This window comes from Rosenbergiella sp. YN46, assembly GCF_036620675.1.
Lineage (GTDB): Bacteria > Pseudomonadota > Gammaproteobacteria > Enterobacterales > Enterobacteriaceae > Jejubacter.
Window position 1 is genome coordinate 1 of the sequence record NZ_JAZHEE010000005.1, and the last position, 112,943, is coordinate 112,943.

At 57.4% G+C, this 112,943-nt stretch carries 105 protein-coding genes, 6 pseudogenes and 3 CRISPR repeat arrays (1 of these 114 running past the window's edge); of the genes and pseudogenes, 65 read left to right on the forward strand and 46 right to left on the reverse strand.

The annotated features are described in order from the left end of the window. A pseudogene (locus V3W49_RS06155) lies at window positions 1–156 on the forward strand (IS256 family transposase); the annotation flags it as partial. A gap of 50 nt (window positions 157–206) precedes the next feature. Beyond that, window positions 207–461 carry a hypothetical protein gene (locus V3W49_RS06160; protein ID WP_500144377.1) on the forward strand — a complete coding sequence of 85 codons (255 nt, stop codon included), beginning with the start codon at window positions 207–209 and terminating at the stop codon, window positions 459–461. Between the two features lie 51 nt (window positions 462–512). On the opposite strand, the gene V3W49_RS06165 is transcribed toward V3W49_RS06160, so the two are convergent. Continuing rightward, window positions 513–995 (reverse strand): Hcp family type VI secretion system effector, encoded by a 483-nt coding sequence (locus V3W49_RS06165; protein WP_500144379.1) that lies wholly within the window; start codon window positions 993–995, stop codon window positions 513–515. Between the two features lie 367 nt (window positions 996–1,362). Here V3W49_RS06165 and V3W49_RS06170 point away from each other — a divergent pair, with 367 nt between their 5' ends. From V3W49_RS06170 to mmuM, 4 genes are all read left to right on the forward strand, one after another. Continuing rightward, complete coding sequence (locus tag V3W49_RS06170) at window positions 1,363–1,638, forward strand: metal/formaldehyde-sensitive transcriptional repressor (protein WP_500144380.1); 276 nt, start codon at window positions 1,363–1,365, stop codon at window positions 1,636–1,638. 29 nt (window positions 1,639–1,667) lie between these two features. Continuing rightward, the gene (locus V3W49_RS06175; protein ID WP_500144577.1) at window positions 1,668–2,786 is read left to right on the forward strand and encodes an S-(hydroxymethyl)glutathione dehydrogenase/class III alcohol dehydrogenase; all 1,119 of its coding nucleotides are present in this window, start codon (window positions 1,668–1,670) and stop codon (window positions 2,784–2,786) included. Window positions 2,787–2,954: 168 nt separating this feature from the next. Then, a complete protein-coding gene (gene mmuP / locus V3W49_RS06180) occupies window positions 2,955–4,364 on the forward strand; it encodes an S-methylmethionine permease (RefSeq protein ID WP_500144381.1) in 1,410 nt (469 codons plus the stop codon). Then, on the forward strand, window positions 4,351–5,295 hold the full coding sequence (gene mmuM, locus V3W49_RS06185) for a homocysteine S-methyltransferase (protein WP_500144383.1): 945 nt from the start codon (window positions 4,351–4,353) through the stop codon (window positions 5,293–5,295). Before mmuP ends, mmuM begins: the two co-directional genes overlap by 14 nt. 86 nt (window positions 5,296–5,381) lie before the next feature. Here the strand turns inward: mmuM and V3W49_RS06190 are convergent, their stop codons facing one another. After that, entirely contained in the window at window positions 5,382–5,723 is a 342-nt protein-coding gene (locus V3W49_RS06190; RefSeq protein WP_500144384.1) for a hypothetical protein, read from the reverse strand. Between the two features lie 336 nt (window positions 5,724–6,059). Further along, a CRISPR array of direct repeats spans window positions 6,060–7,530; the repeat unit is 28 nt; unit sequence GTGCACTGCCGTACAGGCAGCTTAGAAA. Between the two features lie 557 nt (window positions 7,531–8,087). Here V3W49_RS06190 and cas1f point away from each other — a divergent pair. From cas1f to cas6f, 6 genes are read left to right on the forward strand one after another with little or no spacing between them, the layout of a single operon-like run. Next, on the forward strand, window positions 8,088–9,059 hold the full coding sequence (gene cas1f / locus V3W49_RS06195; protein ID WP_500144385.1) for a type I-F CRISPR-associated endonuclease Cas1f: 972 nt from the start codon (window positions 8,088–8,090) through the stop codon (window positions 9,057–9,059). Further along, a complete protein-coding gene (gene cas3f / locus V3W49_RS06200; RefSeq protein WP_500144387.1) occupies window positions 9,056–12,301 on the forward strand; it encodes a type I-F CRISPR-associated helicase Cas3f in 3,246 nt (1,081 codons plus the stop codon). The genes cas1f and cas3f overlap by 4 nt, the downstream gene beginning before the upstream one ends. Window positions 12,302–12,310: 9 nt before the next feature. Beyond that, window positions 12,311–13,645, forward strand: a complete 1,335-nt coding sequence (gene csy1, locus V3W49_RS06205) for a type I-F CRISPR-associated protein Csy1 (RefSeq protein WP_500144388.1) — start codon at window positions 12,311–12,313, stop codon at window positions 13,643–13,645. Continuing rightward, complete coding sequence (csy2, locus tag V3W49_RS06210; RefSeq protein WP_500144389.1) at window positions 13,638–14,570, forward strand: type I-F CRISPR-associated protein Csy2; 933 nt, start codon at window positions 13,638–13,640, stop codon at window positions 14,568–14,570. Before csy1 ends, csy2 begins: the two co-directional genes overlap by 8 nt. 11 nt (window positions 14,571–14,581) lie before the next feature. Then, window positions 14,582–15,577 (forward strand): type I-F CRISPR-associated protein Csy3, encoded by a 996-nt coding sequence (csy3, locus tag V3W49_RS06215; protein WP_500144391.1) that lies wholly within the window; start codon window positions 14,582–14,584, stop codon window positions 15,575–15,577. Between the two features lie 9 nt (window positions 15,578–15,586). After that, window positions 15,587–16,141 (forward strand): type I-F CRISPR-associated endoribonuclease Cas6/Csy4, encoded by a 555-nt coding sequence (gene cas6f, locus V3W49_RS06220; RefSeq protein WP_500144392.1) that lies wholly within the window; start codon window positions 15,587–15,589, stop codon window positions 16,139–16,141. Window positions 16,142–16,323: 182 nt separating this feature from the next. Beyond that, window positions 16,324–17,131: direct repeats of the CRISPR family, unit length 28 nt; unit sequence GTTCACTGCCGTACAGGCAGCTTAGAAA. Between the two features lie 3 nt (window positions 17,132–17,134). Here cas6f and V3W49_RS06225 read toward each other — a convergent pair. The 6 genes from V3W49_RS06225 to pcaH all read right to left on the reverse strand — a co-directional run bounded on the left by V3W49_RS06225 (window position 17,135) and on the right by pcaH (window position 22,030). Further along, window positions 17,135–17,659 carry a GNAT family N-acetyltransferase gene (locus tag V3W49_RS06225; RefSeq protein ID WP_500144393.1) on the reverse strand — a complete coding sequence of 175 codons (525 nt, stop codon included), beginning with the start codon at window positions 17,657–17,659 and terminating at the stop codon, window positions 17,135–17,137. Window positions 17,660–17,722: 63 nt separating this feature from the next. Continuing rightward, window positions 17,723–18,013 (reverse strand): YdgH/BhsA/McbA family protein, encoded by a 291-nt coding sequence (locus V3W49_RS06230; RefSeq protein WP_500144394.1) that lies wholly within the window; start codon window positions 18,011–18,013, stop codon window positions 17,723–17,725. A 216-nt stretch (window positions 18,014–18,229) separates the two neighbouring features. Then, the gene (locus V3W49_RS06235; protein ID WP_500144396.1) at window positions 18,230–19,486 is read right to left on the reverse strand and encodes a cytochrome P450; all 1,257 of its coding nucleotides are present in this window, start codon (window positions 19,484–19,486) and stop codon (window positions 18,230–18,232) included. 87 nt (window positions 19,487–19,573) lie between these two features. Then, the gene (locus V3W49_RS06240; RefSeq protein WP_500144397.1) at window positions 19,574–20,497 is read right to left on the reverse strand and encodes a LysR substrate-binding domain-containing protein; all 924 of its coding nucleotides are present in this window, start codon (window positions 20,495–20,497) and stop codon (window positions 19,574–19,576) included. A 172-nt stretch (window positions 20,498–20,669) separates the two neighbouring features. Next, window positions 20,670–21,290: a protocatechuate 3,4-dioxygenase subunit alpha gene (gene pcaG, locus V3W49_RS06245; RefSeq protein ID WP_500144398.1), complete on the reverse strand. Its 621-nt coding sequence runs from the start codon at window positions 21,288–21,290 to the stop codon at window positions 20,670–20,672. After that, window positions 21,287–22,030 (reverse strand): protocatechuate 3,4-dioxygenase subunit beta, encoded by a 744-nt coding sequence (gene pcaH, locus V3W49_RS06250; RefSeq protein ID WP_500144400.1) that lies wholly within the window; start codon window positions 22,028–22,030, stop codon window positions 21,287–21,289. Before pcaH ends, pcaG begins: the two co-directional genes overlap by 4 nt. Window positions 22,031–22,280: 250 nt before the next feature. Here pcaH and hglS point away from each other — a divergent pair, with 250 nt between their 5' ends. Together hglS and V3W49_RS06260 are read left to right on the forward strand one after the other, a co-directional pair. Further along, entirely contained in the window at window positions 22,281–23,624 is a 1,344-nt protein-coding gene (gene hglS / locus V3W49_RS06255; protein WP_500144401.1) for a 2-oxoadipate dioxygenase/decarboxylase HglS, read from the forward strand. Window positions 23,625–23,665: 41 nt separating this feature from the next. Next, on the forward strand, window positions 23,666–25,171 hold the full coding sequence (locus V3W49_RS06260; RefSeq protein WP_500144402.1) for a carboxylesterase/lipase family protein: 1,506 nt from the start codon (window positions 23,666–23,668) through the stop codon (window positions 25,169–25,171). Here the strand turns inward: V3W49_RS06260 and V3W49_RS06265 are convergent. After that, entirely contained in the window at window positions 25,161–25,700 is a 540-nt protein-coding gene (locus V3W49_RS06265; protein WP_500144404.1) for an AAA family ATPase, read from the reverse strand. The genes V3W49_RS06260 and V3W49_RS06265 overlap by 11 nt on opposite strands. A gap of 255 nt (window positions 25,701–25,955) precedes the next feature. On the opposite strand from V3W49_RS06265, the gene V3W49_RS06270 reads away from it, so the two are divergent. Further along, window positions 25,956–27,611, forward strand: a complete 1,656-nt coding sequence (locus V3W49_RS06270) for a glucan biosynthesis protein D (RefSeq protein ID WP_500144405.1) — start codon at window positions 25,956–25,958, stop codon at window positions 27,609–27,611. Between the two features lie 79 nt (window positions 27,612–27,690). Here the strand turns inward: V3W49_RS06270 and V3W49_RS06275 are convergent, their stop codons facing one another. Then, window positions 27,691–28,566, reverse strand: coding sequence for a LysR substrate-binding domain-containing protein (locus V3W49_RS06275; RefSeq protein WP_500144406.1), 876 nt, complete (start codon window positions 28,564–28,566; stop codon window positions 27,691–27,693). 149 nt (window positions 28,567–28,715) lie between these two features. On the opposite strand from V3W49_RS06275, the gene V3W49_RS06280 reads away from it, so the two are divergent. The 5 genes from V3W49_RS06280 (at window position 28,716) to rimL (ending at window position 32,479) form a co-directional block, all read left to right on the forward strand. After that, a complete protein-coding gene (locus V3W49_RS06280; protein ID WP_500144408.1) occupies window positions 28,716–29,423 on the forward strand; it encodes a hypothetical protein in 708 nt (235 codons plus the stop codon). Between the two features lie 59 nt (window positions 29,424–29,482). Next, entirely contained in the window at window positions 29,483–29,881 is a 399-nt protein-coding gene (locus V3W49_RS06285; RefSeq protein ID WP_500144578.1) for an NUDIX hydrolase, read from the forward strand. Then, the gene (locus V3W49_RS06290; protein WP_500144409.1) at window positions 29,881–30,753 is read left to right on the forward strand and encodes a DUF6024 family protein; all 873 of its coding nucleotides are present in this window, start codon (window positions 29,881–29,883) and stop codon (window positions 30,751–30,753) included. Before V3W49_RS06285 ends, V3W49_RS06290 begins: the two co-directional genes overlap by 1 nt. After that, window positions 30,753–31,649: a DMT family transporter gene (locus tag V3W49_RS06295; protein ID WP_500144410.1), complete on the forward strand. Its 897-nt coding sequence runs from the start codon at window positions 30,753–30,755 to the stop codon at window positions 31,647–31,649. Before V3W49_RS06290 ends, V3W49_RS06295 begins: the two co-directional genes overlap by 1 nt. 257 nt (window positions 31,650–31,906) lie before the next feature. Next, window positions 31,907–32,479, forward strand: coding sequence for a 50S ribosomal protein L7/L12-serine acetyltransferase (gene rimL, locus V3W49_RS06300; protein ID WP_500144411.1), 573 nt, complete (start codon window positions 31,907–31,909; stop codon window positions 32,477–32,479). A gap of 207 nt (window positions 32,480–32,686) precedes the next feature. Then, window positions 32,687–33,014: a CRISPR direct-repeat array (repeat unit 28 nt; unit sequence GTTCACTGCCGTACAGGCAGCTTAGAAA). 5 nt (window positions 33,015–33,019) lie between these two features. On the opposite strand, the gene ydcK is transcribed toward rimL, so the two are convergent. Continuing rightward, window positions 33,020–33,997 (reverse strand): YdcK family protein, encoded by a 978-nt coding sequence (gene ydcK, locus V3W49_RS06305; protein ID WP_500144412.1) that lies wholly within the window; start codon window positions 33,995–33,997, stop codon window positions 33,020–33,022. Window positions 33,998–34,118: 121 nt separating this feature from the next. Here ydcK and tehA point away from each other — a divergent pair, with 121 nt between their 5' ends. From tehA to V3W49_RS06325, 4 genes are all read left to right on the forward strand, one after another. Further along, entirely contained in the window at window positions 34,119–35,123 is a 1,005-nt protein-coding gene (tehA, locus tag V3W49_RS06310; protein ID WP_500144413.1) for a dicarboxylate transporter/tellurite-resistance protein TehA, read from the forward strand. After that, on the forward strand, window positions 35,120–35,713 hold the full coding sequence (tehB, locus tag V3W49_RS06315) for a tellurite resistance methyltransferase TehB (protein WP_500144414.1): 594 nt from the start codon (window positions 35,120–35,122) through the stop codon (window positions 35,711–35,713). The genes tehA and tehB overlap by 4 nt, the downstream gene beginning before the upstream one ends. Window positions 35,714–35,844: 131 nt before the next feature. Continuing rightward, window positions 35,845–36,582 carry a carbonic anhydrase family protein gene (locus V3W49_RS06320; RefSeq protein WP_500144416.1) on the forward strand — a complete coding sequence of 246 codons (738 nt, stop codon included), beginning with the start codon at window positions 35,845–35,847 and terminating at the stop codon, window positions 36,580–36,582. A gap of 98 nt (window positions 36,583–36,680) precedes the next feature. Next, entirely contained in the window at window positions 36,681–37,766 is a 1,086-nt protein-coding gene (locus V3W49_RS06325) for a mechanosensitive ion channel family protein (RefSeq protein WP_500144417.1), read from the forward strand. 4 nt (window positions 37,767–37,770) lie between these two features. Here the strand turns inward: V3W49_RS06325 and V3W49_RS06330 are convergent, their stop codons facing one another. Then, window positions 37,771–38,679 carry a DMT family transporter gene (locus tag V3W49_RS06330; RefSeq protein ID WP_500144418.1) on the reverse strand — a complete coding sequence of 303 codons (909 nt, stop codon included), beginning with the start codon at window positions 38,677–38,679 and terminating at the stop codon, window positions 37,771–37,773. Between V3W49_RS06330 and V3W49_RS06335 the strand changes: the two are divergent. Then, window positions 38,626–38,955, forward strand: a pseudogene (locus V3W49_RS06335) (helix-turn-helix domain-containing protein); the annotation flags it as partial. The gene V3W49_RS06330 and the pseudogene V3W49_RS06335 overlap by 54 nt on opposite strands. Here V3W49_RS06335 and V3W49_RS06340 read toward each other — a convergent pair. Then, window positions 38,935–40,104 carry a benzoate/H(+) symporter BenE family transporter gene (locus V3W49_RS06340; protein ID WP_500144419.1) on the reverse strand — a complete coding sequence of 390 codons (1,170 nt, stop codon included), beginning with the start codon at window positions 40,102–40,104 and terminating at the stop codon, window positions 38,935–38,937. The pseudogene V3W49_RS06335 and the gene V3W49_RS06340 sit on opposite strands and share 21 nt — an antisense overlap. Window positions 40,105–40,203: 99 nt before the next feature. On the opposite strand from V3W49_RS06340, the gene V3W49_RS06345 reads away from it, so the two are divergent. After that, complete coding sequence (locus tag V3W49_RS06345) at window positions 40,204–40,758, forward strand: helix-turn-helix domain-containing protein (RefSeq protein ID WP_500144420.1); 555 nt, start codon at window positions 40,204–40,206, stop codon at window positions 40,756–40,758. Window positions 40,759–40,882: 124 nt separating this feature from the next. Here the strand turns inward: V3W49_RS06345 and V3W49_RS06350 are convergent, their stop codons facing one another. After that, complete coding sequence (locus V3W49_RS06350) at window positions 40,883–41,578, reverse strand: hypothetical protein (protein ID WP_500144422.1); 696 nt, start codon at window positions 41,576–41,578, stop codon at window positions 40,883–40,885. 356 nt (window positions 41,579–41,934) lie between these two features. Here V3W49_RS06350 and V3W49_RS06355 point away from each other — a divergent pair, with 356 nt between their 5' ends. Next, window positions 41,935–43,890: a peptidase U32 family protein gene (locus tag V3W49_RS06355; protein WP_500144579.1), complete on the forward strand. Its 1,956-nt coding sequence runs from the start codon at window positions 41,935–41,937 to the stop codon at window positions 43,888–43,890. Between the two features lie 21 nt (window positions 43,891–43,911). Here V3W49_RS06355 and V3W49_RS06360 read toward each other — a convergent pair whose 3' ends face one another. The 5 genes from V3W49_RS06360 to V3W49_RS06380 all read right to left on the reverse strand — a co-directional run bounded on the left by V3W49_RS06360 (window position 43,912) and on the right by V3W49_RS06380 (window position 47,449). Next, window positions 43,912–44,238, reverse strand: a complete 327-nt coding sequence (locus V3W49_RS06360) for an SMR family transporter (RefSeq protein WP_500144423.1) — start codon at window positions 44,236–44,238, stop codon at window positions 43,912–43,914. Then, window positions 44,235–44,801, reverse strand: coding sequence for a TetR/AcrR family transcriptional regulator (locus V3W49_RS06365; protein WP_500144424.1), 567 nt, complete (start codon window positions 44,799–44,801; stop codon window positions 44,235–44,237). Before V3W49_RS06365 ends, V3W49_RS06360 begins: the two co-directional genes overlap by 4 nt. A gap of 121 nt (window positions 44,802–44,922) precedes the next feature. Next, a complete protein-coding gene (locus V3W49_RS06370; RefSeq protein WP_500144425.1) occupies window positions 44,923–45,054 on the reverse strand; it encodes a DUF2474 domain-containing protein in 132 nt (43 codons plus the stop codon). Further along, a complete protein-coding gene (gene cydB, locus V3W49_RS06375; RefSeq protein WP_500144426.1) occupies window positions 45,054–46,064 on the reverse strand; it encodes a cytochrome d ubiquinol oxidase subunit II in 1,011 nt (336 codons plus the stop codon). The genes V3W49_RS06370 and cydB overlap by 1 nt, the downstream gene beginning before the upstream one ends. Then, the gene (locus V3W49_RS06380) at window positions 46,064–47,449 is read right to left on the reverse strand and encodes a cytochrome ubiquinol oxidase subunit I (RefSeq protein WP_500144427.1); all 1,386 of its coding nucleotides are present in this window, start codon (window positions 47,447–47,449) and stop codon (window positions 46,064–46,066) included. The genes cydB and V3W49_RS06380 overlap by 1 nt, the downstream gene beginning before the upstream one ends. A gap of 222 nt (window positions 47,450–47,671) precedes the next feature. Between V3W49_RS06380 and V3W49_RS06385 the strand changes: the two genes are divergently transcribed. From V3W49_RS06385 to V3W49_RS06395, 3 genes are read left to right on the forward strand one after another with little or no spacing between them, the layout of a single operon-like run. Then, window positions 47,672–48,076 carry an acyl-CoA thioesterase gene (locus tag V3W49_RS06385; RefSeq protein WP_500144428.1) on the forward strand — a complete coding sequence of 135 codons (405 nt, stop codon included), beginning with the start codon at window positions 47,672–47,674 and terminating at the stop codon, window positions 48,074–48,076. A 16-nt stretch (window positions 48,077–48,092) separates the two neighbouring features. Beyond that, a complete protein-coding gene (locus tag V3W49_RS06390) occupies window positions 48,093–49,493 on the forward strand; it encodes an aminotransferase-like domain-containing protein (protein ID WP_500144429.1) in 1,401 nt (466 codons plus the stop codon). A 2-nt stretch (window positions 49,494–49,495) separates the two neighbouring features. Next, window positions 49,496–50,020 carry a GNAT family N-acetyltransferase gene (locus V3W49_RS06395; RefSeq protein ID WP_500144431.1) on the forward strand — a complete coding sequence of 175 codons (525 nt, stop codon included), beginning with the start codon at window positions 49,496–49,498 and terminating at the stop codon, window positions 50,018–50,020. Here the strand turns inward: V3W49_RS06395 and V3W49_RS06400 are convergent. Continuing rightward, window positions 50,017–50,754: an IclR family transcriptional regulator domain-containing protein gene (locus V3W49_RS06400; protein WP_500144580.1), complete on the reverse strand. Its 738-nt coding sequence runs from the start codon at window positions 50,752–50,754 to the stop codon at window positions 50,017–50,019. The genes V3W49_RS06395 and V3W49_RS06400 overlap by 4 nt on opposite strands. 370 nt (window positions 50,755–51,124) lie before the next feature. Here V3W49_RS06400 and V3W49_RS06405 point away from each other — a divergent pair, with 370 nt between their 5' ends. The 4 genes and pseudogenes from V3W49_RS06405 to V3W49_RS06420 all read left to right on the forward strand — a co-directional run. After that, window positions 51,125–52,246, forward strand: a complete 1,122-nt coding sequence (locus V3W49_RS06405; protein WP_500144432.1) for a muconate cycloisomerase family protein — start codon at window positions 51,125–51,127, stop codon at window positions 52,244–52,246. A gap of 13 nt (window positions 52,247–52,259) precedes the next feature. Continuing rightward, window positions 52,260–52,550, forward strand: coding sequence for a muconolactone Delta-isomerase (catC, locus tag V3W49_RS06410; RefSeq protein ID WP_500144433.1), 291 nt, complete (start codon window positions 52,260–52,262; stop codon window positions 52,548–52,550). 64 nt (window positions 52,551–52,614) lie between these two features. Beyond that, window positions 52,615–53,541 (forward strand): catechol 1,2-dioxygenase, encoded by a 927-nt coding sequence (gene catA / locus V3W49_RS06415; protein WP_500144435.1) that lies wholly within the window; start codon window positions 52,615–52,617, stop codon window positions 53,539–53,541. Next, a pseudogene (locus V3W49_RS06420) lies at window positions 53,541–53,801 on the forward strand (SDR family oxidoreductase); the annotation flags it as partial. The gene catA and the pseudogene V3W49_RS06420, both read left to right, overlap by 1 nt. A gap of 37 nt (window positions 53,802–53,838) precedes the next feature. On the opposite strand, the gene V3W49_RS06425 reads toward V3W49_RS06420, so the two are convergent. Both V3W49_RS06425 and V3W49_RS06430 read right to left on the reverse strand, forming a co-directional pair. Beyond that, window positions 53,839–55,377 (reverse strand): methyl-accepting chemotaxis protein, encoded by a 1,539-nt coding sequence (locus V3W49_RS06425; protein ID WP_500144436.1) that lies wholly within the window; start codon window positions 55,375–55,377, stop codon window positions 53,839–53,841. A 332-nt stretch (window positions 55,378–55,709) separates the two neighbouring features. Continuing rightward, on the reverse strand, window positions 55,710–56,261 hold the full coding sequence (locus V3W49_RS06430; protein ID WP_500144437.1) for an anti-virulence regulator CigR family protein: 552 nt from the start codon (window positions 56,259–56,261) through the stop codon (window positions 55,710–55,712). 141 nt (window positions 56,262–56,402) lie between these two features. Here V3W49_RS06430 and copM point away from each other — a divergent pair, with 141 nt between their 5' ends. Continuing rightward, window positions 56,403–56,744, forward strand: a complete 342-nt coding sequence (gene copM / locus V3W49_RS06435; protein WP_500144438.1) for a CopM family metallochaperone — start codon at window positions 56,403–56,405, stop codon at window positions 56,742–56,744. A gap of 106 nt (window positions 56,745–56,850) precedes the next feature. Here copM and asd read toward each other — a convergent pair. From asd to V3W49_RS06460, 5 genes and pseudogenes are all read right to left on the reverse strand, one after another. Next, window positions 56,851–57,970, reverse strand: a pseudogene (gene asd / locus V3W49_RS06440) (aspartate-semialdehyde dehydrogenase). A gap of 342 nt (window positions 57,971–58,312) precedes the next feature. After that, window positions 58,313–58,855: a chorismate mutase gene (locus V3W49_RS06445; RefSeq protein ID WP_500144439.1), complete on the reverse strand. Its 543-nt coding sequence runs from the start codon at window positions 58,853–58,855 to the stop codon at window positions 58,313–58,315. Between the two features lie 28 nt (window positions 58,856–58,883). Further along, a complete protein-coding gene (locus tag V3W49_RS06450) occupies window positions 58,884–59,423 on the reverse strand; it encodes a DUF2058 domain-containing protein (RefSeq protein ID WP_500144440.1) in 540 nt (179 codons plus the stop codon). Between the two features lie 52 nt (window positions 59,424–59,475). After that, complete coding sequence (locus V3W49_RS06455) at window positions 59,476–59,952, reverse strand: cold-shock protein (protein ID WP_500144441.1); 477 nt, start codon at window positions 59,950–59,952, stop codon at window positions 59,476–59,478. Between the two features lie 165 nt (window positions 59,953–60,117). Continuing rightward, complete coding sequence (locus tag V3W49_RS06460) at window positions 60,118–60,594, reverse strand: GNAT family N-acetyltransferase (protein WP_500144443.1); 477 nt, start codon at window positions 60,592–60,594, stop codon at window positions 60,118–60,120. 97 nt (window positions 60,595–60,691) lie between these two features. Here V3W49_RS06460 and V3W49_RS06465 point away from each other — a divergent pair, with 97 nt between their 5' ends. From V3W49_RS06465 to V3W49_RS06475, 3 genes are all read left to right on the forward strand, one after another. Beyond that, entirely contained in the window at window positions 60,692–61,609 is a 918-nt protein-coding gene (locus V3W49_RS06465; protein WP_500144581.1) for a LysR family transcriptional regulator, read from the forward strand. Window positions 61,610–61,785: 176 nt separating this feature from the next. Next, a complete protein-coding gene (locus V3W49_RS06470; protein WP_500144444.1) occupies window positions 61,786–62,031 on the forward strand; it encodes a DUF2526 family protein in 246 nt (81 codons plus the stop codon). A 17-nt stretch (window positions 62,032–62,048) separates the two neighbouring features. Then, on the forward strand, window positions 62,049–62,927 hold the full coding sequence (locus V3W49_RS06475) for an NAD(P)-dependent oxidoreductase (protein ID WP_500144445.1): 879 nt from the start codon (window positions 62,049–62,051) through the stop codon (window positions 62,925–62,927). Between the two features lie 38 nt (window positions 62,928–62,965). On the opposite strand, the gene V3W49_RS06480 is transcribed toward V3W49_RS06475, so the two are convergent. Beyond that, window positions 62,966–63,493 carry a GNAT family N-acetyltransferase gene (locus V3W49_RS06480; RefSeq protein WP_500144446.1) on the reverse strand — a complete coding sequence of 176 codons (528 nt, stop codon included), beginning with the start codon at window positions 63,491–63,493 and terminating at the stop codon, window positions 62,966–62,968. Between the two features lie 195 nt (window positions 63,494–63,688). Here V3W49_RS06480 and curA point away from each other — a divergent pair, with 195 nt between their 5' ends. From curA to purU, 7 genes are all read left to right on the forward strand, one after another. Then, the gene (gene curA / locus V3W49_RS06485) at window positions 63,689–64,720 is read left to right on the forward strand and encodes an NADPH-dependent curcumin/dihydrocurcumin reductase (protein WP_500144447.1); all 1,032 of its coding nucleotides are present in this window, start codon (window positions 63,689–63,691) and stop codon (window positions 64,718–64,720) included. 403 nt (window positions 64,721–65,123) lie between these two features. Next, window positions 65,124–66,422: a serine hydroxymethyltransferase gene (glyA, locus tag V3W49_RS06490; RefSeq protein WP_500144448.1), complete on the forward strand. Its 1,299-nt coding sequence runs from the start codon at window positions 65,124–65,126 to the stop codon at window positions 66,420–66,422. Window positions 66,423–66,440: 18 nt separating this feature from the next. Continuing rightward, window positions 66,441–67,691: a sarcosine oxidase subunit beta family protein gene (locus tag V3W49_RS06495; protein WP_500144449.1), complete on the forward strand. Its 1,251-nt coding sequence runs from the start codon at window positions 66,441–66,443 to the stop codon at window positions 67,689–67,691. A gap of 15 nt (window positions 67,692–67,706) precedes the next feature. Then, on the forward strand, window positions 67,707–68,072 hold the full coding sequence (locus V3W49_RS06500) for a sarcosine oxidase subunit delta (RefSeq protein ID WP_500144450.1): 366 nt from the start codon (window positions 67,707–67,709) through the stop codon (window positions 68,070–68,072). Next, entirely contained in the window at window positions 68,069–71,083 is a 3,015-nt protein-coding gene (locus tag V3W49_RS06505; protein ID WP_500144451.1) for a sarcosine oxidase subunit alpha family protein, read from the forward strand. Before V3W49_RS06500 ends, V3W49_RS06505 begins: the two co-directional genes overlap by 4 nt. Next, window positions 71,076–71,720 (forward strand): sarcosine oxidase subunit gamma, encoded by a 645-nt coding sequence (locus V3W49_RS06510; RefSeq protein ID WP_500144452.1) that lies wholly within the window; start codon window positions 71,076–71,078, stop codon window positions 71,718–71,720. The genes V3W49_RS06505 and V3W49_RS06510 overlap by 8 nt, the downstream gene beginning before the upstream one ends. Window positions 71,721–71,731: 11 nt before the next feature. Then, the gene (gene purU, locus V3W49_RS06515) at window positions 71,732–72,595 is read left to right on the forward strand and encodes a formyltetrahydrofolate deformylase (RefSeq protein ID WP_500144454.1); all 864 of its coding nucleotides are present in this window, start codon (window positions 71,732–71,734) and stop codon (window positions 72,593–72,595) included. 40 nt (window positions 72,596–72,635) lie between these two features. Here purU and V3W49_RS06520 read toward each other — a convergent pair whose 3' ends face one another. After that, on the reverse strand, window positions 72,636–73,031 hold the full coding sequence (locus tag V3W49_RS06520; RefSeq protein ID WP_500144456.1) for a nuclear transport factor 2 family protein: 396 nt from the start codon (window positions 73,029–73,031) through the stop codon (window positions 72,636–72,638). Window positions 73,032–73,126: 95 nt separating this feature from the next. Here V3W49_RS06520 and V3W49_RS06525 point away from each other — a divergent pair. Beyond that, window positions 73,127–73,291: pseudogene (locus tag V3W49_RS06525) on the forward strand (cupin domain-containing protein); the annotation flags it as partial. Window positions 73,292–73,474: 183 nt separating this feature from the next. After that, complete coding sequence (locus V3W49_RS06530; protein WP_500144582.1) at window positions 73,475–73,849, forward strand: helix-turn-helix transcriptional regulator; 375 nt, start codon at window positions 73,475–73,477, stop codon at window positions 73,847–73,849. 105 nt (window positions 73,850–73,954) lie between these two features. Here V3W49_RS06530 and V3W49_RS06535 read toward each other — a convergent pair whose 3' ends face one another. Then, on the reverse strand, window positions 73,955–74,308 hold the full coding sequence (locus tag V3W49_RS06535; protein WP_500144458.1) for a hypothetical protein: 354 nt from the start codon (window positions 74,306–74,308) through the stop codon (window positions 73,955–73,957). A 24-nt stretch (window positions 74,309–74,332) separates the two neighbouring features. After that, window positions 74,333–74,764: an RcnB family protein gene (locus V3W49_RS06540; RefSeq protein WP_500144459.1), complete on the reverse strand. Its 432-nt coding sequence runs from the start codon at window positions 74,762–74,764 to the stop codon at window positions 74,333–74,335. Window positions 74,765–75,018: 254 nt separating this feature from the next. Between V3W49_RS06540 and V3W49_RS06545 the strand changes: the two genes are divergently transcribed. Further along, on the forward strand, window positions 75,019–75,192 hold the full coding sequence (locus V3W49_RS06545) for a hypothetical protein (protein ID WP_500144460.1): 174 nt from the start codon (window positions 75,019–75,021) through the stop codon (window positions 75,190–75,192). Window positions 75,193–75,385: 193 nt separating this feature from the next. Here V3W49_RS06545 and V3W49_RS06550 read toward each other — a convergent pair whose 3' ends face one another. Further along, window positions 75,386–77,425, reverse strand: coding sequence for a choline transporter (locus tag V3W49_RS06550; protein WP_500144461.1), 2,040 nt, complete (start codon window positions 77,423–77,425; stop codon window positions 75,386–75,388). Window positions 77,426–77,718: 293 nt separating this feature from the next. Between V3W49_RS06550 and betI the strand changes: the two genes are divergently transcribed. Genes betI through betA form a run of 3 tightly spaced genes read left to right on the forward strand, consistent with a single transcriptional unit; the run spans window position 77,719 to window position 81,512 of the window. Further along, window positions 77,719–78,324: a transcriptional regulator BetI gene (gene betI / locus V3W49_RS06555; RefSeq protein ID WP_500144462.1), complete on the forward strand. Its 606-nt coding sequence runs from the start codon at window positions 77,719–77,721 to the stop codon at window positions 78,322–78,324. A 2-nt stretch (window positions 78,325–78,326) separates the two neighbouring features. Beyond that, complete coding sequence (gene betB, locus V3W49_RS06560) at window positions 78,327–79,799, forward strand: betaine-aldehyde dehydrogenase (protein ID WP_500144463.1); 1,473 nt, start codon at window positions 78,327–78,329, stop codon at window positions 79,797–79,799. 24 nt (window positions 79,800–79,823) lie between these two features. Next, a complete protein-coding gene (gene betA, locus V3W49_RS06565) occupies window positions 79,824–81,512 on the forward strand; it encodes a choline dehydrogenase (protein ID WP_500144464.1) in 1,689 nt (562 codons plus the stop codon). Window positions 81,513–81,607: 95 nt separating this feature from the next. Here the strand turns inward: betA and V3W49_RS06570 are convergent, their stop codons facing one another. From V3W49_RS06570 to V3W49_RS06580, 3 genes are all read right to left on the reverse strand, one after another. Continuing rightward, on the reverse strand, window positions 81,608–82,138 hold the full coding sequence (locus V3W49_RS06570; protein ID WP_500144465.1) for an Ail/Lom family outer membrane beta-barrel protein: 531 nt from the start codon (window positions 82,136–82,138) through the stop codon (window positions 81,608–81,610). A 272-nt stretch (window positions 82,139–82,410) separates the two neighbouring features. Then, window positions 82,411–84,063, reverse strand: coding sequence for an alpha,alpha-trehalase (locus V3W49_RS06575; protein ID WP_500144584.1), 1,653 nt, complete (start codon window positions 84,061–84,063; stop codon window positions 82,411–82,413). A 167-nt stretch (window positions 84,064–84,230) separates the two neighbouring features. Beyond that, window positions 84,231–85,028, reverse strand: coding sequence for a DNA-binding transcriptional regulator (locus V3W49_RS06580; protein ID WP_500144466.1), 798 nt, complete (start codon window positions 85,026–85,028; stop codon window positions 84,231–84,233). Window positions 85,029–85,352: 324 nt separating this feature from the next. On the opposite strand from V3W49_RS06580, the gene V3W49_RS06585 reads away from it, so the two are divergent. The 8 genes from V3W49_RS06585 to V3W49_RS06620 all read left to right on the forward strand — a co-directional run bounded on the left by V3W49_RS06585 (window position 85,353) and on the right by V3W49_RS06620 (window position 93,446). Continuing rightward, entirely contained in the window at window positions 85,353–87,020 is a 1,668-nt protein-coding gene (locus V3W49_RS06585; RefSeq protein ID WP_500144467.1) for a bifunctional 3-(3-hydroxy-phenyl)propionate/3-hydroxycinnamic acid hydroxylase, read from the forward strand. 3 nt (window positions 87,021–87,023) lie between these two features. After that, the gene (gene mhpB / locus V3W49_RS06590; protein WP_500144468.1) at window positions 87,024–87,971 is read left to right on the forward strand and encodes a 3-carboxyethylcatechol 2,3-dioxygenase; all 948 of its coding nucleotides are present in this window, start codon (window positions 87,024–87,026) and stop codon (window positions 87,969–87,971) included. A gap of 15 nt (window positions 87,972–87,986) precedes the next feature. After that, window positions 87,987–88,850, forward strand: a complete 864-nt coding sequence (gene mhpC, locus V3W49_RS06595) for a 2-hydroxy-6-oxonona-2,4-dienedioate hydrolase (protein ID WP_500144585.1) — start codon at window positions 87,987–87,989, stop codon at window positions 88,848–88,850. A 9-nt stretch (window positions 88,851–88,859) separates the two neighbouring features. Further along, window positions 88,860–89,645, forward strand: a complete 786-nt coding sequence (mhpD, locus tag V3W49_RS06600; RefSeq protein ID WP_500144469.1) for a 2-keto-4-pentenoate hydratase — start codon at window positions 88,860–88,862, stop codon at window positions 89,643–89,645. After that, the gene (locus V3W49_RS06605; RefSeq protein WP_500144470.1) at window positions 89,642–90,589 is read left to right on the forward strand and encodes an acetaldehyde dehydrogenase (acetylating); all 948 of its coding nucleotides are present in this window, start codon (window positions 89,642–89,644) and stop codon (window positions 90,587–90,589) included. The genes mhpD and V3W49_RS06605 overlap by 4 nt, the downstream gene beginning before the upstream one ends. Next, on the forward strand, window positions 90,586–91,593 hold the full coding sequence (dmpG, locus tag V3W49_RS06610) for a 4-hydroxy-2-oxovalerate aldolase (RefSeq protein WP_500144471.1): 1,008 nt from the start codon (window positions 90,586–90,588) through the stop codon (window positions 91,591–91,593). The genes V3W49_RS06605 and dmpG overlap by 4 nt, the downstream gene beginning before the upstream one ends. 85 nt (window positions 91,594–91,678) lie before the next feature. Then, entirely contained in the window at window positions 91,679–92,896 is a 1,218-nt protein-coding gene (gene mhpT, locus V3W49_RS06615) for a 3-(3-hydroxy-phenyl)propionate transporter MhpT (RefSeq protein ID WP_500144473.1), read from the forward strand. 259 nt (window positions 92,897–93,155) lie between these two features. Beyond that, window positions 93,156–93,446 carry a hypothetical protein gene (locus V3W49_RS06620; RefSeq protein WP_500144475.1) on the forward strand — a complete coding sequence of 97 codons (291 nt, stop codon included), beginning with the start codon at window positions 93,156–93,158 and terminating at the stop codon, window positions 93,444–93,446. On the opposite strand, the gene V3W49_RS06625 is transcribed toward V3W49_RS06620, so the two are convergent. After that, window positions 93,439–94,335 (reverse strand): LysR family transcriptional regulator, encoded by an 897-nt coding sequence (locus tag V3W49_RS06625; protein WP_500144476.1) that lies wholly within the window; start codon window positions 94,333–94,335, stop codon window positions 93,439–93,441. The two genes, V3W49_RS06620 and V3W49_RS06625, sit on opposite strands and share 8 nt — an antisense overlap. A gap of 144 nt (window positions 94,336–94,479) precedes the next feature. On the opposite strand from V3W49_RS06625, the gene V3W49_RS06630 reads away from it, so the two are divergent. Both V3W49_RS06630 and V3W49_RS06635 read left to right on the forward strand, forming a co-directional pair. After that, window positions 94,480–95,466: an NAD-dependent epimerase/dehydratase family protein gene (locus V3W49_RS06630; RefSeq protein ID WP_500144477.1), complete on the forward strand. Its 987-nt coding sequence runs from the start codon at window positions 94,480–94,482 to the stop codon at window positions 95,464–95,466. 372 nt (window positions 95,467–95,838) lie between these two features. Beyond that, entirely contained in the window at window positions 95,839–97,203 is a 1,365-nt protein-coding gene (locus tag V3W49_RS06635; protein ID WP_500144479.1) for a colicin-like pore-forming protein, read from the forward strand. A gap of 29 nt (window positions 97,204–97,232) precedes the next feature. Here V3W49_RS06635 and cui read toward each other — a convergent pair whose 3' ends face one another. After that, on the reverse strand, window positions 97,233–97,757 hold the full coding sequence (gene cui / locus V3W49_RS06640) for a colicin immunity protein Cui (RefSeq protein ID WP_500144480.1): 525 nt from the start codon (window positions 97,755–97,757) through the stop codon (window positions 97,233–97,235). 198 nt (window positions 97,758–97,955) lie between these two features. Further along, a complete protein-coding gene (locus V3W49_RS06645) occupies window positions 97,956–98,204 on the reverse strand; it encodes a hypothetical protein (RefSeq protein WP_500144481.1) in 249 nt (82 codons plus the stop codon). 174 nt (window positions 98,205–98,378) lie between these two features. On the opposite strand from V3W49_RS06645, the gene V3W49_RS06650 reads away from it, so the two are divergent. Next, complete coding sequence (locus V3W49_RS06650) at window positions 98,379–99,179, forward strand: transporter substrate-binding domain-containing protein (protein ID WP_500144482.1); 801 nt, start codon at window positions 98,379–98,381, stop codon at window positions 99,177–99,179. Window positions 99,180–99,220: 41 nt separating this feature from the next. On the opposite strand, the gene narI is transcribed toward V3W49_RS06650, so the two are convergent. From narI to V3W49_RS06680, 6 genes are all read right to left on the reverse strand, one after another. Beyond that, window positions 99,221–99,901 carry a respiratory nitrate reductase subunit gamma gene (narI, locus tag V3W49_RS06655; protein WP_500144483.1) on the reverse strand — a complete coding sequence of 227 codons (681 nt, stop codon included), beginning with the start codon at window positions 99,899–99,901 and terminating at the stop codon, window positions 99,221–99,223. Beyond that, on the reverse strand, window positions 99,898–100,593 hold the full coding sequence (gene narJ, locus V3W49_RS06660) for a nitrate reductase molybdenum cofactor assembly chaperone (RefSeq protein ID WP_500144484.1): 696 nt from the start codon (window positions 100,591–100,593) through the stop codon (window positions 99,898–99,900). Before narJ ends, narI begins: the two co-directional genes overlap by 4 nt. Then, window positions 100,593–102,137, reverse strand: coding sequence for a nitrate reductase subunit beta (gene narH, locus V3W49_RS06665; RefSeq protein ID WP_500144486.1), 1,545 nt, complete (start codon window positions 102,135–102,137; stop codon window positions 100,593–100,595). The genes narJ and narH overlap by 1 nt, the downstream gene beginning before the upstream one ends. Beyond that, window positions 102,134–105,874, reverse strand: coding sequence for a nitrate reductase subunit alpha (locus V3W49_RS06670; protein ID WP_500144487.1), 3,741 nt, complete (start codon window positions 105,872–105,874; stop codon window positions 102,134–102,136). The genes narH and V3W49_RS06670 overlap by 4 nt, the downstream gene beginning before the upstream one ends. 86 nt (window positions 105,875–105,960) lie before the next feature. Continuing rightward, a complete protein-coding gene (locus tag V3W49_RS06675; protein ID WP_500144488.1) occupies window positions 105,961–107,349 on the reverse strand; it encodes a NarK family nitrate/nitrite MFS transporter in 1,389 nt (462 codons plus the stop codon). A gap of 779 nt (window positions 107,350–108,128) precedes the next feature. Next, window positions 108,129–109,382 carry a glycoside hydrolase family 10-like protein gene (locus V3W49_RS06680; RefSeq protein WP_500144586.1) on the reverse strand — a complete coding sequence of 418 codons (1,254 nt, stop codon included), beginning with the start codon at window positions 109,380–109,382 and terminating at the stop codon, window positions 108,129–108,131. Between the two features lie 259 nt (window positions 109,383–109,641). Between V3W49_RS06680 and yncE the strand changes: the two genes are divergently transcribed. Beyond that, on the forward strand, window positions 109,642–110,712 hold the full coding sequence (gene yncE / locus V3W49_RS06685; RefSeq protein WP_500144489.1) for a 7-bladed beta-propeller protein YncE: 1,071 nt from the start codon (window positions 109,642–109,644) through the stop codon (window positions 110,710–110,712). 54 nt (window positions 110,713–110,766) lie between these two features. Here yncE and V3W49_RS06690 read toward each other — a convergent pair. Further along, window positions 110,767–111,146, reverse strand: a pseudogene (locus tag V3W49_RS06690) (isopentenyl-diphosphate Delta-isomerase); the annotation flags it as partial. Window positions 111,147–111,283: 137 nt separating this feature from the next. Here V3W49_RS06690 and V3W49_RS06695 point away from each other — a divergent pair. Further along, window positions 111,284–111,784 (forward strand): hypothetical protein, encoded by a 501-nt coding sequence (locus tag V3W49_RS06695; RefSeq protein ID WP_500144490.1) that lies wholly within the window; start codon window positions 111,284–111,286, stop codon window positions 111,782–111,784. An 89-nt stretch (window positions 111,785–111,873) separates the two neighbouring features. Here V3W49_RS06695 and V3W49_RS06700 read toward each other — a convergent pair whose 3' ends face one another. Next, entirely contained in the window at window positions 111,874–112,341 is a 468-nt protein-coding gene (locus V3W49_RS06700) for a hypothetical protein (protein WP_500144491.1), read from the reverse strand. 291 nt (window positions 112,342–112,632) lie between these two features. Here V3W49_RS06700 and V3W49_RS06705 point away from each other — a divergent pair, with 291 nt between their 5' ends. Further along, a protein-coding gene (locus V3W49_RS06705) for a helix-turn-helix transcriptional regulator (RefSeq protein WP_500144492.1) crosses the window boundary here: on the forward strand, window positions 112,633–112,943 show its start. The gene runs 331 nt beyond the window's last position; 311 of the gene's 642 nt are visible here — the first part of the coding sequence; its start codon is at window positions 112,633–112,635; its stop codon lies off the right edge, out of view.

Genomic DNA, 112,943 nt, shown 5'->3' on the forward strand with positions numbered 1-112,943 from the left:
GCATTCCCCAATGAAAACAGCCTGCTGAAGCTGCTTTATCTGGGGCTGATGAACGCCCGGGAAAAATGGACAATGCCCATCCGGAGCTGGAATTTGACATTGTCGCAGTTAGCCATTTATTTTGACGGGCGGCTGAATAAGGTGATGACGCTGTAGTATTTTTAACGTGACACAGAATTCTGAACGCTCTCTTGAGGTAATCGCAAATGGCAACACTTGCCCGTAGGGTGGGGAAAATTATTTTTTTCATCGTCCTGATGATGGTGATCGGGCGCCTCATCAATCCGTCGGCAATTGTCGGCGACGATAATATTGTTCGACTGGCAACAGTTCTGCATGGTCAGGCTAATGCAGAGAATGTTTATGATACTCAATTCTATATCGACTTTCCGGTCATCCTGATTTTGGCGATCATCGTTTATGTGTTCGTCATGAAGTTAATCCGTATCATCAGGAGTTAAAAATAAACCCACCTGGTTTTCCGGGTGGGTTTTGGGATGACAGAGCAATAACTATCGCTCGTTCCAGTCATCGGTGTACTGGATATTCCCGTCTACATAGCGCCAGGTAACCCGCTCATACATCAGAGAAACAGATTCCATATGGTTAATCTGAGAGTTGCCGGATAGTTTAGCGTTCGGCATACCCGGGTTAACGCCGGTAATTTTCACCCCCTCGAACAGCATAACGAAGTAAGCCTCTTCCTGGCCTGCATGATTGATGCGATACCATTTTATTTCGGCGCTTTTCAGCGTCTGCCCCTTAGAAACGGCTTTATAGAGGTATGGGCTTGATGAATCGAATTCTTTCTCGATCATCACTGGCGAGTGGCTACGGGTGCCGGTGATTTTTCCTGTATTGCTGTCTACGGGCAGATTTAACCCGTGGCTGAATCCTACCACTTCAATACTGCCTTCGCGATCCTGAACATCCACAGAACCTTTGATGTCGGCGCCGCCGTCGTCCTTAAGCCACATATAAGCTGGTATTGGCACTTTTCATCCTCATTGTGTGATTTATATCCATGGAAATCGCATGGTATCACAAAGCAATCCATGCAAAAGGGGAGGGGGGGTTATAGGGAGAGCATCATTATTTCTTCTGGTTCGCCTCGGCCATTTGCTGGGAGCGCGGGTCATTCGTCCCGGGGAGTTTCTGCGAATTCTGGCGAATGATTTTATCGGGCATTGCGGGGGGATTTTGGGGGCGTTTTGGTATTTGGGGGCGTTAAAAAGGCTGTATATGTTCACATATGTCCGATTGGCGTGATTGTTAACCCATTGTTTTTTTAGAAATATTTAATTCTTACAATAAGTTAATAATCTTGATAGTATACCCCCCTATAGTATCCGGAGGGCAGTTATGCCACACTCACCTGAAGATAAAAAACGGATCCTCACCCGGGTGCGCCGCATCCGTGGGCAGGTCGAAGCCCTGGAGCGCGCGCTGGAAGGAGGGGAGTCCTGCTCCGCCATACTTCAGCAGATAGCCGCGGTACGCGGGGCAGCCAACGGCCTGATGGGCGAGATGGTGGAGATCCACCTGAAAGACGAACTGGTCAGCGGCGATACCACGCCGGACCAGCGGGGGGCGCGAATGGCGGAAATTGGTCAGCTTATCCGCGCCTATCTGAAATAACTCACCTGGCAAACAGGGGAAGGAAGATGATGAAATCACGTGCAGCCGTTGCATTCGGCCCGGGCAAGCCGCTGGAGATTGTCGAGATTGACGTAGCGCCGCCGAAAAAGGGCGAAGTGCTGGTGAAAATCACCCATACCGGCGTGTGCCATACCGATGCGTTCACTCTTTCCGGTGACGATCCCGAAGGCGTTTTCCCGGCGGTACTGGGCCACGAAGGCGGCGGTATTGTGGTGGAAGTGGGCGAGGGCGTTACCAGCGTGAAGCCGGGCGATCACGTTATTCCGCTCTACACCGCGGAGTGCGGCGAGTGTAAATTCTGTAAGTCGGGGAAAACCAACCTTTGCCAGGCGGTACGCGCCACCCAGGGCAAAGGGCTGATGCCGGACGGCACCACCCGTTTTTCCTACAACGGCGAACCCATCTATCACTACATGGGCACCAGCACCTTTAGCGAATACACCGTGGTAGCCGAAATTTCACTGGCTAAGGTCAACCCGCAGGCGCCGCTGGATAAGGTCTGCCTGCTGGGCTGCGGCGTCACCACCGGCATCGGCGCGGTTCACAATACCGCGAAGGTGAAAGAGGGCGATAGCGTAGCCATTTTCGGTCTGGGCGGTATTGGGCTTGCGGCAATCCAGGGGGCGGTACAGGCGAAAGCCGGGCGGATTATTGCCATCGACACCAACCCCGAGAAGTTCAAACTGGCGCAGGAGATGGGCGCCACCGACGTGGTGAACCCGAAGGATCACGATCGCCCGATCCAGGAGGTGATTGTCGAAATGACCGACGGCGGCGTTGATTTCAGCTTCGAATGTATCGGCAACGTGGACGTGATGCGCGCGGCGCTGGAATGCTGCCATAAAGGCTGGGGCGAAAGCGTGATCATCGGCGTGGCTGGCGCCGGGCAGGAGATCCGTACCCGTCCGTTCCAGCTGGTTACCGGGCGCGTATGGCGCGGCTCTGCCTTTGGCGGCGTAAAGGGGCGCACTCAGTTGCCGGGCATGGTGGAAGAGGCCATGGCGGGAAAAATCCGCCTCGATCCCTTTATTACTCACCGCCTGCCGCTCTCAAAGATTAACGAGGCGTTTGACCTGATGCACGAAGGTAAATCGATTCGTACCGTCATCCACTTCGGCGACGAATAAGCCCGTTCCTTTCTGGCCGGTGATGCCCGTCACCGGCCTTATTCATCTTTAGTTTCATTACGTTACCATTGCCTTGCGCTACATAAAGCCATTGCATTTCGTGATTGCGGCGAGTATAACGCTTCTCTTATGTCAGATGTTTAGACGTCTATACGTAAAGAAGGCAGTATGCAGGATAACTCAAATCAAGGCGTTTTTCGCCGAATCATGAAGACACGCCACCTGGTGATGCTGTCGCTGGGCGGGGTGATCGGCACCGGGCTGTTTTTTAATACCGGTTATATTATTTCCACCACCGGGGCGGCGGGGACGCTGCTGGCCTATCTGATTGGCGCGCTGGTGGTGTGGCTGGTGATGCAGTGCCTGGGAGAACTGTCGGTCGCCATGCCGGAAACCGGCGCCTTTCACGTTTACGCCGCCCGCTACCTGAGCCCGGCCACCGGCTACACCGTGGCCTGGCTCTACTGGCTGACCTGGACCGTGGCGCTGGGCTCCAGTTTTACCGCCGCCGGGTTCTGTATGCAGTACTGGTTTCCTTCGGTGCCGGTATGGGTCTGGTGCCTTGCTTTCTGTGTCGCCATCTTTGCCATGAATGTCTTTTCGGCCCGCATTTTCGCTGAAGGAGAGTTCTGGTTTTCGCTGATAAAGGTGATCACCATTCTGGCCTTTATTATTCTGGGGGGCGCCGCGATGTTCGGCATTATTCCGCTGCGCGACGGTACCCCGGCGCCGTTTTTCAGCCACCTGACCGAAGGCGGTCTGCTGCCTCACGGCGTGCTGCCCATCATGATGACCATGGTGGCGGTGAACTTCGCCTTTTCCGGCACTGAGCTTATCGGGATAGCCGCCGGGGAGACCGCCGATCCTCACAGGGTGTTGCCCATTGCCATTCGCACCACCATTGCCCGGCTGATTCTGTTTTTTATCGGCACTGTGCTGGTGCTGGCAGCGCTGATCCCGATGGATCAGGCCGGAGTGGTGAAGAGCCCGTTCGTCCTGGTATTTGAAAAAATCGGCATTCCCTGGGCTGCGGATATCATTAACTTTGTGATACTGACGGCGATTCTCTCCGCCGCTAATTCCGGACTGTACGCTTCCGCACGCATGCTGTGGTCGCTTTCTAATGAGCGCACCCTGCCGCGCTGCTTCGCGCGCCTGACCCGACGCGGCATTCCGTTGACCGCGCTTTCCGTCAGTATGCTGGGTGGGGTACTGGCGCTGTTGACCAGCATCGTGGCGCCGGATACCGTCTTTGTGGCGCTGTCGGCCATCTCCGGTTTTGCGGTGGTGGCGGTCTGGCTGGCGATTTGCGCCTCGCACTATCAGTTCCGTCGCCACCATCTGCGCAGCGGCGGCACTCTGGCGCAGTTGCACTATCGTGCGCCCTGGTTTCCCCTTACGCCGGTGCTGGGGTTTGCGCTCTGCCTGGTGGCCTGCGTCGGGCTGGCGTTCGATCCGGAACAGCGCATTGCCCTGTGGTGCGGGCTGCCCTTTGTGGCGCTGTGTTACGGCGCGTATTATTTGACCCGAAAACTTTCGAACCGTCGACAACAGGAGGTGACTCATGCCGCTGAATAATCCGTTAGCGCCCATTCTGGCGCGCGATCCCTTTCTGGTGCTGGATGGCGCGCTGGCCACCGAACTGGAGGCCCGCGGCTGCGATCTGACGGACAGCCTGTGGTCAGCAAAGGTACTGCTGGAACAGCCTGAGCTGATTTATCAGGTTCATCTCGACTATTTTCGCGCTGGCGCTCAGTGCGCGATTAGCGCCAGCTACCAGGCCAGCGAGGCGGGGTTTGCCACCCGGGGTATAGACGCCGCTCAGGCCCGGGAACTGATTATCGAAAGCGTTGCGCTGGCCCGCCAGGCGCGGGCCGACTATCTGAAGGAAAAACCGCAAGACGGGCCGCTGCTGGTGGCGGGATCGGTGGGGCCTTACGGCGCCTTTCTGGCGGATGGCTCTGAATATCGCGGCGACTATCAGCGCAGCGCGGCGCAGTTCACTGATTTTCACCGGCCGCGTATCGCGGCGCTGGTGGAAGGGGGCGTCGACCTGCTGGCCTGCGAAACGCTGCCCTCATTCAGCGAACTTCAGGCGCTGACCGCGCTGCTGGGGCAGGCGTTTCCTCATACCGGCGCCTGGTTCACCTTTACGCTGTGCGATGCTGAACACCTGAGCGACGGCACGCCGCTTAGCCAGGTGGTGGCGCATCTGAACGCGTTTCCGCAGGCGCTGGCGCTGGGAATTAACTGCGTGGCGCTGGAATCCACCGACGCCGCGCTGCGCCATCTCTCTTCGCTGACTGCGCTACCGCTGGTGGTCTATCCCAATTCCGGCGAAACCTATGACGCCGCCAGCAAGCGCTGGTCACATGGCGGCGAAGTCGCTCACCGGCTGGTGGATCATCTGCCCGCCTGGCTGGGGGACGGAGCGCGCCTGATCGGTGGATGTTGCCGAACCACGCCTGATGATATCGCGGCGCTGGCCGCGGTTCGGCGCCGGGCATAAAAAGGTTCATCGCGGATTAGCGTGAAACGGGAGCTACGGCGGTTAACCCATTTTCTGGAAACGGGCAGCGCCGGGGAAGGTTACGTTCACCTTAGTGACTGGCTGAAATCCATCACCAGGTGGGTGTCTTCCGTCATCAGCAGACCATAAAGGCGCTGGATATCCAGCGCTTCAACGTTCATCGCAGCCCCGTTATTCCATAACTTCAGCCCGTTAGCCGCGCACAGCCGCAGCCAGGTCATCAACGCCGCCGCCAGCAGGGAACAGACCTCTTTACTGCGTGAACACTCCACCGTCGTGCTGCGTTCCGCGGCAAGATGATTAATAAAAATGCTGATATCGGAAGGGGGAATCAGTGCCTGGAGATCGGGCACCACCATAAGTGAGGCGCGTTCGGAAAGGGTAAGTTTAAGAGTGGCAGCTAACATGAAATTCCGCTGAAGTAACAACTGGCGTTACCCTACCTGATAACGGCGCTTTTTAAAAGGGTTTTGGTGGTATTAGCGCTTGTTCCGCGGCGCCAGGCCATGAAGGATTTAATAATCATAGGATTATTAAATCTTAACGGGTAACGAAGATCATGCCGGGACGGATGCAATCTGGCGCTAAGCGATTTTGGTTACTGCCAGTAAAACCCTTTTTTTAATACCATCACTAACTTATTGATTTTACATTATCGTTAAGCGGCATCGGAAAAAAGGGGCTGATAGCGTAAATCACGGATTTCCCTTTTCATAACAGAGGGGTAGTGCTATTTTGCTTCAGTGCACTGCCGTACAGGCAGCTTAGAAAGCCAATGGACTTCGACGACGACATCCCCTTTGGTGCACTGCCGTACAGGCAGCTTAGAAAAAAAGAGCCCCGACACCGGAACAGGTGCTAACGTGCACTGCCGTACAGGCAGCTTAGAAATTGGAAATACTGAAGGTATTAAGCGCAGTTTTGTGCACTGCCGTACAGGCAGCTTAGAAATCTTTCAGTCGGTTCAGATCGTCAGGAGAGGGGTGCACTGCCGTACAGGCAGCTTAGAAATGTGCGGTGCCAACCTGCGCGGTGCCAACCTGGTGCACTGCCGTACAGGCAGCTTAGAAAAATAACGGCTTTCTGCCTGCTGGGTATTTCTGGTGCACTGCCGTACAGGCAGCTTAGAAAAGTCCAGGAGGGTTCATGGACAGTTTTGACTAGTGCACTGCCGTACAGGCAGCTTAGAAATATCACTATGTTTTACAAACCAATCCAACGCAGTGCACTGCCGTACAGGCAGCTTAGAAAAACAAGTGCAGCATGGAATGTGCATATTAAGGGTGCACTGCCGTACAGGCAGCTTAGAAAGGTAGATTGCACAGAGTTCGCCGCGGATTACTGTGCACTGCCGTACAGGCAGCTTAGAAATGCACCCTGCTATACACCTCAGCATCCAAACGGTGCACTGCCGTACAGGCAGCTTAGAAAAGTGGCTATGTTCGCTGGGATGGGGTCTCCGGGTGCACTGCCGTACAGGCAGCTTAGAAAATACCGAAAATCTGCACGTGCTGGAATTTCGGGTGCACTGCCGTACAGGCAGCTTAGAAAGCGCGGAGCTGCTCTCTGTCGATGGCATCATTGTGCACTGCCGTACAGGCAGCTTAGAAACCACCCGGCGAAATGCCGGGTGCTTTGCAAAGGTGCACTGCCGTACAGGCAGCTTAGAAACGGAAGCGTGTCGTTCTGGCCGTTCCAGTTGTTGTGCACTGCCGTACAGGCAGCTTAGAAATGAAATTCGTCAGTGACAAATCTCAGCTTCAGGTGCACTGCCGTACAGGCAGCTTAGAAAGTACCGCGGTAAAACGATCCCAGTTATCTGGGGTGCACTGCCGTACAGGCAGCTTAGAAAGTTGCCGTCTGGCAGCTTGTAATCTTTCTCTTGTGCACTGCCGTACAGGCAGCTTAGAAACGCGATGATTCGAGTAACTCAGGGATTGTGATGTGCACTGCCGTACAGGCAGCTTAGAAATCGGCAGATGTCACGAACAGAGCCTATTTCGTAGTGCACTGCCGTACAGGCAGCTTAGAAATGCTGCTACCCCCTGAGAGCAGAGCCGCGCCGGTGCACTGCCGTACAGGCAGCTTAGAAAATAAACCGGATCGAATCCGCCCACCTTCTCGATGTGCACTGCCGTACAGGCAGCTTAGAAAAGCGCGGGGGTATTTGTGAGCGCGGCGTGCAGGTGCACTGCCGTACAGGCAGCTTAGAAATAAAAGCCGCCTTCTGGATGAAGCTATTAGCGGTGAACTGCCGCACAGGCAGCCTGGTAGGTCAGGAGCCCGTAGTTTACCGTAGCCAGCCAGCTTGCCTCGTTTGTCCTGCATATAGCGCTAATGAGATTAGATTGGCGGGAAGAATATGTCAGTAAAATCGCTGAAAAACGCGCCGGGTTTGTGTTGCATGCGGATGTTTTCTGATTAAAGACCGTGCAGGCGTCCTGGCCGTCATCAAAACTGCAAATGAATCTTAACGGGACGGTGGCGCCGAATAATATTTTCCCAGGCCAGATTGCTAATGGTAAATATGGGGGAGTTCCGCTCGCTGGCCGCTATGGGCGAAGATGCCATACCCTGTTCACAGCCGTTCCGGTCGGCCACTGTAGAAAATAAAACAATGTTTTGTAATAAGATATTGATGTGAATCAGTGGTTTTTGATTTTTCTCCGCTATGTTACAGATAAGGAATCAGATGTATTTCTCATTAATTCAGACGGAATGATGCTATTTATAGCCCTGATATGGAAATCCTGACACAGGGAAGTTATGAAATGTTAATGCCTTCAGACCTTAAAACCATTCTTCATTCAAAACGTGCAAATATTTATTATCTGCAATATTGCAGGGTACTGGTTAATGGCGGACGGGTGGAATATGTCACCGACGAGGGCAAAGAGTCGCTGTACTGGAATATCCCCATTGCGAATACCACCGTGGTGATGCTGGGTAGCGGAACTTCGGTGACCCAGGCGGCAATGCGTGAATTTGCGCGCGCGGGTGTGCTGGTTGGCTTCTGCGGCGGCGGAGGTACGCCTTTGTATGCCGGAAATGAAGTGGATGTTGATGTCTCCTGGCTCACGCCGCAGAGCGAATATCGTCCTACCGAATATCTTCAGAACTGGGTGTCATTCTGGTTCGATGATGAGCAACGACTTGCCGCAGCGCAACACTTTCAGCTTATCCGCCTTACGCAAATAGAGCGCTACTGGCTCGGTTCCACGATGCAGCGTGAAAATCGTTTCCAGATCGCATCGACGCGGCTGGTCGAAACGCTTTCCCGCTTTCGTGAAGGTATTGCCGCCGCTTCATCCCAGAACGAGCTGATGCTTCAGGAAGCCCTGCTGACTAAAACGCTCTATAAACTTGCCAGCCAGGCCGTGCAGTACGGTGATTTTACCCGCGCCAAACGCGGAGGGGGACTGGATACGGCCAATCGCTTTCTCGATCATGGTAACTATCTGGCTTATGGCCTGGCGGCCGTGGCGACGTGGGTAACGGGGATCCCGCAGGGGCTGGCCGTGCTGCACGGCAAAACGCGGCGCGGCGGGCTGGTTTTCGATCTCGCGGATCTGATTAAAGACGCGCTAATCTTGCCGCAGGCCTTTATTGCCGCGATGGCGGGCGAGGATGAACAGACTTTTCGCCAGCGCTGTATTACCGGCTTTCAACGCTCCGGGGCGCTCGATTTATTAATCACCTCATTGCAGGAAACCTCCGCCAAATTCGGGATGCGGCAGGCATGAATATTTTGCTTATCTCTCAGTGCAGCAAAAAAGCCCGGGAGCAAAGCTGCCAGATTCTGGATCAGTTTGCTGAACGCACCGGCAGCGCGGCCTGGCAAACGGCGATGACGCAGGAAGGTCTTGAAACCCTTCGCCGCCTGCTGCGTAAAACGGCTCGTCGTAATACGGCGGTGGCCTGCCACTGGATTAAAAAAAGTGGGCAAACCGAGCTGCTGTGGATAGTCGGCAATGCCCGGCAATTCAGCGCTACCGGCGCGGTGCCAACCCACCGTACCTCGCGCGATATTTTGCGCGCCCGGCATGAATCGCAGTGGCGCAGCGCGGAAAGTATCGCGTTACTCGCGGGCATCGCCGGGCTGTTTCATGATTTTGGCAAAGCCGGTGCGCTGTTTCAGTCCGGGCTGCGCGGCAAAGGCAAAAAGTCCTTTCAGCCGTTTCGCCATGAATGGATCTCTGTCCGCCTGTTTCAGGCCTTTGTCGGGGAGAAAACCGATAAACAATGGCTGTCGCAGCTGGGTGAGGTGAGCGTTAAAGAAGAAGCCGCTCTGTTGGAGCGGCTGCGTAAAGATAATCAGGATAGCCACGATAGCCCGTTTACCGGTTTGCCGCCGCTGGCCCAGGCCGTGGCCTGGCTGATTTTATCGCACCACCGTCTGCCGCAGTATCTCGGTGACAAGGCAACGCCAGCCCTGCGGCCCGATGGGAACTGGCTGACCGGGCAGCTTAACGCCGACTGGAACGCGCGGAATCATGTGAATCAGGACTGGAACGAGAAGGACTTCCAGCAGGTCTGGCGTTTTGAAGCGGGTACGCCGCTGCGCAGCCGCACCTGGCAGAAGAAAGCCCGGCAGTTGGCTAAGCGCGCCGCTCACGCCGTGTCGCTTCACGAATTTGGCAGTCTGGCGCAAAGCTTTACGGTGCACCTTGCCCGCCTGTCATTGATGCTGGCGGACCATTATTACTCCTCGCTGCCGCCCGTTTTGGCCTGGCAGGATGAAAATTTTCAGGCATGGGCGAACACCGATCGCCAGACCGGCAAACTGAAGCAAAAGCTGGATGAGCATAACGCAGGTGTGGCGCATCATGCTTTGCTGTTCGGTCGATCGCTGTCTGCATTACGCCGACATCTACCGGCTATCACCCGGCATAAGGGGTTCAGGGAGCGGGCGAAGGACGAACGCTTCCGCTGGCAAAATCGCGCCTGGGACGTGGCGGAAGGCCTGCGTGACGCTTCCCGTCAGCAGGGCTTTTTTGGGATCAATATGGCTTCAACAGGCTGTGGCAAAACCTTTGCCAATGCCCGCATTATGTACGCGCTATCGCAGCAGGAAGAGGGCTGTCGATTTAGCGTGGCGCTTGGTTTACGCACGCTGACCCTGCAGACGGGCGACGCGCTCCGCAGCCGACTCGGGCTGGGAGAGGACGACCTGGCCGTCCTGACAGGTTCCCCGGCGGTAAGGGAACTGCATACCGCCCCGGATGCCGACCAGGGCAGCACCTCGGCGGAAGCCCTTTTTGAGCGGCATCAGTATGTGCACTATGACGGTGTGGTCAGCCAGGGGCCGCTTCGCCAGATGTTTGACCGCGACAGTAAGCTCAGCAAGCTGGTCAACGCCCCGGTGCTGGTCGCCACCGTCGATCACCTCATGCCCGCCACCGAAGGCGTGCGCGGCGGCAGGCAAATTGCCCCGATGCTGCGCCTGTTGACCAGCGATCTGGTGCTGGACGAGCCGGACGATTTCGATATTGCCGATCAGCATGCGCTATGTCGGCTGGTTAACTGGGCGGGAATGCTCGGCGGACGCGTGCTGCTCTCATCCGCCACGCTGCCCCCCGCGCTGGTTCAGGCGCTGTTTTCCGCCTATTGCACGGGGCGCAAGGCTTATCAGCAAGCCTGCGGCGAACCGGGGCTGGCGCTTAACGTGTGCTGCGCCTGGTTTGATGAAGATGAATCGTGCAGTCAGTCATTCGCCGCTCCCGGTGATTTTTATCGCGCTCACTGTGAGTTTGCCGGGCGGCGAGCAAAACGGCTGCCGCTGAAACACGTTCTGCGTCAGGCGGATCTGGTGAACGTCGCACCTGTATCAACCCGTGCCGATGACGTGACTGGGGCCGTGGCCGAAGCCCTGCACCGGGAAATGCTACGGCTGCATTCGGCTCATCATCAGCAGCATGACAGCGGCAAAACCGTTTCGCTTGGGCTGGTGAGAATGGCCAATATCAACCCTCTGGTGGCTACGGCTCAGGCGCTAATGCAGATCCCTTCTCCGGCGGGCTACTGCCTTCACTACTGCGTTTATCACGGGCAGCACCCTCTGGCGGTGCGTTCGCATATCGAAAAGCGGCTTGACGCGGCCTTCGCCCGGCATAACGGGCAGGCGCTGTGGCAGCAGCCTGAGATTGCCGAAGCGCTCAATCATCATCCCGCCCGGCATCATCTGTTTGTGGTGCTGGCAACCTCGGTTGTAGAAGTGGGCCGCGACTGGGATGCGGACTGGGGGATGATTGAACCCAGCTCCATGCGATCCCTTATTCAGTTCGCCGGGCGTATTCAGCGCCATCGCCAGCGGGCGCCGCAGCAGGCTAATATGCTGATCCTCAGTAAAAATATTCGCGCCATGCAGCGAAAAACGCCCGCCTACTGCAATCCCGGTTTTGAAACCAGACGATTCCAGCTGGTCAGCCACGATCTGAACGAACTGCTGGCCGTGGAGCAGTACCGCTTTATTAATGCCGTACCGCGCATTCTGGACGTGAAAGACAAATTTACCCCCGGCGTGCCGTTTCAAAATCTGGCCGTTCTGGAGCACGTGCGTTTACGCGAAGAGCTGATGGGCCGGAGCGAACAATATCCAGTGGCCGCACACTGGTGGCGGCTGCCGGTTAACTGGAGCGGCGAACTGCAAAGGCGCACGCCGTTTCGCCTGTCGCAGGCGGAAAGCCAGTTTTTCGTTCGCATGGAGGATGAGTTCGACGAGCCAAAATTTATGTTTCGCGATGAAAGTACGGCGGGCTGGAAGGCCTCGGAGCTGTTTTCAGAGCCTGTTCCGCTCGAAATGGCGCCTGGGGTTAAAGCATGGCTAAACACGGATTACGCGCAGGTGCTGCTGGCGCTGGCGGAAGCGCAGGACAAAGAGCCGGGCCTGATTAGCGAGCGGTATGGGGAAATTAATTTAAGAAAGGATGAAGAAGGCGAAGGCTGGCTCTGGCACCCGGTGCTGGGCGTGTTCAGGGATCTTTAAGGAGTAAAAATGTCACAAACAGGACTGACGAATTTTATCGTCGAATACATTGCGGGGCGCAGGCAGGCGAAGCTCGACGCCTTCGATAAAGACGCGGCTAAGCGCTTAGCCGCGGCAGGGGAAAGTGAACGTACTCAGCTGGATGGCGAGCTGCTACAGAAGCGCAGGGAGCTGGAGTTACGCTATGAGCCCCGAGCCTGGTTAACGGATGCAGCTAATCGAGCCGGGCAAATTAGCCTGGTGACCCATGCGGCGAAGTTCACCCACGGTGATTCGAAAAGCAGCAGCATCTTTACCCGGACTACGGAAAACGACGGCTATCTTTCTACCGCGACCCTGAGCAAAGCGACGGCGGATGCGGTGGGAAATGCGGCCGCGCTGGATGTCGCAAAGCTGCTGCAAACGGAGGTCGAGGGGGATTCGTTGCTCGCCTGTTTACAGAGGGGCGATAGTTCACCGCTGGCGAAACTGGCTGAAAACGATACGCAGCTGGCGCAGTGGCTGGAAGGTTTTTCCCGAACCTTAACCACGAAACAGCCTGCCTCCCATAAGCTCGCCAAACAACTCTATTTTCCGGTGGGCGAAGATTATCACCTTATCAGCCCGTTATTCTCCTCCTCGCTTGCTCAGGCGCTGCATCAGCGTCTGGTCGCGATACGTTTTGGTGAAGAGGCGAAGGAACTCTGGAAAGCCCGCCGCGAAAAGCGCTGGCACGCGCAGGCGCTGGTTCTTTTCCCCAACACCGCCGTAATGAACTTTGGCGGCACCAAACCACAGAATATTTCGGCGCTTAATAGCGGGCGGGGCGGGCGAGTCTGGCTGTTATCCGCTGCGGCCCCGCAGTGGGAAACGCAGATCAAGCCGCCACTGGGTATGAAAACGCTGTTCGGCCAGGGGCCGTTTGAGCGCAGCACCCGGCCCATTCGCAGTCGGCTTACCGACCTGCTTATCAAAACGGGTGACGATAAAAACTACCAGATCCGCCGCGCCCGCGATCGCTATATCGACGAAATCATCGACATATTGTTCAGCATTGCGGCAGACATCCAGCGCCTGGAGTGGGCGGGCTGGACGCAGGATGAAAAATGCACGCTGAAGCCTCACCAGCGGCTCTGGCTCGATCCCTGGCGGGCAAAAACAGACGATGCCTTTTACCAGCAGCGCGATAAAGACGACTGGCAGGATTCAGTCGCGGAAGATTTTGCCCTGTGGCTGAACGCGCATCTGCGTCGGGCCGAACTGAGCGTGGGCAAAACGGAAAAAACGCAGTGGCAGACGAAGCCGCTGTTTAGCCGTCGGCTGCGCGAAATGGAGCAGGCCATCAGGAGGTATCGCCATGAGTAACGTGATTATTTTGCCGTGGCTGGCGGTCGAAAACGCCAACGCCGTGGCGGGGCTAACCTGGGGATTTCCAGCGATCACCCATTTTTTAGGCTACACGCACGCGCTTTCCCGCAAACTAAAAATCAGCCACGGATTAACGCTGGAAGGCTGCGGTGTGATTTGTCACCGTCACCAGTTGCATGCTTATTCCTCCGGGCGTGATTATCAGTTCGCGCTGACGCGTAATCCGCTGACCCGCGAAGGCAAAACCGCTTCCTTCAATGAAGAAGGGCGTATGCACTTTACCGTTTCGCTGGTGCTGGAATGCCACGGCGAGATCCCTAACGGCGACGTTGGTCTGCGGGCGTTAGCGGAGCATCTGCAAACGCTGTGCCAGACGCAAAAGCTGGCGGGGGGCACGATTATCGGACTGCGCAAGGTGCAGATTGGCAGCATAAACAATCTTAAATCGATGCTTTACGGGCTGATGCCTGGCTTTGTGCTGCGTGACCGTTCGGCCTGGCTTACGGAGCACTATCAGAGCCTCCGGCAAACGAATCCCGATGCCGAGATGATAGACGCCTGGCTTGATTTCGCCGCGCTAAAAATGGCGGCTGAAAGCGCGGAGCAGCCCGAGGGAGCCGTCTCCTGGAGCTATCAGGCGAAACCTTTCCCCGGCTATCTGGTACCGCTGATGACCGGCTGGCAGCGCATTTCTGAGCTTTATGAGCCAGGCACCGTCGCCCACGCTCGCGACGGCGAAACGCCTTTTTGTTTTGCTGAGGCGGTTTATGGCGTAGGGGAATGGGCTGGGGTACATCGCATTAAGGATGCGCACGAGCTGTTCTGGCGCTACCACACGACCAAAACCGGTTATTACTGCTGCGGGCAGGCGCTGCCTGACGACGAGCAGGAAGAAGAATCTCACTATTACGATACATTTTAAGGGACGGAAAAATGGCTAAATCATCTGTGATCAAAACGGCATCAGTACTGGCTTTTGAACGTAAGCTGGCAAACTCAGACGCGATGCTGTTCGCCGGAAACTGGCAGGGGGAAAGCTGGAAGCCAGTACGCATTCAGGAAAAAGCGGTGCGCGGCACGATTTCAAACCGTCTGAAGAACGCGCTGGTCAGCGATCCGGCAAAGCTTGATGCCGAAATTCAGAAAGCAAACCTGCAACGTGTGGATGTCGCCGCGCTGCCTGCGGATACCGACACGCTAAAGATGAGCTTCTCTTTGCGCGTGCTCGGTAATCTTGCGACTCCTGCGGTGTGCAACGACAGGCAGTACCAGGACGCGTTACAGCAGGTTATTGAAGGCTATATTGCCGAGCACGGCTTCGACGAGCTGGCTCTGCGCTATGCTGTCAACCTCGCTAACGGGCGCTTTTTATGGCGTAACCGGGTCGGGGCCGGGCATATTCGGGTGATTGTTAAGGGCAGTAAAGTCTGGGAGTTTAACGCCCATGATTATTCCCTGCGTGATTTTGAACAGCGCGACGGCGCCGTACAGGAACTGGCAGCAGAAGTCGCCAACGGGCTGAAAGGAGAGACTTTTGTTCTGCTTAACGTAGAGGCTTTTGTTCGTCTGGGCCAGGGACAGGAAGTTTTCCCTTCTCAGGAACTGGTGCTGGACAGTAACAGCGCTAAAAGCAAGGTTCTCTATCAGGTGGACGACGTAGCGGCGCTGCACTCCCAGAAAATTGGCAACGCGCTGCGTACCATCGATACCTGGCACCCGCTGGCCGACGAGTATGGCGCTATCGCCGTTGAGCCTTATGGTTCAGTAACCAGCCGCGGAATAGCCTGCCGTCAGCCAAAAGAAAAAATGGACTTTTATACCCTGCTGGATAACTGGGTGGTGAAAGGGCAGAAGCCGGAAGTGGAACAGCAGCATTACGTGATGGCGGTGCTGATTCGCGGCGGCGTCTTCGGCGAAAAGAGCGAGTAAGGAGTGACGATGGATCACTATCTGGAGATCCGGGTTCTTCCCGATCCTGAATTCAGCGAATCTCTGCTGATGGCGGCGCTTTTCGCCAAACTGCACCGGGCGCTGGGCGCGCGCGGGCAGGGGGATATCGGCGTAAGCTTTCCGGAACATGGTCAGACCCCTGGGGCGGTGCTGCGGCTGCACGGGAGCCGTGGCGCCCTGGATGAACTGGAAGCAGGGCGCTGGCGCGCCGGGTTGAGCGACTACTGTCGCTACTCGCCCGTGACCCCGGTTCCGGCCAATAGCCACTGGCGGGTGGTTAGTCGCGTGCAGGTAAAAAGCAGCCCGGAACGCCTGCTGCGTCGTTCAGTTCGTAAAGGCTGGCTCACCGAAGAGCAGGCTGAAGCGCGACTGCAAACCAGGCCGGTTCAGCAGACGACGCTGCCGTACCTTAATCTGAAAAGCCTGTCCGGCGGACAATCGTTCCGCTTGTTTATCCGCCACGGCGATATATTGCCGGCCCCGGTCGCCGGGCGTTTTAGCAGCTATGGGTTAAGCGCTCAGGCTACCGTTCCCTGGTTCTGAAACGCCAGACTGTTGCCGATGCCGGGCCTGGTCCCGGCGATTTTTTATCGACACCCTTTTTTTAGCGTCAAATCTAACTCATTGATTTTAAATAGCGTAGAGGAGAGCGGAGAAAAAAGGGTTTTTGCCGGAAATTAAACGTTTTTATTTATAAAACGCCGGGTTACTGCTATTTTGCTTCTGTTCACTGCCGTACAGGCAGCTTAGAAAAGACACATGACAGCTTCATGAGTGGCCTGAATGTTCACTGCCGTACAGGCAGCTTAGAAATATGGAATGACCCCTTGGGAACGTCAGTAGTGGTTCACTGCCGTACAGGCAGCTTAGAAATCCCGTTGTGCTTTCAGGTCTTTTAGCTTCTGGTTCACTGCCGTACAGGCAGCTTAGAAACACTGCGTTGGCTGTCATCGCAAGTTGGAAGAGTTCACTGCCGTACAGGCAGCTTAGAAATCCACCATCGCAAAATTCGGGTCGCACATCTCGTTCACTGCCGTACAGGCAGCTTAGAAAGTTGTCATACCGCTTTTCGCGTACAGCACCTCGTTCACTGCCGTACAGGCAGCTTAGAAAATATTTAAATTCTATGGTTTTAATGGGTTTTCGTTCACTGCCGTACAGGCAGCTTAGAAAATATCAGCCGTGACTCCCTGCAATGGGTAACGGTTCACTGCCGTACAGGCAGCTTAGAAACATAATCCACAGAAAATTGAGCCTGAATAACAGTTCACTGCCGTACAGGCAGCTTAGAAATTTGACTAAAATTATTAGGGAAGAAGATAAGGGTTCACTGCCGTACAGGCAGCTTAGAAATGGAAGGCAAGCCGATAGGCCACAAGGTTCCCGTTCACTGCCGTACAGGCAGCTTAGAAAACATGTAGAGAGACACCGCGCGGCTGTATGGGGTTCACTGCCGTACAGGCAGCTTAGAAAGACCACTACCGCCACGGCCAACACCTGAAGCAGTTCACTGCCGTACAGGCAGCAAACGATCGATTACCTCTTCTCCAGCCGGTAAAGATGGTCAGCGTGATACTGGCCGTGAAGCAGGTAGCCGTTTTCAATAACTTGCTGTAGCTGGAAAGCGCACTTTTCCAGAACCCGAACCGATCCGAGATTATCACCCAGAACCCGGGCCTCCAGGCACTGAAAACCCCCGCTATCGAAAGCGTACCGGCACAGTGCGTCCAGCGCTTCGCTGGCCGCGCCTTTTCCCTGGGCCGCCGCGCAAATGGTATAGCCGACTTCACCGCGCCGCTGCTCAGTTGCCTGGCGAGCGATGCCGGTTTCCCCCAGTGGCTGCTCAGGACAGCGAGGATCGCGGATAATCCAGGTGACGGGGGTAAAGGTTTCCTCTTGCCACGCCTTAAGACGCTGCTTAAACAGCGCCCGTATTTCGGCTGGCTGTGCCGTATCGGACATATAACGCATTAGCGTTTTATCCTGGCGTAACGCCAGAAAAAACGGCCAGTCGTTTTCGGATATAGGCTGCAGTATGAAACGCGGCGTTGAAATATTCATTGCGCTCCTTTTGCCCATAAAAAAACCACGCCGTCTGGCGTGGTTTTCAAATGTATTGCGAACTTACTTATCGGCGTCTTTGTAGACTTCAGCAACCGCTTCAAAGTTCGGGCCGTGTTCGCGAGCGGCAACGATATGGTAGTACTTGCCGCCTTTCTCGTCGGCTTTGGCGGACAGCGCATCATGCAGATCGCTCGGTGAAGAGATTGCGCCACCAGACTGGGAAACATTGATATCACCGACCTTCACTAACTTAAACTGATCGATTTCCTGTTTGGAAACCTGAGTGGCTGCAAAGGCGCTAAAGGAGAATGCAGACGCCACAATGGCGGCGATTAAAGCTGTTTTTTTCATAGTAAAGCATCCTTGTTGGGTATTGATTGGACGTAAGACACGCATATTGAGTGTAGCCCAGACGTCGAAAAAATCTTGTTTCGAGCGAAAAAAATAGTAACAGACTGATTTCTAAATTCATATGTTTGTGTCAAACGATTACTCCTGGAATGTGGCATAGATCAGAAATACGTTTAATCGTCGCGTCCATAAAATTCATGCCTGGCTATTTCTCCATCAATTCACTTGCTGAATACTGGAATTCACCGGGTGAATGGTTAAGGGAAGGGATGCCAGCCCACGCAGAATCAGACTGTGCTGCTGCCAGCGGGCATGACCCTCCAGGAATATAGCCGGGAGCCGGTGGAGTATGGCATGAACGACCTGTTCCGCCTGCAAACGCGCCAGGGTCTGCCCAATGCACAGATGCGCGCCGGCGCCGAATCCAAGCTGGCGCTGGGCGTTTTTTCTGCCGGGAATAAAGCGATCCGCCTGTTCGAAAATTGACTCGTCGCGATTAGCGGCGCCCAGACACAGTAGCAGGTTATCGCCGGGCCGCAGTTCGCGCCCGTAGAGCTCCAGTGCAGAGGTAACGCCGCGCCGCGCCATTTGCAGTGGGGACTCAAAACGCATGGTTTCCAGTACAATATCGCGCACTCCTGTAGGCGTCTGTAATGCCTGAGCCCGCGCTTCAGGGTGGTTTGCCAGGGTCAGTAGCAGATTGCCAATCAGCGCCTCGCTGGTTTCACTACCGCCAATCAGCAGCGTAATGGCGTCGATACTGAACCGCTCGCTCAGCAACGCCTGATCGTTCTGATAGCCCTTGCTTAATGCCTGCAAAAACAGCGAATCGTAAGGGCCAAAACTGCCGGTAAGCAGCTGTCTAAAAGCCGTATCCAGGTGGCGCATTGCCGCCAATAGCCGCTCCATGCCTGGCTCGTCAATGGCGCTGGGGTCCAGCAACAGACGAATGGCATACTTCTCTTCGGCGACGATGCGCTGAAGCTCTGCGGGCAAATTCAGCCAGCGCGTAAAAAGTCTGTCCCACATCGGTGCGGCAATATCGGTAATACCGTCGAATTGCTGCGACTTCAGCGCTTGTTCCACCAGTTGGCTGGCTTCCCGGGCGACCTGGTTTTGTAGCTCCTGCCAGGGGCTGTCGCTGAACAGCGCCAGCAGCGCCTGACGATGCTGGCGATGCATCTGGCCCTCTTCGAACAGCACAAGACCGTAGATAAGCTTCCGCAGTGGGGGGGCAAGCTCACTGCCGCGGGCGCGGAATTTTGCATGCAGCTGGCGTGGAAGGGTGTCGCTGGCCAGATTTTTATCTTTCAGCGTCTTCAGCACATCGTTGTAGCGGGTCAGAATCCAGGTTCTGCCCAGTCGAACGAGCGGCTGGTTGCGGCGCATGCCCTCATAGATGGCATAGAGATTATCGCTGAAAGTGGGGGAAGCAGGGTTAAAGCGTAGGGGCTTGATGGAACGTGAACTCATCTCGGCACAACCTCTCTGCGTCGACGGAACGGGATCGGGGATACGTTCAGTTAAGCAGAGGGTTGCGCGCTGTCAATAAACCGGGGGCTAGGTCGGCATACTTTTGCGAATACAGGTCAGCAGAGCCTGAGCGCCGTGAGACAGGGGACTATCGACCCTGGTCAAAATACCGATAGGTTCGCCTGCGCCGTGGGTGGGTACCGGCAGGGCGGTCAGCGTGCCCTGGCGCAGATCCTCTTTCACGGCGCCGGAGGGAACAAACCAGACGTACTGGTAGTCTACCGTCAGCTGGCGCGACAGCGAGGCCGACAGCGTTTCGATACTGGAGGCGGGCAGTTTGCAGCCTTCGCTGGCCAGTAGCGCTTCTGCATTCTGGCGCGGCACCGTGCCTTTGGGCGAAACCACTACCGGCCACTCCATCACCCGGCTAAGCGTGACATTGTCACGTAGCAGAGGATGATCGGGGCGCACCACCAGCTTGAGCGACTCCAGGAACAGCAGCTCATAGTTCAGGCCGGTCATCAGTTCCGGATCGGACATCCGGCCAATGCCGAGATCCAGCTCGCCGGACTTCAGCCCCGCCAGCAGCATGGTGTTGTTCATGGTCGCCACCTGCAGGGTGACATCCGCCTGCTGGCTGTGAAACTGCCCGATCACGCCAGGCAGAATGCCAAGCGCCGCAGTGGGTAAAGCGCCGATCCGCACCACATCCAACGCCTGACCCTGCTTACGACTCAGCGAAAGTCCGGCGTGATTTAGCGCATCCAGCACCCGAACCGCGTGAATCAGGAATTGTTCACCCATCAGCGTAAGCTGGGCGCCCAGCCGGCCACGCTCAAACAGCCGTTCGCCGGTAAGCTGTTCCAGTTCATTCAGCGTTTTGGAAAGGGCCGGTTGACTAAGATTAAGAGTTTCAGCCGCACGCCCCAGCGTTCCCTGTTGGGCGACGGCCACGAATGTATGCAGATGGCGCAAGCGAATCCGCTGGCTGAAGAGACTATTTTTTTCCATAACCCGAAGTTAAATCCAGCACGCTAGCTGTGACAAGGTAACTTGCTTATTTTTGATAACCTGATAGCAAAATAAAATTAACATTCGTCCGGGGCTATGTCGATGGCGGAGGAAAAATTATCGTGGCGGTGGGGGGAAGGTTCCGCCAGGCCGGCGGAACCCGCGGGCGGGTTTACAGATCGAAAAAGACCGTTTCATTTTCGCCCTGCAGTCGAATATCGAACTGATAAACCACTTCGTCGCCGCGCTGCCGGCGCTTGCCGATAAGCGTGGCGCGGCGCACTTCCCACTCAATCAGGTTAAGCACCGGATCCCGGCTGTTGGCGGCGGCTTCGTCGTCGAAATACATGCGGGTGTTCAGGCCGATATTAATACCGCGGGCGACGATCCACAGATTAACGTGCGGCGCCATCAGGCGTCCGTCGCGGCCGATAACCGGGCCTGGCTTGATGGTCTCAAAACGCCAGATGCCGCTGTCGAAGTCGGAACAGGCGCGACCCCAGCCGCGGAAGTCGGGATCCAGCGCCTTGTCCTGCTGCTGGTCAGCCGGATGGTTGTAGCGCCCGGCGGCATTGGCCTGCCAGATCTCCAGCAGCACGTCGCGCACCGGCGTACCTGAACCATCGATCACCCGGCCCTCAATGGTGATGCGCTCCCCTTTGGTGTGGCTGTTGGTCAGTATGTGGCTGAAGTTATTCTCGAAAATATCGAAACCTGCGGCGTGGGGCGCCAGGCCGATGTGCACGTAGGGCCCCGCAGTCTGGGAAGCGGTTTCCGGTAAATATGTTTTCATAATGCGGCTCCCTGAGTGCGGTTTTCAAACAGCGTGGCCCGGTGGCCGCGCAGAACCAGATCGAAGCGATAGGCCAGACAGTCCAGCGGCACCGCCGCCGACATATCCAGTTCGGCTATCAGGGTACGTACCGCGTCGTCATCGCCCAGAGTACGCACGATGGGGCACTGCTTAATCAGCGGATCGCCCTCAAAGTACATCTGAGTAATCAGGCGCTGGCCGAAACTGTCGCCGGACAGCGAAAAATGGATATGCGCCGGGCGCCAGTCGCTGACCTGGTTGCGCCACGGATAAGGGCCGGGTTTGATGGTGCGAAAGGCGTAGTAGCCGTTTTCATCGGTCAGCATCCGTCCGCAGCCGCCGAAGTTGGGATCGATAGGCGCCAGATACTGATCCTTCTTGTGGCGGTAGCGACCGCCGGCGTTAGCCTGCCATACCTCCACCAGGGCGTTTTTCACCGGTCGACCGAATCCGTCGCGCACAAAACCGTGGACGATAATGCGTTCGCCGATGGGTAGCCCCTGTTTGGCATAGTTAAGGATAAGATCGTTATCTTTGGGGCCTGGCTCGTGGGTGCTGAACACCGGCCCGGTGATCTCAGAAAGCGAATTTTGCAGCGAAATTAATGCATTGCGCGGTGAACGCAGCACGCTGGTCTTATAGCCCGGCGTATATGCCGGTGGGTGGTGGCGATAGTCGCGGTGCACCAGTTCACGGGGGGACCATTTTTCGTCGTTCATGGCGGGCTCCGGTTAGTTGAGTACAGGTGTTGTTGTTATCATTTGTGATGCTCCGCCCGTCAGTGTCCGTAAAATAATTGTTAATTAACAGTGAAATTATGGCGATTTTTTAATAACCCGCAGTTATCTATCCTGAACGTTCGCGTTTGCGCAACGCGATGTAAAGGCGATCACAAAAAGTAAATTCTTTCCACCATTTGCCCGGCGCTTTCCTACTCTTTCCTCCATTAACCACTGGAGGGGTGAAAGCATGGTGAACAACGTCACGGCTGATGAGATCCGGGAGAAATTCTCCCAGGCGATGTCGGCCATGTACCAGCAGGAGGTGCCGCAGTACGGCACGCTGCTGGAGCTGGTAGCCGATGTCAATTTAGGGGTTCTGGAGAAAAACCCTGGCCTGCATGAGCAACTGGCGAACGCCGATGAACTGTCACGCCTGAATGTGGAACGCCACGGGGCGATTCGCGTTGGCACGGCCCATGAACTGGAAACGCTGCGTCGCATTTTTAAGGTGATGGGGATGTTTCCGGTGGGCTATTACGACCTGTCGCAAGCGGGGGTGCCGGTTCACTCGACCGCTTTTCGCCCCATTGAAGAGGCTTCGCTTTCCCGTAATCCGTTCCGGGTCTTTACCTCGCTGCTGCGGCTGGAGCTGATTCCCGACGAAGGGCTGCGGCGCCAGGCAGAGTCGATTCTGGCGCAGCGCCATATCTTTACCCCCGGTTGTATTACGCTATTGTCGCGTTACGAGCAGCAGCGCGGATTCAGCGAAGCCGAAGCGGATGCGTTTGTCGGCGAGGTGCTGGAAACCTTCCGCTGGCAGCGCCACGCCACGGTGGACGCCGCCACTTATGGCGCGTTGCATCAGGCCCACCGGCTGATTGCCGATGTGGTCTGCTTCCGCGGCTGTCATATCAACCATCTGACGCCGAGAACCCTGGATATCGACCGGGTACAGGCCCAGATGCCTGAGCGCGGTATCGCGCCTAAAATGGTGATTGAGGGCCCGCCGCGCCGGGCGTTGCCGATTCTGCTGCGCCAGACCAGCTTTAAAGCGCTGGAAGAGCCGATTTTGTTCAGCGACCAGCAGCCGGGCAGCCATACGGCGCGCTTCGGGGAAATCGAACAGCGCGGTATGGCGCTGACGCCGAAAGGGCGGGCGCTGTACGATACGCTGCTGCGTGAAGCGGGTAGCGCTACCGATAACCTGACCCATCAGCTCCATTTACAGGAGGTGTTCAGCCGCTTTCCGGATGATGCCCGGGAGGTGCGCCGCCAGGGACTGGGCTATTTCCGCTATCGCCTGACTCCCGCCGGTGAAGCGCATCGTGCCGCCATTGAACCCGGCTGCGATCCGGAACCCTTGATCGACTGTGGCTGGCTGGTGGCGCATCCCATCACCTATGAGGATTTCCTGCCGGTAAGCGCTGCCGGGATTTTCCAGTCCAATCTGGGGGAGGAAACCCGCACGCTGAGCCACGGTAACGCCAGCCGCAGTGATTTTGAAATGGCGCTGGGAGCCTCGGTGCTCAATGAGTTTGCACTCTATCAGGAACTGGAAAAACGCAGCAAACGGCGTTGCGGTCTGCTCTGAACAAGGTACTCTTACGGGCGTGTTTTCTAAAGGACAGCAGTATGAAAAGGCCCGGCACGCCTATGGTCACCCTGAGTCAGGGGCAGCTTATTGGTCAGATTGAACAGGATATTTCCGTGTGGCGCGGCATTCCCTATGCCGCGCCGCCGGTGGGAGAAGGGCGCTGGCGCGCGCCGCGCCCGCCGGTTCCCTGGCACGGCGTACGTCAGGCAGACAGGTTTGCGCCCGCCGCCTGGCAGAGTATCGAAGCCTGCCGTGAGGTGGGCGGCGGCGATCCCGGCACCTTTTGTGAAGACTGCCTGTATCTGAATATCTGGGCGCCGGCGCAGTACGACCAGCCGCTGCCGGTGATGGTCTGGCTGCACGGTGGCGGCTACACTATCGGCGCGGGTAGCCTGCCTCCCTATGAAGGAAGCGCCCTGGCCCGCCGCGGTGTGGTGGTGGTCACGGTCAATTACCGCCTCGGACATCTGGGATTCTTCGCCCATCCGGCGCTTGCGGGGGAAGACCCGGAGGGGCCGCTGGCCAACTTCGGCCTGCTGGATCAGATAGCCGCCCTGGAGTGGGTGCGCGATAACATCGCCGCATTCGGTGGCGATCCGCAAAATATCACGCTGTTCGGTGAGTCGGCGGGCGGGCGCAGCGTGCTGTCGCTGCTGGTATCGCCGCTGTCCGCCGGGCTGTTTCATAAAGCGATCGCCCAGAGCGCTTATACCCTGGCCGATGAGCCGTTCAGCGAAGCCACGGCCCGGGGGGAAGCGGTGGCCCGCCATCTGGGGCTGGAAAAGAGTTCCGCCGCGCAGCTGCGCGCGCTGCCTGCCGATGCCTTTTGGCCGCTTGCCAGCCCGCTGGGAATGGGGCCGGTGCCCATTTGCGGCGATAGGGTATTACCGCAGCCCATGCTGGAAAGCCTGATGGCCGGGCGCCAGCACCCCATGCCGCTGATGATCGGCAGCAACAGCGATGAAGCCAGCGTGATGGGGGTGTTTGGCGTTGACCTGGCGCAGCAAATCCAGCGTATGCGTCGCGATCACCGGTTCGGGCTGGCGCTAATCCGCATGCTTTATCCGGGGGTACGCGGCGATGAAGCTCTGGGGCGTCAGGTCAGCCGCGATATGGCCTTTACCACTATGGGCTTTGTGGCGATGCAGGCTCAGCGGCGTCTGGATCAGCCCTGCTGGCGTTACTGGTTTGACTATGTCGCCGAAGCAGAGCACGCCACCTATCCCTGGGGCGCCTGGCACGGTAATGAAATCCCCTATGTGTTCGATACTCTCGGTACGATTGCGCCGTCGCGGGAATACGCTACCGGCGAGGATCTGGCCTTCGCCGCCCGGGTGGCGGACTACTGGGTGTCCTTCGCCCGCCTGAAGCCGGGACAAACCGTGCTGCCGGGGCCTCTTGAGTGGCCCGCCAGCAAGGGGGGCGCCGATCGCCTGATGCGCCTGGGTATCGACCGGCGCCCGGGCTTTAAGCTGGAGCGCCGCTTTATGCGCGCCCGCTCGCTGCTGTTTAAGCGGGTAATGAGGCAGCACGTCACGCTGTAGGCAGCCTGGATCGCAGCCAGCGGGCGCGGGCTGCCGCCGGTAGCGGCGGAACCATCACCACCTGATAGCCGCAGGCGCGATACAGGCGCAGCATCACCCGGGCGGTGGCCACCGCCTCATCCCAGCTCTGGCGGCGTTCGTCGTCCTGGCGGTAAATATCGCGCCAGGGTGGGGCAAAAAAGACCCGGGGCGCGTAACGACAGGCGCTGACGGCCTGCAACATTCGGGGGGGCGCGTTCAGCCCGCACAGTTGCAGATAACCCAGCGAATCCGGAATTCCGCGGTCGAACAGTACCGGCGCCGAAGCGCCTTCATGTATCTGCCAGCCGGCAATATCACGTTCCAGCATCCGCATGGCGAAGGCCAGTCGGTCGGCCCAGGGCAGGGCGTTGCCGCCCTGGCGCTGCTGTTCGCGAATAATGGCGCGTCCGCTTTCCGGCCAGGTTGTGATGCCGGCGTCGTTCAGAGCGTGCAGCAGGGTGGATTTACCGGCGCCGGGCCCGCCGGTCAGGATGTAGCGCAGATTCATAAGGCGTTTCTCCATAGCTTGAGAACTGTCTGAAATTAGATCAGGCAGCGCGAAGCGTATCGGTTTGGTCGGCCGCTGTCCGCTGCGTCACCAACGGGGCAGGCAGCGGTAATGGGGGAAATTAAAGAGTCTGAAAATGGACGGAATTTTGTCTGGCGTGGGTGGTCATATCTGGGGCATTATTTTGACAATGTTTCCCCCGCAGGGGAAGTGAAATACACCAGGTAACATCAAAATAAGGACGATTTCTCAGGCATGAACCGCAGACGTTTTATTAAAGCCTCAATGGCGCTGGCCGCAGCCTGTGGCACGCCCGGTCTGGCCGGCCTCTTTTCTCAGTCGGCCTGGGCGGCGGACGGCGGTATTGCCGACGGCAGTTCACGTCCCTTCGACTTTAACGATCTCAAAGAGATGGCCAGCGGTCTGGCGAAAAAGCCCTGGGGCGGAGCGCCCCGTCCGCTGCCGGATGCGCTCTCCCGGCTAACGCCGCAGGCCTACAACCATATTCAGTACGATGCGGGCCATTCGCTGTGGAACCAGATAGAAGGGCGCCAGCTTGATGTACAGTTCTTCCACGTCGGCATGGGCTTTCAGCGCCGGGTGCGGATGTACTCGGTGGATCCCGCCAGTCGCCAGGCGCGTGAAATTCACTTCCGTCCGGATCTGTTTAACTACAACGATGCCGGGGTGGATACCCGCCAGCTGGAAGGGCACCCGGATCTCGGCTTCGCCGGTTTCCGCGCCTTTAAGGCCCCGGAACTGGCACGCCGCGATGTCGTCTCGTTTCTGGGGGCCAGCTACTTCCGCGCCGTGGACAGTACTTATCAGTACGGCCTGTCCGCCCGGGGCGTGGCGGTTAATACCTTCACCGACTCCAGCGAAGAGTTCCCGGACTTCACCGCCTTCTGGTTCGAAACCCCGAAAGCCCATGACACCACCTTTGTGGTCTATGCGCTGATGGACGGCCCGAGTCTTACCGGCGCCTATAAATTCACCATTCACTGCGAAGAGAAACAGGTGATTATGGAGGTGGAAAACCACCTGTACGCCCGTAAGGACGTGAAGCAGCTGGGGATAGCGCCGATGACCAGCATGTTCAGCTGCGGTACCAACGAGCGCCGGATGTGCGACACCATTCATCCGCAGATCCACGACTCCGACCGCCTGGCGCTGTGGCGCGGCAACGGCGAATGGGTGTGCCGCCCGCTCAATAACCCCCAGAAGCTGCAATTTAACGCCTTTAATGATGAAAATATTAAGGGTTTCGGCCTGTTGCAGACCGATCACAGCTTCGATAACTATCAGGACGTTATCGGCTGGTATAACAAGCGGCCCAGCCTGTGGGTGGAGCCGCAGGGCAACTGGGGCAAGGGGCATATCTCGCTGCTTGAGATCCCCACCACCGGCGAAACCCTCGATAATATCGTCTGTTTCTGGCAGCCGGAAAAGCCGGTGCAGGCCGGGGATCAACTGGGCTTTAAATACCGCCTGTACTGGGCTGCCGAGCCGCCGGTGCGCAGCGAGCTGGCCCGGGTTTACGCCACCCGTACCGGAATGGGCGGCTTCCCGGAAGGCTGGGCGCCGGGCGAGCATTACCCGGAAACCTGGTCGCGCCGCTTCGCGGTGGATTTTGTCGGCGCCAATCTGAAAGAGGCGGCCGCCCGCGGTATGGAGCCGGTGATTACGCTGTCCAGCGGCGAGGCAAAGCAGGTGGAGATCCTCTACATCGAGCCCTTCGACGGCTACCGGATCCTGTTCGACTGGCATCCCACCTCCGACAGCGTCGATCCGGTCGAAATGCGGATGTATCTGCGCAGTCAGGGGCAGACCGAAAGTGAAACCTGGCTCTACCAGTACTTCCCGCCCGCGCCGGATAAGCGCAAATATGTGGACGATCGCCAGATGCGCTGATCCCCTCACCTTGACCCTATCCCCACAGGGGAGAGGGGACAGGCAAGCGAGGTTTTTTCCCTCGCCCTCCGGGTGAGGGCTAATCCTCCGCGGCTTCTTCCAGCAGCCACCTTCTGAACAGGTCGATGGCCGGCTCGTGCTGGCGTGCCTGACGCACCATCATCCAGGTGGCGCGATCCATGGCCGCGAAGCCCAGCGGCGCGCACAGCGTGCCTTCCCGTAGCTCTTTTTTTACCAGAATCTGCGGCGTCATGATGATGCCAAGGCCGTTGCGCGCGGCCTGAATCGCCAGCGTCAGATTATCGAAGTGCTTACCCGCCCAGAAGTCGCCTCTGGCACCGGTTTTCTGCGCCCACTCCTCCCAGGCGTGGGCGCGGGTATCGGCGTGCAGCAGCGGCAGGGTACTGAAGTCGGCGGCATAGCTCATCCGCCCGCGAAACTGCGGCGAGCAGACCGGGCCGATATAGTCCACGGCGATAAGCGTAGTGGCGACGCCTTCCGGTACCAGGTGGTCATGACTCAGGATCAGCACATCAGTGCGATCGTCGTGCAGCTTCTGGGGATCGGTCAGCGTATCGAAACTGAGCGGAACGTCCGGGTGCTGCTGGTTAAAACGCCCAATGCGCGGAATTAACCACTGAGCCAGAAAGCTGGGAGAGCAGGAGATAGTCAGTCCGTGACGGGCCCGGCCGCGAATGCGTTCGCAGCTTTCGGTGATATCGGCAAAGGCCCGGGAGCAGACCCGACTGAGCTGTTCGCCGTCCGCTGTCAGATGAATACGCCCACCGGCCCGCACGAACAGCGGCGCGTCCAGCCACTCTTCCAGCAGACGGATCTGATGGCTGACGGCGCTGTGGGTCACATTCAGCGAGCGGGCAGCCAGGCTTACGCTCTGGTGACGGGCGGCGCGGTGGAAGTAGCGCAACGCACGCAGCGGCGGAAGGGAATCCGGCATAGCGGCACCTTGTTAGAAAAACTAACAGTATATGTCTGTTTATATCATTTTTCAGCCGCGATTTATTTGCCTACTCTGTGTTGCATAACAGAACGATAAATAGCGCGGGCTTCATTTTGAATCCCGTAACTTCCCGAAAGGAGCGTAAAATGACAGAACAGCTTACCCCCAAAACCCAGCTTGTGATGTTTACCGGTGGGCGCGACAGCACCCTGGCAGCCTGTTATTTAATGTTACAGGGGATTCCGGTTCACCTGTGGTCAGGCAACAGCGGTTGTTCCCTGCATCGCGGTATTCTGGCGCATCGGGTGGAAGAGTTGCGCAACCGCTTTGGCGACCTGGTGGTCGGGCATACCGTGGCCGATATCAGCGGCGCTTTCCGCTCCATTGCCATCGAACATCTGGAGTCGGACATCCTCAAGTACCGCAAAAACCTGGTGCTGCTGGGGGAAAAGATGGCGATTCACGCCCACCTGGTGGACTTCTGCCGCCGCAACGATATCGATGTGATTAACGACGGCATTACCCACTATCAGATGGAGTTCCCGGAACAGCGTCTGGTCGCCAAGGAGTGGCTGGTGGATATGATGGCGCGCTTCGACATCGCCTATCACTCCCCGATTTATGAATTCGCCCGCTCGGCGGACGATGTGAAATATCGTCTGCTGCAGCTTGGCATCTCCACGAAATCGCTGGAAGGCATCAGTATCTTCGCGGACAGCTTCACGACGCCTGACGATGACACCATTCTGGGCTATCTGAACGATAAAGCCCCGCTGATGCTGAACATCGTACGTTTCCTGTCCGGAGAGACACTGGATTGTCGTTCCACCCGCGCCGCAACGGTGGCTGCATGATGGGCCTGCAACCGGAAAGCTACGACGCCATTGAGGATGAGGTTTCCCAGGAAATGGCGCTGAAGCCCATTGTGAAATGCGCCGCCGTTATCATCCATCAGCGCTCACTACTGCTGACCCGCAAGCGCGGCACCGATATTTTTATCTCGCCGGGGGGCAAACCGTTTGCCGGTGAAGATCATCTGAGCTGCCTGAAGCGCGAGCTCCAGGAAGAGCTGGGGGTTTCAGTTACCGATATTCGCCCCTTTGGGCTGTTTCTGGGGCAGGCGGCTTTTGAAAACCGACCCATTGAAAATCACGTCTATCGGGTGGAGATTGCCGGACAGCCGCGTCCCTGTAGCGAAATCGAAGAGCTGGCCTGGGTCAGCTATCGTCAGCCGCCGTGCGCCGTGCCGGTGGGCTCCGTTTTTCGTGACGAGGTGATGCCGCTGCTCTATCAGCAGGAGCTGATTAACTGATGGACGCATCATCACTGTCCCCGGAACTGCAACGGGTGCACGGAGAACACTTTTATAAGCGAGCGGCTATGTTAAGAGATCGGTTGAGAGACGTGCTGACCGGCATATACCGCCTGGACGACTACGATATCTTTTTTGTGCAGTCGGTACGGGTGGGGCTGGTCATCCTGAATCATCTGTTTCATCGCCAGGAGATGAGCCTGCGGCTGGCGCCGCAGGCTCACTACCCGCCCATCGCCCGCCTGTTCGCAGGCGGCGGCCACTGTCCGCCGCTGCCCGGGGAACTCAATATTATTACCCATGTGCACCCGGGCACCGGCGCGGTATGCCGTCTGGAGGGATGCGACGGGAAAGGGGTGGTGGACGCCTCTCACAGTTTTGCCACGCTGCGCCACGCTGAACTGGTGCGCGACAGCGATATTTTTATTGCGCCACTGCATAAACACGCGTCTCTGACGCCAGGACTGGCGATTGTCGCCCTGCGGGCCAGCAACCACAGCCGGTTATTGCGCAGCGAACTGCGGCTGTTCGAAGAGGCGACCGCCTCCAGCCGCCCGCTGGAAGAGGCGCTGGAGAACCTGTCCCGTCCGGATTGGCAGCCATATAACGTGGCGCAGGTACAGGCATCGGCGCTGGCGGTGCCTGCCGGTTACGGGCTGGATCCGGTAAGCGTCGACGGGCTGCCGTTCTGCTGTATCAAAATACCGTCGCCGGATGAGGGCGTACTGCGACGCGCCAAAGCCGACGGCATCAGCTATTTCCCTGATGTGGGAACCCTGAGGCTTTCCAGCTGGGCGCGCGGAGATGGAAGCGACCCCGTGGATACCACGCCGGAAGTCTCCCGGCGGTTGACTCAACTTCTGGAGGTTTAATGAAACGGACGCTAACGGGCAACGGTAATCTTATCGGTATCGCGGGGGGGCTGCTGCTGAGTACCGACTCGCTGTTTATTCGCATGATGGGGATCGATAACTCCTGGGCCATCGTGCTGCTGCGTGGCCTGTTTATGTGGGTGGTCTGTCTGGCCGCATGGCTGATGTGGCGACCGGCGCGCGCCACTCTGGGGGCTCCCTGGGCCACTCGTGATAATTGGCTGTCGGTGCTCTTCTTTTGCCTGGCGTCGGCCGGTTTCGTGAATGCCCTTAACCGGGGCAATGTGGCGACGGTGCTGGTGATTATCTCCGCCACGCCTTTCGTATCGGCATTGATTTCCCGGGTGATGTTCGGCGCCAGGCTGGATCGCGGCCTGCTGACGGCGGCGCTGGCAGGGATGGTCGGGGTGGCTATTGTGATGAGCGGCCGCGGTGGTCAGGAAAGCGGGCTGGCGAATTTGTTTGCGCTGGGTACGGCGGTGTCTATGGCGCTGGCCTTTATCTACTCTTCCCGGGTGCAGGGTGGAACTCTGGCGCTGCCATCGGTAGGCGGTCTGCTGGCAGCGCTGCTGGTAGGCGTATTCGCCGGCGGCCCGGTGCAACAGACGCTGGCGCAGATGAGCGCCGCGCAGTGGGGCTGGGCGCTGGCGGAAGGGGCGCTGGTGATGCCGCTGGCCATGGGGCTGATTACGCTGTCGACCCGCTATGTCTCTGCGGCGAATGCCGGCCTGTTCCTGCTGCTGGAAACGGCGCTGGCGCCGCTGTGGATCTGGCTGGTGCTGGGACAGGCGCCGACGGGTCATGCGCTTATCGGCGGCGTGGTGATTGTGGGTGCGGTGCTGGTCAATAGCCTGCGCAGCCGTCGGGAGGAACTTTACGGCGAACCGCAGTCCTGAAAAAAGTTTTGTGGATCTCCTTCGAATAGGGGGTAAGGAGTACACAGGGATGCGTCGACTTTCCGGTTAACGCAATACCCGCAAGGGAGCAGGGATGCAAACCGGTGTGATGTATGCCAGGCCATACACGGATTAATGGCCTGGCTTTTTTTCCGTGCCGCAGCGGTATATTTTGGGTACCCGCTGTTCTTGCTTTTTACATTCTGCTTTTCCAGGAGTAAGTTAGGCGCAAATCCCGACTTATGAAGGAGATAGCCGTGCAGCCGCACAAACATAACTGGCAGGATGAGGTGATAGAGGTAGAGAAGGGGCTGATTTTGCATTCGGTGAATGAAACCTTCGTCACTCCAGTTTTTGAACTGGTGCAGCGTAATAAGGAGTGGCTACAGCAGGCGATGGACTGGCCGCAGTACGTCAAGGCGCCGGAAGATACCCTGAAGACCCTGCGCGGCAACCATATGCTGCATCACCGTAACTACGCCAAAATGTTTATGATTCTGCGGGAAGATGAACTGGTGGGGGTTATCTCCTTTAATCAGATAGAACCGGCCAATAAGGCGGCTTACATTGGTTACTGGCTGGATCAGGGGCATCAGGGGCAGGGGATTATCTCCCGGGCGTTGCGGACGCTGATGACAAAATATTCTGGCGAAGGGATGGTCAGGCGCTTTGTCATCCGCTGTATCGTTAGTAATGAAGCCAGCAACGCCGTGGCGTTGCGCAACGGTTTCACGCTGGAAGGCTGCATGAAACAGGCCGAATACCTTAACGGTCAGTTTCACGATCAAAATATCTACGGGCGGATCATCGACTGCCTGCAACCCGACTGATTGCGGCCATTCTCCTGCGGCTTTGAAGTGTCTTGCGGTATTATCTGGCGATAAGCTATTTCCGCTTTATGGCAAAACCCTTTTTTTAACGCTATTGCTAACGTATTGATTTTACATATTTATTAAATGACGCCGGAAAAAAGGGGTTTATTGCATAAATCGCAATTTACCCTTTTTATAACAGATAGATAGTGATATTTTGTTTCTGTTCACTGCCGTACAGGCAGCTTAGAAACCGACGATACGAAAGCCTCATTCTGAAATATGGTTCACTGCCGTACAGGCAGCTTAGAAACTATCGGCTCCATAAAGGGCGTTCATGCTACTGTTCACTGCCGTACAGGCAGCTTAGAAAGGGAAATACAAACAGGCATGTGATGACCTGCGGTTCACTGCCGTACAGGCAGCTTAGAAATGGCCGGAACCGTAACCGGCACACAACGATGAGTTCACTGCCGTACAGGCAGCTTAGAAATTGTTTATTGTGTGCATATCGCAGCTAACGTTGTTCACTGCCGTACAGGCAGGTTTAAAGAGCAATCAGAAAATGCCGTAGTAAGGCATTCGGGTAATATGCTGACTGCCTGCCAGGGTCTTGTCGCCGTGAATATGAATGCTTTCATCGTCCCGGGCTTCGACGCTGGCGTCATCCGTCAGGCGAACCTGATGTTCGATCAGCACATTGCCCGTCACCCGGGCATGGCCGTCGATGCTGACGCGATCGTCAAGCTGTAGCGGCCCGCCGGTGAGCACGGCATCGCCTTCCACCCGTACCCGGTGTTTGAGCAGACATTCGCCTTCGATAAGCGCATTGCCGCCGACCCGCGAGCTGTAGCGCAGGGTCGGGCTCTGACCTTCGCCGCGCCCCGCCAGGATACGCGCCCGACCGCCGACCCAGGCCCGATCGCACAGCCAGACGTCGTTCTCTTCATTGCCTTCGATGATCGCATGGCCGCACACGCAGGCACGGTGTTCAATAAACGCGTAACTGACCAGCGCGCTGTCGGTAATTTGCGCCTGATGCATAATGCGCGAAGCGTGAACGCTGGCGCGATCGGCAATGCGTAACTGCAGGTGGCGATCTGCCGTTAGCCCGCGGCGGGCGATGACCTGACAGTCGCTGATCCGGGCAACGTCGCTAATCCGGCACTGGCCGCTGACCTGGCTGGCGCGTACCGTGGCCCGATCGCCGACATGGGCATGATGGGTAATATGAGAGGCGTCCACCAGCGCGTTGCCGTCGATAATCGCTCCCTGACCGATAACGCATTCGCCGGTGATGCGGGCGTTATGGTTGACCCAGGCGCCGCCGTACAGAATGCTGTTTTGATCGTAAACCCAGCAGTCGCCGGCCTGACTCAGCAGCTCTTCTTCTTCCAGCCAGCCGCCGCGCTGCCCGGCCCGGACATCGGCAAAATCGGTAATCGCTTCTATCTGGCGTAGCCAGAGCGTACATTTGACATCGCCCTGCATAATACTGAACGGGCGCTTTTGTTCCAGCAGACGAAACTTTTGCATGACGACTCCCGGGGTGAATAGACGGCGACGCTCTTTAAAAGGTAGCAAATCCGGGCGGGATAGTATTTGACGGACAAATCCAATAAAATGCATTTAAAATACATTTTATGTCTTAAACAAAATGCAGAATTCATCCGTTCATCGTCAGATCCTGAATCTGCCCGCCAGCTATTTTGGTATGGTGCTGGGGATTCTGGGCCTGGGGTTGGCCTGGCGCTATGCCGCGACTGTCTGGCCGGTGTCACCGCGTATCAGCGATGCGCTGGTGGCGTTGGGTATCGCGGTCTGGCTGCTGTTAAGCCTGAGTTTTCTTTGGCGGCTCACGCGCTATACCAGCACCGTGCGCGAAGAGATTCGCCATCCGCTGAAGAGTAGCTTCGTCAGTCTGTTTCCCGCCACCGCTATGCTGGTGGCGATTGGGATCGTCCCCTGGCTACGGCCGCTGGCGCTGGGGTTGTTTTGCGTGGGCGTGGCGGCGCAGCTTGGCTATGCCGCCTGGCAGAGCGCCGGTTTGTGGCGCGGCACGCACCCCGCAGAGGCCACCACTCCCGGACTCTATCTGCCTACGGTGGCCTGTAACTTTATTAGCGCCATGGCCTGCGGTGCGCTGGGCTGGCCGGTAGCAGGTAGCCTGTTTCTGGGGGCTGGCGTGTTTTCCTGGCTAAGCCTTGAGCCCGCCATATTGCAGCGTTTACGCAGTACGGGCGAAGTCCCGTCTGCCGTTCGCAGTTCGGTGGGGATTCAGATGGCACCGGCGCTGGTGGCCTGTAGCGCCTGGCTGAGCGTTAATGGTGGAAAAGGCGATATCTTTGCCCATATGCTGTTTGGTTACGGTCTGCTGCAACTGCTGTTTATGCTGCGGCTGATGCCCTGGTATCTGACGCGGCCTTTCAGCGCTTCGCTGTGGAGTTTTTCGTTCGGCCTGTCGGCGCTGGCGACCACCGCGCTGCATTTTGGACATGAACAACCGGATGGCGTATTTCACTGGCTGGCGATACCGCTGTTTATTTTCTCTAACCTGATTATCGGGCTGCTGATGTTTCAGACCCTGATCCTGCTGTGCCAGGGTAAACTGTTGCTTCGTGAATCGCATCCCGCACTACTCTACAACAAGGAGCTCTCATGATTCAGCGTGATGACAATTACTTTACCGACAAATATGGCCTGACTCGCACGCACTCGGAAGTGCTGAACGCCATGCAGTGGGTCGCCCCGGGCCGCACGCTGGACGCGGGCTGCGGTAATGGCCGCAACAGCCTCTACCTGGCGGCACGCGGCTTTGACGTTACCGCCTGGGATAAAAATCCGGCCAGTATCGCCAACGTGCGGCGCATCGCCCGGGAAGAGGGGCTGAATAACCTGAACGCCAGCGTTGTCGATCTGAACGGGCTGACCTTCGACGGCGAGTACGATTTCATCCTTTCTACCGTGGTGCTGATGTTCCTGGCGCCGGAAACCATTCCCGGACTGATTGGCAGCATGAAGGCGGCCACTCGCCCTGGCGGTTATAACCTGATCGTCGCGGCCATGGATACCGACGACTATCCCTGTACCGTCGACTTTCCCTTTGCCTTCCGCCAGGGTGAACTCAGCCGTTACTACGAAGGCTGGGAGCTGGTGAAATACAATGAGGATGTCGGAGAACTGCATCGCACCGACGCTAACGGCAATCGAATTAAGCTGCGTTTCGCCACCATGCTGGCAAGAAAATCCTGATAGCAGGCGTGATACTCTCCGCATTCTTTGACTCTTCTTCGTGGCCTGTTTAATTCGACACGGCGTCGCACGGTAACATCATGCGACGCCGTGCAGTGATGCATGGCGCATCACAACTAAGGAGAGTGCTTATGCGTTATCCAATCCCCCTTAACTCAAGCCGCCGTCAGTTTTTTAAACGCAGCGCCGCCGTTTCCGCGCTGGCAGTAACCGGTATTGTCGGATTAACTGCGCCAGCGGTGAGCCTTGCCGCCGCAATGACCAAAGCGCAGCGTGACGCCATGACGCCAGCCGAGATTGTCGAGGGCCTGCGTCAGGGCAATCTGCGATTCCGGAACGGCGCGATGCTGCACCATGATTATCTGGACCAACAACGCACCAGTACGGCGGGCCAGTATCCCTCTACGGTAGTTCTGAGCTGCATTGATTCCCGGGTTCCGGCGGAAATTGTACTGGACACCGGCATTGGTGAGATTTTTAACGCCAGAGTCGCGGGAAATGGCCAGAACGACGACATTCTGGGCAGCCTGGAGTATGCCTGCACGGTGTCAGGCGCGAAAGTGGTGTTGGTCATGGGGCACACCTCATGCGGCGCCATCAAGGGCGCGATCGACGGCGTTAAGCTGGGCCATCTGACCGCGCTGGTGCAGGCGATACGACCCGCGGTGGAAAACACGCGCTGGGAAGGTGAACGCCGCGCCGACAACCCGGGGTTTGTCAATGCCGTGGCGCGAACTCACGTAGCGCTAACGATTGAGCAGATTCGCCATCGCAGTTCGGTATTATCCGAAATGGAAAATAAAGGTGATATTGTCATTCTTGGGGCGATGTACAGCCTGGAAGGGGGAGGAGTCGACTTCTTTAGCTGACGCCCGGGCGTCGGGCGCTTTACGGCCCGACGCTGCCGCACCCGCCTCATAGCACAATGGCTATACTTGATCGTTTTGCAACCATCAAAGGAGGCCGGATGACGTTCATCGATAAGATAAATATACTGCCGCTGCTGATGTCGACATCGTTTTGGGTAGGCGTGGCGACCGTGGTGCTGGTCACGCTCGTCGTCTACTGGTTGATCAACCGGCTGCTGGCCCTGGTGCATCGCACTATCCAGTCCTGGGGAGAGGCGCGCACCACCGCCCGCGACTACCGTTATCTGCTGTTCGACGTGCTGAACAAGACCAACAAACTGCTGATGTTTGTGGTCGCCTTCCTGATAAGCCTGCGCTTTGTCTCGCTGCCGGAAAACCTTGCCAGTACGCTGAGTCACGCGTGGTTCCTGGTGCTGGCGCTACAGGTCGCCATCTGGCTGGATCAGGCGGTACAGTCCTGGCTGCATCACGTTATGTTCACCCCGGGCACCCGCAAGAATCCGGTGACGCTGGTGATTCTGGGGGTGATTCTGCGGGCGATCGTCTGGTCGATGATGCTGCTGTCAATTCTGGCTAACGCCGGTGTGGACATCACCGCGCTGGTGGCAAGCCTTGGGGTGGGCGGTATCGCCATCGCGCTGGCGGTGCAGACCGTGCTGAGCGACGTTTTCGCTTCGCTTTCCATCGGCTTTGATAAGCCGTTCGAGATTGGCGACTTCATTGTGTTCAACGATGTGGCCGGTACCATTGAGCATATCGGTCTGAAAACCACCCGCATTCGCAGTCTGAGCGGCGAGCAGATCGTCTGCGGAAACGCCATTCTGTTGCAGCAAATCATCCATAACTACAAGCGGATGCAGACCCGGCGCATCGTCTTTTCCTTTGGCGTGGCGCTGTCCACGCCGCCGGAAAAGCTGCGTAAAATCGGCGACATAGTGCGGCAGATTGTGACCGATGTAGGCGAAACCACCTTCGATCGCGCCCATCTGCTGGGGTTTGAAAGCGATCGTCTGACCTTCGAAGTGGTGCATATCGTCAGTACCGCCGACTATAACCGCTATATGGATATTCAGCAGGAGATCAATATCAGGCTGATTGAGCAACTGGCGCAAAACGATATCCGACTGGCGCTGCCGAGTATTGTGGTGGTGGATTCACAGGGGCCGCGTGAGGCGGCCGCCTGAACCATTATGCCGCGCCGCGGCGCCTGAACAGCGGACGCTGCGGCCGGGCGAACATCACCAGGTTGCCGGTCAGAATCAGCAGCAGACCGGCAACCGCGCTGGGGTGCCAGACGTAGCCTTCGTAGAGGGTGGAAATAGCCAGCGCCACCAGCGGAAACAGCAGGGTGCTGTAAGCCGCCTGACCGGCGCCGATGTGACTGACCAGCGTAAAGTAAGCGACAAAAGCGATAACCGAACCAAACAGGGCCAGATAGAGCAGGGAGCCCAGATAGCGCGCCGACAGTGGCGGCATAAAATTCGCCCCCTGGCTTAACGCCAGTGTCCCCATCACCAGCGCCCCATACAGCATCGCCTGGCTGTTGGTGGTCAGGATATCCAGGCCGCGCCGCTGGTGGCGCAGACTAATCATATTGCCCAACGAAAAACCCAGCGTGCCCAACGCGCTCAATCCGATACCGATAAACAGTCGGGGCTCGATACGGGTTGCCGTTAGATCGCGCCAGAACAGCAGGACGATACCGGCAATGCCCAGCAGCGCTGCCGGAAAGAAGCTGACCGGCGGACGAATTTTAAAAAACAGAAAGCTGTTAATGGCGTTAAACAGTACCGCCATCGAAAAAATCACCGACTCCAGTCCGCTGTTAATCCATTGAGCGGCGTGATAGAAGCAAACAAAATTAAAGCTAAACACGCAGCAGCCCTGTATCAGGCACAACAGCTGGTCGCGCAGCGTCAGGCGATGCAGGCGACCGCATAGCTTCGCGATAAGCGTCATCACCAGCGCCGCGATAGCGAAACGCCAGAAGATTGAGACGGCGATAGCCGTCGTCCCAAGCTGCATCACAATGGCTATCCAGGTGGCGGGCTGGCGCCAGCGGTGCTGCGTCGCGTGGACGCGTGGATCGAGGCGCATCTGGGGCAAACTATCACCCTGGCGATGCTGGCCCGGGAGGCGGATCTTAGCGAGTTTCACTTCGCGCGTATGTTCAGCCGTTCGCTGGGCATGGCGCCACACCGTTATGTGATGCAGCGCCGTCTGCTACGGGCCGAACAGCTGGTGCGCAACAGTGGTCTGCCGCTGACCGAGATAGCCCTGAGCTGCGGATTCAGTTCCGCCAGCCATTTCAGCAACCGCTTTCGCGCGGCCTTTGGCGCCACTGCGTCTCAGCTACGGGCGGCGAGCCGCTGACAGCACCGCATGACACAGACCGCCGCCGACTAACCCCCAGAAGGCGGAGCCGACTCCCCACAGCGTCACCCCGGACGCCACTATCAGAAAGGTGACGATGGCCGCGTCGCGCTGATTCACGTCATCCAGCGCCTGGTGCAGGCTGCCGCTCAGTGCGCCCAGCAGCGCCAGCCCCGCCAGCATTTTGATCCAGGCGTCCGGCAGGGCGGTCATCAGATTGACAATCCCGCCTCCCGCCAGACCGGCCAGCAGATAGAATATGCCTGCGGCGCAGGCGGCCTGCCAGCGCTGGGTGGGCTCCGGATGGGCCTCTTCCCCCTGGCAGATGGAGGCGGTAATAGCGGCAATCGCCACCGAAAAGGCGCCAAACGGCGCCAGCGCCAGGGTAAACAGGCCGGTCACTGAGAGCAGTGGCGAGGTGGGAACCTGATAGCCGGAGGCCTTCAGCGTGGCCAGCCCCGGCGCGTTCTGGGACGCCATGGTCACCAGAAAATAAGGCACCCCCACGCCAATCAGGCTGGAAAGGGTAAACTGTGGCAGGGTAAAGCCCGGCGTGACAAACAGCGGTAACGTCAGCCCCTGCTGGTACTGATGGTCGGCGAAGGCGACCATCAGACCGGCGAGCAGCGCGGCAATCACGGCATAGCGCGGCGCCAGCGCCCGTACCAGCAGCCAGGCGGCCAGCATCACGCCGCACAGCAGACCGTTGTCCGCCAGGGCGCCGAAGGCTTCCAGCCCGAAACGCAGCAGAATACCCGCCAGCATGGCGGCGCACAGGCCGTGGGGCAAAATCCTCATCAGGCGGGCGAACAGACCGGTGACGCCACACAGCGTCACCAGCGCGCCACAGAAGATAAAGACGCCGGTGGCTTCCCCCAGGGTGTGGCCCGGCAGGCTGGTCACCAGCAGCGCTGCGCCAGGCGTCGACCAGGCTGTCAGTACCGGCGCCCGCCAGCGCAGGCTCAGCAGCAGGGTGCTAAGCCCCATCGCCAGCCCCAGCATGGTCATCCAGCCTGCCACCTGAGCGTTGGTGGCGCCCGCGGCGGAAGCCGCCTGCCAGATAATGGCCGCGGAACTGGCATAACCTACCAGCACGGCCACCAAACCGGCCACCGGCACCGAAGGGGGAAAGGGGATCGCCTGGCGCATGTCGCTCTCCTTGTGCGTTATAGCGTTCGGTGAATATAGCATCGTGCGTTATAGCGCACAAGGCGCTATACTTCACGGTGAATAAGCAAGGAGAATTTGATGGATATAGCCTCTCACCTGGCTGCCACGCTGCGCCAGTTACGTCAGGCTCGCGGCTGGAGTCTGAGCCAGACCGCCGAAAATACCGGGGTATCGAAAGCGATGCTGGGGCAGATCGAACGCGGCGAATCCAGCCCGACGGTGGCGACCCTGTGGAAAATCGCCACCGGCTTTCAGGTACCGTTTTCTGCTTTTATTGAGCCTCAACCGATTGCCGGACACCCCGGCTACGACGCCGGAGACCGCGCCATGGTGGTGGTGCCGCTGTTTCCCTGGGACGAACAGCTGCGTTTCGATCTGTTCGCCATTACCCTGGCGCCGGGGACAGCCAGCCACTCCTCACCTCATGAACAGGGCGTGGTGGAACACGTGGTGGTGATAGAAGGGGAACTGGCGCTACAGACCGATGACGGCTGGCGCACCCTGGCAGCCGGCCAGGGACTGCGCTTCGCCGGCGATCGCCCTCACAGCTACCGCAACGACAGGTCGGGCGCCTGCCTGTTTCATTCGTTGATTCATTATCCGCAGGAAGAAGAAAGGGCAGGTTATAAGTAAAGCACTGGAAAGCTTTCTGTGGAGAGAGTTTGCTCCTGATAAAGAGGATGCCCTGACAGAAGGGTATCCTCTTTCAGTATCGCAATACTGCGTGGTATTCAGTCTCCGGTAATGGATTACATCACTACTTCCGTTTAACTAACGTCTGGTTATGATGCTTGAGCTGTAGGCGCCACACGCGATTATGTAAATAAAATGCCATTGTTTTAACCCATGCCCGGCTATTAAGAAATCGGTAGCTAATGAGGATAAAAATACAAGCCATGATAGCACCAATCAGAAATCCCGTATGGTTTTCAATTCCGAGCGTCAATGCAATAACAGTGTATAACAAATATAACGTCGCCAGTATTGCAGTGAATAAAATCAGCAAAAGATAAAACTTTAATGCTGCTAAATTGCCCCTGGCAACGAGAGTCATCGATGGGAAAATTAGCAAGCAATAAACCAGTCCTGCTGCTATTATTCCTGTAAAAACAGTATATTGTGGCCAGCTCATCCAGCGAAAAACCATATCCCAGATAGATAACTGCGGTATGGAAAAGCTGAGAAGAGCGAAAAGAGTACTGAAGATTAATGGGATACCACGGGTATGCAGACCCACCGGCGCCCCCATTTTTTCTTTCAGGTAATCCTTGATGGTTTCAAAATATTGAGGTGGATCTGATTTTAGTTTTTTCTCGATATCAAACCCTAACTTAATGCTTTTTTTTATATAATCTGCCATCACCGTACTAATAACTCTCTGCAAATGAAAATGATTGCATATTCGGAGATGCAATGCGCTTCGAAGGACGAACCAGCCAGCGACGTTGGCCATCTGAGTAAATGATTCCGGCCTGGTAAAAGTTACGTGAACAGTCTAATTGATTAGCCAGTGATGCAAAGTCAAAATCATTTTTTGGAATAAGGCCTAATGTACGGGCGATATTATAATCGGGAAGATTATCAGAGAGCTGTCCAGAAGATGTCATCGGGTTGTACCATAGTTAACGACGGTTATTTACATAAGCAAAATTAGGCTAATACATAAAATTAACATATTCCCGTGTCCATTGTCTCTATATAAGGTGTCGTACCCGATATTGTAGTCGTACATCTATGCAGGAAACTATTTGGATTCCGCCCGCCTGTGACTACAATAGCCGCCATTTTATCGACAACCGGATTTGCGCCATGCGCCTGCACCCCAACCAACTCGAACTGCTTAGCCCGGCCCGCGATACGGGCATCGCCCGCGAAGCCATCTTGCATGGCGCCGACGCCGTCTATATCGGCGGCCCCGGTTTTGGCGCCCGCCATAATGCCGGCAACAGCCTGCGCGACATTGCAGAGCTGGTGCCTTTCGCCCACGGCTTTGGCGCGAAGGTGTTCGTCACCCTGAATACCATCCTGCACGATAACGAACTGGAGCCGGCGCGGCGGCTGATTCACTCGCTGTGGAACGCCGGAGTGGACGCGCTGATTATTCAGGATATGGGGATTCTGGAACTGGATATTCCGCCCATCGATCTTCACGCCAGCACCCAGTGCGATATCCGATCGGCGGAGAAAGCGAAATTCCTTTCTGAAGTGGGCTTTTCCCAGTTGGTGCTGGCCAGAGAGCTGAGTCTGCCGCAGATTCAGGCGGTACATCAGCAGGTGGACGCCACCCTGGAGTACTTTATTCACGGCGCCCTGTGCGTGGCCTATTCCGGCCAGTGCTACATCTCTCATGCTCAGACCGGGCGCAGCGCTAACCGCGGCGACTGTTCCCAGGCCTGCCGCCTGCCTTATACCCTGAAGGACGACCAGGGGCGGGTGGTGGCTTACGAAAAGCATCTGCTGTCGATGAAAGACAATAATCAGAGCGCCAATCTGTCTCTGCTTATCGATGCGGGCGTGCGTTCCTTCAAGATTGAGGGACGTTACAAGGATATGAGCTATGTGAAAAATATTACGGCTTACTATCGCCAGCAGCTGGACGCCATTCTGGAAGGGCGCAGCGATCTGGCCCGGGCCTCCGATGGCCGCAGTCGGCACTTTTTCGCACCGTCGCCGGATAAAACCTTTCATCGCGGCAGTACCGACTACTTCGCCAACGGCCGTAAAGGGGATATCGGCGCTTTTGATACCCCGACCTTTGTCGGACTGCCGGTGGGCGAACTGGTTAACCTGGGGCCGGACTGGCTGGAAGTGCAGGGCGATGCGCCGCTGACCAACGGTGACGGGCTGAACGTGCAGGTGAAGCGCGAAGTGGTGGGCTTTCAGATTAACAAGGTGCAGCAGACCGCGCCTGGCCGCTATCGGGTCTGGCCCAATGGGCTGCCGGAAGCTTTGCGCAAGCTGCGTCTGCCGCAGCCGATTAATCGTAACCTCGATCATCAGTGGCAGCAGGCGCTGCTTAAGCCATCCGCCGAACGGCGGATCGCGGTGGATCTGACCCTGAGCGGCGATGCCGGAACCCTGACGCTGACCGCTCGCTGTGAAACCGGGATCGCGGTGAGCCACAGCCTGAACGGGGAGTTCGCCCCGGCAAAAGATCCGGCGCGCGCTTATGAAAGCCTGCGTGCCGGGCTAAGCAAGCTGGGCCAGACCTGCTATCGCGCCCGGGAAGTGACGCTGCTACAGGGCGAGCTACCGTTCGTGCCTAATAGTCTGCTGAATCAGCTGCGGCGTGAAACCCTGGAGCAACTGACTGAAGCGCGGCTGGCCGCCTATCAGCGCGCCACCCGCAAACCGGCCGCTGAACCTGCGCCGACCTTTCCGGAACAGCAGTTGAGCTTCCTGGCGAACGTGTATAACGCCAGCGCCCGCCAGTTCTATCAGCGCCACGGTGTCACGCTAATCGATGCCGCCTACGAGGCGCATCAGGAAAAAGGCGAAGTGCCGGTGATGATTACCAAACACTGCCTGCGCTACGCCTTTAATCTGTGCCCGAAGCAGGCTAAAGGAGTGAAGGGGATTCGCGCCACCCCGATGCAGCTGGTGCATCAGGACGAAGTCCTGCGGCTGGAATTTAACTGTAAGCCCTGCGAGATGCACGTCATTGGCAAGATCAGGAATCACATTCTGAAGATGCCGCTGCCGGGCAGCGTGGTCGGTTCTATTTCACCGGAAGAGCTGCTGAAAACCCTGCCCGGCAAGCGTTGAGCGGGCAGAGGGGCAGGAGCATTAGTGCTCGACGGAAGAGAACAGGTTAATCACCAGCACGCCGGCGATAATCAGTCCCATACCGATAATCGCCGGCCAGTCCAGCTTCTGGCCCAGAAACAGCCAGCCGATCAAACCCATCAGCACAACGCCTGCCCCTGACCAGATGGCGTAGATCACGCCGGTAGGCAGGGCGCGCATGGTGAAGGTCAGGCAGTAAAAGGCCAGCCCGTAGAACACTACCGTCGCCACGCCTGGCACCAGTCGGGTAAAACTGTCCGACAGTTTCAGGGCGGTAGTGGCGATCACTTCGCAAATAATAGCAATGGCTAACAGCGTCCAGGTCATTTCACGCGCTCCGCAAGCTCTAATAATCGTTCGACAATCCAGCGTCGCTGTTCCGGCGCCTGACTGTGGCAGCCGCACAGGGCGGCGAACCACATTCCGTCAGCCGCCAGTCGGCACAGCAGACGCTGGCGGCTAATGGCCTCGTCGCCCGCGTCCTGCGGCAGCTGGTTAATGAATTCCGCCCATTCGCCGCGCAGCCGGGGATCGGCCATCATGGCGGCCATTAGCGCCCGGTTCATCTCCTGCTCGCGATCGGGCATCAGGCGGGCGCAGGCGCGAATATAGGCCCGGGTGGCGCGGCCCTGCATCTGGGGTTCGCGCGCCATTTCCTGGTCTATTTCCGCGCGCATCTGCTCTTGCAGGGTTTTAAACACTCCGTCCACCAGCGCCTGACGGGTGGCGAAATGGTGCTGTAGTCCACCTTTGCTGATGCCGCTCTCTTTCACCACTTTGTCCAGGGTAAGGGCCGGCAGACCCCGGGTGGCGATGATCTGCGCCGCGCTGTCCAGCAGCTGCTGGCGCACAGTCTCAGGGGCTTTGGCTCGATGATGGGCGTTGCTCATAAATTACAATCCGTCTGGATGGATTGTTTTATTTTGCCTGAACGGAGAAAGGGCGGCAAGCCCGGGAAGCGCGAAAATTGCCGGTTCAGGCAGACCGGCTCACTGGAGCCGGTCTGCCTGCTTAGCTTTTCAGCCCGGCCGCGCTCATGAACAGGCGCAGCGCCAGACTCACCGCGCCCAGTGCCATGACGCTGGCCCCCCAGATAGCGACCAGCCACGGCAGACGTTTCCATAAAGGCAGAGGATTATTCATCAGTGATATCCCTCGCCGTGACGCACTTTGCCGCGGAAAACCAGATAACTCCATGCGGTATAGCCCAGAATCACAGGGATAATCAGCAGCGCGCCGACCAGCATAAAACCCTGACTGGCGGCGGGGGCCGCCGCCTGCCACAGCGTGATGGAAGGGGGAATAATATAGAGCCAGATACTGATACCCAGACCGCTGAAACCCAGAAATATTAGTCCCAGCGTAAAGACGAAGGGAAGATGATGGCTACGGGGATCGGCCGCATAGCGCCAGAGCAGCGCGCTGAACAGCAGCACCAGTGCCGGAACGGGCGCCAGGTACCAGAGATTGGGCAGCGAAAACCAGCGTTCGGCAATGGCCGGATGATTCAGTGGCGTCCACAGGCTGATGATGGCGATAACCCCCAGCAGCGCCAGCAGCAGCGGTCGGACATAGCGTCGCATAGCGCTCTGTAGCGAACCTTCGCTCTTCAGAATCAGCCAGCTGGCGCCTAACAGCGACCAGGCGACGGTCAGCCCGGCCCCGCAGAACAGATTAAACGGAGTGAACCAGTCCAGCGGCTTTCCGGCGAAGGCGCGATCCGCCACCGGAAAACCTTCAATAACGGCGCCGACCACCACGCCCTGGAAAAAGGTCGCCGCCAGAGAGCCGGCCAGAAAGGCGCGATCCCAGAACGGGCGATGCCCCGGGGTGGCCTTAAAGCGAAATTCAAATGCCACACCGCGGAAGATAAGCCCGAGCAGCATCAGGGTAAGGGGCAGGGTCAGGGCGTCGACAATCACCGCATAGGCCAGCGGGAAGGCGCCAAACAGCCCGGCGCCTCCCAGCACCAGCCAGGTTTCATTGCCGTCCCAGACCGGGGCCACGCTGTTGACCATGACATCCCGATCGTCGGGGTCACGAATCACCGTAAACAGAATGCCGATCCCTAAATCGAAGCCGTCCATCACGATGTACATCAGGGTGGCGAAGATAATAATGACAAACCAGATAAGCGACAGATCGATCCCCATTAGTTTGTCTCCTGTGAAATGGCGGAAAGGGGGCGGGAGGGAGTGCCGTTCGCCGGCGTGCTGTCATCGTCTTTCGGCCCTTTGCCGATCAGGCGCATCATATAGGCGTATCCCAGGCCGAATACCGCGCCGTAGACCACGATAAAGCACAGCAAACTGAGGCTCATTTGCAGCGTTCCGTGGGCGGAAACCGCGTCCCGGGTGCGCTGTAATCCATAGATTATCCACGGCTGGCGGCCTACCTCTGTAGTCACCCAGCCAGCCAGAATGGCGACCAGACCGGAAGGCCCCATAACCAGCGCAAAGCGTAAAAACGCCCGGTGGGTGTAGAGGCGGTTGCGGCCCCTTAGCCAGAGGGCGATAACGGCCAGCGCGATCGTCAGCACGCCCAGCCCCACCATCAGGCGAAACGACCAGAAAACGATGGTGGCGTTGGGGCGATCCTCCGGCGGAAAGCTCTTCAGCGCCGGCACCTGCTTATCCAGGCTGTGAGTCAGGATCAGGCTGCCCAGCGCCGGAATACCCAGTGCAAAGCGGGTTTGTTCCGCCTCCATATCCGGCCAGCCGACCAGCAGCAGCGGCGTGGGCTGGCCGGGCCGGTTTTCCCAGTGCCCTTCGATGGCCGCGATTTTGGCAGGCTGATGCGCCAGGGTATTGAGCCCGTGCATATCGCCAATCAGCGCCTGAGCCGGCGCCATGACAAGCGTCATCCACAGCGCCATCGAGAACATGGCGCGTATCGCAGGCGTGCTGTTGCCGCGCAGCAGATGCCAGGCCGCCGAAGCGCCAATGAAGAGGGCGCTGCTCAGAAAGGCGGCTACGGTCATATGCAGCAGCCGGTACGGGAATGATGGATTAAAGATCACCGCCAGCCAGTCGACCGGCACTGCCTGACCGTTCTGGATTTCAAAACCCTGCGGCGTATGCATCCAGCTACTGGAGGCGAGGATCCAGAAGGTAGAAAACAGGGTGCCCAGCGCCACCATACAGGTGGCGAAAAAATGCAGCCCCGGACCCACCCGGTTCCAGCCGAACAGCATCACGCCCAGAAAGCCGGCCTCAAGAAAGAAGGCGGTCAGTACTTCATAGGTGAGCAGCGGGCCGGTAATACTACCGGCGAACTGGGAAAAACCGCTCCAGTTAGTTCCGAACTGGTAAGCCATCACCAGCCCGGAAACGACGCCCATTCCAAAGTTAACGGCGAAAATTCCGGACCAGAACTGGTAGAGCGAACGCCAGACCGGATTGCGGCTTTTCAGCCACAGCCCTTCAAGCACGGCCAGGTAGCTGGCCAGGCCAATGGTGATAGCCGGAAAGATAATGTGAAAAGAGACCGTAAAGGCAAACTGTATACGCGCCAGATGAAAGGCGTCTAAACCCAACATGACGTAACCTCGTAGCGGAAATGGGTAGCGTCATGGTACGCGGGCTATGACGGTCGGGGCAGAAACAGAAACGTCATTTTTAACTATAACAGTTTATAAAAATGGCATGTTAAGTGACAACTGATATAAAACCCGCACAAAACGGGAAAAACCACGGCGACGGTAAAGTTACAGCTTTGTTATAATCCCAGGCACTCAGCATCAATAACCAGAGAAACAGCAATGAACCAACGGGATCAAAAGAGTATCGACGCACAGATTCGCCTATCGCGCACCAGCGTGGCGAAAGTGGTGTTTCCCACCACCATTAACCATCACTCCACGCTGTTTGGCGGCACGGCCCTGTCGTGGATGGATGAGGTGTCGTTCGTTACCGCCACCCGTTTTTGCCGCAAGCGGCTGGTCACCGTCTCTACCGAGAAAATCAACTTCCAGAATCCCATTCCCTCCGGTTCGATTATCGAAATGGTGGGGGAAGTCACCCGGGTCGGCAATACCAGCCTGACCGTTACGGTGACCGTCTGGCTGGAAGATATGTACGCCGAAGGGCGCGAACAGGTGATCAACGGCCAGTTTAACTTTGTCGCCATTGATGATGACGGCAATCCGACCCCGCTGTTTAGCTAATGCCGGAACCCCGCCCGTGAAGAAATATCAGCGCCTGGCGCAGCAGATCCTTGAGCAAATCGCGCAGGGGGTATGGCATCCAGGCGATCGCCTGCCGTCCCTGCGCGAGCAGGTGCGCTACAGCGGTATGAGTTTTATGACCGTCAGCCACGCCTACCAGCTACTGGAAAGCCAGGGGGCCATTGTGGCGCGCCCTCAGTCGGGCTACTACGTGGCGCCGCGCCCGGGGCCGCAGCCGGCGAGCCGGCGACAGGTCAGGGCCGGGGCGGTGGATATCAACAGCTATATTTTCGACGTATTGCAGGGCAGTCGGGATCCGTCGCTGGTGCCGTTCGGTTCGGCGTTTCCCGACCCAAGGCTGTTCCCGCTCCAGCAGCTCAACCGCTCGCTGGCCAGGGTCAGCCGCAACGTCACCTCGGTCAGTATTACTGATAACCTGCCGCCGGGTAATGAAGCGCTGCGCCACGCCATCGCCCGTCGCTATGCGGCGCAGGGCATAACCATCCCGCCGGATGAGATAGTCATTACCGCCGGTGCGCTGGAGGCGCTGAACCTCAGCCTGCAGGCTATTACCGAGCCGGGAGACTGGGTGATTGTCGAAAGCCCGTGCTTTTACGGCGCGCTTCAGGCGCTGGAGCGCCTGAAGCTGCGGGCGCTGGCGGTACCGGGAGATCTGCGGGAAGGTATCGATCTCCACGCGCTGGAAGAGGCGCTGACCCGCTGGCCGGTCAAGGCCTGCTGGCTGATGACCAACGCCCAGAATCCGCTGGGCTACACCATGAGCCGCGACAAAAAACAGCGCCTGATGGCGTTGATTAAGCGTTACGGTGTCACTCTTATTGAGGACGACGTCTATAGCGAGCTATACGCGGGGCGTGAAAAACCGCTTCCCGCCCGGGCCTGGGACGACGGCACCTCGGTGTTGCACTGCGCCTCTTTTTCAAAATGTCTGGTGGCGGGATTCCGGATCGGTTGGGTGGCGGCCGGGGCCTTCGCTCGGCGTATTCAACAGCTGCAGATGATGAGCACGCTGTCCACCAGTTCCCCTATGCAGCTGGCGCTGGTGGACTATCTCGCCACCCGGCGTTATGACAGCCATCTGCGCCGCCTGCGCCGTACTCTGGCGGAACGCAAACAGCAGGCGCTGCACGCTTTGTACCGCCATTTCCCCGAGCCGGTGCGGGTTCACGCCAGCGATGGCGGCTACTTCCTGTGGGTCGAACTGCCCGAAGCGATGGACGCCAGCGAACTCGGCGAAGCGGCGCTGGGCCAGGGCATCAGCATTGCGCCAGGCAAGATGTTCAGTTCCGAGCGCGCATGGCATCACGGCTTTCGCTTTAATGCCTCATGGGCGTGGAGCGAGCGTGAAGAGCAGGCGGCGGCACGGCTGGGGCAGCTTATTCGAAACAGGCTTTAACCATGGATTATCAGACCGAACGCCTGATTCTGCGCCCCTGGCGCGACGACGATGCTCCGGACTTCGCCCGGATGAATGCCGATCCGCAGGTGATGCGCTATTTTCCGGCGCCGCTCGGGCGCGAACAAAGTGACGCCATGATGCGCAGCCTGCGCGAGCGCATGGCGGTAAATGGTTTCGGTCTTTGGGCGGTGGAAGAGTGCAATAGTGGCGATTTCGTCGGCATGGTGGGGTTAAACCGCCCCGGCACAGTGATGCCGTTCGGCGAGGTGGTGGAGATTAGCTGGCGACTGGCCCGGGAATATCATGGCCGCGGCTACGCTTACGAGGCGGCGCGTCGGGTGCTGGCGATCGGTTTTAACGACTATGGCCTGACGGAGATTGTCGCCTTTACCGCGTTGGCCAATCTGGCCTCGCAGCGCCTGATAGCCCGGCTGGGTATGGAGCGTGATATCGCTTTCGACCACCCGTTATTGCCGCAAAGCGACTGGCTGCAGCGCTATATTCTCTATCGTCTGCGCCGTTAAATTCGCATGGCAAGAGCGGTGGCAGTACGGCGTAGCGTGGGCAGCACCTCGTTGCGTAACCTGTCTACCGACATTCTCGAAGCCTGTACCCCCACATTCATGGCCGCCACCACCTGGCCACCCGCCGCCAGCAGTGGTACGGCAATCGAACGTAGCCCCATCTCCAGTTGCTGATCGTTTATGGCATAGCCCTGACGCCGTACCCGGTTCAGCTCTTCCCGCAGCTGGGGCAGTGTCACCAGAGTGTGAGAGGTATAAGGCACCCGCTTCGTGCGTGCCAGAATCTCTTCCAGCTCCGGTTCCGGCAGGGCGCTCAGTAATACCCGGCCCATTGATGTCGCCCATGCAGGCAGACGGCTGCCGCGCCCGATATCCATGCTGATAATGTTATCCACCGCCGCCCGGGCGATATAGAGCACGTTATCGCCGTCCAGGGTAGCGGCGGAACAGGATTCATTAAGTCTGTCACGCAGATCGTCCAGCGCCCCCTGTGCGGCCCTGGCCAGCGGCGTCCCTGCCAGATAGGCGTGACCCACCGCCAGCACGCGCGGCAGCAGTTCGTAATGGCGCCCATCGGGACTGTGCACCATGCCAAGGGTGGCCAGAGTGTACAGACAACGCCGCACGGCGGCCCGCGATATGCGGGTTTTCTGGCTGAGCTGGGAGATAGTCAGCCGCTGGCGCTGTGGGGTAAAGGCGTTCAGCACTTCCAGCCCGCGCGCCAGCGACAGCATAAAGTTGGGATCGCGCCGGGCAGCGACGCACTTTTCATCCTGAAGCGGGGTAAGCACCTGGTTATCCGTCTTTTTTCCGGCCATGTTCTCTTCTCTCGGGCGGTGGGCAAAGGGAGCTGAAAAACCACTATATCCTCACTGCCTGTAGGGTGGGGGAAAGCGGTTTAATTTCCCACAACGATCACATTAATAACTTTAATTTAACAAACGTGTCGATAATCGCACAACTTTTCGATTACCGCCGTTGACGCTCTAACGCGCCGCACCCTATTGTCATTACACATTCCCCGATATTGACGCGGTTTTCGGCGTCAATTGAAATTAACTTATTGACAATAAACATCATTATTGATCTATCAGGCGGGAGTCTATGAGCGCGACCATCGAACACCTTGAAAGCTGGCTGGTGGATCTTCCCACCATTCGCCCGCACAAACTGTCAATGACCACCATGGGCTGTCAGACCCTGGTGATTCTGCGCATCGTTCGCTCCGACGGCATCAGCGGTCTGGGCGAAGCCACAACGATTGGCGGCCTGAGCTACGGCGTGGAAAGCCCGGAAGGGATCAAATCGGCATTGGATAACTACCTGGCACCGTTACTGGTGGGTCAGCCCGCCGACGATATCAATCCGCTGCTGGCGCGGCTGGAAAAAGCGGTGAAGGGCAATACCTTCGCCAAATCCGCAGTGGAAACCGCGCTGTTGGACGCCAAAGGCAAAGCGCTGGGACTGCCGGTCAGCGCGCTGCTGGGCGGGGCGCTTGGCGAAACGTTGCCGGTGCTGTGGACTCTTGCGAGCGGTGATACCGCCCGGGATATCGCCGAAGGAGAACAACTGCTGGCAAGCCGCCGCCATAACGCCTTCAAACTGAAGATCGGCGCCCGGGATCTGGCGACCGACCTGACTCATACCCGCGCCATTGTCGAAGCGCTGGGCGACCGCGCCAGCATCCGGGTGGATGTGAACCAGGCCTGGGACGCCAGTACCGCCGCCCGGGGCTGCGCCGAACTGGCGGCCATGGGCGTTGATCTGATCGAACAACCGGTATCGGCCCAGGATCGCGATGCGCTGGTGCGTCTGAGTCACCATTGCGCCACCGCCATTCTGGCCGATGAAGCGGTGGCCAGCCCTCAGGACGGTTTCGATATCGCCCGACGCGGATTCAGCGGCGCTTATGCATTAAAAATCGCCAAGTCCGGCGGGCCCGCCAGCGTACTGAAGCTGGCGAACGTTGCTCAGGCGGCGGGTATCGGCCTGTATGGCGGCACCATGCTGGAAGGTACCATCGGCACCGCAGCCTCGCTGCATGCCTGGTCGACCCTGCCGCTGCAGTGGGGGACAGAAATGTTCGGCCCGCTGCTGCTGAAAGACGATATCGTGGTTCGCCCGCTCGATTTCGCCGATGGCCAGGTGGCGCTGCCCCGGGGGCCGGGGCTGGGCGTGGAACTGGATGAAGATAAACTGCGCCGCTACAGCCGCGCGTTACAGTAACAGGAGAACCTGCATGCTATTCATGGTTGAAATGGCGGTGAATCTGCCGCCGGATATGCCCGCCGAGCGGGCCGAACAGATTAAGGCGAGGGAAAAAGCCTATTCCCAGCAGTTGCAGCGTGAAGGCAAATGGCGCCATATCTGGCGCGTGGCGGGACTCTACGCCAACGTCAGTATTTTTGACGTGCAGGACGCCCAGCAGCTGCATGATATTTTAATGGATTTACCGCTGTATCCCTGGATGGATATTTCGGTAACCGCGCTGTGCCGACATCCGTCATCCATCCGGTCTGACGATAAATAACAATAAATGCTCGCGCGCTAATCTGGCGCGCTAACCCTACAGCTAAAATAAAGAGAATCCGATTATGAAGAGCAATTTCGCCAGTAACCCCGAAGTGGTCGAGTTATTAAGAGAGAGCGCCGGATTAAATAACAATAACGGCGACGAGCGTTTTAAATCCATTATTCACAGGCTGCTGGAAAATATTTGTACGCTGATTGATGAGTATAATGTCACGCAGGAAGAGTTCTGGCGCGCCATTAACTATCTGCACGATCTGGGCGGCAGTAAAGAGGCTGCGCTGCTGGCGGCGGGTCTGGGGCTGGAGCACTATCTGGATCTGCGCCAGGACGCTATCGAAGCGGCGGAAAACCGGGAAACCGGCACGCCGCGCACCATCGAAGGCCCGCTCTATGTGGCGGGCGCGCCGCTGGTCGATAGCCACGATCGTATGGACGACGGCAGTGACGACGGCAAAGTGATGTGGCTGCACGGCATGGTCAAAGGCAGCGACGGTAAGCCGCTGGCCAACGCCATTGTGGATATCTGGCACGCCAACACCCTGGGTAACTATTCGTTCTTCGACGCCAGTCAGAGCGATTACAATCTGCGACGCCGGATCCGCACCGGCAGCGATGGCTGCTACAGCGTGCGCAGTATTGTGCCTTCCGGCTATGGTTGCCCGCCCGAAGGGCCGACCCAGAAGCTGCTGGATCGACTGGGCCGCCACGGCAATCGCCCGGCCCATATCCACTTCTTCGTTTCGGCGCCGCAGCATCGCCATCTGACCAGCCAGATCAATCTGAGCGGCGATAAGTATCTGTGGGATGACTTCGCCTTCGCGACCCGCGAAGGACTGGTGGCGGATCCTGTGGAAGTCACCGATCCGGCCCTTATTGCCCGGCGAGGTCTGAACGGGCCCCATATCGAAATTCGCTTCGACTTTACGCTGACCCAGGCCCATAACCCGCAGGAACAGCAGCGTATTATTCGCGCCCGCGCTAAAGAGTAGGTAGCGGTATTCGTATTAACGCTACGGCGCCGGGCGGAACCGAAGCGCCGCCGCGCCTGACGCCGCGCAATCAGGAAACGCCGGATGCCCGGGAGCAGGCCTGGTATCAGCAGGTGGTGGATCAGACCACCGATAGCAGCCTGATGCATCGCTACGGCACGCTGCGCGAGCAGGCGAACGCCATTCTGTTTCTGGCCAGCGACGATGCCAGCTACATCACTGGCACCGTGCTGCCGGTGGCGGGGGGCGATTTAGGTTAGCCGAAGAGGGACGGCGGCGTGTCGTCCTTTGTTTAAATCACCCGAGCCGGAACAGCGTGACGCTCTGTTTTAACTCCTGAGAGCGGGCTGTGAGGGTTCGGGTCGTGGCTGAGATCTCCTCGACCAGTACTGCGTTCTGCTGAGTAACCGAATCCATCTGGTTAACCGCCAGGTTAATCTGATCGATACCACGACTCTGTTCGTCAGTGGACATGGCGATTTCGTCCATCAGGTCGCTGACCTGCTTCACCGCCTTCAGAATCCGCGCCATACTTTCCCCGGCGCGACTGACCTGACTGCTGCCGCAGGCGATTTGTTCGCCGGATTGCTCGATCAACGTTTTAATCTCTTTCGCCGCGACCGATGAACGCTGAGCCAGATTGCGGACTTCGCTGGCGACTACCGCGAAGCCGCGACCCTGCTCGCCGGCGCGAGCCGCTTCCACCGCTGCGTTAAGCGCCAGGATATTGGTCTGGAAGGCAATATCTTCAATGATGCCAATAATGCTGTCTATCTTCGCGGATCCCGTTTCGATATGGCGCATCGATACCACCACCTCCCCGACAATGGCGTCGCCGTCGTGGGCGGCATTGCGCATCTCTTCCGCCAGGCTACTGGCCTGACGGGCATTATCGGAAGTCTGACGTACGGTGGCGGTCAGCTCTTCCATACTGGCGGCGGTCTGGCTGAGGGAGGCGGCCTGCTGTTCGGTACGGCTCGACAGATCGTCGTTGCCGGTGGCTATCTCCTCCGCGGTATGGGCGACGATATCGCCGGTAGCGCGCACCTCGCTGATGATCTGCGCCAGCGACTGGCGCATGCGCTCCAGCGCCCGCAGCATATCGCTGGTTTCATCATTGCCGGTGGCGGTAATGGATTGATTCAGATCGCCGCGCGCCATGTCGTCGCACCAGGCCTGGGCTTTGCCCAGTGGAGCGATAATACGGCGCTTGATTTGTATAAACAGCAGCAACAGCACCAGCAGGAATAGTCCGGTATCCACGCAGATATAGAACAGACTGGAGGCAAAGCGATCCTGCGCTTCCTGGTTCAGGCGATCCGCATGGCGCTCGCGAAACGACAGCAGTGTATCCAGCGCCTGCTCAAATTCGAGATCCAACTGGGGCAGTGCGGTGGCGACCAGCTGCGAAGTGCGCAGAGCATTGCCCTCGTGGGCCGCATCCATCAGCGGTTGCAAACCCTGCTGGCGGTAACGCTGCCAGGCGTCGCGATAGCGATTGGCCAGAGTCTGCTCATCCTTCTGTTTGGGAATGCCCATATAGGTATTGAAAGCGGCGTCGCCTTTGGATAACGCGATTTGCGCGGCCTTCAGCGCCGCGCTGGCGCTCTGTGAGTTTGAACGTTCGGCCTGCAACAGAGATTCGTTAATTTTTACCCGCATGGTACGGCTGTGGTTGATCGGGTCGATAATCGACAGCGCGACCCGAATTTCACGGTTAACGCTGTCCAGCGCGTGATTACTGCGTATCAGCGACCAGGTCGACAGTGCTGTACCGGTCAGAAACAACACAAGCAACAGTGCAAAAGCAATAAGTGAAAGACGCCTTACTGACATGGTAAATCCTTGCATCGATGAAAAGTACGATAACAAAACGTGGTTTATCCGGGCAGTTATCGGCACGCTGACGCAGGGGTTTAGGGGCAAGGGGAAAAAAAGGTGTATCGCAGATTAGCGTGAAGATGAAGTCATCGGCGCTTAGCCCAGTTTCTGGATGAAGATATAGCGCAGGAAAAGCTTCCGTTTACCGGCAGAAGCACAAACCCGAAGTGAATGGAACAGTCCACCGCATCGACGGTTTTTCGCTTTCACACGGGTTCCACATTAAAGCGCGATGAGCCAAAAAATCGTGAAGAACCCGGGCCAGCGCAAAGCCGGCCCGGGAAAGATTAGTCAAAGACGCCGTTAATCACGGCGGTAACCAGCGCGGTACTCGCGGCGATAAGCACTAAATCGTTGCCCGCAATTTGCCACTCATAGCCGGGATAGTATGGGAGATCGCGCAGCATTGCGCCCGGAACAGCCTTTTTGGCGATGCCGGGAGGCAGTGGTTTACCGCGGGCCAGATTTTTGGCAATGCCTGGCGGCAGGGAGCTATAGCCGGTCAGGCCATGGTTCACGGCCAGACGGCGTAAATCCGGAATGCTGATATCCAGCGAGATATTATCCGGATGGTACCCGCGTTTGCGATTGCCGTGGCGGCCGTCATTATCGCCGCGATCGTCATAGCCTTTGCCACTATTACCTTTGCCTTTATTTCCGTGGTTGCCGTTGTTCCCTTTACCTGAGTTTCCGTTGCCTTTGTTAGCGTGGAAAGAGGCATTGCCTTTCCCGTTTCCATGGCCGTTACCATTACCGGGATTGGCAAGGGCAGGGGCCGAAACCATGGCGAAACAGCTGGCCAGAATAACGGCGAGCGCCGGTTTACGACAAATGTTCATCTGTGATTTTCCTTACAGAAGGCGGTATCGCGATTAGTTAAGCATAACCTATGGGATAAACCATGGGTTTTTTCCTGGTTTATTACGGCGCAGATGCCAGACTTACAGGCGTCAGTCTGAGATGAAAACCAGGAGACCAGAATGAAATTTTGCCTTTTACTGAGCGGCGCGCTGGCGCTTTCCACTATGGTATTCAGCGTACAGGCGCAGGAGCAGCACACCAGTCCGATGAATCAGGAGTATCACCAGCAGATGTCGCGCATGCACGACGAAATGATGGCGGCCATGAACGAGCAGGACCCGGATCGCGCCTTTGCCCGGGGAATGCTGGCCCACCATATCGGCGCGGTGGAGATGGCTCAGACCCAACTGAAGTATGGTAAGGATCCTGAAATGCGCCGCCTGGCGGAGAGTGTGATCGCCGCCCAGCAGCAGGAGATCAATCAGATGCAGGCGTGGCTTAAGGCACATCCGGCGAAGTAGCACAAAAGATATTGTAATCACACGCTTTCATAGATTCATTTTTATGTTCCGTGTTCTGACTAAGGCACCTGGCCGCCAGGTGCCTTAATGGCGCGCACAGAATAAATTAAACTCTGCCAAGTAGAATATTTAACATGCGACGCAAAGGTTCCGCCGCGCCCCATAATAATTGATCGCCGACAGTCAGAACCGAATAGATGGGGTCATTGTTCAGCGCCATTTTCTTATAACGGCCAATGCCCACCTGAAGTGAACCGCTGATATGGGCTGGCGTTAACTTACTGATACTCTCTTCCTTGTTATTTGGCACATAGTTAACCCAGGGATGGGAATGTGTTACTAACGAGGCAAATTCTGCTTCGCTGACTTCACGCTTGAGTTTCAGCGTAATTGCCGCGCTGTGACACCGAAGAACGCCAACCCGAATACACAAGCCGTTAACGGGAATCGTTCCAGAGGGCAGGCCAAGAATCTTGTTCGTTTCTGCCTCTCCTTTCCACTCCTCACGACTATTTCCATCCGCTAAGTCACCGTCAATCCAGGGGATGATACTGCCCATTAAGGGCACGCCGAAGTTTTGAGTTGGCATGCCAGCACTGTTAATCAGCTCACTCACCTTATTGACCAGGGGGAGCACTGATCCCGTAGAGTCCAGTTCGCCGGGAGCCAAATTCTGGCTGATATAAGCGCTTTGGGCTATTAATTCCCGTACATGTCTGGCGCCAGCGCCGGATGCCGACTGATAGGTCATCACACTCATCCATTCAATGAGATCGGCCTTTATTAGTCCGGCAAGCCCCAGCAGGCTCAGCGTAATGGAACAATTTCCGCCAACAAAAAGTTTAATTCCATCGCTGACTGCACGATCAATATTTTCACGATTAACGGGGTCGAGAATAATACAGGCTCTTTCATCCATTCGCAGTGCAGAAGCGGCATCAATCCAGTAACCTTTCCAGCCATGATCAATTAACGAAGGATAAATTAACCGGGTATAATCTCCCCCCCGGGCAGGTTATGATAATGTCCATTTCTGCCAGCGATTCAATGCAATTAGCATCTTTGAGGATATAGCTGACACCAGCGATGACCGGGCCGGCGGCGCCTGCACTGGAGGTGCTATAAAAGTGCGCGGAAATGCCCTGAAAATCATTCTCTTCCAGCATGCGTTGCAACAAAACAGAACCGACCATTCCTCGCCAACCAATAATGCCAACTTGCTTCATTTGCTTAACCTTAGTGATGTTATGAAAATGTTTATTTTTGTAGATGTTATATCCCATTGCTAAATAAACGTCATCACGAATTACGTTATAATTAGAATGTTTCATATGAGGTTAGAGAAATTGATGGCGCATCAGAAAAAGCTGTAGAGCTTATTATTATGCTCTCCTGGAATGGCACCTCCAAATGGCTGCCAGTTTTGTACGGAACGGGATTGGGATTGCTAATATGGAGATGGGCAAAGGCCCATCTCCGGTGATGTGGATGCGGTCTGTTTCGACGCTGAACTTGTGCCCCTGTACGGCGTCATTGCGTAGCGAACTGACGAGCCGCTGTCCCGTATTCTATTGGGTGACAAGCTTTACCTGACTTAGCGTCTGCCACAGCCGCTGTTTATCATTATCGCTCAGGTTTTTTTGATTAAGCGTGTCGATAAACTGTGCTTTATCGGCGTCGGTCAGAGGCTGCCCGGTTTTTAGCCGTTCGGCAGTTTGGGTCAGAATACGCTGGCTTAACGATGCGATTTTTTTCCTGACCTGCGCTAACGGGCGCGCAGACCAGTCGTTTTCCGGCGTCGACAGCCAGTCGGCGCGATAGCGATACTGAATCGCTTTGGCCGCATCCATCTGCGCCTGAATAAAGGCTGCCACGCTGGCGCCGTCAAGTCCCATGGCGCGCGCATCGGCCAGCGATTTCTCCAGAACCTGCCGCTCCTGGGCCAGATCTTCAATCGCCAGATGGCGACGGGCCTTATCGCCCGCCACATCCTTCATCAAAGAGAGTCTGTCGTTAATCAGCGCGGCGACAGAGGCATCCGCCGCCGCCTGCAGGGGAAGCGGGGAGATGACCAGTATCAGCAGGGCCGGGATGAGCCGGGTCAGTGACATGAATAACCACCTGTATCAGTTGAGGGAATCACCACATCAGATCGTCAGGCACTTTAAAGTCGGCGTAGGGATCGTCTTCATCCTGCTCTTCCTGACTGAGCGCGCTATTTAATACGATACTGCTGGCGTCGCGCTGGGCGATTTTATCGGCGACGCTGGCGGGAATAATCGCGTATTCGCACTCTTCTTTGCCGTCTATCGCCAGACGGGCGATGGCGAGACGACCGTTGATGAGCTGCGTCTGAGTCGGCTTATCCACAGCGATATTTTTGATCAGATTATTATCGGTGAAGTTAAACCCGATATCGCCTTTTGAAATGGAAATTCGGTTCATTTCAATTAGTTGTTTTACCTGGGCTTTATATTCTTTCGCGAGCGCCGCCTGCTTTTGCTGTTCGTTTAGCTGTCTGTCGCGCTCAAGCTGGGCTTTTTTATTCTCTTCCACCGCCGCTCTGGCCTCACGGGCCTGAACGCGTGATTTTTTAGCGGTTTTCTGAACTTTGGCCATCTTCTTGCTGGTGACCAGCCCGGCCTTGAGCATCTGCTCCTGTAGGGTGAGTTTTGTCATTTGGTAGCTGAATCCGTTGAATATAAGTAGCGTATATAGCGTTCGAAGCAGGTCAGACTTTAAGCAGCTTCACGGTGGCATCGATATCGATCTCATCTTCCGAGAAGGTCAGGATCGTGCCGTGAAAGGTGGTAATCGCCAGCTTCTTCAGCGAACGCATATCACCGGGCAGGGTAGCGGATTTCGGACGAATGTTGTTCATCAGCGCCCCTACTGACAGCACCGCGTTCTCTTTATCAATACCGGCATCGGCAGGCACCTCTTCGCTATACACCAGATAAGATTTGATTGCGGTGAGTTTAATGCGCTCTCCGGCAATATAGAGGTATTTGCTTTGTGGAACGACCTTCACCGCACAGGCTGATAGCCCCTTGTTATTGGTGGTAGGCTCAAAGGTGACCGAGGCGTCTTTCTTGATTAACTCAGGGTTGGCGACCTTAATCATGTGAAAGTAGCGATTATCGCCGTTTTCGTCTTTGATAAAGCCAAAACCTTTATCCTGAAACCACGTTGTGATGGTACCTTTCATCGCCTTGCACCTGCTTAATCGTTTATCTACTCAGTTTTACAGCGCAAAGTGTAATGCACAATGCAGGCGTAGACTATGCCTATTTGGCGAGCGTGCTGGATGAGGATTCGGTATCGGACAGACCATGGCGCTACCGTCCACCAGTCTGCCCGGGCACATCAGAGCTTATTCGGCAAATTTGATGAGCGCATCGCCTGACAGGCGATAGCGTACCCATTCATCCTGCGCCAGGGCGCCGATGCTCAGGTAAAAGTCGATAGCGGGCTGGTTCCAGTCCAGTACGCTCCATTCCAGGCGGCCGCACTGGCGGCTGACGGCACACCGGGCAATGGTTTTCATTAACGCCTTTCCGGCGCCATGGCCGCGGAAGTCGGGCGATACGTATAAATCTTCCATATAAATGCCGTTGCGGCCAAGCCAGGTGGAGTAGCTGGTAAAAAAGACCGCGTAACCTACGGCTTTGCCTTCCATTTCACAGATTAGCGCTTCCGTTTTGCTATCGGGGCCAAACAGCGACGCTTTGATTTCGTCAGGCGTGGTCACGACCTCTTCAGGCGCTTTTTCGTAAACCGCCAGCTCATAAATCATGTCGTAGATGGCCCGGGCGTCGTTCGGGGTCGCCTGGCGAATAGTCATGCTCATATGTTTTCCTGTCATGTTATATCGTGGTGAAGTTCAGATTGTCTGCGCCCAGCATAATCAGTATCGTTAGAAGAATTAAGTGCAATGAAATCACATGTTGATGAATATTATGCATCCGGCTTTACGACGTATCGATCTGAATCTGTTACCGGCATTTGATGCCGTCTACCGCCATCGCTCAGTCCGTATGGCGGCAGAAGTGTTGATCATGAGCACTTCTGCGTTGAGTCACGCCCTGTCCCGCTTGCGGGTTGCGCTGAACGATCCGTTATTTTATCGGGAAGGGCATCGCATGTGTCCCAGCGTGTACGCGACGCAGATCGCGCCCACTATCGCTTCGGCACTCAGCTTCTTAAACCAGGAGCTGATTCCGCAACCCGATTTTTCCCCCGCCGTCAGTACCGAGCGTTTACAAATCGCCATTACCGACTTTACCGCTTTCTGCATCTTCCCTTCGCTGATGCGCCGGTTGCAGCACAGGGCGCCGGGGCTGAGTTTCGAATTACGCTATTTGCCACACAGCCCGGCGCTGACGGAGCTGCTGGCGGGCGATGTGGATTTGGCGCTGGGGTTTAGTACGCAGGATGAAGCTGATCACCCGGATCTGGAGGCGATTAGCTGGCAAAGCGACGACTATGTTGTTATCAGCAATATGAACAGAACGCATATCACTCTGGAGGATTATCTGACGGCCAGACACCTGGTGGTGACACCCTGGAATGAAGAATTTGGCGTGTTGGACAGGGCGCTTGAGGGCATGGGGCATAGCCGGCAGATAGCCGTTAAAACGCCGTCAATGCTGAGCGCCCCCTTCATTATTGAGGCATCCGATATGTTGATGGCTATTCCCCGTAGCGCCGCCGAAAAGTTCGCCCGAGCCACGCGCATCAAGATCTTTGAATTACCGTTCTTTGTACCGTCTTTTGATGTGAAGATTTACACCCATAAACGCAGCGGGCAACGCGGTGCGACGCACTGGCTGAAAAACGAATTGCAACAAATCGTTCGTGAATGACATGGCGAGTGATTCGGGCGACAGGTGCATCATCACCGTGCGGCGTTCGCCTAACTTTCCGCCACTTGCTTCGTATAGCACTCCGGTATCCTCATCCCCTTAACAATCGGTGATAAACTGATAACGCTGCCGCCTGAGCTGGCGACGGCGTTAACAGACTGAAAAGAGGAGGCGTTATGTCCCATCTGGATGAGGTGTCCACCCGCGTTGACGCGGCTATCGAAGAGGGGGTCATCGCCCATATGAATGAGCTGTTGATTACGTTGAGCGATGACGGCGAACTGGGGCGCGATGAACGTTATCAGCAGCAGCAGCGCCTGCGTACCGCTATTTCTCACCATGGCCGCAAACACAAAGAAGATATGGAGCGGGAAAGTGAAGAACGTAATGCCCGCCTGACCCGCGGCGGCACCATTCTCTGAATTCAGGAGTATTAACAATGCAAATTGCTGTTATCGGTATGGGCGGCATGGGGCAGCCCATGGCGTTGAATCTGCTGGCCGCGGGCCATGAAGTGGCGGTATGGAACCGCTCTGAAGCACCGATTCAGGAGCCGGTTGCCAGAGGTGCCAGAGCCTGCCGGGCGCCGGATGATGTGGGACAGGCGCAGGTGCTGATCTCAATGCTGGCGGATGACGACGTGACCCACAGCGTGGTGGTGGAAGGCGGCGCGCTGGCGGCGCTAAAGCCTGGCGCCGTCTGGATCAATATGGCCACCGTTTCAGTCGACTTTACCCGGCGTATGGCGCAATTGTGCGCTGAACAGAAGCTGCGCTACGTCGCGGCGCCGGTGCTGGGCAGGGTGGATGTGGCGGCTGCGGGGCAGTTGAATATTCTGGCCGCGGGCGAGGAAGCCACCCTTAACGAAGTTCAGCCGCTGTTCGATATCCTGGGCAAACAGACCTGGCGTTTTGGCTCGCTGCCGGAACAGGCGGCGGCGGTGAAGCTGGCGGCCAACTTTATGCTGGCCAGCGCCATTGAAACCATGGGCGAAAGCGCCGCGCTGGTGGAAGCCTGGGGCGTGGGCAAGGGGGAGTTTCTGAATATGATGACCTCCACGCTGTTTGCCGCGCCGGCCTATAAAAATTATGGCGCGATGATCGCCGAAGACAGATACCAGCCCGCCGGATTTACCATGAAGCTGGGGCTGAAGGACGTGCGCCTGGCTCAGCAGGCGGCGGAGAGCCGCAACGTCCCGATGGGCATTGCCGGCGTATTGCGCGACAGCTATCTGGACGCTCTGGCCCACGGCGATGAGAAGCTGGACTGGGCGGCGCTGGCGACGGTCAGCGCGCGGCGCAGCGGGCAGAGTAAGTAATATTACCGCGGCAGCGCCCGTAAGGGCGCTGCCTGTTCTCAGGCATCCCGTTTTGTTTCGGGCTGTGGTCGCCGATCGAGCTGCAACTGCATAAAGATCAGATCCAGCCAGCGGCCAAACTTGGCTCCCACCTGCGGCATCCGGGCCGTCACCTGAAATCCCAGCTTTTCATGTAACCGTAGCGACGCCTGATTACGGGATTCGATACCGGCTACCATCACATGCTTACTCTGGCGACGGGCTTCGGCAATCAGTTGTTCCATTAGCTGCATGGCAATGCCTTTGCCCTGGTGGTCGGGATGGACGTAGACCGAATGCTCCACGGTATGGCGAAAACCTTCGAAGGCGCGCCAGTCTCCCCATGAGGCGTATCCGGCGACGGCGCCGTCATCCTCGCAGGCCACCAGCACCGGGTAGCCGGCCTGCTGGCGCTGGTTCAGCCATGCGATGCGATTATCGGCATTCACGGTTTGTTCATTCCAGATGGCATCGGTATGCAGTACCGCATGGTTATAAATGGTGGCGATGGCGGCGCAGTCATCGGCCCGCGCCTGGCGAATATTCATGGTGCTCTCTGTCCCGGTGTGAGTTGTTCTGTCTTTCTGAATAACAGGGAGTTGGTCGCGAATCAAGGACTGTTGTGAACAGCTCGCGGCGCCGAATGCGCAGGTATCGCAACACAAACAGGGCATCAGAAAGAAAGAACCGATCCCCGGTTAGGATCTATGCTATGGGGAAATTGAACAGAACAGGAGCGAATCGTGACACAACAAGAGAACCGCCGTTGGGTACTGGCTTCCCGTCCGGAAGGGGCGCCGGTCGCCGGGAATTTTCGTCTGGAGCATGACCCGATCCCCACCCCAGGCCAGGGCGAGGTGTTACTGCGCACCGTCTGGCTGTCGCTCGATCCTTACATGCGCGGGAGAATGAGCGATGCGCCTTCTTACGCGCCGCCGGTACAGTTAGGCGAACCGATGCCGGGAGGTACCGTGTGCCGGGTGGCGGCCTCGCATCATCCCGACTATCAGGTCGGCGACTGGGTGCTCAGCTATGGCGGCTGGCAGGATTATCAGCTGTCCGACGGTAGCGGGCTGGTCGGGCTGGGCGACAATCCGCAGCATCCCTCGTGGGCGCTGGGCGTACTGGGCATGCCGGGCTTTACCGCCTATATGGGGCTGCTGGATATTGGTCAACCACAGGCGGGGGAAACCCTGGTGGTTGCCGCCGCTACCGGGCCGGTGGGCGCTACGGTGGGGCAAATTGGTAAGCTGAAAGGATGCAGGGTGGTGGGAGTTGCCGGCGGCGAAGAAAAATGCCGCTATGCGACTGAAACCCTGGGTTTTGATAAGTGCCTGGATCACCGGGCGCCGGATTTTGCCGAACAGCTGGCCAAAGCCTGTCCGCAGGGCATCGATATCTATTATGAAAACGTGGGCGGTAAGGTGTTCGATGCGGTGCTGCCGCTGCTGAATACCCGCGCCCGTGTTCCGGTATGCGGGCTGGTTTCCGGCTATAACGCCACCCAACTGCCACCGGGGCCGGATCGCCTGGCGCTGCTGATGGGCACCATCCTGAAAAAACGTATCCGGATGCAGGGTTTTATTATCGGTCAGGATTACGGCCACCGTATTGATGAGTTCCGCCGCGATATGATCCCCTGGGTGCAGGAGGGCAAGATCCGCTATCGTGAGATGGCGATCGACGGTCTGGAGCACGCGCCCCAGGGATTGATCGACCTGCTGGAGGGCAAAAACTTCGGCAAGGTGGTGGTGCGCGTCGGCGCTGACGACTGACGATTTATCACCTGCGGCGGGCGGTGGCCCGCCGTTTCCCTGCCGCTTACAGGGAAGCAGCGATATCACGAACGCCATTCAGGCGAGCCGGGAGCTGCTGAAATATACGGTAATGGCTCCCCGCCCGAGCCCGTAAAACTGGCAACCAGTAGGCGTTTGAGCTCTTCTTCCTGCATATCATGCCGTCTGAGCGCGGTGAACCGACGCGCTTTTATTATTTCACGCCAAAATATAAAACGACGCTGTTAGTTAATCTCCTTAAATAACAATAAATTAAGAACCTGTGTCGCGATTGTGACAGAAAGGTGTCGCATCTGTTCAATCTTCAGGGCCGCCCTCCGATCTATCCTGGCTAACGGATGGCGGATGGTGCCGCCGCAGCGCTAACCCTGAGGATAATCAAATGAATGCCGACGACTTGAATAATACCGATCCCCAGCTTTTCGCCGCCGTCGTTGACGAGATGGTGCGCCAGGAAAGTCATATCGAACTGATCGCTTCTGAAAATTACGCCAGTCCTCAGGTGATGGCGGTGCAGGGGAGCCAGCTAACCAATAAATACGCCGAAGGCTATCCGGGTAAGCGCTACTACGGTGGCTGCGAACACGTCGATGTGGTGGAACGGCTGGCGATTGAACGCGCCTGCATACTGTTTGGGGCAGATTATGCCAACGTGCAGCCGCATTCCGGGGCGCAGGCCAACGCTGCGGCCTTTATGGCGCTGGTGGCCCCCGGGGACACTATTCTGGGTATGAGTCTGGCCCACGGTGGTCATCTGACGCACGGCGCGGCGCCCAACGTTTCCGGCAGGCACTATAACGCGGTGCAATATGGCCTGAATCCGGAAACCGGCGAAATAGACTACGACGAGGTGCAGGCGCTGGCCCGCGAGCATCGCCCGAAGCTTATCATCGCCGGATTTTCCGCCTATGCCCGGGTGGTGAACTGGCGCCGTTTTCGCGAAATCGCCGATGAAGTGGGCGCCTGGCTGATGGTGGATATGGCCCACGTCGCCGGTCTGGTGGCGGCGCGCTGCTACCCCAGTCCGCTGCCCCATGCCCATGTGGTGACTACCACCACCCATAAGACCCTGCGCGGCCCGCGCGGTGGCATGATTCTTTCCGCCAGCGGCGACGAAGAACTGTACAAAAAGCTGAACGGCGCGGTGTTTCCCGGGCAGCAGGGCGGCCCCCTGATGCACGTTATCGCCGCCAAGGCGGTGGCGCTGCGTGAAGCGATGAGCGAAGAGTTCGTCCGCTATCAGGCCCGGGTTATCGATAATGCCAGGGCGATGGCACAAGTCTTTGCCCGCCGCGGCTTCGATCTGGTTTCCGGCGGTACCGACAACCACCTGTTTCTGGTCTCTCTGATTCGCCAGGGCATCACCGGTAAGGAGGCGGACGCCGCGCTGGGGCGCGCCCATATTACCGTTAACAAAAACGCAGTACCCAACGATCCCCGCAGTCCCTTTGTCACTTCGGGGCTGCGCATCGGCACGCCGGCGGTGACCACCCGCGGCTTCGGCCAGCGCGAATGTGAAATGCTGGCGGAGTGGATCTGCGACATCCTCGATACCCTGGCGAAGGGGGAAGAGAGCGGCAATATCGAAGCCTGGGTGCGATCCAACGTGGCGGAGCTGTGCGCCCGCTATCCGGTGTACGGCGAAACTCAGGTGACGCTGAGCCGGCCCGCTTTCGCCTGACTGACAGGGAGACGTGTTATGCAAAATTATTCCGGGCTTAGCCTGTTGCGCCATGGTATCAGCCACCATGAAAACTGGCCGCGTATGTGGCGTACCCCCACGCCGAAGAAGTCCTACGACGTGATTATCATCGGCGGCGGTGGCCACGGTCTGGGTACCGCGTACTACCTGGCAAAAGAGTTCGGTATTACTAACGTCGCGGTGGTGGAAAAGGGCTGGCTGGGGGGCGGAAATACGGCCCGCAATACCACCATCGTGCGTTCCAACTACCTGTGGGACGAGGCGGCGGCGCTGTTTGAACACTCTATGAAGCTGTGGGAAGGGCTGTCGCAGGATCTCAACTACAACGTGATGTTTTCCCAGCGCGGCGTACTGAACCTGGGGCACACCCTCCAGGACATGCGCGATATCCGGCGCCGGGTCAACGCCAACCGCCTGAACGGCATCGATGGTGAGGTGCTGGGTGCCCGCCAGGTGCAGGATCTGGTACCGATGCTCGACTGCTCGAAAAACGCCCGCTATCCGATTCTGGGGGCCTCCTGGCAGCCCAGAGGGGGCGTGGCGCGCCATGACGCGGTAGCCTGGGGGTTTGCCCGGGCGGCGGATGCCCTGGGGGTGGACATTCTGCAGCAGACCGAAGTTACCGGCTTTATGATTCGCGACGGTCAGGTCTACGGCGTTCACACCACCCGCGGCGATATCGAAGCCCGCACCGTGGGCTGCGTGGCGGCGGGCAACTCCGGGGTACTGGCGGGAATGGCCGGATTGAAGCTGCCGCTGGAGTCCCATCCGCTGCAGGCGCTGGTTTCCGAACCGCTTAAACCGGTGCTGGATACCGTGGTGATGTCGAACCACGTTCACGGCTACATCAGTCAGTCGGACAAAGGCGATCTGGTGATCGGCGCCGGTATCGACGGCTATACCGGCTACGGGCAGCGGGGCAGCTACTCCACCATTGAACATACGCTTCAGGCGATAGTCGAGATGTTCCCGGCGTTCTCAAGGGTGCGTATGAACCGGCAGTGGGGCGGCATCGTCGATACCACGCCGGACGCCAGCCCAATCCTGTCGCCCACCAAAGTAAAAGGGCTGTGGTTTAACTGCGGCTGGGGAACCGGCGGTTTTAAAGCCACGCCGGGATCGGCCCACGTGTTTGCCGCCAGCCTGGCAAAAGGCAGGCCCCATCCGCTGGCAGCCCCGTTTTCCATTGAACGCTTCAATACCGGCGCGCTGGTGGATGAGCACGGCGCCGCCGGTGTGGCCCACTAACAAGGAGGAAGAGAGATGCTGCATATCTGGTGCCCCTGGTGTGGCGAACACCGGGAAGAGGAAGAGTTTCACCCTAAAGGCCAGGCGCATATCGTGCGCCCGGTGGACCCTGACGCCTGTAGCGATGAAGAGTGGGGCGACTATCTGTTTTTTCGCGATAACCCGCGCGGTGTACATCGGGAACTCTGGGTTCATGCCGCGGGCTGCCGCAAATTCTTTAACGTGATGCGTAATACGGTGAGCTACGAAATTCTGGAAACTTACCGGATAGGCGAACAGCCGAAAATCCTGGCTGAGGTCAATGTGGTGGCCCTGCCGAAACGCGAAGAGAGCGAATCCGTCGCCAGCGATGCGCGACGCCAGGCCGGAGGTGGGGCATGAAACAGGTAAATCGTCTGGCCGACGGCGGGCGAATCGATCGCAGCCATCCGCTCCAGTTTCGCTTTAACGACAAAATATTACAGGGTTTTGCTGGCGACACTCTGGCCTCGGCCCTGCTGGCCAACGGCGTGGATATCGTTAACCGCAGCTTTAAGTACGGGCGTCCGCGCGGCATTGTGGCTGCTGGCGCCGAAGAGCCTAATGCCATAGTGCAGTTAGGCAGTAACGAGGCCAGCCAGGTGCCTAACGTGCGGGCCACTCAGCAGGCGCTGTACGACGGGCTGGTAGCCAGTAGCACCAACGGCTGGCCGAGTGCCGAACGCGATTTGATGGGCGGCGTGGGTAAAATGCTGGGGCGCTTTATGCCCCCCGGTTTTTATTACAAAACCTTTATGAAACCGGCATCAATGTGGATGACCTGGGAAAAGTACATCCGCAAAGGGGCCGGGCTGGGGCGCAGCCCTAAAGCGCGCGATCCCGACCGCTACGATCATCTGAATCAGCATTGCGATGTGCTGATCGTCGGCGCCGGCCCGACCGGGCTGGCGGCGGCGCTGGCTGCCGGGCGCAGTGGCGTACGGGTGATTCTGGTTGATGAGCAGGAGGAGATGGGCGGTTCGCTGCTCGACAGTCGAGAGCGCCTTAACGGCTGCGATGCCGCCCGCTGGGTAGCGGAAACCCTGGCGGAGCTGGCGACTCTCGACAACGTGCAACTGCTGCCGCGCACCACTGCCACGGGGCGTCACGATCACAACTTCGTAACCCTGCTGGAACGCCGCACCGATCATCTGGGCGAAACGGCGGCCGGTCATCAGGCCAGGCTGCGCCTGCACCGGGTGCGCGCCAGGCGAGTGGTGCTGGCCAGCGGTGCCCATGAACGGCCGCTGGTTTATGCCGGCAACGATATTCCGGGCAATTTCGTGGCCGGGGCTATCTCGACCTATATTCACCGCTACGGCGTGGTGCCAGGCCAGAAGCTGATACTGTCAACCAGTAACGATCGGGCGTACTGCGCCGCTCTGGACTGGCTTGACGCCGGACGGGAAGTGGTGGCAATTGTCGATGGCAGGGAAAAGCCCGATGGAGAACTGGTGGCTCAGGCACGAGCAAGAGGCATACGCATTATCAGCGGCAGCGCCGTGATTGAAGCACAGGGCGGCAGCCGGGTTAAGCGGGTAAGAATCGCCCGAATTGATAGCGCGAGTTTTCGGGTTGTGGGCCAGGCGGAAACCCTGGACTGCGACACCGTTGCAAGCTCCGGCGGCTACAGCCCGGTGATTCATCTGGCGGTACATACCGGCGGGCGACCGGTGTGGAACGATGAGGTAGCGGGGTTTGTCGCGCCGCAGGTGGATGGGGTTATTTCAGCGGGGGCGGTAATGGGCCGGTTTGCCACGGCTGAAGCATTGCGAGATGGCGCGGAGGCTGGTCAGCAGGCTGCCCGGGAGGCAGGCGGGGCAGCAACGCAGCTTCGGCTTCCCGAAGTCGCGGAGCGTCGGGACGGCGCACCTGTGGCGCTCTACCAGATTCCCCACGACCAGCCTACCTCCCGGGCGCCGAAGCAGTTCGTCGATATGCAGAATGATGTTACTGCCGCAGCCATTGAACTGGCGATACGTGAAGGTTTTGAATCTATTGAGCATATCAAACGTTACACTGTCATGGGATTCGGTACCGATCAGGGCAAGCTGGGCAACATCAACGGCATGGCGATTGCCGCCCGCTGTCTGGGACGCGCCATTCCAGAGGTGGGCACCACGGTGTTTCGCCCCAACTACACGCCGGTCGCCTTTGGGGCCGTGGTCGGGCGTCACTGCGGCGAGTTGTTCGAGCCGGAACGCCATACCGCGCTGCATCAGTGGCACCTGGATCGGGGCGCTGAATTCGAAGAGGTGGGCCAGTGGAAGCGTCCGTGGTACTTCCCGCAGGGTAATGAAACGATGGAGCAGGCCGTGGCCAGGGAGTGCCGCGCAGTACGCAACGGCGTGGGGATCCTCGATGCCTCAACGCTGGGTAAGATAGATATTCAGGGGCCGGATGCCCGTACCTTTCTGGAGCGTATCTACACCAATAAGTGGGCCAAACTGGGCTTTGGCCGGGTGCGCTATGGCCTGATGTGTAAAGACGACGGCATGGTGATGGACGACGGCACCACCAGTTGCCTGGGCGATAACCACTTCCTGATGACCACCAGTACCGGCGGCGCGGCGGCGGTACTGGAATGGCTGGAACAGTGGCATCAGACCGAATGGCCGGATCTACAGGTCTTTTTCACCTCGGTGACCGACCACTGGGCGACCCTTTCACTGTCGGGCCCGGACTCCCGGCGCCTGCTGGGAGAGCTGTGCGATATCGATCTGTCTCGTGAGGCCTTTAAGTTTATGGACTGGCGCGAAGGCACCGTTGCAGGAGTTCCGGCACGGGTGTTCCGAATTTCGTTTACCGGTGAGCTCTCTTACGAAATTAACGTGCAGGCCAATTATGCACGCCACGTCTGGGAAGCGCTGTTCGAGCGCGGTGAAAAGTACGGCCTGACGCCCTATGGCACCGAAACCATGCACGTTTTGCGCGCCGAGAAGGGCTTTATTATCGCCGGCCAGGATACCGACGGCTCAATGACGCCGGAAGATCTCGGCATGCAGTGGTGCGTGGGCTATGACAAAGCCTTCTCATGGGTGGGTAAACGGGCACTGTCGCGCGCTGATACCCGCCGCAGCGATCGCAAACAGCTGGTAGGGCTGCGTCCTAAAGATCCGCGGGTGGTTCTGGAAGAGGGGGCGCAGATTGTTCTGGAGCCCGACCATCCAGTGCCGGTACCGATGGTGGGGTATGTGACCTCCAGCTACTACAGCCCGACCCTGGACAGCGGTTTCGCGCTGGCGGTGGTTAAGGATGGTCATCAGAAAATGGGCCATACCGTCTGGCTGCCGATGGCCGACGGTCAGGTTTATGAAGCCGAAATTGTCAGTACTGTCTTCGTCGATCCCAAAGGAGAGCGCCAGAATGTCTGATGTCGTAAAGATAAGCACTTTTAACAGCCATCCCGCCGTTCAGGTTATGCGCGAATCACCGCTGGCGTTGTCGTATCGCAATACGGGGCGCCCGGAGGCCAGCGAAAGCAGCGGTGTCATCCTGCGCGAGCGTCCGTTTTGCGGGCACCTGATTCTGCGTGGTGGCGCCATTACGCTGGATCAGGCGCTACGTGACACGCAAGGGATCGGGCTCCCCGGTCAACCGCTGGGGTTGACTACCAGTGAAAACGGTGAGATGAGCGCCCAGTGGCTGTCGCCGGACGAATGGCTGCTGATCGTACCGGAAGGTGGCGAATTCGAGGTGGAAAACCGGCTGCGGGAGGCGCTGGGTGATGCTCACTTCGCCGTCACCAACGTCAGCGGCGGCCAGACGCTGCTGGAGCTGCGCGGGGACAAGGTTCGGGAGCTACTGATGAAATCGGTGGTGTATGACGTTCATCCGGATAACTTCCCCGTTGGTAAAGCGGTTACCACCGTGTTCGCTAAAACCACCGCGATACTGCGCAGGCCGGATAACGACTGCTGGGAACTGGTCGTCAGGCGCAGCTTCGCCGATTACCTGTGGCGCTGGCTGCTGGATGCCGGAGAAGAGTACGGCATTGGCGTTATCCCCTGACGGAGAAAACGATGAGTCGTAATAATGACTGCTGGATTATGACCGCCCAGTGCCCGGGCAGACTTGGTACGGTGGATGCGGTAACCGGTTTTCTGCGCGAAAACGGCTGCTATATTACCGAACAGAATTCGTTCGACGATCGCGAGTCCGGGCGCTTTTTTATTCGTACCGAATTCCGCCCGGGAGCCGGGTTTGACGCCCAGGCCTTCAGGGAAGGCTTCGCCGGGCGGGCGGCGGCGTTTGAGATGACCTTCGGGCTGACCGCACCGGGCCATCGGGTGCCGGTGGTGATTATGGTTTCGCGCACCGATCACTGCCTTAACGATCTGCTGTATCGCTATCGCACCGGACAACTGGCGGTGGAGATTTGTGCCATTATCTCTAATCATCAGGATCTGGAGCCGCTGGCGGCGTGGCACGGCCTGCCGTACCACTATCTGCCAGTCACGGCGGATACCCGAGCGGCCCAGGAGGCGCAGGTATGGCAAATCGTTCAGCAGACCGGCGCCGAACTGGTGATTCTGGCGCGCTATATGCAGGTGTTGTCGGATGAGATGTGCCGCAAACTGGCGGGCAGGGCTATCAATATTCACCATTCGCTGCTGCCTGGCTTTAAGGGCGCGAAACCCTATCACCAGGCCTGGGCTAAAGGCGTCAAACTGGTGGGCGCCACCGCGCACTACATCAATGAGGATCTGGACGAAGGGCCGATCATCGCCCAGAGCGTGGAGCCGGTGACCCATGCCGACTATCCGGAAGATCTGATCGAAAAGGGGCGAGATATCGAACGCGTCACTCTGGCCCGCGCCGTAAGCTGGCACGTGGAGCGGCGGGTCTTCTTATATGATAATCGCACGGTGGTGTTTGGGCGCTAAACCTTCAGGCGCATACCGGAACCCGGCATGCGCCTGGACACTATGTTCTGCTGCCCAGATCCCGACTGTCGGCAGCGCCACTCACCATACGGGTGAGCTCCTCACAGCGGATAATTTTTCCTGCCGCCAGGGTAAATCGCGCAAAAACCTCAAATTCGCTCTTGTCGCCCGAAGATTTTTCCACTGTCGCCACACAGTGATGGGTAAACACCGTATCCTTTTCGGTAGCCAGCGCTTTAATGTAAACCGCCATCTGTCTGGTATGTGATTTGAGAAACGCAAGGTGCTGAATAAACTGCGCGTAATTCAGGTGATGACCATCAACGATCTGCTGATAGTCAGGGGAAAAATAGTGCGCTATCTGTTTTTCATCATGCCCGGGATGGTTGATTACCGTCTGTAATGCGTCAGTGACTATCTGGCTCAGGTCTTTCATCTGTCTCTCCTCGCGAAAAACAGCGATTCTACAGAGCCGTCTGATGAGAGTATTATCCGCATCAGGACAAGATATACGGTTAATCGGCCATTATTATGCAAAAAGAGTGCTTTGAATATGGCAGTGGGCATTCAACCCCCTGGCATCAACATACGTCTGGCCAGTTGTACTGGCTCAGTCATGGCGCCATGGTGATTGAAACCGAACTGGCGCAGTGGACTGTTACGCCGGGCACGGTAGGGTGGTTTCCAGTTGGTCTGAGCCATAGCGCATGGACGCCGGGCAGGGTTCGGGGCCACAGTCTCTACCCTGAACCATCGTCCTCTTGCCTGTTCCCCTCTCATCCTGGTATTTATGGGGCCGATGCTTTTCTTATGTCTGTGCTGACGCGGTTATGCCGGAGCGCCCCTGACGCCGGGCCCGAAGATTACCTGGAGACGCTTTTGAAATTGTTAGGCTATGAGCTCTCTTTGGGAGATCCATTGCCGCTTCAGTTAACGTTGCCGTCGGACAGAAGGGCACGTAACGTCGCGAATGAATTACTGAAAAATCCGGCTTGTGCCCTGAGCCAGAGTCATCTCGCCCAACAGTGGGGACTGAGTGTTCGTAACCTTAGCCGTCTGTTTCAGCAACAAACTGGTCTCAGTTTTAGTCAGTGGCGCCAGCAGGCGAAGGTCGTGGCGTCGCTCCAGTGGGTGCTGGCTGGATTGCCGGTCAGTGAAGTGGCGTTATTAAGCGGTTACAGCAATGTCAGCGCCTATATCGACGTTTTCCGACAGCGATTTGGCAAGACGCCGGGCCAGTTCAGGGGAAAATAAAAAAGGTTCATTGCGGATTAGCGTGAATTCGCTTCGTTTTCAAACATTCCGCGCTTAAGCGCGATGAGCCATAAAAAAGCCGGAGTTTCCTCCGGCCTTGTACCATCATTCGGCCGCTTTTTTCGGCTCCGGTTTATTCGGGGCTGGCGGCATTGGCGGCAGCTCTTTTACCGTGACGCTCACCTGGTAGCGCTTGCCTTTTTCCAGGCTCGGTACGTCGTTGGTCATTTTCTTCAGCGCTTCGTTGGGATCGCTGGTTTGCATCGAAGCCTGATAAGCGGGCGCCATCATCATCATCGGGCAGTGGGGGCGCATAGGGTGCCCCTGGCGATGATGCGGGGGGCTGCCTTCGTGATGGGCGGTAGGCTCTGGCTGCGACTGCTGCTGCGGTGCCGCGAATGCCAGGGTTCCCGCGCTGAGCAGGCTTGCTGCCAGCAGAATATTACGCATCTTAGTCATCGTTACACTCCTTTTAACTTCAGCTTAGCGATTAAACGCGCCGCTCAGCAGAATGCTGGCGACGATACCCGTGGCGGCGGCAATGAGTACATAGTTGCCGTCAATATAAGACCAGTGATGGCCGGAAGGGGGCGCCGGCAGGCCGCGGCCGCGCCAGTCGCTCACCCGATAGCGATCGTCATGGAAGCCGTGGGGCATGGGGTGCCCCTTGCGAAAATCGTGGCCATTCCAGGCGAAATGATCCCGTTCGCGCATCTGATGGCGATCCGGCCCCCGCTCATGTCCGCGGTTGTCGCCGGGGCCATGATGATTCGCTCTTCCGTGGCCTCTGTGGTCGCCGTGTGCTTCCTGATGCGACGGTGAGCCACGATCGTCAGAACCATGGCGATCGTGGGCTTGCGCCAGCGGCGTTAACCCACAGGTCAGAATCATGGTCAGGGCAATTAATTTTTTCATAAGCGCCTCCTGGCTTGTTGTTTGATACAGTTTTAGCGGTTAACCATGGAGAAATTGTGAATCAGATCGCTGAGTCAGAGGATTCCTGGTATACCCTCACCAAAAAGCCACAAATCCCTAAACTCCTTTGCGCGAATTTACCCGTCAATGAGACAGACCGTATAGCCTACAGGAAGATGGATTGCTATAGTTGCGTTATTGGTTGTCAACGTATTGACAATAAACGACTTTTCTTCTTTTGCATGGAGGTGAGGATGAACAGACCGTCCCGATTTACTCAGGCGTTAACCGGCCGCTGGCCAGGCGCCACGCAGACGCAGGATCTACGCGAAGCCTGCGCTAATCGCTGGGCCGGCGTGAAGCGCGGCCGTGGAATTCAAAAAGCCTTGCGCGCCGTGGTGGGGCCGGTGGCGCCGCAGAATGGATAAAACGCCCCATAACGGAGCGTTCAGGTTGATGACAAAGAGGGAAAAACGTGGTTTTTCCCTCTTTGTGGTTATCAGCCGAAAATCAATGAATTGATTTTCCGTGCTTATTTTTCTGGTGATTCTGGGCGAACCTGTTCGGCCCAGGTCTGCCATCAGTCTCAACGCCCCATAACGGGGCGTTGCTGTTTGTGGGTTAACCGGCGTGCGGGAAAGTAATATTACTGCCCGGCGCTTCGCGATTGAGGTGGATAAAGTTCAGGTGGCGTTCGTACTGATCCAGAATATCGAGGATCACCTGCTCTTTGCTGTAATCCATCAGGTCGTTACCCTGGCTGCCTTCCAGCAGGAAGGTTTCCAGCCGGTAGTAGGTGGACTTGCCGCGCCGCGCCCGGTAGGTAAAGCCCGGTACCGAATATTTCTGGGGCCAGATCTGGTAGACGAAGTTCTGCTCGTCGCCCATATGCACCAGCAGCTCCAGATGGCCAAGATTTTCCCCCGCTTCCGGCGGCAGGTTGTTAAGCTCAACGGTGGCGCCGCGCACCTGGAGCTCCTGGGCTACCTCTTCCATTGCGGGCAGGCAGACTCGCTCCATCATTTCGTGGGTATGGTGAGTGCCGGGATAGTTCATGAGCCGCGATACCCGTTTTTTCCAGCCCAGGCGATCCTGAGCCGAAGCCAGCCACGGCGGCGTATCGCGGTTGGCGCTCTTGCGGCGATAGTCCTCGACCTTAAGAGACTTATACAGACCGGCGATAATAAAGAACATCACGAAGCTGAACGGCAGCCCCATAATCACCGTCGTGCTCTGCAGGGCGGTGATGCCGTCGGCCATCAGCATCCCTATGGTCAGCAGACCAATCGCCACCGACCAGAAGATACGCAGCCAGTGGGGCGCATCGCTGTTAATGTCCTTGAGCTTCGAGGTGAAGTTACCCAGCACCAGGGCGCCGGAGTCGGCGGAGGTTACATAGAACAGCAGACCGGTAATGGTGGCGACCGAGGCGCTAAAGGTAAAGCCCGGATACTGGGCCAGCAGGCTATAAAAACCGCGCTCCGGGTGCGCCATGGCTTCGGCCGCGAAACCGGCGTTGCCGTGGATTATCTCGTACAGGGCGCTGTTGCCAAAGATCGACAGCCACAGCAGGGTAAAGGCAAATGGAATAATCAGGGTGCCGACCACAAATTCACGAATGGTACGACCCCGGGAAATACGCGCCAGGAACAGCCCCACGAACGGCGACCAGGCCACCCACCAGGCCCAGAAAAACAGGGTCCAGCTGTTCATCCACTCGGTGGGGCGGTCAAAGGCGAAGCTGTTCAGGGTCATGCCCATAAAGCGATTGACGTAGTCGCCGATGTTAAGCACCAGCGCGTTGAGCAAAAATTCGGTATTCCCGGCGAACAGCACGAACAGAATCAACCCCAGCGCCAGAACCACATTCAGGATCGACAGAAAGCGAATGCCTTTATCGACTCCGGAGGTCACCGAGATGGTGGCGATAATCACCGACAGGGCAATCAGCGCTGCCTGAGAAGCGAGATTATTGGGAACGTCGAACAGTACGCTAAAGCCATAGTTAAGCTGCACCACGCCGATCCCAAGCGTAGTGGCGATACCGAAGATAGTGCCGATCACCGCTGCGATATCCACCGTATGGCCGACCGGGCCGTTGATGCGCTTGCCGAAAATCGGATACAGGGCGGAACGGATGGTCAGCGGCAGGTTATAACGGTAGCTGAAGTAGCCCAGCGCAATGCCCATCAGGGCGTACATCGCCCAGCCGGTAAGACCGTAGTGGAACAGGCTCCAGACCGTGGCCTGGCGCGCGGCTTCCAGGGTCTGCCCGGCGCCTTCCGGCGGTTGCATATACTGGGTGACGGGCTCGGCCACCGAAAAGAACATCAGATCGATACCGATACCGGCGGCAAACAGCATAGAGGCCCAGCTCAGCAGACTGAATTCCGGCTTGGACTGTTCTGGCCCGAGTTTGATATCGCCAAAGCGTGAACAGGCGATAAATACCACAAACACGATATATAGCGTGGCGGCCAGCAGGTAGTACCAGCCGAAGGTGGCGGAAACCCAGTTCAGGGCGCTGCCTATCCAGGCGGCGGTCTGTTGACTGAAGAAGATGGCCATCAGTGAAAACAACAAAATCAGCCCTGCGGAGGTGTAAAACACCACGGGGTTGAGTTTGTCTTTTTCACAGGAAGGTGGAATGGGATTCGTCATCGATTACCTCAGGTTAAGTAACGCTGACTACTCGACTGAGCAGTAAAAACTTTCTTATTAAATGGAAGGGGCAGGATCTTACTCCCCCGGGAAGGCCGTTTGCGGTCCCGACGGCACAATATGGCTCAATCCTTTGATTATCATCAAAAAATCACCCCATCAAAAACACATTATTTACCTTTTTAGTTACAAATAAACCAATATCAGGCAACAATTAATACACATTTTATATTGAACGTCCAATCAAAAAACGATTAAATAGATAACAGAAAATGATGGAAGGAGTTGTCGTCATGCCTAAAGTGGGTATGCAACCGATACGGCGCCGTCAGCTGATCGACGCCACCCTGAACGCCATAAACGAAGTGGGAATGCACGATGCCACCATCGCGCAAATCGCCAGGCGGGCAGGGGTGTCAACCGGCATTATCAGCCACTATTTCAGCGATAAGAACGGACTGCTGGAAGCGACGATGCGCGATATTACCGCCCAGCTTCGCGAAGCGGTGGCCGACCGGCTTAAGGCATTGCCGCAATCGGACGCAGAAGCACGCTTAAAGGCCATTGTCGATGGCAACTTTGACGAGACGCAGATTCACAGCGCGGCGACCAAAGCCTGGCTGGCCTTCTGGGCCAGCAGCATGCACCAGCACGGTCTGGGGCGATTACAGGAGGTGAGTCACCGGCGTCTGTATTCCACTCTGGTGGTGGAGTTCCGACGTGAACTGCCAAAAGAGCAGGCGCGGCTGGCCGGTTATGGTTTGGCTGCGTTAATCGACGGCCTGTGGCTGCGCGCCGCCCTGAGCGGCCAACCCTTTAACCGCGAGGCAGCACAAACGCTGACGACTCAGTTTATTCGTCAACAGCTTGCGCAGGCCCGCCCCAATCGACAGGAGTAGCTATGTCCCGCCTGGGAGAACAACAAATCTGGATAGACGGTCAGTACGTGGCCTGCCACAGCGGCGCCACCTTTGACACCATCAACCCGGCCAACGGCGAAGTGCTGGCTCAGGTTCACGAAGCGGGCGAGCATGAGGTGAATCTGGCGGTAGAGGCGGCCAGCCGCGGCCAGAAAGTCTGGGCGGCGATGAGCGCCATGGAGCGCTCGCGTATCCTGCGCCGCGCCGTGGAGATTTTGCGCAGCCGCAACGACGAACTGGCTGCCCTGGAAACCCTGGATACCGGTAAGCCGTTCAGTGAAACCGCCAGCGTTGATATCGTTACCGGCGCTGACGTACTCGAATATTACGCAGGCCTGGTACCGGCCCTGGAAGGCCAGCAGATCCCGCTGCGCGATACCTCGTTTGTCTATACCCGCCGCGAACCGCTGGGCGTGGTGGCCGGTATCGGCGCCTGGAACTACCCGATTCAGATAGCGCTATGGAAGTCGGCGCCGGCCCTGGCGGCGGGCAACGCCATGATCTTTAAACCCAGCGAGGTAACGCCGCTGACCGCGCTGCGCCTGGCGGAGATCTATAAAGAAGCGGGATTGCCGGATGGGGTGTTTAACGTTCTGCCGGGTCGCGGCCCGGTGACCGGCCAGCTACTGACCGAGCATCCCGGCATCGCTAAGGTTTCGTTTACCGGTGGCGTCGCCAGCGGCAAGAAAGTGATGGCGAACGCCGCTGGCTCGACCCTTAAAGAGGTGACTATGGAGCTGGGGGGGAAATCGCCGCTGATTATCTGTGATGACGCCGATCTCGATCTGGCCGCAGACATCGCCATGATGGCCAACTTCTACAGCTCGGGTCAGGTTTGTACCAACGGCACCCGGGTGTTCGTACCGGCCGCTATGAAAGAAGCGCTGGAGCAGCGCCTGCTGGAGCGGGTGGCGCGCATTAAGGCGGGCGATCTGATGGATCCGGCCACTAACTTTGGGCCGATGGTGAGCTTCCCGCATCGCGATAACGTGCTGCGCTATATCGAAAGCGGCAAGGCTCAGGGCGCGCGTCTGCTGTGCGGCGGCGGTCGGCTGGAAGGCGCGGAGTTCGACAAAGGCGCCTGGGTGGCGCCGACCATCTTCACCGACTGCCGCGACGATATGACCATCGTTCAGGAAGAGATCTTTGGCCCGGTGATGTCTCTGCTCAGTTATGACAGCGAAGAAGAAGCGATTCGTCGCGCCAATGATACCGATTATGGTCTGGCGGCTGGCGTAGTCACCGGCGAACTCAACCGCGCACACCGCATTATTCATCAGCTGGAAGCAGGCATTTGCTGGATCAACACCTGGGGCGAATCCCCGGCGGAAATGCCGGTGGGGGGCTACAAGCATTCCGGCATCGGGCGCGAAAATGGCCTGATGACGCTTACAAGCTACACCCGGGTGAAATCCATTCAGCTGGAGATGGACCGCTTTCAGTCGGTCTTTTGATTAACCTAACCTACGGAGCGACACGTGGAATTTGATTACATCATTATCGGAGCCGGATCCGCAGGTAACGTACTGGCAACCCGTTTAACCGAAGACAGCGAAACCACCGTTCTGCTACTGGAAGCGGGGGGCCCCGATTACCGATTTGATTTTCGCACCCAGATGCCCGCCGCTCTGGCATATCCGCTTCAGGGGCGGCGCTATAACTGGGCTTACGAAACCGATCCCGAGCCCTATATGAATAACCGCCGCATGGAGTGTGGCCGGGGTAAGGGGCTGGGCGGCTCTTCGTTGATCAACGGCATGTGCTACATTCGCGGCAACGCGATGGATCTGGATAACTGGGCTAAAACCCCCGGTCTGGAAGACTGGAGCTACCTGGACTGCCTGCCTTATTACCGCAAGGCGGAAAGCCGCGATATCGGCCCCAATGACTGGCACGGCGGCGATGGCCCGGTTTCGGTCGCCACCCCGAAGAACGGCAACAACCCGCTGTTTCACGCTATGGTGGAAGCCGGCGTGCAGGCGGGATACCCACGCACCGACGATCTCAACGGCTATCAGCAGGAAGGCTTCGGGCCGATGGATCGTACCGTTACGCCGTCCGGCCGTCGTGCCAGCACCGCGCGCGGCTATCTGGATCAGGCTAAAGGACGGGCGAATCTGACCATAGTGACCCACGCCATCACCGACCGCATTCTGTTTGAAGGCAAGCGGGCGGTGGGCGTTGAGTTTTACGAAGGTGAAAGCAGCACCATTATCAGCCAGGCGACGGCAAAGCGCGAAGTACTGCTGTGCGCCGGGGCTATCGCTTCGCCGCAGATCCTGCAGCGTTCCGGCGTTGGCCCGGCAGATTTTCTGCAAAGCATGGGGATTCCGGTAGTTCATGACCTGCCCGGCGTAGGTGAAAACCTGCAGGATCACCTGGAGATGTACCTTCAGTACGAGTGTAAAGAGCCGATATCGCTCTATCCGGCCCTGAAATGGTGGAACCAGCCGAAAATCGGCGCCGAATGGCTGTTCGGCGGTACCGGTATCGGCGCCAGCAATCAGTTCGAAGCGGGCGGTTTTATCCGCAGCCGTGAAGCCTTCGAATGGCCGAACATTCAGTACCACTTCCTGCCGGTGGCTATTAACTATAACGGCTCTAACGCGGTAAACGAGCATGGATTCCAGTGCCATGTCGGCTCCATGCGTTCGCCGAGCCGCGGACGGGTACGGCTGAAGTCCCGGGACCCGAATGAGCATCCGAGCATCCTGTTTAACTACATGTCCACCGAGCAGGACTGGCAGGAGTTCCGCGATGCGATTCGCATCACCCGTGAAATTATGAACCAGCCCGCGCTGGACAAATATCGCGGTCGCGAAATCAGTCCCGGCGAGGATTGTCAGACCGATGAACAGCTGGACGAGTTCGTGCGCAACCACGCCGAAACGGCGTTCCACCCGTGCGGCAGTTGTAAAATGGGCAGCGATGAGATGGCGGTGGTCGATAACCAGGGGCGGGTACAGGGTATGGAGGGACTGCGGGTGGTGGATGCTTCCATTATGCCGCAAATTGTCACCGGTAACCTGAACGCCACGACGATTATGATTGGTGAGAAGATAGCCGATCGCATTCGCGGCCATCAGCCGTTACCGCGCAGTGAAGCAAAATACTATGTGGCGGGGGATGCGCCGGTGCGTCGGGAGCCGATGCGCAAAGTCTCCTGACAATAAAAGCCGGCCATTCAGCCGGCTTTTATTATGAGACATCAGAAAATAAAAAAGGCAGGCTGCCCATTGCCTGCCTTTTATCATTATTGATATCAGAACTGATAACCGACACCCAGATTCCAGGTGCCGACCTGAATATCGCCTGCTGCGCCATATTCATAACCAGCATCAATAACCCAGTTCTGATAGGGGTTAAACTGTAGACCTGCACCATAAATAAACAGGGAGTCATCACTGGTGCTGTGTTTATGCGCGGTATTATATTTACTGCGCGCATAGCCATAACCGATATCGCCGTAGACGCTGACCCAGTCGTTAATACGATAGGTCGGCCCGGCTTTTACCGAAAAGTAGTGATGATTGCCGTGTCCATCGCCGGCACCGTGACGGGCGCTGTCGCTAAAAGAGGTGCCGGTATAGGTGATGCCGCTCATCAGCCCCCAGTTATCGTCGAACTCATAGCGGTACTGCAACTGGGCGCCTTTGGCGTCGTCTCCGTGGCTGTGGTTAAAGTGGCTTTGCGCATAGCTTAATGAAACGCTGCTATCGCCAGCCGCTGCATTGGCAGCTACTGAGACGGAACTTAATGCCAGAGCCAGGGTCATAGCTGATACGTAAGTCATTTTTTTCATCATGTTTACCTTCTGCTTTCTTTTTTAATTAATACATCCTTGGGTGTCGATGTATTAATTCTGTAGCGTTCGGCAGAGTCTGGTTTAACATTTTGTGATGGCTTTTTATCTTAGTCGTTCAGCGTTGAGCTTCTGTTGATGTTATTTTAACGGCCAGTAATAATTAAGCGCATTTATTGTCTGTTATGACATTTTTTGTATAAATCCCGAATGGCGTCGGGGAAATAAAATAACGGGCGCGGCAATCAGACCGCGCCCGTTATTTACGATGGTTCACCATATAATCCGATTAACCGTCGTACCACGCCGTTGGTCCAGCCGAAACCATCCTGCAATGGATATTCGCCGCCGCCCCCTTCGTGAGGCGTGGCATCGGCGATATGGTACTTTTCAATCAGCTTATGGTGGCTGCGGTAAACGTGATTCACGGTCTTCAGCCAGCGTCGGGCGATATCATCCGCCAGCGCGTCGTGGCCGTAGCGCTTAAAGCCCTGAATCGCCATCCACTGTAACGGCGCCCAGCCGTTCGGCTTATCCCACTGTTCGCCGGTCTGATACTCGGTAGCCAGCAAACCGCCCGGAGTCAGCAGTCGCTCCTGCACGGCGGTCTTCATACGTTCTGCCTGGGCGTGGGTGGCCAGTTCCACATACAGCGGCACTATCCCGGCGGCTGAAAAGAGACCTGGTCGCTGGCGACGCCAGTCGTAGTCGCGAAAGCAGCCCTCTTCATCATCCCACAGATATCGGGTGATAGCGGCGCGCCGCAGCTCCGCGCGCTGGCGAAACTGCGCTTCGGTGGTTTTATCTTTCTCCAGCGCCGACAGATTAGCGATAGTGGTTTCCAGCTTGTAGAGAAACGCGTTGAGATCCACCGGAATAAACTGCGTGGTACGAATGCTGGCCAGCCGGTTGCTGTCGCGCAGCCAGCGCGATGAATAGTCCCAGCCGGACGCCGCACCGGCCCGTAGATCCCGGTAGACCTGGCCTGGCGGGCGCCCGGACTGCCGGGCGGTTTCCACATCCTCGCGCCAGGACTCGTCGCGCGGCGTGTCCCTGTCGTCCCAGTAACGGTTAAGCAGCGTACCGTCCGGCATGCAGACCACATGGCGGTAGGCCTGATTCAGCGACAGCGATCCGGCGCCGTCCATCCAGAAAGCGTACTCCATATGCAGATGGGGCAGGTAACGCCGGGCGCCGCGCACGCCGTCTTCTTCAAACAGTTCAACCATTAGCGCGAATACCGGCGGCTGAGAGCGTCCCAGATAGTAGGTTCGGTTGCCGTTCGGAATATGGCCATAGGTTTCAATCATCCACGCAAAGTTATCCGCCATACAGCGCAGTAGATCGTCACGGCCGCTTTCACTCAGCCCCAGCATAGTGAAGTAGGAGTCCCAGTAATAGGCTTCGCCGAAACGCCCCCCGGGCACTATGTAAGGTTGAGGCAGCGCCAGTAGTGATGACCAGGGAAGATGCTCGTGCGGCTCCCGGGTCAGCACCGGCCACAGACTGTCGATATGCTCTTTCAGAGAATGACTGGGATTAGAGACGTACTCGCTGTGATGGCTTTCCGGCATCCAGAAGTGCTGGTCCACAAAGCGACGCAGATCGAAGTCGGGCTTGCGGCGCACTTTGCGATAGCGAATCAGAATATCGAGCGGATCCATTTTCGGCGCGCAGTCGGGGAAGGTTTTGCTGTCGGCGAAGATGCGCGCCGCCTGCACGTGTTCAAACAGTTCCAGATAGCGATCTGCAGGCGTCAGAGCGTCGGAGGCCGGTAGCCCCTCAATCATCTCCGGTTCCGGCTCCGCTTCAATCATGGCATCCAGTTTTAATTCGCAGGGGTCGAGTTCAAACAGAATCTCTTCTTCGGCATCCGCTTCCGATATTCCCACAACGTTTAATTTCTGGTTGGGCATGGTGATAATGACCTCCGGACTGCTGTCGTCATATAAGGGCATTCGGCCCTGGCTACCAGTTAAGCGTAGCATTCACCGGGTGAGGGGGCGGCTGGATTCGCCTGAATCCCTGGCTGGTTCAGGCGTAACGCGGGGCTTTTTTTGTAACATAACCTGTACCTGCGGAATTAACCGGTCGCCCGTTGCGCGTTCAACCCCTCGCCAATTTTATCCGCCACCCGGTTTAACGCCGACAGATGCCGCTCTACCGCCTGCTCCACGCTCATGGCGCTGGCGATCCAGATAAGATTCAGGCTACCAATGGCCCGGTCGCCGTGACGTAGCGGTACGGCGATGGCGGCGATTTTTTCTTCAAGCCGCCAGCCCCGATAGTTTTCGCCAAAACCGTTGGCGCGAATGCGGCGCAGCAATGCCGCCAGGCGTATTGGCTCCCGGGCCAGTTGATTTTCTTCACCGGGCTTTTGCGCCAGCAGTTCAATAATCCGTTCCCGCTCGTTGTCTGCGCAAAAGGCCAGCCAGGTGAGGCCGGCGGCGGTCAGCAGAATAGGCAGACGACGGCCGACCATGGCACGGTGGAAGGAGAGCCGGCTGAAGCGATGGGTGGTTTCACGCACCACCATGGCGTCGACATCCGGAGTACAGACGTCGGTGGGCCAGACCACTTCGCTCAGCAGATCCCCCAGTAGCGGCGCCGCCAGCAATGAAACCCACTGTTCGTCGCGAAAGCCTTCACTCAGTTCGCGCACTTTCAGGGTCAGACGGAAGCTGTCATCCGACAGGCTACGGCGCAGATAGCCCTCATGGACCAGGGTTTCCAGTAGTCGCCTGACCGTGGTGCGATGCAGGCCGGTCAGGCGCGCCAGTTCGCTGGCGCTGGCGCCACCGTCAAGGTGATTCAGAGTATTGAGCAGGGTCAAACCGCGGGTCAGACCGCGTACATTTTTGTAATCGGCATTATGAGTCATATCACCAAATCCTGACTAAATCCTTATAAATCATAAAAGTGCACCAGGTGCACAGCGCATGACTTTTTCATTGTCGCTGTTGCTGCGTAAATGTTAAAGATATTTAACAAGAAAATAACAACAACTCTGACCCTGCACCGCAAATCGCTTCGTCACGGGTTATCCGGCCTGCTGACTCCACGCCTTTCGGTGCTGTCGACCTGAAACGACGCCGCGCCTGCACAGTAAGAGGCGCGTAAAACGCAACCCGGCTTTTCCTTCCGCCTGCGGGAGAGGGCCGCCCCTTGCCGAAAAACGGCGGGGAGAGCGCATGGAGGTAATGCAATGACTCAAACCACGACGGATATCGCTCCGGGTACCGATTACCGCTGCGATGTCGCCATTCTTGGGGCCGGGCCAGTGGGCCTGACCATCGCCAACTACCTGGGGCAGATGGGAATTCAGGTGCTGGTTATCGAAAAGCTGGAGGCGCTTATCGACTACCCGCGCGCTATCGGTATTGATGACGAAGCACTGCGCGCCATGCAGTCCATTGGGCTGATTGACGAGGTGCTACCGCACACCACGCCACGCCACGCGATGCGCTTTCTGACTCCGAAAGGGCGCTGCTTTGCCGATATCCAGCCGATGACCGATGAGTTCGGCTGGCCACGCCGCAACGCCTTTATTCAGCCTCTGGTCGATGCCGTTCTGCACCGTGGCCTTGCGCGTTTTCCCAACGTAGAGGTGCTGTTTTCCCGGGAGGTTAAACAGTTCAGCCAGCGTAATGACGACGTTCATCTGGAAATGACGGCGCCGGACGGACGTCGTGAACGGGTACGGGCCGGCCGGCTGGTGGCCTGCGATGGCGGCAGCAGTACGGTGCGCCGGGAACTGGGCATCTCGTTTGAAGGTAAAACCGCCCCTAATCAGTGGATCGTTATCGATATCGCCAACGATCCGCTGGGCTCGCCCCATGTTTATATGTGCTGCGATCCGGTACGCCCCTGGGTGTCGGCCGCGCTGCCCCACGGCGTGCGCCGCTTTGAATTTATGGTGATGCCGGGTGAAACCGAAGCGCAGCTCAGCCAGCCGGAAAATATGCGCCGCCTGCTGGAAAAGGCACTGCCGGATCCTGACCGGGTAGAGCTGATACGCCAGCGGGTCTACACCCACAATGCGCGGCTGGCCGGGCGCTTTCGTGAAGGGCGCATCCTGCTGGCGGGGGATGCCGCCCACATTATGCCAGTGTGGCAGGGCCAGGGGTATAACAGCGGTATTCGCGACGCATTCAACCTGGCCTGGAAGCTGGCGCTGGTGGTGCAGGGTAAGGCCGGGGACGCATTGCTGGATACCTACCAGCAGGAGCGTCGCGACCATGCGAAGGCGATGATCGATCTTTCGGTTACCGCAGGGCACGTGCTGGCTCCGCCGAAGCGCTGGCTTGGCACGCTACGCGACGCCGTCACCTGGGCGATGAATGCGCTACCGCCAGTCAAACGCTATTTCCTGGAGATGCGTTTCAAACCGATGCCGCGCTATCACAGCGGCGCGCTGGTGCTGCCGGAAAAGGGCGCCAGAACCACGCCGGTCGGCAGGATGTTTATTCAGCCGCGCGTAAGCCGGGCCAGGGGGGATAGCGTCCTGCTGGATGACTTGATTGGCCCAAACTTTGCGGTGGTGGGCTGGGGCACCAATCCACTGCACTGGTTGAGCGAAGAGCAGATCGCCCGCTGGCGCACCAGAGGCGCGGTCTTTATTCAGGCAGTACCGGACGAACAGCTGGCGAACAACCCGGGTGAACGGCAGGGGCCGCTGTGGATCGGCGATCCCGAGGATCGGCTGCGTAAATGGTTTGCCGCTATTCCGGATTCGGTAGCGGTACTGCGCCCCGACCGCTTTGTCGCCGCCACCGCTATTCCCCAGACCCTGGGAACGACCCTGGACGCTCTGGAGCGCGCCATGACCCTGAACCAGCCTGAACTTCAACAATCCGTCGATAAGGTGGCCTGAATCGTGAACGCTTATCTGCACTGTCTTTCCCACACCCCGCTGGTGGGCTATTACGATCCGGCCCCCGAAGTACTGGCCGAGGTGGAAAATACCATTGCTCAGGCCCGGGCGCGCATTGCCGCCTTCGATCCCGAACTGGTGGTGCTGTTTGCACCGGATCACTACAACGGCTTTTTCTACGACGTGATGCCGCCGTTCTGCCTGGGCGTGGGCTGCCATGCCATCGGCGACTTTAAGAGCCTGGCCGGGCCGATTTCGGTACCGACCGAACTGGCCGAAGCCTGCGCCGCCCGCTTGATGGATGAAGATATCGATATGGCGGTCTCTTACTGCATGCAGGTGGATCACGGTTTCGCCCAGCCGCTGGAGTTTCTGTTAGGCGGGCTGGAAGCGCGCCCGGTGCTGCCGGTCTTTATTAACGGCGTAGCGCCGCCGATGCCCGGTTTCCGCCGCGCCCGTCTGATGGGCGAAGCCGTGGGGCGCTTTACCCGCTCCCTGAATAAGCGGGTGCTGTTTCTGGGATCGGGCGGGCTTTCGCACCAGCCGCCGGTACCGGAACTGGCGAAGGCGGATGCCCATATGCGCGATCGGCTGCTGGGCAGCGGCAGGCAGCTGTCGGCGGACGAGCGTCAGAAGCGCCAGAGCCGTACCATCAGCGCCGCTAAAGCCTTTGTGCAGGATCAGAACACGCTCTATCCCCTGAATCCTCAGTGGGATAACCACTTCCTTGACCTGCTTAGCGACGGCCAGACCGAGAGTCTGGACGCGGTGAGCAACGACCATTTGTCAACCCTGGCGGGGAAATCCAGCCACGAAATTAAAACCTGGGTGGCCGCTTTCGCCGCGCTTTCCACCTTTGGCAACTATCGCACCGAAGGGCGTTACTACCGGGAAATTCCAGAATGGATTGCCGGTTTCGCCTCGCTAAGCGCCGCCCCGAGCCATAACTAACTGACCTGGAGAACGATCATGACACAACCGCAAACCGAAGCCGCCACCAGCCACTTTATCGAAATAGAAGAGGCAGGCCGGCCCCTGCGAATTCACTATAACGACTGCGGCAGCGGCGATGAAACCGTAGTTATGCTGCACGGTTCCGGGCCGGGGGCCACCGGCTGGGCCAACTTCAGCCGTAATATCGACCCGCTGGTGGCTGCGGGCTATCGCGTTATTCTGCTCGACTGCCCGGGCTGGGGCAAAAGCGACACCATTATCAACGACGGCTCGCGTTCCGATCTTAACGCCCGGGTACTGAAGCAGGTGGCGGACAAACTCGATCTGTCCAGGGTGCATCTGTTGGGTAACTCGATGGGCGGTCACAGCGCGGTGGCCTTTACCCTGAGCTGGCCGGAGCGGGTCGGCAAACTGGTTCTGATGGGCGGGGGTACCGGCGGTATGAGCCTGTTTACCCCAATGCCGACCGAGGGAATCAAACGCCTGCAAAAGCTGTATCGCGAACCGACCATCGACAATCTGAAGCTGATGATGGAGATCTTCGTCTATGACACCAGCGATCTTACCGATGCGTTGTTCCAGGCGCGGCTGGATAACATTCTGGCGCGTCGCGACCACCTGGAAAACTTTGTGAAGAGCAGCGAACTCAACCCGAAACAGTTCCCGGATTTCTCCCCGCGGCTGGGGGAGATCAAAGCTCAGACTCTGATCGTCTGGGGGCGCAACGACCGCTTTGTGCCCATGGATACCGGTCTGCGTCTGCTTTCCGGTATTGCCGGTTCTGAACTCCACGTCTATCGCGACTGCGGCCACTGGGCCCAGTGGGAACATGCAGACAACTTTAACCAACTGGTGCTCGACTTTTTACGTCGCTAAGGGGGCAGAATGACGAAGATAACCGAACAGCTGGCTGAACAGCTGCGCGAAGCGGAACAGCGCGGGCAGGCCATCGCGCCGCTGCGCGAGCAGATAGCCGGGCCGGAAGCGGCTTATGAGATCCAACAGCTCAATGTGGATTACTGGCAGCAGAAAGGGCGCCGGGTGGTGGGGCGCAAGGTGGGGCTGACTCATCCCCGGGTTCAGCAGCAACTGGGGGTAGATCAACCCGACTTCGGCACCCTGTTCGCCGATATGTGCTATGGCGATAACCAAACGCTGCCGTATGACCGGGTGTTGCAACCCCGTATCGAAGCGGAGATCGCCCTGGTGCTGGGCCGGAGTCTGCCATCACCAGACACCACTTTCGCCGAGTTGTGCGACGCTGTGGCCTGGGTAATGCCCTCGCTGGAGGTGGTGGGCAGCCGCATTCGCGACTGGTCTATCGCCTTTGTGGATACCGTGGCCGATAACGCCTCCTGCGGCCTGTATGTGCTGGGCGGCCCGGCGCAGCCGCTGGCGGGGCTGAGTCTGCGCGACTGCGCCATGACCATGACTCGCAACGGCGAGCAGGTTTCCGAGGGCCGCGGCAGTGAGTGTCTGGGGCATCCGCTTAACGCTGCGGTATGGCTGGCGCGCAAAATGGCGAGCCTGGGCACGCCGCTGCGGGCCGGCGATACCATTCTGACTGGCGCTCTGGGGCCGATGGTGGCGGTGCAGCCGGGGGATCGCTTTGAAGCGACCATCGACGGCATAGGTACGGTAGCAGCAACATTTTCGCAGGAGCAGGCATGAGTAAGGTTCGCGCGGCAATTATCGGTTCCGGCAATATCGGTACCGATTTGATGATCAAAATTTTGCGCCACGGCGAGCAGCTGGAGATGGCAGCGATGGTGGGCATCGATCCCAGCTCCGATGGTCTGGCCCGGGCGCGGCGGCTGGGGGTCGCCACCACCCACGAGGGAGTGGATGGCCTTATCGCTATGCCGGAATTCGCCGCTATCGATGTGGTATTCGACGCCACCAGCGCCAGTGCTCATATTCACAACGACGCGAAGCTGCGCGCCGCGAAGCCGGGCATTCGGGTGGTGGACTTAACGCCTGCGGCCATTGGGCCTTACTGCGTGCCGGTGGTCAATCTGGAGTCGCACCTCGACAAGGGCAACGTCAATATGGTGACCTGCGGCGGTCAGGCCACCATCCCGATGGTGGCGGCGGTTTCCCGGGTTGCCAGAGTACACTACGCCGAGATTGTGGCATCCATAGCCAGTAAATCAGCGGGGCCGGGCACCCGTGCCAATATCGATGAATTTACCGAGACCACCAGCCGGGCGCTGGAAACCGTCGGCGGGGCTGCGAAGGGCAAAGCGATTATCATCCTTAACCCGGCGGAGCCGCCGCTGATGATGCGCGACACCGTTTATGTCTTGTGCGACGAGGCTGACCAACAGCAGATTGCCGCCTCGGTGGAAGAGATGGCGGCGGCGGTACAGGCCTGGGTGCCTGGTTATCGCCTGAAGCAGCAGGTGCAATTCGACAGTATCCCGCCGGATGCGCCGCTGACCCTACCGGGGATCGGTCGTTTTTCCGGGCTTAAGGTTTCCATCTACCTGGAGGTGGAGGGGGCGGCGCACTATCTGCCCGCTTACGCCGGGAACCTCGACATTATGACCTCCGCCGCGCTCGCCACCGGTGAACGTATTGCGCAGGCGCTTGCCATGAAAGGAGGGGCAGCATGAGCAAACTTTATATTTCCGACGTGACCCTGCGCGACGGTATGCACGCCATTCGCCATCAGTATTCACTGGATAACGTACGCCAGATAGCCGCAGCGCTGGATAAAGCCGGGGTGGACTCTATTGAAGTGGCCCATGGCGATGGCCTGCAGGGCTCCAGCTTTAACTACGGCTTCGGCGCCCACAGCGATCCCGAATGGATTGCCGCCGCCGCGGAATCGGTCAGTCAGGCGCGTATCGCCACGCTGTTGATCCCGGGGATCGGCACCATTGACGATCTGAAGCGGGCTTATGCAGCGGGCGCCCGGGTGGTGCGGGTCGCCACCCACTGTACCGAGGCGGATGTCTCAAAGCAGCATATCGCCTGCGCCCGCGAGTTGGGAATGGACAGCGTCGGCTTTCTGATGATGAGCCATATGACCAGCCCGGAACATCTGGCCAGTCAGGCGAAGCTGATGGAAGAGTACGGCGCTACCTGCGTCTATGTGGTGGATTCCGGCGGTGCCATGAATATGGACGATATTCGCGCCCGTTTCCGGGCGCTGAAGGCGGTACTGAAGCCGGAAACCGAAACCGGGATCCACGCCCATCACAACCTGAGCCTTGGGGTGGCCAACTCCATCGCCGCGGTGGAAGAGGGCGCCAACCGGGTGGACGCCAGTCTGGCGGGTATGGGGGCCGGGGCCGGTAACGCGCCGCTGGAGGTATTTATCGCCGCTGCCAGCAAAATCGGCTGGCAGCACGGCTGCGATCTCTACCAGTTGATGGATGCCGCCGACGATCTGGTGCGCCCGCTCCAGGACCGCCCGGTACGGGTGGATCGTGAAACCCTGGCGCTGGGCTATGCCGGGGTTTACTCCAGCTTCCTGCGCCACAGCGAAGTGGCGGCACAGAAGTATGGCCTGAGCGCGGTCGATATCCTGGTAGAACTGGGCAAACGCCGGATGGTGGGCGGTCAGGAAGATATGATCGTCGACGTGGCGCTGGATCTGAAAAATCGCGGCTAAGCCGCTATATCAGGCGCGGGGGCCATGTACTTCCGCGCCTTATTGTACTTATCTCATTACCTCACCTGTATAAAAGGCACTGCCGATGAAACAGAATCACCGTAAGTCCGATGGCCGCCTGGCGCTGACCATCGGCCTCTGCTTTCTGGTTGCACTGATGGAAGGGCTGGACCTCCAGGCCGCAGGCATTGCCGCCGTTGGAATGGCGGAGGCGTTTTCTCTGGATCGCATGGCGCTGGGCTGGGTGTTCAGCGCTGGCATTATTGGCCTGCTGCCCGGGGCACTGGGCGGTGGCTGGCTGGCGGACCGCTACGGGCGCAAAATCCTGCTGCTGTGCTCGGTCACCCTGTTCGGCCTGTTTTCGCTGGCGACGGCGCTGGCGTGGGACTACTACAGCCTGCTATTCGCCCGGCTAATGACCGGTGTCGGTCTGGGGGCGGCGCTTCCTAATCTGATCGCCCTGACGTCGGAATCTGCTGGTCCGCGACTGCGCGGAGTCGCCGTTAGCCTGATGTACTGCGGCGTGCCGCTGGGGGCAGCCCTGGCGGCGGCCATTGGCGCGGGCGGGATCGCGCTGCCCTGGCAAACGGTATTCTGGGTGGGGGGCGTGGTGCCGCTGTTACTGGTGCCGCTGCTGTATCGCTATTTGGATGAATCACGACAGTTCGTTGCGCAGGCCGGGAATAATGACGGCGCATCGTTAACCGCCTTGCTGCGGCCCGGCGCAGTCAGCGCCACGCTGCTGCTGTGGGCCAGCTACTTTTTTACGCTACTGGTGGTCTATCTGCTGATTAACTGGCTGCCGGTACTGCTGGTCGATCAGGGCTTCAGCCAGGGTCAGGCGAGCCAGGTCATGCTGATGCTGCAATTTGGTGCAGCGTTGGGCACCCTGGCGCTGGGTGCGCTGATGGACAGACTGTCGCCACTGACGATGGCGCTGCTGATCTACTGCGGCATGCTGGGATCCCTTCTGGCGCTGGGGATGGCTTCGCGCTTCGACACCATGCTGATGGTGGGCTTTGTGGCGGGACTGTTCGCTACCGGCGGTCAGTGCGTGCTCTATGCACTGGCGCCGCGTTTCTATAATACCGCGATACGTGCAACCGGGGTAGGGGCCGCCGTGGCGGTCGGGCGACTCGGCGCCATGACCGGTCCGCTACTGGCCGGAAAAATGCTGGCCGCCGGGGCCGGTACCGCAGGCGTGATGGCGGCATCGGCCCCGGGTATTCTGGTGGCCGGCCTGGCGGTTTTCTGGCTGCTGGGGCGTGGAAATCGTTATTCAGAGGGGGAGGCCGTGCAGTAGGGGTAAATCGCTGGCACCGGAAGTGGATTTCGGCGCTATCCGCCAGCCGTCAAATACCATTCAGCCGTGATATTGAAACTCCACCGCTAACTGCTAAGGTTGCAGCAGGCCTTAATTTTCTTACTGGTGGGTGAAATTGAGCATAAAATCAATCGGCTATTTGCTATTACCTCTGCTTTTATCGGGCTGCGCGCAGAAAAGCCTGAAGCAGAGAGATGATACGGTATCGGCATATTCACCATTGATGCGCCTGGAATGTGTGAATCAGCAGGGAAGGCGGCTGTCGGCATTGATGGATGCCAGAAATCAGACGGTGACGATTTCGAATAAGATCTACCGCTTTGTTGAACCTGTCGATAAAGATGCCGATACCCGCATTATGACTTTTCAACGTACGGAAAAGGACGGCACTTCCCGCGTTGATTTCGATATGGGGAAAACCGGGCATATTCCCCTGGTTATCGCTCATGCCGGACAAAAGCAGGCGTTTCGCTGCCAGTCGTCCAGGGGGGGAGGCTACACTGATGGGCCGATCATAAACCCTAATTAAGCTGCTCGACCAGCCAGTCAATAAAATGCCTGACTCTGGGAGAAAGCTGGCGGCGGGTAGGGTAAACCACGCAGATGGGAAATTCCGCCGTTGAATATTCCGCCAGTACGGGCCGCAATATCCCTTGCTCAATGTCCTGTTCAATCAAAAACCGCGGCAGACAGGCGATACCCAGTCCCGACCGCGCGGCATCGCGAAGCGCGCTGGCGTTATCGCTGAGCAGAAAAGGCTTTCTGGCAACGGAAACAGGGGAGCCTGCGCGGGTCTGAAGAATCCATGCGCGCTGGTGGTGGCGTGAGCCGGATACCAGCTGCTGATGATTCGCCAGCTCCTCTGGTGACACCGGCGTTCCCCGGCGGGCCAGATAATCGGGAGAGGCGCAAAGCTGTGCCGACGAGCGGGCCACCACACGCATAATCAGGTCGGACGATACCGAAGGTGCGCCAAAGCGAATGGCAACGTCGTATCCTTCTTCCACAATATCGATGACGCGATCGGTAAACTGAGTCTCAGCAGAAACCGTTGGCCAGCGCTCAAGGAAACTCGCCACAATGGGCAGAATCACCTGACGTCCGTAAGCTTCGGTCGCCGTTATCCGCAAAACGCCGTGGGGGGCTGCCCCGGCGCGTTGAATCTCTGTCTGAGCTTCTTCCAGGTCGCTCAGGATCTGCATTGCCTTAGGAAGAAAAAGTTGTCCATCCGCCGTCAGGCCGATCCTGCGGGTGGTGCGGTGAAGCAGCCGGACCCCCAGCAACTCTTCAAGTCGTGCAATAGATTTACCCACCGCTGAGCGGGAAAGGCCAACCCGCCGCGCTCCCTCTACAAATGAGCCGCTGTCAGCAACGGCCACAAAGGCCTGTAATGCTCCGATATCCGCCAGCTTTTCCATCTTTACTCCCCCCTTGCCGGGCTATGCCCCAGTCCGGGGACACAAATTCCCCAATTAAAGCGTTAGTCTGTTATTGAAGAAAATATGGCATGCATGCTGCGCCATACACAAGCAATGACGGCGTAATCCATTAAGGGGAACCACATGAATCAAAAAAACGTTCTGGTCACCGGAGCTAACGGTTATATCGGCAATGCGGTTGCAAAGGCCTTCTGCCGGGCCGGGTGGAAAGTCTATGGGTTGATTCGACGCCCTGAGCTGGCCCAGGAACTGGCCCGCCAGGAGATATTTCCCGTTGTCGGCTCTCCGGAAAATCTCACCTTTATGGCGCAGATAAGTGATGTGGCGTTCGATGTCATAGTGTCGAACACCGAAGATCGGCATGATGCCGCCGGACATCTTGCTAAAGTTCGTACCATGATGGATGCGCTGGTTGCATCCAGTGAGGCCCTGGGTGTCCGTTCTCTTGTAATGTTTTCCAGCGGATGTAAAGACTATGGCAGGATGAGCGAAAAGCATGGCGATCCAGCGCTGGCTCCCCATAGCGAAAATAGCCCGATAAATCCGCCGGATATGCTGCTTCCCCGTAGCAACCTGTGCAGCAATCTGCTTGATAAGCACCAGACGCCCTTTGATGTCGTAATATTACGCCCGACGATTGTCTATGGGCACTCATCGAGCTATTACGGCGCGCTTTTCTGCCTGGCGGCGAATAGCCCGGGGACGCTCTCGCTGATGGCCGATCCCAATGCCGTCATGCATGCCTGTCACGTGGATGATTGCGCAGAGGCTTACGTCATGCTGGCGGAACATCCCGACCGAAGCCAGGTGGCGAATCAGGTGTTTAATATCTCGAATGACCGCTATGAGACGGCACGGCAAATTGGCGAAGCCCTGGCCCGCAGCTACGGGCTGGCACTACAGTTTGTTTCCCCGGAGCAGGGAAAGGTAGAGGACTTTAACTCCGCTCACGGCCTGGCCAATTTCTGGCAGTGGGTCGGCTCTGACAAAATTCGTCGCGTAACCGGTTGGCAGACACGTCGTCCCTCATTTGTTCAGGGCATGGAACAGTATCGTCTGGCGTATGAGGCAACGCTTGTCGGTGACGATAACGGGGCAAGCTGCGTTTAACGCTCGCCACAATCCGCGCCATGGCTTGGCCGGCCGAGATTATGGAGCGCGTGTTCCAGAACAGGATACAGACGCGGCTCATCGGTGCGCGACACATTAAATCGCACAAAGCGCTGGGCGCTACGCGACTGGCTAAAGGCGTTGCCCGGCGCCAGCAAGATCGGGCTCCGATTCCATAACTATCGCCTGTTCAGCACGCGTTCAGAATTTATTCCAGAACATATACAGCTGCAACCCGATTCAGAACTCCATACTTTCATATCATCACTTGTCAGATCTCAAATAAAAAAACACACAGTTGACATGGATAATCCTTCAGGTCATAACACTGTATGCATAACCAGTAAAAGCTAAAACACGGAGGATACTCATATGGCAGGATTCAGCTATGGTGGATACGGTGATGGTACAAACTGGAGTTCCGAGCGGGGAAGCGGTCCGGAACCGGGAGGGGGTTCTCGTGGGAATGCGGGGAGCGGAAGCAGCGGGGCGAAATCGTCCCCGGCGCAGAAACAGATAAACGCTATACGCGCTGATAAAGCGGTCAGGACAAGGTTGTTAAACCTGATGGTGGCCGCCCGAAAAATGAATCCTTCGGTGCGTATTTCAGTGCTTAAAATCACCCCGGAAGGGGTTATGGTGTTGAATCTGGAAGGACTCAATGCCGGCCAGGCCAAACAACTTGGTCTTACTGGCCTGATTATGGGGATATCTGTACCAGAATATACTGGTGCGATAGGGGAGATTGATACAGGGCATAAATATTCCCTGAATGTTCCTGAAAAGCACTATGTCACAGAAGGCGGAACCTCTCTGCAAAAAGTGTTGGAGGGAAGCGGAATTGATAACACACCCAAAGTATATCGAAACTGGAGTTCTTATGATGAAAATAATTATTATTACTCCGGTAATAAAATGCCCATGAGGTTAATTAATCATATTACCTTGAGAACAGCCAGAGATATTGATTCTTATACTGTCTATTGTAATGAAAAGCATGTGTTGGCACGCTATAAAGTTGACGTCAGGAATGGTGATCTTAATCGTGTGACCGTCACCACCCTTTCTTCAGGTAGCCCTTTATGTACTCCAGAACTTGCCAGGAATGCTGTTCGCGATTTTGCGGAAGCGAAGAAAGAAGCAGATAAAGAGGTGCTGATTAAAGCCAGTGAGATTATTATTAGCATGGGTGACAAAGCTGGGGCCTATCTTGGCGAAAACTATAAAAAACTTGCACGTGAGATTGCCGGGAATATCAGAAACTTCCAAGGAAAAAGAATTCGTAACTATAATGATGCGATGCGTTCCATGAATAAACTGATGGCTAATCCAGGGCTCAAATTCAGCACAGCAGACAGGGAAGCCATGGTCAAAGCATGGCAGGCATTTAATGCTGACGATATGGGAAACAAATTTGCGGCCCTGGGAAAAACTTTCAAGGTGGCGGATTATGCCATGAAGGCGGAGAAGGTCAGGCAAAAGAGTATTGAAGGCTATCGGACTGGCAACTGGGGGCCGCTAATAATGGAGGTAGAGACGTGGATTGTCAGTGGTATTGTCTCTTCTGTTGCTCTGGGTGTTTTTTCTGCAACGCTCGGTGCCGCGCTAATTTCTCTGGGAGCTCCTGCTGTTGTTATCGGACTCATGGGTATTGTTATTGCCGGTGTATTGGGGGCACTTATTGATGAAAATCTGGTTGATAGATTAAATAATGATATTGTTCGTTCGGCACATTAGATGAAAATAAGGAAAGATAGTGATTTCGGCTATCTTTCCTTCCAGAGCCTGTGTGCCAGCAGAGGGCAGGAACATATACCAAAAGTCATGAAATACGTACTAGTGTACAACAGGGAATAAAAAATCAACAGGGTGAGGTTATTTTCTGAAAGATATCTTGCAGGTCTTCCTGCAATAGTTAATTCAAGATTGCCCCACAAAACCAGGTAAGCATACAACGCATAAAAAAAAGGGCTAAATATACATGCTTTTATAATCTTTTTTCTGTCTGCTATTCTTTCTATCTTTCTGTACCTTAACTGCACAATAAAGAAAAAAACCGCAAGCAAGGGCGCGCTTTTACAGTATATATCCATAACTTTTGTCATCAGCGGATTAAAAGCTGATGTGATTGACGGCATATGCTGTGTGCTATTAAAAATGCTGATTAGTAAAGAAGATTGTGGGTTGTAGAGATATAAAAGATAAATCAACAACAAAGGGACTATGCCAAGAACTGATGATGTGTATAAAATATTATTTGCCCGCCGGTTATCTGTATTTTTATCAGACATAAACAAGTCCCTTTTCTTTATGCTCTGTCAGCTGAGGTAAGAGTGTGCATGGTATTATGAATGGAAAGGCCACCTATAACAAGGTGAAGTGCTGCGTGTTGTTGAACATCGGATGAACACGCAATCAGTTCCTTAGCCACCGGTATACGTGGGGACTGGAGTGATAAATTCAGCGCGCCCTGGCGGCGCGCTAACAGATTAATCATCATCACCCAGCAGGGTGACTTTGGTGGACTGGGCCAGCCAGGCCAGCTCGGTATGACAATCTTCGTCTTCGTTCTTTTTTACCGCAATATCAAACTTGCGCAGGATCTCCTGCTTCTTTTGCAGTGAGGTACCGGCAATGCTGGAGGCCAGCACCTCCACCGCAGCGCTGAGGGCATAGGCCAGATTTTCCGCATCGAGATCGACGTCGGTATCCACATTATCGAACTGGTACTTTGCCATGTTGCCTCCTTTTATACGGATTTTCCGGGCCGTCCCGAACAGACGCCCCCCAACCTTAACCATAGCCGGGATAGCGGAGTTTGCAGGCGAAAAGGGTAACGCTGTACAGGGTACTTTCCTTTAGCGGCGCTTTGGTTAACAATCTGTTTACCTTTTTCCCGTTGAGACGGCCTTATGAAACCGGTTTACGCGTCATTGATAGCTACACTCTTTCTTGTCACCGCCACAGGCGCCCAGGCCCGTAGCCTGGCGGCGATCGAACACTCCGGAACCCTGAAGGTTGGCGTACCGGGGGACTACGCGCCGCTGGCCTGGCATGGTGATGACGGCACGCTACAAGGTTATGATATCGATATGGCCCGGTCGCTGGGTAAAGCGCTGGGGTTGAAGGTGAGTTTTGTTCTGACCTCGTGGCCTGAGCTGTCGAAAGACCTGGCCGCCGATAAATTTGATGTGGCGATGGGCGGCGTCACGGCCACGCCCGGGCGGGCAGCGGATTTTGGGCTGTCATCGCCGGTCGTGCCTAACGGCAAAATCGCCATTGCTAATTGCGATCGCAGCGGCTGGCTGCGCACCCTGCGCCAGATTGACCGCTCCGGCGTGAAGGTGGTGGTGAATCCCGGCGGCACCAATGAAAGTTTTGTCAATCAGCATATCCATAATGCCCAGGTGATTCGGGTAAAAAATAACGTCGATAACCTCCAGGCGCTACGCTCCCAACGGGCGGACGTAATGTTTACCGATCTGATTGAAGGCGATTATTACCACCATCGGGAACCGGGGATAATCTGCATGGCGACCCGCAAGCCGTTCGCCGGTACCGAAAGCTATAAGGTCTATATGGTGCAGAAGAGCAATAGCGAACTGCTGGCGCGAATTAACGACTGGCTGAAGGGCGATGATAAAGAGAAGCTGGCTAAGAAGTGGCAATTAAGGATGCCGGAAAATGAAGCGCTGGCGACGGTGCAGAAGTAAAAAAGCGCGCCTTACGCGCGCCTTTGAGCAACAATCTCTACTTAACGCCGCGAACGCACCAGCTGGTAGCGGCGGGTAAAGTATTCCACCGGCGCGCTCCAGACATGTACCAGGCGGGTGAAGGGGAACAGCAGGAAGATAGTCATGCCCAGCACCAGATGCACCCGATAGACCCAGGCCACGCCGTCCAGAAACTGCGAAGCGCCGCCCCGGAAGGTGACGATATGCTGTGCCCAGTTCACCAGCTTCATCATTTCGCTGCCATCCGGGAACTGGCGCGAATAGTGAATCGAGGTCAGCCCCAGCGCGCACTGAATCAGCAGTATCGCCAGGATCAGAATATCCGCAGTGGTTGAGGTGGCTCGCACCCGGGGATTGAACAGGCGGCGCTTCAACAGCAGCAAACCGCCCACCAGCGTCAGAATGCCGCACACGCCTCCCAGCCACATCGCCATCTGCTGTTTTACCGGCAGCGGCAGCCAGGCTTCATACATCCAGTGCGGCGTCAGCATGCCAAAGAAGTGGCCGAAAAAGATGCCGAGGATCCCGATATGAAAAAGGTTGGAAGCAAGACGAAAGCCTTTTTTATCCAGCATCTGGCTCGATGAGGCGCGCCAGGTGTACTGACCGTAGTCATAGCGCAGCCAGCTACCGATCAGAAACACCGTCCCGGCAATATAGGGATAGATATCGTAGAAAAACAGATTCAGGAACTGGGTCATTTTCTGCCTCCGGATGAAAGATCCAGATACTGGGGCGCCGCCTCCTGGCTGAAGCGCCGTTGATACTGTTGCTGCGGCGAGGAGTCGCAGGAAGAGGCGGCGTCATCAATAAATTTCACCTGTTCCTCTTCCCAGACCGCGTCCATCGCCTCCGGGGTGTCATCGCGCTTTTCTCCTGCCACCTGTTTAGTGACGCTGTCACTTCTTAACGGGCTGCCGCAAATTTCCAGCAGGGCGTCAAACAGCTGGCTCCAGGGGGCCTGGCGCTCTTTCAGACGGCCCCCGAGCAGGGCGAGAATCGGCGCAATATCCAGCAGCCCCTGACGGGCTTCGGCGGGGCTGCGGGTACTGAGGTACTCCAGATACAGGGGCAAATAGTCCGGCAGCTCGCGGCAGTCGAGCTGCAGACCGGCTTCTTCGTACTGGGCCATTAAATCCACCATCGCCTGGCCCCGATCCCGGGATTCGGCGTGCACATGTTCGAACAGCATCAGTGAGGTAGCGCACCCCCGGTCAAACACTTCGCCCCAGGCCGCCTGCCGATCGAGCAGCGGCGCCGACAGCAACTGGTCGACAAAGCCGCTGAGCTGAGGCGCTTCCTGCGCTATCAGCGGCATCAGCTCTTCACCGCTTTGCCATAGCTGCTCATCGGGATACTCCATCAGCAGAGCGATCGCTTTCAAAATCTGCATTACTCGCCCTCCGCTTTATGGCTGATTTCGCTGATGTCGATGGCGTCGATGCGTTTACTGTTAAACAGATTAAATTTGGTGTCCGAGCCGTGACAGCCGTCGCCAAAGCTGAAACCGCAGCCGTTGCGTTCCGGAAAGGCATCCCGGGCCAGTTCGCGGTGGCTGGTGGGGATCACAAAGCGATCCTCGTAGTTGGCGATAGCCAGGTAGCGGTACATCTCTTCCACCTGGGCGACGCTGAGATCCACTTCCTCAAGCGCGCTGGTATCGACTTTGCCTTCCACCGTCTCGGCGCGCTTGTAGTGGCGCATTGCCATCATGCGCTTCAGGGCCCGCAGTACCGGTTGGGTATCGCCGGCCGCCAGCAGGTTCGCCAGGTACTGCACCGGAATACGCAGGCTTTCCACCGCCGGTAGCACGTTGCCGTTATGGGGCAGACCGCCGGCATCGGCCACCGACTGAATAGGCGACAGTGGCGGTACGTACCAGACCATCGGCAGGGTGCGGTATTCCGGATGCAGCGGCAGCGCCAGCTTCCAGTCCATCGCCATTTTGTAGACCGGCGATTTCTGGGCGGCGTCGATCACGTTCTGTGGAATACCTTGCTTCAGCGCCTCTTCGATCACCTCGGGGTCGTTGGGATCGAGGAAGACGCTCAGCTGGCTTTCATAGAGATCTTTCTCGTTCTCTACGCTGGCCGCCTCTTCGATGCGATCCGCGTCGTAGAGCAGCACGCCAAGGTAGCGGATACGGCCCACACAGGTTTCGGAGCACACCGTCGGCTGGCCGGATTCGATACGCGGGTAGCAGAAGATGCACTTCTCGGACTTGCCGCTTTTCCAGTTGAAGTAGATTTTTTTGTACGGACAGCCGCTGATGCACATCCGCCAGCCGCGGCACTTGTCCTGATCGATCAGGACGATGCCGTCCTCTTCACGCTTGTAGATGGCGCCACTCGGGCAGGTGGCGACACAGCTCGGGTTAAGGCAGTGTTCGCACAGGCGCGGCAGATACATCATAAAGGTGTTTTCGAACTGGCCGTACATCTCTTTCTGCATGGCTTCGAAGTTGTAGTCGGCGGCGCGTTTGGCGAATTCACCGCCCAGCAGCTCTTCCCAGTTGGGGCCGCCTTCGATTTTGTTCATCCGCTTGCCGCTAATCAGCGAGCGAGGGCGGGCGGTGGGCAGGTGTTTGCCTTCCGGCGCGAAATGCAGGGTTTTATAGTCGTAGCTGAACGGTTCGTAGTAGTCGTCTATCTGCGGCACGACCGGGTTAGCGAAGATATTCGCTAATACCCCGACCTTACCGCCGAGTTTGGGTTGGAGCTTGCCGTTAATCTTGCGGATCCAGCCGCCGTGCCACTTTTCCTGATCCTCCCAGGCGTGGGGGTAGCCCAGTCCCGGTTTGGTCTCTACGTTGTTAAACCATGCGTACTCCATGCCTTCACGCCCGGTCCAGACGTTTTTACAGGTCACGGAGCAGGTGTGGCAGCCGATGCATTTATCGAGATTCAGCACCATGCCGACCTGAGAACGAATTTTCATTTGTTAGCCTCCTGTACCTGATTCATTCCTTCGTCATCCAGCCAGTCGATATTTTTCATTTTGCGGATAATGATGAACTCATCGCGGTTTGAGCCGACGGTACCGTAGTAGTTGAAGCCGTAAGCCAACTGGGCGTAGCCGCCAATCATATGGGTCGGTTTCGGGCAGACGCGGGTCACCGAGTTATGGATCCCGCCGCGCAGACCGGTAATTTCCGATCCGGGGATGTTCATGATGCGCTCCTGGGCGTGGTACATCATGGTCATACCGGACGGCACGCGCTGGCTCACCACCGCGCGGGCGGTGAGGGCGCCGTTGGCGTTGAAGGCTTCGATCCAGTCGTTATCGGCAATCCCTAGCTCTTTGGCATCCACTTCGCTTATCCAGACGATGGGCCCACCGCGTGACATGGTCAGCATCAGCAGGTTTTCGCTGTAGGTGGAATGAATGCCCCATTTCTGGTGCGGTGTCAGGAAGTTCAGCGCCTTTTCCGGGAACCCGTTGGGCTTCATGTCCTTCATATTGTCGATGCTGCGGGTATCGATAGGTGGACGATACACCGCCAGGCTTTCGCCGAAGTCGCGCATCCACTGGTGATCCTGATACAGCTGCTGACGGCCGGAAAGGGTGCGCCATGGGATCAGTTCGTGAACGTTGGTGTAGCCGGCGTTATAGGAGACATGTTCATCTTCAAGTCCTGACCAGGTGGGGCTTGAGATAATCTTACGCGGCTGGGCCTGAATATCGCGGAAGCGAATTTTTTCCTCCTCTTTGGGGCGGGCGAGGTGGGTGTGATCGCGTCCGGTGAATTCCCCCAGCGCCTGCCAGGCTTTAACCGAGACCTGGCCATTGGTTTCCGGCGCCAGGGTCAGAATGACTTCGGCGGCGTCGATGGCGGAGTCAATTTTCGGGCGTCCCTGGGCCGGGCCGTCGGCCTTGAGGTAGTTAAGCTTACCCAGCAGCTCCACCTCTTTATCGGTATTCCAGCTAATGCCTTTACCGCCATTGCCCAGCTCGTTCATTAACGGCCCCAGCGCGGTAAAGCGCTCGTAAGTGGCCGGGTAGTCGCGCTGGACGGTAGTGATGCCCGGGGCGGTCTTGCCGGGGATCAGATCGCATTCGCCTTTACGCCAGTCCTGAATATCAAAAGGCTGGGCCAGCTCCGCCGGGGAGTCATGCTGCAGCGGCGTAAGTACCACATCGGTTTCCTGGCCAAGGTGGCCCTGACAGACCTCGGAAAACGATTTGGCGATACCCTTATAGATTTCCCAGTCGCTCCTGGATTCCCAGGCGGGATCGACGGCGGCAGAGAGCGGATGAATAAACGGATGCATATCCGAGGTATTCATATCGTCCTTCTCATACCAGGTGGCGGTGGGCAGTACGATGTCCGAAAACAGACAGGTGCTGGACATTCTGAAGTCCAGGGTTACCAGCAGGTCGAGTTTGCCTTCAATTGCGGGCGTCCGCCAGTCGATCTCTTCAGGCTTGATACCGTCGGTGCTGCCCAGATCCTTGCCCTGAATCCCGTTCTGGGTGCCGAGCAGGTATTTGAGCATATATTCGTGGCCCTTACCGGAAGATCCCAGCAGGTTAGAGCGCCAGACAAACAGGTTGCGCGGATGGTTAGTGCCGTTATCGGGCTGTTCGCAGGCCATATGCAGGTCGCCGGACTTCAGAGCGTTGACGGTATAGTCCTTCACCGACTGACCGGCTTTTTCGGCGCTGGCCGCCAGCGTGAGCGGGTTAACGCCCAATTGCGGGGCGGAAGGCAGCCAGCCCATGCGTTCGGCGCGCACGTTAAAGTCGATCAGATGGCCGCTGTAGCGGGATGAATCCGCCAGCGGCGACAGCAGCTCCTGGGCGCTCAGCTTCTCGTAGCGCCACTGGCTGGCGTGATTGTAGAAAAACGAGGTGCTGTTCATATGGCGCGGTGGGCGGCCCCAGTCCAGGGCGAAGGCCAGCGGCAGCCAGCCGGTCTGGGGGCGCAGTTTCTCCTGGCCCACATAGTGCGCCCAGCCGCCGCCGGTCTGGCCCACGCAGCCGCAGAACACCAGCATGTTGATCATGCCGCGGTAGTTCATATCCATGTGGTACCAGTGGTTAACACCGGCGCCGAGGATAATCATCGAACGGCCATGAGTTTTGTGGGCGGTGTCGGCGAATTCCCGGGCGATACGCTCGGTGTGAGCGCGCGGTACGCCGGTTATCTGTTCGGCCCAGCCCGGGGTATAGGCTTTGATGTCGCCGTAATCGCGGCTGGCGTTTTCATCGTCCAGGCCGCGCTCCAGGCCGTAGTTGGCCAGCACCAGGTCGTAGACGCAAACCACCAGGGATTCGCGGCCATCGGCCAGGGTCAGACGCCTGGCCGGTAGCTTATGGGTGGTGACCGGCTCCTGCTTCACGCTACGGAAGTAAGGGCTTTCCAGACCGCCGAAGTAGGGGAAGCCGACCGTCGCGACTTCATCATGGTTGTCCAGCAGGCTCAGACGTAATTGAGTCTCTTTCCCCGCCGCCTGCGGCTCCAGATTCCATTTGCCTTTTTCGCCCCAGCGGAAGCCGATGGAGCCGTTAGGCACCACCAGTTCACCAGCGTCGTTATACGCCACAGTCTTCCATTCCGGGTTATTGGCTTCCCCCAGACCGTCCACCAGATCCGAGGCGCGCACCATCCGGCCGGGTACCATGTAGCCTGCTTCATTAGGCTCCAGCAGCACCAGCATGGGCATATCGGTATAGCGGCGGGCGTAATCCAGGAAGTAGTCACTGGGGTTATCGAGGTGGAACTCTTTAAGAATCACGTGACCCATGGCCATCGCCAGCGCGCTGTCGGTGCCCTGTTTCGGCGCCAGCCACTGGTCGCACAGTTTGGCCACTTCCGAATAGTCGGGGGTGATGGCGATGGTTTTGGTGCCCTTGTAGCGCACTTCAGTAAAGAAGTGGGCATCCGGAGTTCGGGTCTGGGGGACGTTGGAGCCCCAGGCGATGATATAGCTGGAGTTATACCAGTCGGCGGATTCCGGCACGTCGGTCTGCTCGCCCCAGGTCATGGGCGAAGCCGGAGGCAGGTCGCAGTACCAGTCGTAGAAGCTCAGGCAGGTACCGCCGATAAGCGACAGATAGCGGGTACCGGCGGCGTAGGAAACCATCGACATCGCCGGAATCGGCGAGAAACCGGCCACGCGATCGGGGCCATAGTTTTTAATGGTCCAGACGTTGGCGGCGGCGATAAGTTCGTTGAGCTCTTTCCAGTTCGATCGTACAAAGCCTCCGCGGCCGCGCATCTGCTTATAGCTTTTGCACTTCTCCTGGTCCGCCATAATCGCGGCCCAGGCGTCCACCGGATCGCTGTGACGGGATTTCTCCTCGCGCCACAGTTCCAGCAGGTGCTTGCGAATCATTGGATATTTAAGGCGGTTGCCGCTGTAGAGATACCAGGAGTAACTTGCCCCGCGTGGGCAGCCGCGCGGTTCGTGGTTTGGCAGGTCGGGGCGGGTACGCGGGTAGTCGGTCTGCTGGGTTTCCCAGGTGACCAGCCCGTTTTTAACGTAAATTTTCCAGCTACAGGAGCCGGTACAGTTTACGCCGTGGGTGGAACGGACAATCTTGTCGAACTGCCAGCGCTGGCGATAGCTGTCTTCCCAGTCGCGGTTGGTGTTCAGCACCTGGCCGTGATCGCCGGAAAAGGTCTCGCCTTTCTGTTTAAAGTAACGAAAGCGGTCGAGAAGTTTACTCATGTTAGTTCTCCTGACAGGGAAATGCTCCTCCCTGTGGTTACACTGCTCACATTTTTACGCCCTCATGGTGGGGCGTTGATTAAATATCACTTGGTATTCAGTGTCTTGCGACCATAAATCAACCAGGTCAGCAGCACGCAGACAATGTAGAAAATCAGGAAGATCTTCATCGCCCCTACCGGCGAGCCGGTCATGGCCAGCGAGGTGCCGAAGGCTTTGGGAATGAAGAAGCCGCCGATGGCGCCAATGGCGGAAATAAAGCCCAGCGCGGCGGCGGTATCGGCAACCGCTTCGCGCTGGGCTTCTTCATCGCTGCCGCCGCGCTGCTTCACCCGACGAATGGTCAGGCGGCGAAAGATCACGGCGATCATCTGGAAGGTGGAGCCGCTGCCCAGCCCGGCGGTCAGAAACAGGCCCATAAATACCGCGTAGAAGGCGATGAAATTACCGGAACCGCTGCCCGGCAGCGTTAAAAACAGCAGGGCGCTGAAGATAGCCATAAAGACAAAGTTCACCAGAGTGACCCGTACCCCGCCCAGCTTATCGGACAGTACGCCTCCCGCGGAGCGGGCCAGCGCCCCCAGAAAGGGGCCAAAAAAGGCCAGATTGAGGATATCGACATCCGGAAACTGGGTTTTCGCCAGCATGGCAAATCCGGCGGAAAAGCCGATAAACGAGCCGAAAGTGGCCAGATAAAGCAGGCTCAGCAGCCACATATGAAGGCGCTTAAGCACCGGCAGTTGATCGGCGATAGAGGCTTTGGAGCTGGCGATATCGTTCATGCCAAACCAGGCGGCGACGGTTGCCAGCAGCAGCAGCGGCGCCCAGATCCAGGCGGCGTTCGCCAGCCACATGTCGGAGCCATCTTCCAGCATCACGCCGTGGACGCCGAGCACGGCGAACACCGGCAGGGTGATAATCAGTGGCGCGACCAGTTGCATCACGCTGACGCCCAGATTACCCAGACCGCCGTTAACGCCCAGGGCGCTGCCCTGACGCTCTTTGGGGAAAAAAAAGCTGATATTGCCCATGCTGGAGGCGAAGTTGGCTCCGGCGAAGCCACACAGCAGCGCGATGATGACAAACACCCAGTAGGGGGTGGCGGTATTCTGAATGGCAAAACCGAGCCAGACGCAGGGGACGATCAGAATCACTGTACTCAGCACCGTCCAGTAACGGCCGCCGAAAATAGGCACCATAAACGACCAGGGAACGCGCAAAATGGCGCCGGAAAGCGCTGGCAGCGCCGTTAGCATAAATAGCTGATCGGTGGTGAAGTGAAAACCTATCTCGTTAAGATGAACGGCGACGGCGCTAAACAGCATCCAGACGCAGAAGGCAAGCAGCAGGCAGGCTACTGAGATCCACAAATTTCGACGGGCAATATGTTTTCCCGTCTTCTCCCAGAAACTGGCATCTTCCGGATGCCAGTCGCTAAGCAGGTACGGATTATTCTTGTCACGTTGTTGAGACATAGTCATCCTCGCATGCACCAGTATTAAAAATAAAATCAAAAAAACGCCCCGACTCACGTACATCCTTTTTGGTTTTACGTCAGTTTCTTTTCCCGGGGTTAACGCTTCAAAGAATAGATAAAAACTGACGGGCGCGAGGGAAAGTCATCTGCCCCCTGGATGGGGATTTGTTACTAATTGTAAAAATAGACTAAGTAATCATCGTCAAGACATTACCAGTAATATGGATATGTATTTTAGAATATATCGAATATGAAATGTCTATTTATAATCTGGTGACAGAAATAGAATATTTACAGCTAAACGAAATGGTAAAACAGGAGGTTAGGTGGTCAGCGCCAGAGGCGCCAGGAACGAAGGTTAAGCCAGCAGTTATGTTTATTCACAGAAGGCCGTAGTCGTTATTTTTAATATTGTCAAGCGTGATGGGCGTTGTTATCTTTTGATACGAGAGGAATTTTTGGACAGTTCCTTCGAAACGGCTGGTGCTTTGGCCAACAAGGGAAAAAGAAATCTGGTAGCCGCCTCTCTTTGTATAAATTAATTTTTCAGATAATTTTGATTAACCAACAGCATCCAGGTTGATTCTTGCTGATGTCATATGATGCAAATGGGGGAAATTATCAAATCAGAAGCAATCCAGCGACTGAGAGCTGATTTCTGGCAATGTATAAAAGCTGCCATGGGGGATGTTAAAGCATTCAGGAAGGGAAAGAATGTACTTTTTATGGCGACTTAACCAATAATAACGAAGCCCGAAAGCAGGCTTCGTCGTTTTTTTAGCGGCCCCAGCGACTACGCAGATAGTTTACTGCGGCGGCATTTTGTGGCTGATTAAGGAAATCCTCGCGAAACAGGATGGTTCCGGATATTTCCGGCAGACTGTCATTCAAATCCAGCTGGCGTTTCAGTTCAGGTACGCCGCCGTCAATGGCCCACTCAGGTTCAAGCCGCGATGGTGTACCGATTTTATACAGCGCTACGCCGATATAGAGCCGGGTGTGGGTGGGCCTGACCACGTTTGCCCACCATCTCGCCAGTTCATCGTAACGGGCAATCTTACGGGAAAAGGGCCAGTAGATCTGCGGGGCGATGTAATCCAGCAGCCCCAGCTCCACCCACTGGCGGGTATCTGCGCTTGCCTGGTCATAGGCCGCGGCGCCGCGCGTGTCTGAGCCGCGCGGATCGTCGCTCTGATTACGCCACACGCCGACCGGACTGATACCGAACTCCACTGTGGGTTTGAGGGTCTTAATCGCTTTTGATACCTGCCGGATCAGTTGCAGGGTGTTATTACGTCGCCAGCTGGCCTTGTCGGCGTATGCCTGACCGTAGCGGCGCCAGGTCTGGTCGTCGTTCATCCGCGACTGCGGCGTTTCATAATAGAAGTAGTCATCGAACTGAATGCCATCGACGTTATAGCGTTCCAGCAGTTCGGTGACCACGCTGGTTATCCAGTCCCGAACCTCAGGCAGGCCGGGATCCAGCACGTAGCGGTCGCTGGCGACCCGAATCCAGTCTCTGTGGGTTACCCAAACGCTGGAAGGAGAACCGTAGCGGGTATGAGCCAGGGCGGCGACGGTGGCGGGGCGGGTGTTCATTGTGACCCGATAAGGGTTCAGCCAGGCGTGAACTTTTAATCCTCGCTTGTGGGCTTCCTGTAACACGAAGGCCAGAGGATCGTAGCCGGGATCTTCGCCGACCGTGCCGGTGAGCACATCTGACCAGGGGAGGATTGCCGAACGATAAAGCGCGCCGCCATCCGGCTTCACCTGGAAAAAGACGGTATTAATGCCAAGCCTGACCAGGTTATCCAGCTTGTCCGTCATGGCGCGCTTTTGCATCTCGATCCGTTGCTCAGGCGCGGCCCGCACCGAGGCCACCGGTGGCCAGTCCAGCCGTGAGACGGTGGTCAGCCACACGCCGCGCATCGGCTGGGGGGCCTTCTCTTCGGTGGACGGTATGACGGGAATTTTCTTTTGGGGCGGTTTATGCGAACAGCCAGCGATCGTGGCAACGCACAGCATTATCATTATCCAGCGCGCGATTTCTGTCCGTACAGCCATCAGGAACTCCTTAAAATCAATTAACCGCAGCAGATTACCGGTTTTTTATCTAATGCGCCTGATTGATTCGGGCCATACGGATAAAAACGGGGCTAACTATCAGAAATGATTGCCAGTTACATTGGTTAATGATTATTATTCTCAATTAACAAACTCTGAAGCTTGCGATTACGCCCGAAGATTCAGGGATGCTGCCAACAACATTAAGATTTAAAAAGGATTCACCATGGAATTACGTTCACGATCCATTAAGCCCCGGCTGAGTGCACTACTGATGGGGGCCGCGCTGTTTGCCTGCGCACTTCCGGCGATGAGCGCCAGCGCCGCCGAACAGCTGTTGCGCAAACCGGTCGCCAAAGGCGCCTATGAGATGGCGTTCAGCGCCTCCGGACAGGCGATGTGGCTGGCGACCTCCCAGAGTCGTTCGCTTGATAAAGGCGGGATCGTCTATCGTCTGGATCCAGCCACGCTGGATATCACCCAGATTATCCATAATGACCTGAAGCCCTTCGGCGCCGCGATTAATAACGCAACCCATACCCTGTGGTTCGGTAATACCATCGACAGCGCCGTGACGGCTATCGACGCAAAAACGGGTCAAGTGAAAGGGCGCCTGGTGCTCGACCCCCGCAAGCGCAGCAAAGAGGTACGCCCGCTGGCGCCGCGTGAGCTGGCGGTAGATGAAGCGACAGACACTGTTTATGTCGGCGGTCTGGGGCCCCAGAGCGTGGTCTGGGTGGTGGACGGCGCCACGCTGAAGCTGCGCGCCACCATTGAAGGGCTGGGGAAAATGAACACCGGACTGGCGCTGGACAGCGCGGCACAGCGCCTGTACACCAGCAATGCCGACGGCGAGTTTATTACCATCGATACCGCCTCTAACAAGGTGCTGTCGCGCAACAAACTGCTGGACGATGGCCAGCCCCATATGTTCCTGAATATCAGCCTGGATAGCGCCGGGCATCGCGCCTTCGTCACCGACTCAAAAGCGAAAGGGCTGCTGGTGGTGGATACCCGCAGCGGTAAAGTAACCAATACCGTTGATGTACCGGAATCCCTGGCGGTGCTGTTTAATCCTCAGCGCAACGAAATCTACGTGACCCACCGTCAGGCGGGTAGCGTCAGCGTGATCGACGCCAAAACCCTGAAGGTGACTAAAACCATTCAGACTCCGACTCACCCGAACAGCCTGGCGCTTTCCCCCGATGGCAAAACGCTGTATGTCAGCGTGAAGCAGGCATCCAGCCGCCAGAAAGAGGCCAGCGCGCCGGATGATGTGATCCGTATCGCTCTGTAACAAAGCGATGTACAAACTCCTTACTCCGCAAGGGCGAGAAGATGCGGCGGACATGGGGAACACCAGAGTAAACCAGGGCGTATAGCGCCCTGGTCTCGCGGCGACGCCTTTCTCGATCTCATCCAGCGTTCGCTAGCAAAAATCGTCCGCCTCTTCGGGGTTCAGCATCGAACGTTTGTCAGACACGCCAAAGTAGCGATGGCCATCGGGCGGCGTTTTCCGTTGTTTCCCCAGGCAGCGGGTGACCGCAGCAGGTATTGCTCCACAAGCCGCCGCAATGATATTTAGCGGATGCGCGCCTGCGCTAACAGTTCACCCACGCTATTAAACACATATACCGTGATTGTCCGGTAAAACGCGCCTCGCCTGTGGGCTTCCTGCTTTTCCATCACCTCCACATTGTTATCATTCTCGTCCACCAAAATAACGACCATCGACACTCCTCGATTAACAGGCGATTTCTGCCGATACCTCAGTCCGGATAATCATTGGCCTCTGTCAAATAGTCAGCGACACGGCTGCGGTTTACGATCTACGCTTAGCGATTATCGGCAGATAGCGGGAGCGATGGATGAGATTAAGGTTAAGGGGGTATGGCCTGTGGGCGCTGTTTACGATCGTCGCAGCCGGAAACGGGCAGGCAGCGCAAACCGGGCCGCTGCCGGATCTGCAGATCCGGGTTCTGCTGTCACCGGATGCTCGTCAGACGCTGATGCAGGGGAAGGAGGGCATTACCGTTGCCGCCAGCTGGTATGGCGAGCCCAACGCCCGGCACCAGTCTGCCGCGGACGAATCTGGCCAGATCGATATGGGGCGCTCGGAGCTTAATCTGCCGTCCGAAGGCGGCACGGTGCGTTTTACGCCAGCCTCCATCAACCGCAAGCGGCTGGGCTGGCTTAAAGAGGGCGTGTGGGTAAATATCAACGTCTATTCGGCCCGCCGCCACTGGCCTGACAATATCCTCAACTGCGAGATAGCCGACGGCCCTCTGGCCGGGCTGGCGCGTAAGCCCGTGACGCTGCGCTGTTCGTTAAGCTCGCTGATGAGTTCATCCGTGTCCGATAGTCGCTGAACCACTCACCGCACGATCAGGTGAAGCGCAATCCAGCACCACATGCGCGTAGCATCAGCCGCTCCGTTATGCGATGAGACGAAATATTGCTATAAAGCAAAAGCATTCCGCCGGGGCCAGTCGGCCGTGGCGGCCGCGCCAAAGCCCTGACCCCGGAATTCGCCGAGGGTGACCAGACCGGGTTCAGCCCCCGTATGACTAAGGCGGGCAGCAAAAGCCAGTGAGGCGAGGTCGTTACCAGCCATAACAGCGCACCAGGGCGCCCATAAATCCGCCACACCAGTAAATCCCAGGTCACACAACCCTTGCGGCAGCCCGTCCTGAGCCCATTTTGTCGCCAGGCGTTGTCCTTCTTCGCTTTCACTGCTGACCAGCGTCGCGCGCGAAGAGTATGGATGATGATGGGGCAGGCGCCAGGTGATGCCGAGCGAATGCTCGCCATTTCCATATGCCTGCAATAGCGCTTCATACTCAGCAAGATGTTCAGATATCGCCGGGTGAACAAAATGCGCTTCGATCGCCGCAAATAAAGCAACTGGCTTATGTGACGCTGTCACAAATCATCGCTGCTACACTGACTTTGTTAGTGACAAAGTGGGAAACGAGCAATGATAACCCTGTACGGCACCCCAGGCCGGGGCCCGGCGACTGGCGAACTGATGTTGCTGCTGGCGGAGATGCCGTACCGCATTGAGGGTGTGAACCGTTCTGGTTTTCTTTTCTGCCACAAAACTTAGTGAAATTACTTTCGGGCATGCGTCATAATTCAGACATCTATTGCATACAGTAAAGCTCGCGATTTTACCCGACAAACGCACCCCGGGATAAGGGCGGGAGGCCAGACTGGTATGACCCGAACACAAAGACTTCTTGAATTACTCCAGATATTACGGGCTCACCGCTATCCGGTAACTGCGCTGACGCTTTCTGAAAAGTTAAAAGTAAGCGTGCGCACCGTTTACAGAGATATACAGACGCTTCAGCACCAGGGGGTATGTATTGAGGGTAGTGTCGGGATCGGATATGTTGTTAATTCCGATTATCATTTGCCTCCATTGGCATTCACGCCTCAGGAGATTAATGCTCTTGCACTCGGCCTTAACTGGGTGTGCAGCAACACGGACGCTGACTTTAAAAAAAACGCCAAAAAAGCCATTGC

Excerpts from the sequence above, each read along its gene's own strand:
- V3W49_RS06160 (WP_500144377.1), top strand. The coding sequence starts at position 207 with ATGGCAACACTTGCCCGTAGGGTGGGGAAAATTATTTTTTTCATCGTC.
- V3W49_RS06170 (WP_500144380.1), top strand. The coding sequence starts at position 1,363 with ATGCCACACTCACCTGAAGATAAAAAACGGATCCTCACCCGGGTGCGC.
- V3W49_RS06175 (WP_500144577.1), top strand. The coding sequence starts at position 1,668 with ATGAAATCACGTGCAGCCGTTGCATTCGGCCCGGGCAAGCCGCTGGAG.
- mmuP (WP_500144381.1), top strand. The coding sequence starts at position 2,955 with ATGCAGGATAACTCAAATCAAGGCGTTTTTCGCCGAATCATGAAGACA.
- mmuM (WP_500144383.1), top strand. The coding sequence starts at position 4,351 with ATGCCGCTGAATAATCCGTTAGCGCCCATTCTGGCGCGCGATCCCTTT.
- V3W49_RS06190 (WP_500144384.1), bottom strand. The coding sequence starts at position 5,723 with ATGTTAGCTGCCACTCTTAAACTTACCCTTTCCGAACGCGCCTCACTT.
- cas1f (WP_500144385.1), top strand. The coding sequence starts at position 8,088 with ATGTTAATGCCTTCAGACCTTAAAACCATTCTTCATTCAAAACGTGCA.
- cas3f (WP_500144387.1), top strand. The coding sequence starts at position 9,056 with ATGAATATTTTGCTTATCTCTCAGTGCAGCAAAAAAGCCCGGGAGCAA.
- csy1 (WP_500144388.1), top strand. The coding sequence starts at position 12,311 with ATGTCACAAACAGGACTGACGAATTTTATCGTCGAATACATTGCGGGG.
- csy2 (WP_500144389.1), top strand. The coding sequence starts at position 13,638 with ATGAGTAACGTGATTATTTTGCCGTGGCTGGCGGTCGAAAACGCCAAC.
- csy3 (WP_500144391.1), top strand. The coding sequence starts at position 14,582 with ATGGCTAAATCATCTGTGATCAAAACGGCATCAGTACTGGCTTTTGAA.
- cas6f (WP_500144392.1), top strand. The coding sequence starts at position 15,587 with ATGGATCACTATCTGGAGATCCGGGTTCTTCCCGATCCTGAATTCAGC.
- V3W49_RS06225 (WP_500144393.1), bottom strand. The coding sequence starts at position 17,659 with ATGAATATTTCAACGCCGCGTTTCATACTGCAGCCTATATCCGAAAAC.
- V3W49_RS06230 (WP_500144394.1), bottom strand. The coding sequence starts at position 18,013 with ATGAAAAAAACAGCTTTAATCGCCGCCATTGTGGCGTCTGCATTCTCC.
- V3W49_RS06235 (WP_500144396.1), bottom strand. The coding sequence starts at position 19,486 with ATGAGTTCACGTTCCATCAAGCCCCTACGCTTTAACCCTGCTTCCCCC.
- V3W49_RS06240 (WP_500144397.1), bottom strand. The coding sequence starts at position 20,497 with ATGGAAAAAAATAGTCTCTTCAGCCAGCGGATTCGCTTGCGCCATCTG.
- pcaG (WP_500144398.1), bottom strand. The coding sequence starts at position 21,290 with ATGAAAACATATTTACCGGAAACCGCTTCCCAGACTGCGGGGCCCTAC.
- pcaH (WP_500144400.1), bottom strand. The coding sequence starts at position 22,030 with ATGAACGACGAAAAATGGTCCCCCCGTGAACTGGTGCACCGCGACTAT.
- hglS (WP_500144401.1), top strand. The coding sequence starts at position 22,281 with ATGGTGAACAACGTCACGGCTGATGAGATCCGGGAGAAATTCTCCCAG.
- V3W49_RS06260 (WP_500144402.1), top strand. The coding sequence starts at position 23,666 with ATGAAAAGGCCCGGCACGCCTATGGTCACCCTGAGTCAGGGGCAGCTT.
- V3W49_RS06265 (WP_500144404.1), bottom strand. The coding sequence starts at position 25,700 with ATGAATCTGCGCTACATCCTGACCGGCGGGCCCGGCGCCGGTAAATCC.
- V3W49_RS06270 (WP_500144405.1), top strand. The coding sequence starts at position 25,956 with ATGAACCGCAGACGTTTTATTAAAGCCTCAATGGCGCTGGCCGCAGCC.
- V3W49_RS06275 (WP_500144406.1), bottom strand. The coding sequence starts at position 28,566 with ATGCCGGATTCCCTTCCGCCGCTGCGTGCGTTGCGCTACTTCCACCGC.
- V3W49_RS06280 (WP_500144408.1), top strand. The coding sequence starts at position 28,716 with ATGACAGAACAGCTTACCCCCAAAACCCAGCTTGTGATGTTTACCGGT.
- V3W49_RS06290 (WP_500144409.1), top strand. The coding sequence starts at position 29,881 with ATGGACGCATCATCACTGTCCCCGGAACTGCAACGGGTGCACGGAGAA.
- V3W49_RS06295 (WP_500144410.1), top strand. The coding sequence starts at position 30,753 with ATGAAACGGACGCTAACGGGCAACGGTAATCTTATCGGTATCGCGGGG.
- ydcK (WP_500144412.1), bottom strand. The coding sequence starts at position 33,997 with ATGCAAAAGTTTCGTCTGCTGGAACAAAAGCGCCCGTTCAGTATTATG.
- tehA (WP_500144413.1), top strand. The coding sequence starts at position 34,119 with ATGCAGAATTCATCCGTTCATCGTCAGATCCTGAATCTGCCCGCCAGC.
- tehB (WP_500144414.1), top strand. The coding sequence starts at position 35,120 with ATGATTCAGCGTGATGACAATTACTTTACCGACAAATATGGCCTGACT.
- V3W49_RS06320 (WP_500144416.1), top strand. The coding sequence starts at position 35,845 with ATGCGTTATCCAATCCCCCTTAACTCAAGCCGCCGTCAGTTTTTTAAA.
- V3W49_RS06325 (WP_500144417.1), top strand. The coding sequence starts at position 36,681 with ATGACGTTCATCGATAAGATAAATATACTGCCGCTGCTGATGTCGACA.
- V3W49_RS06330 (WP_500144418.1), bottom strand. The coding sequence starts at position 38,679 with ATGCGCCTCGATCCACGCGTCCACGCGACGCAGCACCGCTGGCGCCAG.
- V3W49_RS06340 (WP_500144419.1), bottom strand. The coding sequence starts at position 40,104 with ATGCGCCAGGCGATCCCCTTTCCCCCTTCGGTGCCGGTGGCCGGTTTG.
- V3W49_RS06345 (WP_500144420.1), top strand. The coding sequence starts at position 40,204 with ATGGATATAGCCTCTCACCTGGCTGCCACGCTGCGCCAGTTACGTCAG.
- V3W49_RS06350 (WP_500144422.1), bottom strand. The coding sequence starts at position 41,578 with ATGGCCAACGTCGCTGGCTGGTTCGTCCTTCGAAGCGCATTGCATCTC.
- V3W49_RS06355 (WP_500144579.1), top strand. The coding sequence starts at position 41,935 with ATGCGCCTGCACCCCAACCAACTCGAACTGCTTAGCCCGGCCCGCGAT.
- V3W49_RS06360 (WP_500144423.1), bottom strand. The coding sequence starts at position 44,238 with ATGACCTGGACGCTGTTAGCCATTGCTATTATTTGCGAAGTGATCGCC.
- V3W49_RS06365 (WP_500144424.1), bottom strand. The coding sequence starts at position 44,801 with ATGAGCAACGCCCATCATCGAGCCAAAGCCCCTGAGACTGTGCGCCAG.
- V3W49_RS06370 (WP_500144425.1), bottom strand. The coding sequence starts at position 45,054 with ATGAATAATCCTCTGCCTTTATGGAAACGTCTGCCGTGGCTGGTCGCT.
- cydB (WP_500144426.1), bottom strand. The coding sequence starts at position 46,064 with ATGGGGATCGATCTGTCGCTTATCTGGTTTGTCATTATTATCTTCGCC.
- V3W49_RS06380 (WP_500144427.1), bottom strand. The coding sequence starts at position 47,449 with ATGTTGGGTTTAGACGCCTTTCATCTGGCGCGTATACAGTTTGCCTTT.
- V3W49_RS06385 (WP_500144428.1), top strand. The coding sequence starts at position 47,672 with ATGAACCAACGGGATCAAAAGAGTATCGACGCACAGATTCGCCTATCG.
- V3W49_RS06395 (WP_500144431.1), top strand. The coding sequence starts at position 49,496 with ATGGATTATCAGACCGAACGCCTGATTCTGCGCCCCTGGCGCGACGAC.
- V3W49_RS06400 (WP_500144580.1), bottom strand. The coding sequence starts at position 50,754 with ATGCTGTCGCTGGCGCGCGGGCTGGAAGTGCTGAACGCCTTTACCCCA.
- V3W49_RS06405 (WP_500144432.1), top strand. The coding sequence starts at position 51,125 with ATGAGCGCGACCATCGAACACCTTGAAAGCTGGCTGGTGGATCTTCCC.
- catC (WP_500144433.1), top strand. The coding sequence starts at position 52,260 with ATGCTATTCATGGTTGAAATGGCGGTGAATCTGCCGCCGGATATGCCC.
- catA (WP_500144435.1), top strand. The coding sequence starts at position 52,615 with ATGAAGAGCAATTTCGCCAGTAACCCCGAAGTGGTCGAGTTATTAAGA.
- V3W49_RS06425 (WP_500144436.1), bottom strand. The coding sequence starts at position 55,377 with ATGTCAGTAAGGCGTCTTTCACTTATTGCTTTTGCACTGTTGCTTGTG.
- V3W49_RS06430 (WP_500144437.1), bottom strand. The coding sequence starts at position 56,261 with ATGAACATTTGTCGTAAACCGGCGCTCGCCGTTATTCTGGCCAGCTGT.
- copM (WP_500144438.1), top strand. The coding sequence starts at position 56,403 with ATGAAATTTTGCCTTTTACTGAGCGGCGCGCTGGCGCTTTCCACTATG.
- V3W49_RS06445 (WP_500144439.1), bottom strand. The coding sequence starts at position 58,855 with ATGTCACTGACCCGGCTCATCCCGGCCCTGCTGATACTGGTCATCTCC.
- V3W49_RS06450 (WP_500144440.1), bottom strand. The coding sequence starts at position 59,423 with ATGACAAAACTCACCCTACAGGAGCAGATGCTCAAGGCCGGGCTGGTC.
- V3W49_RS06455 (WP_500144441.1), bottom strand. The coding sequence starts at position 59,952 with ATGAAAGGTACCATCACAACGTGGTTTCAGGATAAAGGTTTTGGCTTT.
- V3W49_RS06460 (WP_500144443.1), bottom strand. The coding sequence starts at position 60,594 with ATGAGCATGACTATTCGCCAGGCGACCCCGAACGACGCCCGGGCCATC.
- V3W49_RS06470 (WP_500144444.1), top strand. The coding sequence starts at position 61,786 with ATGTCCCATCTGGATGAGGTGTCCACCCGCGTTGACGCGGCTATCGAA.
- V3W49_RS06475 (WP_500144445.1), top strand. The coding sequence starts at position 62,049 with ATGCAAATTGCTGTTATCGGTATGGGCGGCATGGGGCAGCCCATGGCG.
- V3W49_RS06480 (WP_500144446.1), bottom strand. The coding sequence starts at position 63,493 with ATGAATATTCGCCAGGCGCGGGCCGATGACTGCGCCGCCATCGCCACC.
- glyA (WP_500144448.1), top strand. The coding sequence starts at position 65,124 with ATGAATGCCGACGACTTGAATAATACCGATCCCCAGCTTTTCGCCGCC.
- V3W49_RS06495 (WP_500144449.1), top strand. The coding sequence starts at position 66,441 with ATGCAAAATTATTCCGGGCTTAGCCTGTTGCGCCATGGTATCAGCCAC.
- V3W49_RS06500 (WP_500144450.1), top strand. The coding sequence starts at position 67,707 with ATGCTGCATATCTGGTGCCCCTGGTGTGGCGAACACCGGGAAGAGGAA.
- V3W49_RS06505 (WP_500144451.1), top strand. The coding sequence starts at position 68,069 with ATGAAACAGGTAAATCGTCTGGCCGACGGCGGGCGAATCGATCGCAGC.
- V3W49_RS06510 (WP_500144452.1), top strand. The coding sequence starts at position 71,076 with ATGTCTGATGTCGTAAAGATAAGCACTTTTAACAGCCATCCCGCCGTT.
- purU (WP_500144454.1), top strand. The coding sequence starts at position 71,732 with ATGAGTCGTAATAATGACTGCTGGATTATGACCGCCCAGTGCCCGGGC.
- V3W49_RS06520 (WP_500144456.1), bottom strand. The coding sequence starts at position 73,031 with ATGAAAGACCTGAGCCAGATAGTCACTGACGCATTACAGACGGTAATC.
- V3W49_RS06535 (WP_500144458.1), bottom strand. The coding sequence starts at position 74,308 with ATGACTAAGATGCGTAATATTCTGCTGGCAGCAAGCCTGCTCAGCGCG.
- V3W49_RS06540 (WP_500144459.1), bottom strand. The coding sequence starts at position 74,764 with ATGAAAAAATTAATTGCCCTGACCATGATTCTGACCTGTGGGTTAACG.
- V3W49_RS06545 (WP_500144460.1), top strand. The coding sequence starts at position 75,019 with ATGAACAGACCGTCCCGATTTACTCAGGCGTTAACCGGCCGCTGGCCA.
- V3W49_RS06550 (WP_500144461.1), bottom strand. The coding sequence starts at position 77,425 with ATGACGAATCCCATTCCACCTTCCTGTGAAAAAGACAAACTCAACCCC.
- betI (WP_500144462.1), top strand. The coding sequence starts at position 77,719 with ATGCCTAAAGTGGGTATGCAACCGATACGGCGCCGTCAGCTGATCGAC.
- betB (WP_500144463.1), top strand. The coding sequence starts at position 78,327 with ATGTCCCGCCTGGGAGAACAACAAATCTGGATAGACGGTCAGTACGTG.
- V3W49_RS06570 (WP_500144465.1), bottom strand. The coding sequence starts at position 82,138 with ATGACTTACGTATCAGCTATGACCCTGGCTCTGGCATTAAGTTCCGTC.
- V3W49_RS06575 (WP_500144584.1), bottom strand. The coding sequence starts at position 84,063 with ATGCCCAACCAGAAATTAAACGTTGTGGGAATATCGGAAGCGGATGCC.
- V3W49_RS06580 (WP_500144466.1), bottom strand. The coding sequence starts at position 85,028 with ATGACTCATAATGCCGATTACAAAAATGTACGCGGTCTGACCCGCGGT.
- V3W49_RS06585 (WP_500144467.1), top strand. The coding sequence starts at position 85,353 with ATGACTCAAACCACGACGGATATCGCTCCGGGTACCGATTACCGCTGC.
- mhpD (WP_500144469.1), top strand. The coding sequence starts at position 88,860 with ATGACGAAGATAACCGAACAGCTGGCTGAACAGCTGCGCGAAGCGGAA.
- V3W49_RS06605 (WP_500144470.1), top strand. The coding sequence starts at position 89,642 with ATGAGTAAGGTTCGCGCGGCAATTATCGGTTCCGGCAATATCGGTACC.
- dmpG (WP_500144471.1), top strand. The coding sequence starts at position 90,586 with ATGAGCAAACTTTATATTTCCGACGTGACCCTGCGCGACGGTATGCAC.
- mhpT (WP_500144473.1), top strand. The coding sequence starts at position 91,679 with ATGAAACAGAATCACCGTAAGTCCGATGGCCGCCTGGCGCTGACCATC.
- V3W49_RS06625 (WP_500144476.1), bottom strand. The coding sequence starts at position 94,335 with ATGGAAAAGCTGGCGGATATCGGAGCATTACAGGCCTTTGTGGCCGTT.
- V3W49_RS06630 (WP_500144477.1), top strand. The coding sequence starts at position 94,480 with ATGAATCAAAAAAACGTTCTGGTCACCGGAGCTAACGGTTATATCGGC.
- V3W49_RS06635 (WP_500144479.1), top strand. The coding sequence starts at position 95,839 with ATGGCAGGATTCAGCTATGGTGGATACGGTGATGGTACAAACTGGAGT.
- cui (WP_500144480.1), bottom strand. The coding sequence starts at position 97,757 with ATGTCTGATAAAAATACAGATAACCGGCGGGCAAATAATATTTTATAC.
- V3W49_RS06645 (WP_500144481.1), bottom strand. The coding sequence starts at position 98,204 with ATGGCAAAGTACCAGTTCGATAATGTGGATACCGACGTCGATCTCGAT.
- V3W49_RS06650 (WP_500144482.1), top strand. The coding sequence starts at position 98,379 with ATGAAACCGGTTTACGCGTCATTGATAGCTACACTCTTTCTTGTCACC.
- narI (WP_500144483.1), bottom strand. The coding sequence starts at position 99,901 with ATGACCCAGTTCCTGAATCTGTTTTTCTACGATATCTATCCCTATATT.
- narJ (WP_500144484.1), bottom strand. The coding sequence starts at position 100,593 with ATGCAGATTTTGAAAGCGATCGCTCTGCTGATGGAGTATCCCGATGAG.
- narH (WP_500144486.1), bottom strand. The coding sequence starts at position 102,137 with ATGAAAATTCGTTCTCAGGTCGGCATGGTGCTGAATCTCGATAAATGC.
- V3W49_RS06670 (WP_500144487.1), bottom strand. The coding sequence starts at position 105,874 with ATGAGTAAACTTCTCGACCGCTTTCGTTACTTTAAACAGAAAGGCGAG.
- V3W49_RS06675 (WP_500144488.1), bottom strand. The coding sequence starts at position 107,349 with ATGTCTCAACAACGTGACAAGAATAATCCGTACCTGCTTAGCGACTGG.
- V3W49_RS06680 (WP_500144586.1), bottom strand. The coding sequence starts at position 109,382 with ATGATAATGCTGTGCGTTGCCACGATCGCTGGCTGTTCGCATAAACCG.
- yncE (WP_500144489.1), top strand. The coding sequence starts at position 109,642 with ATGGAATTACGTTCACGATCCATTAAGCCCCGGCTGAGTGCACTACTG.
- V3W49_RS06695 (WP_500144490.1), top strand. The coding sequence starts at position 111,284 with ATGAGATTAAGGTTAAGGGGGTATGGCCTGTGGGCGCTGTTTACGATC.